General features: G+C 44.5%; 98 protein-coding genes (2 of these 98 cut by a window edge). 37 read left to right on the top strand and 61 right to left on the bottom strand.

Annotation, left to right across the window (positions count from 1 at the left end; all coding sequences use genetic code 11):
• The 6 genes from DV872_RS08480 to DV872_RS08455 all read right to left on the bottom strand — a co-directional run.
• Positions 1-49: the 5' portion of an NAD(P)H-dependent oxidoreductase subunit E gene (locus DV872_RS08480; RefSeq protein WP_114629457.1), read on the bottom strand. Its footprint begins 452 nt before the window's first position; only the first 49 of its 501 coding nucleotides appear in the window; the start codon lies at positions 47-49; its stop codon lies off the left edge, out of view.
• A gap of 149 nt (positions 50-198) precedes the next feature.
• Positions 199-948, bottom strand: a complete 750-nt coding sequence (locus tag DV872_RS08475) for an MBL fold metallo-hydrolase (RefSeq protein ID WP_114629455.1) — start codon at positions 946-948, stop codon at positions 199-201.
• Positions 949-1,095: 147 nt separating this feature from the next.
• Entirely contained in the window at positions 1,096-3,132 is a 2,037-nt protein-coding gene (locus DV872_RS08470; RefSeq protein ID WP_114629453.1) for a DUF5107 domain-containing protein, read from the bottom strand.
• A complete protein-coding gene (locus DV872_RS08465) occupies positions 3,129-3,968 on the bottom strand; it encodes a carbohydrate ABC transporter permease (protein ID WP_114629451.1) in 840 nt (279 codons plus the stop codon). The genes DV872_RS08470 and DV872_RS08465 overlap by 4 nt, the downstream gene beginning before the upstream one ends.
• 11 nt (positions 3,969-3,979) lie before the next feature.
• The gene (locus tag DV872_RS08460; RefSeq protein ID WP_114629449.1) at positions 3,980-4,894 is read right to left on the bottom strand and encodes a carbohydrate ABC transporter permease; all 915 of its coding nucleotides are present in this window, start codon (positions 4,892-4,894) and stop codon (positions 3,980-3,982) included.
• A 77-nt stretch (positions 4,895-4,971) separates the two neighbouring features.
• Complete coding sequence (locus tag DV872_RS08455; RefSeq protein WP_114629447.1) at positions 4,972-6,258, bottom strand: ABC transporter substrate-binding protein; 1,287 nt, start codon at positions 6,256-6,258, stop codon at positions 4,972-4,974.
• A 109-nt stretch (positions 6,259-6,367) separates the two neighbouring features.
• Between DV872_RS08455 and DV872_RS08450 the strand changes: the two genes are divergently transcribed.
• A complete protein-coding gene (locus tag DV872_RS08450; RefSeq protein ID WP_114629446.1) occupies positions 6,368-7,318 on the top strand; it encodes an AraC family transcriptional regulator in 951 nt (316 codons plus the stop codon).
• 4 nt (positions 7,319-7,322) lie between these two features.
• On the opposite strand, the gene nagA is transcribed toward DV872_RS08450, so the two are convergent.
• From nagA to DV872_RS08425, 5 genes are all read right to left on the bottom strand, one after another.
• Positions 7,323-8,492, bottom strand: coding sequence for an N-acetylglucosamine-6-phosphate deacetylase (gene nagA / locus DV872_RS08445; protein ID WP_114629444.1), 1,170 nt, complete (start codon positions 8,490-8,492; stop codon positions 7,323-7,325).
• A gap of 13 nt (positions 8,493-8,505) precedes the next feature.
• Positions 8,506-9,906: a galactokinase gene (gene galK, locus DV872_RS08440; RefSeq protein ID WP_158546895.1), complete on the bottom strand. Its 1,401-nt coding sequence runs from the start codon at positions 9,904-9,906 to the stop codon at positions 8,506-8,508.
• A complete protein-coding gene (locus DV872_RS08435; RefSeq protein ID WP_114629441.1) occupies positions 9,899-10,951 on the bottom strand; it encodes a DUF4922 domain-containing protein in 1,053 nt (350 codons plus the stop codon). The genes galK and DV872_RS08435 overlap by 8 nt, the downstream gene beginning before the upstream one ends.
• Before the next feature lie 57 nt (positions 10,952-11,008).
• Positions 11,009-12,157 carry a YibE/F family protein gene (locus tag DV872_RS08430; protein ID WP_114629439.1) on the bottom strand — a complete coding sequence of 383 codons (1,149 nt, stop codon included), beginning with the start codon at positions 12,155-12,157 and terminating at the stop codon, positions 11,009-11,011.
• Positions 12,158-12,254: 97 nt separating this feature from the next.
• Entirely contained in the window at positions 12,255-13,703 is a 1,449-nt protein-coding gene (locus DV872_RS08425; RefSeq protein ID WP_114629437.1) for an alkaline phosphatase, read from the bottom strand.
• A 225-nt stretch (positions 13,704-13,928) separates the two neighbouring features.
• On the opposite strand from DV872_RS08425, the gene DV872_RS08420 reads away from it, so the two are divergent.
• Positions 13,929-15,083, top strand: a complete 1,155-nt coding sequence (locus DV872_RS08420; RefSeq protein ID WP_114629436.1) for an iron-containing alcohol dehydrogenase — start codon at positions 13,929-13,931, stop codon at positions 15,081-15,083.
• Positions 15,084-15,192: 109 nt separating this feature from the next.
• Here the strand turns inward: DV872_RS08420 and DV872_RS08415 are convergent, their stop codons facing one another.
• A complete protein-coding gene (locus tag DV872_RS08415; RefSeq protein WP_114629435.1) occupies positions 15,193-16,827 on the bottom strand; it encodes an ABC-F family ATP-binding cassette domain-containing protein in 1,635 nt (544 codons plus the stop codon).
• 222 nt (positions 16,828-17,049) lie between these two features.
• Between DV872_RS08415 and DV872_RS08410 the strand changes: the two genes are divergently transcribed.
• The 3 genes from DV872_RS08410 to DV872_RS08400 are packed head-to-tail and all read left to right on the top strand — an operon-like array spanning position 17,050 to position 18,887.
• On the top strand, positions 17,050-17,595 hold the full coding sequence (locus DV872_RS08410) for a helix-turn-helix domain-containing protein (protein WP_114629433.1): 546 nt from the start codon (positions 17,050-17,052) through the stop codon (positions 17,593-17,595).
• Positions 17,585-18,310, top strand: a complete 726-nt coding sequence (locus DV872_RS08405; protein WP_114629431.1) for a CPBP family intramembrane glutamic endopeptidase — start codon at positions 17,585-17,587, stop codon at positions 18,308-18,310. The genes DV872_RS08410 and DV872_RS08405 overlap by 11 nt, the downstream gene beginning before the upstream one ends.
• A gap of 25 nt (positions 18,311-18,335) precedes the next feature.
• Positions 18,336-18,887 (top strand): DUF1847 domain-containing protein, encoded by a 552-nt coding sequence (locus tag DV872_RS08400; protein ID WP_114629429.1) that lies wholly within the window; start codon positions 18,336-18,338, stop codon positions 18,885-18,887.
• 27 nt (positions 18,888-18,914) lie between these two features.
• Here the strand turns inward: DV872_RS08400 and DV872_RS08395 are convergent, their stop codons facing one another.
• From DV872_RS08395 to DV872_RS08385, 3 genes are read right to left on the bottom strand one after another with little or no spacing between them, the layout of a single operon-like run.
• A complete protein-coding gene (locus DV872_RS08395; protein WP_114629427.1) occupies positions 18,915-19,544 on the bottom strand; it encodes a DUF1349 domain-containing protein in 630 nt (209 codons plus the stop codon).
• Between the two features lie 14 nt (positions 19,545-19,558).
• Positions 19,559-20,713 carry an acyltransferase domain-containing protein gene (locus tag DV872_RS08390; RefSeq protein WP_114629426.1) on the bottom strand — a complete coding sequence of 385 codons (1,155 nt, stop codon included), beginning with the start codon at positions 20,711-20,713 and terminating at the stop codon, positions 19,559-19,561.
• Positions 20,706-21,758, bottom strand: coding sequence for a dipeptide epimerase (locus DV872_RS08385; RefSeq protein ID WP_114629424.1), 1,053 nt, complete (start codon positions 21,756-21,758; stop codon positions 20,706-20,708). Before DV872_RS08385 ends, DV872_RS08390 begins: the two co-directional genes overlap by 8 nt.
• 105 nt (positions 21,759-21,863) lie before the next feature.
• On the opposite strand from DV872_RS08385, the gene DV872_RS08380 reads away from it, so the two are divergent.
• Positions 21,864-22,715, top strand: a complete 852-nt coding sequence (locus tag DV872_RS08380) for a MurR/RpiR family transcriptional regulator (RefSeq protein WP_158546894.1) — start codon at positions 21,864-21,866, stop codon at positions 22,713-22,715.
• Positions 22,716-22,739: 24 nt separating this feature from the next.
• Here the strand turns inward: DV872_RS08380 and DV872_RS08375 are convergent, their stop codons facing one another.
• From DV872_RS08375 to DV872_RS08365, 3 genes are all read right to left on the bottom strand, one after another.
• On the bottom strand, positions 22,740-23,609 hold the full coding sequence (locus tag DV872_RS08375) for a carbohydrate ABC transporter permease (protein ID WP_114629420.1): 870 nt from the start codon (positions 23,607-23,609) through the stop codon (positions 22,740-22,742).
• A complete protein-coding gene (locus tag DV872_RS08370) occupies positions 23,609-24,499 on the bottom strand; it encodes a carbohydrate ABC transporter permease (protein WP_114629418.1) in 891 nt (296 codons plus the stop codon). Before DV872_RS08370 ends, DV872_RS08375 begins: the two co-directional genes overlap by 1 nt.
• 76 nt (positions 24,500-24,575) lie before the next feature.
• The gene (locus tag DV872_RS08365) at positions 24,576-25,805 is read right to left on the bottom strand and encodes an ABC transporter substrate-binding protein (RefSeq protein ID WP_114629417.1); all 1,230 of its coding nucleotides are present in this window, start codon (positions 25,803-25,805) and stop codon (positions 24,576-24,578) included.
• 141 nt (positions 25,806-25,946) lie between these two features.
• Between DV872_RS08365 and DV872_RS08360 the strand changes: the two genes are divergently transcribed.
• Together DV872_RS08360 and DV872_RS08355 are read left to right on the top strand one after the other, a co-directional pair.
• Positions 25,947-27,104: an anhydro-N-acetylmuramic acid kinase gene (locus DV872_RS08360; RefSeq protein WP_114629416.1), complete on the top strand. Its 1,158-nt coding sequence runs from the start codon at positions 25,947-25,949 to the stop codon at positions 27,102-27,104.
• A gap of 2 nt (positions 27,105-27,106) precedes the next feature.
• Positions 27,107-28,165, top strand: coding sequence for a serine hydrolase (locus tag DV872_RS08355; protein ID WP_114629415.1), 1,059 nt, complete (start codon positions 27,107-27,109; stop codon positions 28,163-28,165).
• Here the strand turns inward: DV872_RS08355 and murQ are convergent.
• Entirely contained in the window at positions 28,154-29,050 is an 897-nt protein-coding gene (gene murQ / locus DV872_RS08350; protein ID WP_114629414.1) for an N-acetylmuramic acid 6-phosphate etherase, read from the bottom strand. The genes DV872_RS08355 and murQ overlap by 12 nt on opposite strands.
• 251 nt (positions 29,051-29,301) lie before the next feature.
• Here murQ and typA point away from each other — a divergent pair, with 251 nt between their 5' ends.
• Complete coding sequence (typA, locus tag DV872_RS08345) at positions 29,302-31,134, top strand: translational GTPase TypA (RefSeq protein ID WP_114629413.1); 1,833 nt, start codon at positions 29,302-29,304, stop codon at positions 31,132-31,134.
• Positions 31,135-31,253: 119 nt separating this feature from the next.
• Here the strand turns inward: typA and DV872_RS08340 are convergent, their stop codons facing one another.
• Positions 31,254-32,048, bottom strand: a complete 795-nt coding sequence (locus DV872_RS08340; RefSeq protein WP_114629412.1) for a 3-ketoacyl-ACP reductase — start codon at positions 32,046-32,048, stop codon at positions 31,254-31,256.
• A gap of 32 nt (positions 32,049-32,080) precedes the next feature.
• Between DV872_RS08340 and DV872_RS08335 the strand changes: the two genes are divergently transcribed.
• A complete protein-coding gene (locus tag DV872_RS08335; RefSeq protein WP_114629411.1) occupies positions 32,081-33,139 on the top strand; it encodes a LacI family DNA-binding transcriptional regulator in 1,059 nt (352 codons plus the stop codon).
• A gap of 2 nt (positions 33,140-33,141) precedes the next feature.
• Here DV872_RS08335 and DV872_RS08330 read toward each other — a convergent pair whose 3' ends face one another.
• Entirely contained in the window at positions 33,142-33,891 is a 750-nt protein-coding gene (locus DV872_RS08330; RefSeq protein ID WP_114629410.1) for a class I SAM-dependent methyltransferase, read from the bottom strand.
• 133 nt (positions 33,892-34,024) lie between these two features.
• Here DV872_RS08330 and DV872_RS08325 point away from each other — a divergent pair, with 133 nt between their 5' ends.
• Both DV872_RS08325 and DV872_RS08320 read left to right on the top strand, forming a co-directional pair.
• A complete protein-coding gene (locus tag DV872_RS08325) occupies positions 34,025-35,191 on the top strand; it encodes a hypothetical protein (RefSeq protein WP_114629409.1) in 1,167 nt (388 codons plus the stop codon).
• Entirely contained in the window at positions 35,188-37,236 is a 2,049-nt protein-coding gene (locus DV872_RS08320) for an FAD-binding protein (protein WP_114629408.1), read from the top strand. The genes DV872_RS08325 and DV872_RS08320 overlap by 4 nt, the downstream gene beginning before the upstream one ends.
• A 268-nt stretch (positions 37,237-37,504) precedes the next feature.
• Here the strand turns inward: DV872_RS08320 and DV872_RS08315 are convergent, their stop codons facing one another.
• The 10 genes from DV872_RS08315 to DV872_RS08280 form a co-directional block, all read right to left on the bottom strand.
• Positions 37,505-39,358, bottom strand: a complete 1,854-nt coding sequence (locus tag DV872_RS08315) for an ABC transporter ATP-binding protein (protein WP_114629407.1) — start codon at positions 39,356-39,358, stop codon at positions 37,505-37,507.
• On the bottom strand, positions 39,355-41,109 hold the full coding sequence (locus DV872_RS08310) for an ABC transporter ATP-binding protein (RefSeq protein ID WP_114629406.1): 1,755 nt from the start codon (positions 41,107-41,109) through the stop codon (positions 39,355-39,357). The genes DV872_RS08315 and DV872_RS08310 overlap by 4 nt, the downstream gene beginning before the upstream one ends.
• Positions 41,084-41,530, bottom strand: a complete 447-nt coding sequence (locus DV872_RS08305; protein WP_114629405.1) for a MarR family winged helix-turn-helix transcriptional regulator — start codon at positions 41,528-41,530, stop codon at positions 41,084-41,086. The genes DV872_RS08310 and DV872_RS08305 overlap by 26 nt, the downstream gene beginning before the upstream one ends.
• Before the next feature lie 134 nt (positions 41,531-41,664).
• A complete protein-coding gene (locus DV872_RS26515; protein WP_158546893.1) occupies positions 41,665-41,823 on the bottom strand; it encodes a hypothetical protein in 159 nt (52 codons plus the stop codon).
• A complete protein-coding gene (locus DV872_RS08300) occupies positions 41,805-42,521 on the bottom strand; it encodes a GNAT family N-acetyltransferase (RefSeq protein WP_114629404.1) in 717 nt (238 codons plus the stop codon). Before DV872_RS08300 ends, DV872_RS26515 begins: the two co-directional genes overlap by 19 nt.
• A gap of 170 nt (positions 42,522-42,691) precedes the next feature.
• On the bottom strand, positions 42,692-43,693 hold the full coding sequence (locus DV872_RS08295; protein ID WP_114629403.1) for a LacI family DNA-binding transcriptional regulator: 1,002 nt from the start codon (positions 43,691-43,693) through the stop codon (positions 42,692-42,694).
• Positions 43,693-44,766: a uroporphyrinogen decarboxylase family protein gene (locus DV872_RS08290; protein WP_114629402.1), complete on the bottom strand. Its 1,074-nt coding sequence runs from the start codon at positions 44,764-44,766 to the stop codon at positions 43,693-43,695. Before DV872_RS08290 ends, DV872_RS08295 begins: the two co-directional genes overlap by 1 nt.
• Positions 44,767-44,871: 105 nt before the next feature.
• Positions 44,872-45,786 carry an MFS transporter gene (locus DV872_RS08285; RefSeq protein WP_233516418.1) on the bottom strand — a complete coding sequence of 305 codons (915 nt, stop codon included), beginning with the start codon at positions 45,784-45,786 and terminating at the stop codon, positions 44,872-44,874.
• A gap of 38 nt (positions 45,787-45,824) precedes the next feature.
• On the bottom strand, positions 45,825-46,100 hold the full coding sequence (locus DV872_RS26945; protein ID WP_216664374.1) for a hypothetical protein: 276 nt from the start codon (positions 46,098-46,100) through the stop codon (positions 45,825-45,827).
• Positions 46,100-46,936 carry an AraC family transcriptional regulator gene (locus DV872_RS08280; RefSeq protein ID WP_158546892.1) on the bottom strand — a complete coding sequence of 279 codons (837 nt, stop codon included), beginning with the start codon at positions 46,934-46,936 and terminating at the stop codon, positions 46,100-46,102. Before DV872_RS08280 ends, DV872_RS26945 begins: the two co-directional genes overlap by 1 nt.
• A gap of 124 nt (positions 46,937-47,060) precedes the next feature.
• Between DV872_RS08280 and melA the strand changes: the two genes are divergently transcribed.
• Positions 47,061-48,470 (top strand): alpha-galactosidase, encoded by a 1,410-nt coding sequence (gene melA, locus DV872_RS08275; protein WP_114629399.1) that lies wholly within the window; start codon positions 47,061-47,063, stop codon positions 48,468-48,470.
• A gap of 89 nt (positions 48,471-48,559) precedes the next feature.
• On the opposite strand, the gene DV872_RS08270 is transcribed toward melA, so the two are convergent.
• The 4 genes from DV872_RS08270 to DV872_RS08255 all read right to left on the bottom strand — a co-directional run bounded on the left by DV872_RS08270 (position 48,560) and on the right by DV872_RS08255 (position 52,170).
• The gene (locus tag DV872_RS08270; protein ID WP_158546891.1) at positions 48,560-48,967 is read right to left on the bottom strand and encodes a VOC family protein; all 408 of its coding nucleotides are present in this window, start codon (positions 48,965-48,967) and stop codon (positions 48,560-48,562) included.
• Between the two features lie 87 nt (positions 48,968-49,054).
• Positions 49,055-49,891, bottom strand: a complete 837-nt coding sequence (locus DV872_RS08265) for a DMT family transporter (RefSeq protein ID WP_114629397.1) — start codon at positions 49,889-49,891, stop codon at positions 49,055-49,057.
• Between the two features lie 106 nt (positions 49,892-49,997).
• Positions 49,998-51,281 (bottom strand): amidohydrolase family protein, encoded by a 1,284-nt coding sequence (locus tag DV872_RS08260; protein ID WP_114629396.1) that lies wholly within the window; start codon positions 51,279-51,281, stop codon positions 49,998-50,000.
• Between the two features lie 142 nt (positions 51,282-51,423).
• Complete coding sequence (locus tag DV872_RS08255; RefSeq protein ID WP_114629395.1) at positions 51,424-52,170, bottom strand: AraC family transcriptional regulator; 747 nt, start codon at positions 52,168-52,170, stop codon at positions 51,424-51,426.
• Between the two features lie 94 nt (positions 52,171-52,264).
• Here DV872_RS08255 and DV872_RS08250 point away from each other — a divergent pair, with 94 nt between their 5' ends.
• Entirely contained in the window at positions 52,265-53,380 is a 1,116-nt protein-coding gene (locus DV872_RS08250) for a uroporphyrinogen decarboxylase family protein (protein WP_114629394.1), read from the top strand.
• A gap of 7 nt (positions 53,381-53,387) precedes the next feature.
• Here the strand turns inward: DV872_RS08250 and DV872_RS08245 are convergent, their stop codons facing one another.
• Positions 53,388-54,632 carry a hypothetical protein gene (locus DV872_RS08245; RefSeq protein WP_114629393.1) on the bottom strand — a complete coding sequence of 415 codons (1,245 nt, stop codon included), beginning with the start codon at positions 54,630-54,632 and terminating at the stop codon, positions 53,388-53,390.
• A 123-nt stretch (positions 54,633-54,755) separates the two neighbouring features.
• On the opposite strand from DV872_RS08245, the gene DV872_RS08240 reads away from it, so the two are divergent.
• Complete coding sequence (locus tag DV872_RS08240) at positions 54,756-55,490, top strand: AraC family transcriptional regulator (RefSeq protein ID WP_114629392.1); 735 nt, start codon at positions 54,756-54,758, stop codon at positions 55,488-55,490.
• A gap of 25 nt (positions 55,491-55,515) precedes the next feature.
• On the opposite strand, the gene DV872_RS08235 is transcribed toward DV872_RS08240, so the two are convergent.
• The 3 genes from DV872_RS08235 to DV872_RS08225 form a co-directional block, all read right to left on the bottom strand.
• Positions 55,516-56,628, bottom strand: coding sequence for a uroporphyrinogen decarboxylase family protein (locus DV872_RS08235; protein ID WP_158546890.1), 1,113 nt, complete (start codon positions 56,626-56,628; stop codon positions 55,516-55,518).
• Positions 56,629-56,641: 13 nt separating this feature from the next.
• Positions 56,642-57,553: a sugar phosphate isomerase/epimerase gene (locus DV872_RS08230; protein WP_114629390.1), complete on the bottom strand. Its 912-nt coding sequence runs from the start codon at positions 57,551-57,553 to the stop codon at positions 56,642-56,644.
• Between the two features lie 95 nt (positions 57,554-57,648).
• Entirely contained in the window at positions 57,649-58,815 is a 1,167-nt protein-coding gene (locus DV872_RS08225; protein WP_114629389.1) for a Gfo/Idh/MocA family protein, read from the bottom strand.
• A gap of 96 nt (positions 58,816-58,911) precedes the next feature.
• Here DV872_RS08225 and DV872_RS08220 point away from each other — a divergent pair, with 96 nt between their 5' ends.
• Positions 58,912-59,736 carry an AraC family transcriptional regulator gene (locus DV872_RS08220; RefSeq protein WP_158546889.1) on the top strand — a complete coding sequence of 275 codons (825 nt, stop codon included), beginning with the start codon at positions 58,912-58,914 and terminating at the stop codon, positions 59,734-59,736.
• 109 nt (positions 59,737-59,845) lie between these two features.
• Here DV872_RS08220 and DV872_RS08215 read toward each other — a convergent pair whose 3' ends face one another.
• Together DV872_RS08215 and DV872_RS08210 are read right to left on the bottom strand one after the other, a co-directional pair.
• Positions 59,846-61,675, bottom strand: coding sequence for an ATP-binding protein (locus tag DV872_RS08215; protein WP_114629387.1), 1,830 nt, complete (start codon positions 61,673-61,675; stop codon positions 59,846-59,848).
• Complete coding sequence (locus DV872_RS08210; protein ID WP_114629386.1) at positions 61,672-62,997, bottom strand: sigma-54 dependent transcriptional regulator; 1,326 nt, start codon at positions 62,995-62,997, stop codon at positions 61,672-61,674. The genes DV872_RS08215 and DV872_RS08210 overlap by 4 nt, the downstream gene beginning before the upstream one ends.
• Positions 62,998-63,205: 208 nt before the next feature.
• Here DV872_RS08210 and DV872_RS08205 point away from each other — a divergent pair, with 208 nt between their 5' ends.
• The 6 genes from DV872_RS08205 to DV872_RS08180 all read left to right on the top strand — a co-directional run bounded on the left by DV872_RS08205 (position 63,206) and on the right by DV872_RS08180 (position 70,025).
• The gene (locus DV872_RS08205) at positions 63,206-64,342 is read left to right on the top strand and encodes a substrate-binding domain-containing protein (protein WP_158546888.1); all 1,137 of its coding nucleotides are present in this window, start codon (positions 63,206-63,208) and stop codon (positions 64,340-64,342) included.
• Between the two features lie 88 nt (positions 64,343-64,430).
• A complete protein-coding gene (locus DV872_RS08200; protein WP_114629384.1) occupies positions 64,431-65,396 on the top strand; it encodes an ABC transporter permease in 966 nt (321 codons plus the stop codon).
• 67 nt (positions 65,397-65,463) lie between these two features.
• Complete coding sequence (locus DV872_RS08195) at positions 65,464-66,657, top strand: alanine racemase (protein ID WP_114629383.1); 1,194 nt, start codon at positions 65,464-65,466, stop codon at positions 66,655-66,657.
• Entirely contained in the window at positions 66,648-68,147 is a 1,500-nt protein-coding gene (locus tag DV872_RS08190; RefSeq protein ID WP_114629382.1) for a sugar ABC transporter ATP-binding protein, read from the top strand. The genes DV872_RS08195 and DV872_RS08190 overlap by 10 nt, the downstream gene beginning before the upstream one ends.
• Before the next feature lie 79 nt (positions 68,148-68,226).
• A complete protein-coding gene (locus tag DV872_RS08185; RefSeq protein WP_114629381.1) occupies positions 68,227-69,234 on the top strand; it encodes a hydroxyacid dehydrogenase in 1,008 nt (335 codons plus the stop codon).
• Positions 69,231-70,025 carry a sugar phosphate isomerase/epimerase gene (locus tag DV872_RS08180; protein WP_114629380.1) on the top strand — a complete coding sequence of 265 codons (795 nt, stop codon included), beginning with the start codon at positions 69,231-69,233 and terminating at the stop codon, positions 70,023-70,025. The genes DV872_RS08185 and DV872_RS08180 overlap by 4 nt, the downstream gene beginning before the upstream one ends.
• On the opposite strand, the gene DV872_RS08175 is transcribed toward DV872_RS08180, so the two are convergent.
• Positions 70,022-70,870, bottom strand: a complete 849-nt coding sequence (locus DV872_RS08175; RefSeq protein WP_158546887.1) for an AraC family transcriptional regulator — start codon at positions 70,868-70,870, stop codon at positions 70,022-70,024. The two genes, DV872_RS08180 and DV872_RS08175, sit on opposite strands and share 4 nt — an antisense overlap.
• Positions 70,871-70,983: 113 nt before the next feature.
• On the opposite strand from DV872_RS08175, the gene DV872_RS08170 reads away from it, so the two are divergent.
• Positions 70,984-72,048, top strand: a complete 1,065-nt coding sequence (locus DV872_RS08170; protein ID WP_114629378.1) for a uroporphyrinogen decarboxylase family protein — start codon at positions 70,984-70,986, stop codon at positions 72,046-72,048.
• Here the strand turns inward: DV872_RS08170 and DV872_RS08165 are convergent, their stop codons facing one another.
• A complete protein-coding gene (locus DV872_RS08165) occupies positions 72,049-73,986 on the bottom strand; it encodes a DUF2264 domain-containing protein (protein ID WP_158546886.1) in 1,938 nt (645 codons plus the stop codon).
• Positions 73,979-74,887, bottom strand: coding sequence for an AraC family transcriptional regulator (locus tag DV872_RS08160; protein ID WP_114629376.1), 909 nt, complete (start codon positions 74,885-74,887; stop codon positions 73,979-73,981). Before DV872_RS08160 ends, DV872_RS08165 begins: the two co-directional genes overlap by 8 nt.
• Before the next feature lie 144 nt (positions 74,888-75,031).
• Here DV872_RS08160 and DV872_RS08155 point away from each other — a divergent pair, with 144 nt between their 5' ends.
• The 6 genes from DV872_RS08155 (at position 75,032) to DV872_RS08130 (ending at position 84,122) form a co-directional block, all read left to right on the top strand.
• Positions 75,032-77,299, top strand: coding sequence for a helix-turn-helix domain-containing protein (locus DV872_RS08155; RefSeq protein ID WP_158546885.1), 2,268 nt, complete (start codon positions 75,032-75,034; stop codon positions 77,297-77,299).
• Positions 77,300-77,420: 121 nt separating this feature from the next.
• Positions 77,421-78,716: an ABC transporter substrate-binding protein gene (locus DV872_RS08150; protein ID WP_114629374.1), complete on the top strand. Its 1,296-nt coding sequence runs from the start codon at positions 77,421-77,423 to the stop codon at positions 78,714-78,716.
• Positions 78,717-78,776: 60 nt separating this feature from the next.
• Positions 78,777-79,676 carry a carbohydrate ABC transporter permease gene (locus DV872_RS08145; protein WP_114629373.1) on the top strand — a complete coding sequence of 300 codons (900 nt, stop codon included), beginning with the start codon at positions 78,777-78,779 and terminating at the stop codon, positions 79,674-79,676.
• Positions 79,666-80,484: a carbohydrate ABC transporter permease gene (locus DV872_RS08140; protein ID WP_114629372.1), complete on the top strand. Its 819-nt coding sequence runs from the start codon at positions 79,666-79,668 to the stop codon at positions 80,482-80,484. Before DV872_RS08145 ends, DV872_RS08140 begins: the two co-directional genes overlap by 11 nt.
• Entirely contained in the window at positions 80,468-82,342 is a 1,875-nt protein-coding gene (locus DV872_RS08135; RefSeq protein ID WP_233516417.1) for a heparinase II/III family protein, read from the top strand. The genes DV872_RS08140 and DV872_RS08135 overlap by 17 nt, the downstream gene beginning before the upstream one ends.
• 1 nt (position 82,343) lies before the next feature.
• A complete protein-coding gene (locus DV872_RS08130; protein ID WP_114629370.1) occupies positions 82,344-84,122 on the top strand; it encodes a glycoside hydrolase family 2 protein in 1,779 nt (592 codons plus the stop codon).
• On the opposite strand, the gene DV872_RS08125 is transcribed toward DV872_RS08130, so the two are convergent.
• On the bottom strand, positions 84,115-84,945 hold the full coding sequence (locus DV872_RS08125; RefSeq protein ID WP_114629369.1) for an alpha/beta hydrolase: 831 nt from the start codon (positions 84,943-84,945) through the stop codon (positions 84,115-84,117). The two genes, DV872_RS08130 and DV872_RS08125, sit on opposite strands and share 8 nt — an antisense overlap.
• 94 nt (positions 84,946-85,039) lie before the next feature.
• Positions 85,040-85,891, bottom strand: a complete 852-nt coding sequence (locus DV872_RS08120) for an AraC family transcriptional regulator (RefSeq protein ID WP_114629368.1) — start codon at positions 85,889-85,891, stop codon at positions 85,040-85,042.
• Positions 85,892-86,021: 130 nt separating this feature from the next.
• Here DV872_RS08120 and DV872_RS08115 point away from each other — a divergent pair, with 130 nt between their 5' ends.
• From DV872_RS08115 to DV872_RS08105, 3 genes are all read left to right on the top strand, one after another.
• Positions 86,022-87,113: a Gfo/Idh/MocA family protein gene (locus DV872_RS08115; protein WP_114629367.1), complete on the top strand. Its 1,092-nt coding sequence runs from the start codon at positions 86,022-86,024 to the stop codon at positions 87,111-87,113.
• A 38-nt stretch (positions 87,114-87,151) separates the two neighbouring features.
• The gene (locus DV872_RS08110) at positions 87,152-87,799 is read left to right on the top strand and encodes a ThuA domain-containing protein (protein WP_114629366.1); all 648 of its coding nucleotides are present in this window, start codon (positions 87,152-87,154) and stop codon (positions 87,797-87,799) included.
• Between the two features lie 61 nt (positions 87,800-87,860).
• The gene (locus DV872_RS08105) at positions 87,861-88,595 is read left to right on the top strand and encodes an NUDIX domain-containing protein (RefSeq protein WP_114629365.1); all 735 of its coding nucleotides are present in this window, start codon (positions 87,861-87,863) and stop codon (positions 88,593-88,595) included.
• A 10-nt stretch (positions 88,596-88,605) separates the two neighbouring features.
• Here the strand turns inward: DV872_RS08105 and DV872_RS08100 are convergent, their stop codons facing one another.
• From DV872_RS08100 to DV872_RS08085, 4 genes are read right to left on the bottom strand one after another with little or no spacing between them, the layout of a single operon-like run.
• Positions 88,606-89,454 (bottom strand): endo alpha-1,4 polygalactosaminidase, encoded by an 849-nt coding sequence (locus DV872_RS08100; RefSeq protein ID WP_114629364.1) that lies wholly within the window; start codon positions 89,452-89,454, stop codon positions 88,606-88,608.
• Positions 89,454-90,026: a DNA-3-methyladenine glycosylase I gene (locus DV872_RS08095; RefSeq protein ID WP_199563450.1), complete on the bottom strand. Its 573-nt coding sequence runs from the start codon at positions 90,024-90,026 to the stop codon at positions 89,454-89,456. Before DV872_RS08095 ends, DV872_RS08100 begins: the two co-directional genes overlap by 1 nt.
• Positions 90,026-91,672 (bottom strand): adenylate/guanylate cyclase domain-containing protein, encoded by a 1,647-nt coding sequence (locus DV872_RS08090; RefSeq protein ID WP_114629363.1) that lies wholly within the window; start codon positions 91,670-91,672, stop codon positions 90,026-90,028. Before DV872_RS08090 ends, DV872_RS08095 begins: the two co-directional genes overlap by 1 nt.
• Before the next feature lie 45 nt (positions 91,673-91,717).
• Positions 91,718-92,194 carry a chemotaxis protein CheW gene (locus DV872_RS08085; RefSeq protein ID WP_114629362.1) on the bottom strand — a complete coding sequence of 159 codons (477 nt, stop codon included), beginning with the start codon at positions 92,192-92,194 and terminating at the stop codon, positions 91,718-91,720.
• 166 nt (positions 92,195-92,360) lie between these two features.
• Here DV872_RS08085 and DV872_RS08080 point away from each other — a divergent pair, with 166 nt between their 5' ends.
• On the top strand, positions 92,361-93,029 hold the full coding sequence (locus DV872_RS08080; protein ID WP_114629361.1) for a lysoplasmalogenase: 669 nt from the start codon (positions 92,361-92,363) through the stop codon (positions 93,027-93,029).
• A gap of 108 nt (positions 93,030-93,137) precedes the next feature.
• Positions 93,138-93,638, top strand: coding sequence for a hypothetical protein (locus DV872_RS08075; RefSeq protein ID WP_114629360.1), 501 nt, complete (start codon positions 93,138-93,140; stop codon positions 93,636-93,638).
• Here the strand turns inward: DV872_RS08075 and DV872_RS08070 are convergent.
• The gene (locus tag DV872_RS08070) at positions 93,635-94,534 is read right to left on the bottom strand and encodes a response regulator transcription factor (protein WP_114629359.1); all 900 of its coding nucleotides are present in this window, start codon (positions 94,532-94,534) and stop codon (positions 93,635-93,637) included. The two genes, DV872_RS08075 and DV872_RS08070, sit on opposite strands and share 4 nt — an antisense overlap.
• A 44-nt stretch (positions 94,535-94,578) precedes the next feature.
• Here DV872_RS08070 and DV872_RS08065 point away from each other — a divergent pair, with 44 nt between their 5' ends.
• Entirely contained in the window at positions 94,579-95,442 is an 864-nt protein-coding gene (locus DV872_RS08065; RefSeq protein ID WP_114629358.1) for an aldose 1-epimerase family protein, read from the top strand.
• Positions 95,443-95,446: 4 nt separating this feature from the next.
• Here DV872_RS08065 and DV872_RS08060 read toward each other — a convergent pair whose 3' ends face one another.
• The 9 genes from DV872_RS08060 to DV872_RS08020 form a co-directional block, all read right to left on the bottom strand.
• Positions 95,447-96,661, bottom strand: coding sequence for an ABC transporter permease (locus tag DV872_RS08060; protein ID WP_114629357.1), 1,215 nt, complete (start codon positions 96,659-96,661; stop codon positions 95,447-95,449).
• Between the two features lie 39 nt (positions 96,662-96,700).
• Positions 96,701-97,927, bottom strand: coding sequence for an ABC transporter permease (locus tag DV872_RS08055; protein WP_158546884.1), 1,227 nt, complete (start codon positions 97,925-97,927; stop codon positions 96,701-96,703).
• 1 nt (position 97,928) lies between these two features.
• Positions 97,929-98,606 carry an ABC transporter ATP-binding protein gene (locus DV872_RS08050; protein ID WP_114629355.1) on the bottom strand — a complete coding sequence of 226 codons (678 nt, stop codon included), beginning with the start codon at positions 98,604-98,606 and terminating at the stop codon, positions 97,929-97,931.
• Between the two features lie 102 nt (positions 98,607-98,708).
• Positions 98,709-101,324, bottom strand: coding sequence for a family 78 glycoside hydrolase catalytic domain (locus tag DV872_RS08045; RefSeq protein WP_114629354.1), 2,616 nt, complete (start codon positions 101,322-101,324; stop codon positions 98,709-98,711).
• A gap of 64 nt (positions 101,325-101,388) precedes the next feature.
• Positions 101,389-102,726 carry an MFS transporter gene (locus DV872_RS08040; protein WP_114629353.1) on the bottom strand — a complete coding sequence of 446 codons (1,338 nt, stop codon included), beginning with the start codon at positions 102,724-102,726 and terminating at the stop codon, positions 101,389-101,391.
• The gene (locus DV872_RS08035; RefSeq protein WP_114629352.1) at positions 102,716-105,265 is read right to left on the bottom strand and encodes a hypothetical protein; all 2,550 of its coding nucleotides are present in this window, start codon (positions 105,263-105,265) and stop codon (positions 102,716-102,718) included. Before DV872_RS08035 ends, DV872_RS08040 begins: the two co-directional genes overlap by 11 nt.
• Positions 105,262-106,623, bottom strand: a complete 1,362-nt coding sequence (locus DV872_RS08030; protein ID WP_114629351.1) for an MFS transporter — start codon at positions 106,621-106,623, stop codon at positions 105,262-105,264. Before DV872_RS08030 ends, DV872_RS08035 begins: the two co-directional genes overlap by 4 nt.
• 2 nt (positions 106,624-106,625) lie before the next feature.
• The gene (locus DV872_RS08025) at positions 106,626-109,577 is read right to left on the bottom strand and encodes a glycoside hydrolase family 38 C-terminal domain-containing protein (RefSeq protein WP_114629350.1); all 2,952 of its coding nucleotides are present in this window, start codon (positions 109,575-109,577) and stop codon (positions 106,626-106,628) included.
• 80 nt (positions 109,578-109,657) lie between these two features.
• The gene (locus DV872_RS08020) at positions 109,658-112,804 is read right to left on the bottom strand and encodes a glycoside hydrolase family 38 C-terminal domain-containing protein (RefSeq protein WP_114629349.1); all 3,147 of its coding nucleotides are present in this window, start codon (positions 112,802-112,804) and stop codon (positions 109,658-109,660) included.
• A 139-nt stretch (positions 112,805-112,943) separates the two neighbouring features.
• Here DV872_RS08020 and DV872_RS08015 point away from each other — a divergent pair, with 139 nt between their 5' ends.
• Together DV872_RS08015 and DV872_RS08010 are read left to right on the top strand one after the other, a co-directional pair.
• Positions 112,944-114,098 (top strand): GntR family transcriptional regulator, encoded by a 1,155-nt coding sequence (locus DV872_RS08015; RefSeq protein WP_114629348.1) that lies wholly within the window; start codon positions 112,944-112,946, stop codon positions 114,096-114,098.
• A gap of 43 nt (positions 114,099-114,141) precedes the next feature.
• Complete coding sequence (locus tag DV872_RS08010) at positions 114,142-115,014, top strand: acyltransferase domain-containing protein (RefSeq protein WP_114629347.1); 873 nt, start codon at positions 114,142-114,144, stop codon at positions 115,012-115,014.
• 35 nt (positions 115,015-115,049) lie between these two features.
• Here the strand turns inward: DV872_RS08010 and DV872_RS08005 are convergent, their stop codons facing one another.
• Positions 115,050-115,343 carry the 3' portion of an ADP-ribosylglycohydrolase family protein gene (locus tag DV872_RS08005; RefSeq protein WP_114629346.1) on the bottom strand. 1,080 nt of this gene lie beyond the right edge of the window, so only the last 294 of its 1,374 coding nucleotides appear in the window; its start codon lies off the right edge, out of view — the gene reads right to left on this strand; the stop codon is at positions 115,050-115,052.

Below are 115,343 nucleotides of genomic sequence, written 5' to 3'. Positions count from 1 at the left end.
CTTTGCTGAAGTTGTGCAGCTTCTCAGCTGTCATGCTTGCGGTCGCCATTTATTACGCTCCTTAAATATCGATATAATATTATCGATACAAAAGTATCTTAATGTTTTAATGATGGCAATACCTTCAGGATGAATTTCTTCTTTTTTATTTTGAGAGTTTCCGGGGGATGGATCAGCAGTGTTTTATGCTATTAAGATTCAGAGGGTTAAAGTATCTCCGGTGCTGAGTTTTTCTGTTCCGAACTGACTGTGAAAGAGTGACTGTATTTCAAAATCAACGCAGTGAAGAGGGTAGAGAAGTTCGGGAGCCTCCTTTTTGAAATAGTCCAGAGTCTTCTCTATAACGTCACCATCGTTTTTCATAAGATGAAAGCCCCCGATCACCGCCCTTAATTTCTGACCACTGACCAGCTTGGCATATTCACATATATTACAGATACCCGAATGAGAGCAGCCTGTGATGACAATACAGCCTTTATCACTCTTGTAAACCAGAGCCGTATCATCCTTTATGGGATCATCCTTATACATTCCCCGTTCAAATAGGTTCACTCTTGGAATCTCTCCCAGGAAGTAGAGTCCTTCGGCAATCTCTACGGGATTTGCGGAATACATAGGCTGGAAATCCTTCTCCAGAGATTCCCGTACCGGCTTATCCAGTTTGTTCAGTGCATCGGGATGCATAAGAACTGTTTTTTTACTTTTAAAATGGTGTCCGGGCAGACCGCCGGTATGGTCCCAGTGGTAATGGGAGAATGCTATCATATCTGTCTGTTCTATGGGGATCTTCAGAGCTTCCGCATTATCCCAGTAGAGTCCTGTAGCTCCAGTGTCAAAAAGAATTTTTTTCCCGGAAGCTTCTATAAAGGCGGAAAACCCCCATTCCGCCTTACAGTCTCTTGCGCCTTTATGTCCTACCTGGTTTTCACAGAGTAATGTGACTTTCATGGGGTTCTCCTTAAGTTTTTAATCAATCGGACCAGGTCCATCCCAGCACATCATGCATTATAGACCATCTTTAAGTGATGGTCTAATCGGTTTACTGGGGGCCACGAGATTGAATTTACAGAACGGTCCAGACCTAATTGGATGGAATCAGATCATTCTGAAATCGATTCCCTGAGGAGGAGGACAACAGCGTTTTGCCTCGTCCATGAGCCGTGAATCAACTGGAGTATTCCTGACATGTGCCAGCCTCTGAGCAGAATACCCAACCCACAGGTCCATCATTCTGGTTTCACCTTCCCGTACGGAAGCAAAATCCATATGAAATATCTTTTCAAGGAACTCGAAATGCGCCGTTTCGTATGCAGCTATGGCTGCCAGAGAGATCAGCCTCTCTTCCAGAGCCAGTAGGGTATCCAGGTTTGAATAGAAGGTCCATGCTTTTTTATACTCTTCGGTTTTTATATAGAGTTTCAGAATCTCTTCACAGAGTGGTCTGCCGGGCTTTCCATCCATTATTCTGTAGGCATTAAGGTATGATTCTTCCGCGGCTGTGAAATCACATTTCTCAGATTCAGCTGCAGCAATATTTCGATAGGCCAGGGCAGTGGGATAATGGTTTAAAGACTGTTTCCATAATTTCAGGGCCCCCTCTTTTTCATCCTGTTCATAAAGGAGGACTCCCAGCATTATCAGGGGCCATGGATTCACCTCATCATCACTACAGGCATTCTGCAGAGTATCTTTCCATTCCGGATCTACCATGTAGGAGAGGGGAAAGCTGTAATTCTCCAATTTAGAGAAGCTGCGGCTGTTAAGAAGTTCAACCCAGATAGCCTGTTCCTCCCTGAGAGAGGAGAGAGGAAATTCCATCCCAGCAGGGCTGCTTTTCTTCAGCCCCTCCTTTTCCTCTTTCAGCTGCTGCAGAGCACCCCAGCCTGAGCCGAAATAAAGAATTTCTTCAATTTTATTTTCTTCCAGTACGCTGAAGGATTGATGACCCGTAAGGACCCTTTCTTCATCCAGGCGGCCTGATATCAGATCTCTTGCCTTGTCTCTTGCTTCAGTCCAGGAGCCCTTCAGATCTGTTCCTGACGCATCCAGGGCAGAGAAATACTGAGTGAATGTCCAGCTGCTCTCAGCCGGCATTTTCATTCCATGGACCTGGGTGGGGGCCATCCCTCCCTGGATCTCTACATAGTCACCCTCTCCGGGTACAGAGAGATAATCACACCAGTGGCGTCCGCCTCTCTGCATGCCCCAGCAGAACATCTTTCTGTATCGCAAAAGATCTGTGGAACGTTCATAGAAGAGGGTTTCATCCCCCTGGAGGGCCGCCTCCCAGGGGCTGCTGCAGTCCCTGGAGGTCTGGAAGAAATACTCACTGGAAAACTCAAAGTTTCCGGGGTAGCTCCCGTCTTTTCCGGGGAGTGAGGGCATGTCCTGCAGGGTAGATCTTCCAAAGTGATTCGCGGTATTTTCTTTTTCGTTGAACTCGGGTTTGATATAGAGAACTTCATCGGATTCAGAAAAAATTCTGGTCTCCTTTGTTTCAGGCAATGCAATATTGGTCCACCAGTACATGGGGACCTCTTTGCTGTTATTGTTGACAATCCTGACATGAACCGCCAGTTCCGATGCTCCTGGAGGAAGATGAAAGTCCAGGGAAAAGTAGATTTTTCTGGCCCTCTCATACTCCCAGGCTCTCAGGAATTCATTTCCCTCATTATCAATTACCCTGGCAAAAAACAGTGGAGAACATGTCAGAGGACTGTGACCATAGATCCCTATATTCCACTCTATTCCTCCGGAGAACCAGGCATCACGTGTAGCCAGATTGGCCGGTTGAAAAACCGGATTTTTGAAGAGGAGTTCTTTCTCCAGTATTTTGTCGTAAAGAGAGAGAAGACGTCCTCCCATGGAGGGGAGAAATTGAGCCTTCAAGTTCTCATTCTCAAGAATGACAGTGTCCATCTGAAGCTCTTTTCTTTTTCTGGAATAGCTGTCCTGCATCAGATAGGGGAGTACCCTGTAGCCGGTTTCATAGCCAAAGAGTTCTCTGTCCTCTTCCTTAAAGCTTTCATCGTGTTGAACCGGATGTTCTCTATTCACAGCTTTGAAGCGGGGAAGGGGGTTCTCAATTTCCGGTAGAACTCCGGAAATCTTCAGTTTCTCTACACAGATCATCCTTTAATTGCTCCTCCGGTAACTCCGGCGATGATTTTCTCAGAAAGGAATATATATAGAAGAAAAGTAGGGACAAATACAATTACTACTGCTGCGAACATTCCGGCCCAGTCTCCCGTGTAGCGCATGGACTGTATCATGGTCATTAGACCGACAGCCAGTGGTCTCTGCTCTGAAGTATTGGCAAAAACAAGGGCAATGAAGTATTCATTCCAAAGTGCAATGAAATTAAAGATTCCCACTGTAATCAGGCCGGGTTGGGCCAATGGAAACATAATGGTCCAAAAGGTCCTGATGGGGCTGCAGCCATCGATGGCTGCAGCTTCCTCGAAGGATGTGGAGAGTGTCTTGAAAAAACTGAGAAGGAAAAAGACCGTGAAGGGAGTGGTTATACAGATATAGAGTATAATCAGCAAAATCCTTGAATTGGTCATCCTCAGCTGTGAGGCAAGGGCGAAGAGGGGGAGGATTATCATGATTATAGGTACGCCAAGTGATCCGACAAAAAGATTCTGAATCAATTTGTTGCCCTTGAATTCAAAGCGGGCAAGAACATAGGCACAGGGCGCCGAAATAATGAGGATTGAGAAGCCTGCAGAGAAGGTGTAAAGCAAGCTGTTCAGGAAATACTGACCCACATTATGGTTGATCAGTGCCTTTGTATAGTTACTGAAATGGACTCCCGACTTAAGGAGGGTATTCGTAAAGATCTCCCTTGTTGTAGAGAGGGAGGCAATCATGATCCAACCGATCAGGACAGCTGTAAACAGCACCCATAAGGATAGTATTCCGTAGGAGGGAATCTTTTTAATAGTATTTTTGTTGAATAGTTTCATTGCATCAGCTCCTAAAATTCCAGTTTCTTATCGCGAAAAACCAGATTCACCATTGAGAATGTAAGGAGAACAAGAAGAGTCATCAGAACCCCCACAGCGGCCCCGGCCCCCGCGTTCAGCAGAGTCGGATCTGTGAGAGTCAGGTTTCTCCCGAAGACAAGGTTGTACATATAGACCATGGGGACGATGGTTCCCACATCCGGATCCAGGGGAGAGAAGACCTGAGACCAGATAAAGAAGGCTACAGTAGATATGGACCACATGACGATGCTGGTTCTAAATACATCCGTCATCAGGGGAATGGTGATATGGCGAAACTGATGGAACATGTTTGCTCCCTCCAGCTTAGCGGCTTCATAATAATCAGAAGGGATCTTTTCGATCCCCGCCATAAAGATAAGAACATAGTATCCTACCATACCGAAAGAATAGGCAATAAGCATTGCATAGAACTGGTTATCAGGACTGGTCCATTGGAAGGCGGCCGCATTATCCATACCAAGAAATGAGAAGAACTGGAAAAATAGTCCGTACTTACTGTTGAAGGCATACTGAATCCACATTGTGGCCATGGCTATCGCCGATACAACATTGGGCAGGTAGATGGCTGCTCTGTAGAAGGATTTACCTTTTACGCCGGAAGTTAAAATCATAGAAAAAAGTATGGCTATCAGGAATACTCCGATTCCTCCCCAGAGCCAGATATTCCCCAGGTTTTTAAGGGACTGGATAAACATACTGCTTGCCATGAGCTTTCCATAATTGCCAAAACCCACAAATTCCCATTTACCGAAACTGTCGGTCACTGTTTTTACATAGTAGAAGCTCATAAATACTGTTCTGATGATTGGATAGATAAAGACGGTGGCAAATGTCACTAGTGCCGGTGTCAGGAAGAGAACCATCATGGATTTACTTTGTTTCATATTTTATTTCCTGTTATTAGATAAGTCGGGACACCCCGTATGGGATGCCCCGAATAATAGTCTGAACCAGTCTCTTATTAAAGATTGGATTTGATGTTAGCTATAAACTCTTCAGCAGTGACCTGTCCGGCCAGGAGTCTTGTAAACTCAGCCTTTACAATAGGAAATGCATCGGGATCGGCAGCAAGACCACCGCTCCAGGGTACGAAGGATTTAAGGCTTGCAAAGATTGCGGCACTTTCCTTGATCTGTACGGGCCATTCCATGCTTGTGTCCATGGGTGCACCAAATGTATTGGCAGACAGTTCCTGGTCCCATTTTCCTGAAGTCAGGTGGGCAGCCAGTGCGAAGGCTGCATCGGGTGCTGCGCAGTCTTTGTTGATCTGAAATCCCTGGGCACCGAAAGTACCGGCTCCTGCTCCTGCTCCGTTGGGTACTGCAGGATAGGCAAACTGACCCCATTTGAAGTCGGGTCCGGTTGTTCCCATGACTTCGTTGGGGAGCCATGTTCCGTTGAGGAAGTAGATAGATACCTGATCTGTTGCCACTTCCTGCTGACCGGCAGGCCATTTGTTTGTTGCAACTTGTTCTGACATATAACCGCCCTTGGCAAGAGCTTCAAATTCTTTTGCTGTTTCAAGTACTTTGGGATCGTCCCAGAGTTTTCCGCTTCTGTCTTTAACAAGTGCTTCAACAGCATCGGGATTTCCGAACTTTCTGTTCAGGTGCATACCAAGAGGAAGATCCATATAGGCATCATCAATGGTTACAGGAGTAAATCCGGCGGCTTTCAGTTTGCTGCATACTGCCAGGAACTCATCCCAGTTTGTAGGAGTGGATGTAATACCGGCTTTATCAAAGTGATCTTTATTATAGAATACAGAGACTACATAGGGCTGGTAAGGAACTGCATAGAGACCCTTGTCTGTAGACAAAGTTTTCAGATGGGCCTGTAGAGATTTCATTACAGTATCTTCAAAAGATTTGCCGTTTGTAGAGGGATAGCTCTGTCCGTAGTAGTCATCAAGTTTCAGAGCATAGGGCTGCCATGTCTTAACAATTCTTTCCAGGTCTTCATCCCATATGTCAATTTCAGTACCGGCGTCGAGAGCAGGCTGCAGTGTTTTTCTGATCTCTCTTCCATTCCACTGAATGGTGACTTTTACGTCTGGATTTGATTTTTCAAATTCCTTTATTGCGTCTTTTAATACCATGGCCTGAGGTTCTGTTTCATTCCACATTGACCAGTAGACCAGCTCTTTGGCATCCGGGTTGGAATCCTGCTGTCCGGCGGCGGACAGAGGCGTTGAAAAGACTGCCAGAATCATTAAGATCGACAGTAAAAAACCGATTGATTTTTTCATATATTACTCCTTAGTTTCCATAATTCTAGCACAGGTTTTTCCGCTCTGTTTGTTTGATTGTTGACATTATTTGTTTACATGTTGTTTAAATCACCACTATAATGGACAAATGGATGCAAGTAAGCTTTATGTGGGCACAAGTATAAAAGAAGTCTTTTCAATAGATAAAATTTTTACAATCCACTATTTTGAATATTCCAAGGATTTTCACTTTGCCGGAGAGTCTCATGACTTCTGGGAACTCCTCTATGTGGACATGGGAGTGGTTGAAGTTTTAGCCGGTGAAACGCGGCATACCCTCTTCAAAGGTGACATCATTTTTCATACTCCCGGAGAGTTTCACAGCCTCTGGGCAAACGGAAAAACAGCTCCTAATCTGGTGGTCCTCTCTTTTGAATGTACCAATCCCTCAATGGCCTGGTTTGCAGGTAAAATACTTCGAATTAAAGAGGCTGAACGGAACCTTCTGGGGCGGATTGTCTATGAAGCCCAGCAGGCTTTTGACTCCCATCTGGAAGATCCCGGGCTCAAAGCCCTGGAGAGGAGAGAGGATCAGAGTTTCGGTTGTGAGCAGCTTATAAAAATCTATACAGAGGAATTTTTAATCAGGTTGATGAGGCAGGATGCCACGGTCTCCATCCCTAATAATTTGACCAATACAATAGAGCAGAAAACCAGAGAGAAGGTATTTAACAAGGTCGTAAATTACTTGATGGATAATCTGGATAATCAGATCTCAATGGAAGAATTATGCCGGGATGTAGGCTACAGCCGATCCTATCTCCATAATGTTTTCAAGAGACGGACAGGCCGTAGTGTCATGGAATATTACAAACGGCTTAAGATGGAGAAGGCGAAGCAGCTCATCAGGGAAGGATCAAATAATTTCACTCAGATATCCTATATACTGAACTTTTCATCCATTCACTATTTCTCAAAACTCTTCAAGAAAATAGTGGGGATGACCCCCAGCGCCTATGCCTCTTCGGTAAAGCTGAAGTCTGAATACTACGCAGACACAGAAGTGGCCGAAGTCGAGCAGGTGAAAGAGCAGCTCTAAAACCTTATGAAATCATGTTTTTGAGAATCTTTCCGCCCACCATAGTCAGAAGCACATTGAACTGGCTGTCAAAGACCGCTATATCTGCATCGTAGCTGGGGATCAGGGCTCCCTTTTTCTGGAACCCCATGATCTGGGCAGGATTTGCACTGGCCATCAGTATGGCCTGCTCTTCCGGCACTCTCCAGGATATCAGATTCTGAATTCCCTTTATCATGGTCAGAGAGGAACCCGCCAGAGTCTCCTCATTTTTCATAAATACACCGTTTTCCAGACGCACCGGCTCTCCGTTTGCAAGGAGTTCTCCCTCTTTCTGTTCTGTCGGTTTAAGGCAGTCTGTGACCAGTACCACTTTGTTAACAGGTTTATCTCTTAAAAGTAGTCTTACAAGGTCAGGATGGACATGCTCACCGTCGGCGATGACCTCACAGGATAGTTCGGGGTGGATCATGATGGCTCCCACTGCTCCCGGGTTTCTGTGATGGAGGCGGCTCATGGCATTGAAGAAGTGGGTGGAGTGGAGTATTCCCGCTTGAATTCCCTCTACCATGTTTTCATAGGCTGCATTTGTATGTCCGGCCTGCAGGACTATCCCTTTTTTCATACCGTAGAGAGCCAGTTTTCGCATCCCCTTCAGTTCGGGGGCAACGGTCATATTTACGATTTTTCCACCGGCGGCTTTGTAGAGTCTATCCATCAGCTCAAGATCAACTTCCTGTATGCCACTGGCATTCTGTGCTCCTGTTCTCTGGGGAGAAATAAAAGGACCCTCCATATGAATACCCATGATCTGGGCACCTTTCTCTTTTCCCATGGCCTTGCTGATACCCTTCAGCGCCTTGATCATATGGGCCTCTGTGTGTGTGTAGACCGTGGGGCAGAAGGCTGTGACACCATATTGTGCAAGAGCTTCCGACATCCTCAGGATGGACTCGGGATTTCCGTCTTCTGTTCCATATCCTGCAAAACCGTGGATATGTGTGTCGATGAATCCTGGAGTGATATGAGCACCCTTCACATCATAGATGAGACTGTCGTTAGGGCGGGAGTTTTTCTCAAACCTTTTAAGGCTTATTACATCTTCAATCTTTCCATCAGAAATCTGCACACAGGCTTTTTCCTGTCTGAATGATCCTGTAATTACGGTTCCGTTTATCAGCCATATATCTGTCATAATTTTTTTTATCCTATAGTTTCTTCAGAATCTGGGCTCCCTCGGAGGGATATACCGAGAAGAGATAATCCCTGGCATCACTAAGACCTAGATTCCCTTTATAGAAACAATTCTTCAATCCGTCAATGTATGAGTCTAATTCATTTTCATGGCTGATGTGCACCGTACATCCGCCAAATCCGGCACCCGTAAGCCGGCAACCCGGACTTCCCAGACCTTTTCCGCATTCAACAAGCAGGTCCAGCTCCCGGCAACTGATTTCATGGTTATCCCGGCAGCTTTCGTGGGAGGCATACATCAGCTCACCCAGCTCCTTGATTTTTCCTTCTCTGAGCATCTGGGCAGATTCTTCCACCCTCTTCCACTCACTGATTACATGAAATGCTCTTTTAAAGAGGAGAAAGCCGCCCTCAGGTTCCGGGAAGATGGTTCCGTCTTTTCTCTGGCAGTATTTGCTATTCAGTTCTTCTTCTTCCAGACTCAGGATCTCCTGAAGCTGCAATTTGCTGTAGCCTTCATCTTTAAGAGCCTGTGCAAATGGATAATCGGGAGTCAATTCTCCCAGATAAGCTATGCTTTTTCTCCCTTTCTGCAGTTCGTAGCTGCTGATAACCCCGGCTGCCAGACGGCACTCGATGCTGCGGCGGTTGTATTTATCCATAATTTCTTTGGTTTTGGGCGCTTCAATTGTTGAGTGGGCTATGAGAATCTGGTAGTCCTCGGGAAAGGGGGTTGTTTCACATTTGAGAGGGGCAAAGTCTATCTTCAAGGCACTCCCCTTATGTCCCAGGAGGATGGCAGCCTGATCCATTCCACCGCCCTGGGTTCCCGTATAACGTTCAGCCCGGGCCATCATTTCGGCAAGATCAAGGGGAGCCACTTCTTTATCATTTACATGAAGGGCCACAATGGCGGATAAAACCACCATAGCCGATGACGAGCTCATTCCAGCCGCAGCGGGAATGGTGCTGTGCATCATCATGGAGTATCCCTTAGTCTCCTTATCATTGAGATCTAGAACGCCTTCGCTATGGAGTCCCTGTATTGCTGCCTTTATATAATTTCCCCAATTTCCTGAGGGGAAAGGGGGGAGGTCTCCTGTAATCTGAAACTCTCTCTCTCCGTATTTTTCTATAAAATCAGCGACTATTATTTTTCCGTCAGTTCGAGGGGTAAACACTGCAATAATATCTCTGTCCACTGCGCAGGGGAGTACGGGACAATGGTTGTAGTCTGTATGTTCACCGATAATATTGACTCGGCCGGGAGCCCTGGCAATCAGGTAATCTCCCTTACCCTGCCAGGTCGTGAATCTTTCAATAAGTGCATTATAGCGTGACTGCTGCAGCTCAAGATCTTCAGAGTGGTAGATCCCTGTAAGTTGTTCCTGCTGCTTATTCCATGGTTTATACATTCTCTTTCCTCTTATAGGGCAGGAAGTCATAGCCCTTTATATCTAAAGGATCAAATACTCTGATCCCTTTAAAAAATCCTTTTATTATCTCCCGGCTGTTCTGTGTCAGTTCTTCTTCCGGGTAGCCCGAAGGGGGTGGGAAGATCCAGCTTCCAGCGGCTTCCACCACACCTATCCCCTCTGATTTATACTTCTGCAGATCTTCCGGAGTTCTGAATTGTGAATCCCGGAGGACCAGGGTACATATAAAATTATTTTCTTCCCGGTAAATCAGCATATTGACGGTTCTCATCCCGGGGGCTGTTTTCTTCCATAGATCTATTATTCTGCTTCCTTCCCGGACCAGGTCGGTTCTCTTCTCAGAGCTCAATCTGATAACGGGTAAAGGGAAACGGAGAGCTTCAACTTTTAATCCTTTCTCTGAATCGAATTCAAAAAGGGGAGATGCATTCATCACAGGAAGCCTTCTCTTATGGAGCAGCTGGAAATGGCTGTGACTGAGAATGGAGGCTCCAGCCCACTCAAGATCCGAGTTGGAACACAAGGTATAATGCGGGGCCATCCCGATAAATGAAAGGCTCTGTGCAATGGATTCGGCTCCCATATTCATGGGAGTATGCTCCCTGTTAATCAGCACAAGATGCCTTGGGAAAAGGGGGAAGGGGGTCAACTGCAGAAAAAAATCTGTTTCCTCTTCCACTCCCTTCAGCTTAAGATCAAAGATCCTGAGGTTTTCTTTCCCGGGGGACGAGGCATTCTCCCGGCAGATCAGGCATTCGGCTCCCTCAGGGAGAGCAGGTTTATTCTTCTGCTGATAACCGGCGCGGGCATAATTTATCTGATAAGAGAAGTACAGGTCATAATCAAGGTCATAGAATTCCCTAATGCTGTTCTTCTCCAGTTTGTCTTTGTTTATATATTCAGAATCCAGTGACCAGAGATGAAGTTCGTTCATAACGGGTTCAAGATCACCCTGTTCATATATTTTATTGAGGTAGGCCGTAATCTCTTTTTGGGGCGCAGTGGGTCCGGGACAATTATTCATAATCTGATACTAACAGATGAAAGGCCTATTTTGTTGCCTTTTTGTCTCCTCTTTTTGTCAGATTGTTCTGTCTTTTCTCTCTGAATAGATCAGTGCTCCCATAAGAGCGGTAAAGGGTGCAACCGTTACCAGTCCGAAACTGCCGACCAGTGTCTGAAGTATTTCCGCAGAAACATATGTAATGTTAAATACATTCTCAGGGGGGGTGCCTTGAGCAATGAAAACCATGATCATTGCTGCATATCCGCTGGAATAGGCCAATAGCAGGGTTGTTGTCATTGTTCCCAATACAGCACGGCCTACCCTGAATCCTGAAAGGAGCAGCTCCTTGCGGCTGATTCCCGGATGCCTGTCGACCAGCTCTTTCATACTTGCGGAGATATCCATTGCCAGGTCCATAACGGCACCTGATGCTGCCAGGAAAATTCCAGCCTGGAATATTTTTGTCAGATTTAGATGGGCGTATCCGGAATAGAGAAGAGTTTCACTGAATTTAACAACGGCTCCGTGTATTTTGAAATCCCTGGTAAACAGCATGGACAGTATGGCAGTCAGTACTATTCCGAGAAAACCTCCCAGGAAGGCGGTTAGCCCTTTTTTATTAATACCTGCAATGAGGAATATTATCACTCCTGTTAATACGGCGGTCACAGAAAGGGCCAGTACCACAGGATCCCATCCTCTGAGATACCCCGGTAAAAGAACTTTCCAGATAACTGTGCCTGTAAAGGCGAATGAGAGAAGAGCCTTGAGTCCTGTCCATTGGGCATAGGCCAGGAGGAGGAAGACAAAAAGGCTTAGAAGATATATCTCACTGTCCAGCCGATAATGGTCGTAGGCCACTCCTGTAATAATTTTTCCGGTTTCAGGGTTAATTGTAAGTACCACTAGAGCCGTATCACCTACTTCGAATATCTTATCCATCTCCAGAGTTCCGATTAGAATATTCCCGGCTTCCAAGATCTTTCCTTTGTATTCCTTATTCAGTACTTCCACAGTCACAAGTTGATCTCCCTGCCGGACGAGACCGAACTGTTGTACTCCTGAGTTGTCAGTATTGATAATTCTACCTTTTACTCTTACTGAATTGGGGTAGGCATCTCTCTGGAATTCATTGGGTAGAAAGAAAAGGCCCACAGTCAGAATTAGGGTCAGTATAACGAAAATGATATCTTTTTTATTATCCTTATTAGGAAGGTCCCACATTGTGTTCTCCGTTTAATTTAAAATGAAGATGAGAAAACGGCCCGGAGGCCGTTTTTTAAGTAAGCAGTCTATATACAAAACTTCTCTTGGTAGATGATTACATACCCATGGCTGATTTTATTTTCTGGAAGATGTCCGTATTGTCGTAGTAACCGTGGAACATCTCTTCTCCTGCACCCTTGGCAAAGGTGGCAACAGGAACACCGGTGTGTTTGTAAGACGTCCATGCAAGGCCGGATCTGTTGTTCTGGATATGAGTCAGCTGCATTGTAACAGGAGTGTATCCACCGTACAGCAGTTTATCTTCTACCGCATTGGTAATCTCTGCTTCTCCCTTTACAGTTCTGTTAAAAGAATTGTTCAGCAATTTCATTTCATAGTCGCTGAGATCAGAGAGTCCGAAGAAAGACTGGATATCTCTCATAAGTCCGTCAATTTCAGTATTGCCTGCTTCCAGATAGGGAGTCAGCAGATATTCATCAAAGTACTCGTAAGAGTGCTGCTGGCTGCTGATGTTCTCAAAGGAAGTCTCATAACCGGTACCGGCAAATCCCAGAGTGAGTCCTCCGGTCTCGTGGTCACCTGTAACAACGATAAGAGTCTCATCCGGGTGTTTATTGTAGAACTCAATTGCCCTATCAATGGAGTCGGCGAATGCCAGAGTATCCATGATGGAGGAAGCACCGTCATTAGCATGACAGGCCCAGTCAATTTTCCCGGATTCGACCATCATGAAAAACCCTTCTTCATTATCAAGAAGGTCAATTCCTTTCTGTGTGAACTCTGCCAGGGAGATACTTTCCTCTTTTCTATCTATTTCATAATCCAGTGCATCACTGGCAAACCCGTAGTTGTAGGCATAAACTTTTTGGGTCCCTGCTGTCACAGCATCCATTTCGGGTCTGTTCTCAGCAATAGTCCATCCTGCAGTTTTCATCAGATCATGAACATTCTGTGCTCCCTCGGGAGTTTTACTAATTCTAAAGCGTCCGCCGCCAAAGTAGTCAACTTCTGAGTTTACTGCTTCCACTCCGATATCATAATAATTGTTACGGCTGGGCTGGTGAGCGTAGAAGGCAGCAGGTGTGGCATGATCCAGATCTACTGAAGAGACAATACCTACCTTTTTACCATTCTCTTTGGCCATTTCAGCCAGAGTTTTATAGGCTTGTGACTTTTCAGGATTCATGGAGATAACTCCGATAGCTGTCTTACTTCCTGTAGCCATGGCAGTTGCTGCGGCAGCAGAACCTGTGATGAATCTGTCATAGGCGTATGTTGTTGTCATTCCCTGTGCAGGAAACTGGCTGAAATTCAGCAGTCTCTGATTTGCACTTTTTCCATCTTTGGCACTGAGGTAGGCTTCTGCCGCACTGACCTGGGGCATTGCCATTCCGTCTCCAATAAACAGAAAAACATATTTTGCCTGTCCGGCTGCCTGTTCAGCGGCTTTCTGTACACCCTCTTTCTGTCCGCCGGCAAAAGCCAGGGCTCCTGTGAGTAAAATCAGGATTAATGATAATCCCTTTTTCAGATAATTTTTCATAATAACTCCTCTATCGTATAAACAATTTTCTATTCAAGGATGGAGAGGGAAAGTTAGGGGATTGTTTGTATCCTGTTATTAAAAAGCTAATTGATATACGACAGTTTATATATGAATTGAGTTATCTGGAAATATTTGGAGGCAGACTATTGACCTTTTTTTGTACCGGGTGTATAGATATATTGTTATCGATAAAAGTATATCTAATATGCCAAGGAGATTGTAATGGCAGTAATGAATTTTTCAATTCCCAGAAATATCGTTTACGGAGAGGGTTCAATGGAAACACTGGCCACTCTGACCGGAAAAAAAGCAGCACTGGTTACCGGTGGAAGTTCCATGAAGAAATTCGGATTCCTGGATCAGGCTGATAAATATCTTAAAGACGCAGGAATGGAGACAATCGTCATTGACGGTGTTGAACCCAACCCTTCTGTGAAAACTGTAAAAAGAGGCGCTGCTGAAATGGCCGCCTTCCAGCCCGACTGGATCGTTGCAATCGGTGGAGGTTCCGCTCTGGATGCAGCCAAAGTAATGTGGTGTTTCTACGAGCATCCCGAACTCAGCTTTGAAGACATCATCGAACCCGGCTCCATGCCCGGACTCAGAAACAAGGCTAAGTTTGTCGCCATCCCCTCAACCAGTGGCACAGCCTCTGAAATTACAGCTTTTTCTGTAATCACAGATACAGATAATCATATTAAATATCCCATTGTTGCGGGCGATATGGTTCCCGACATTGCAATCCTTGATCCTGCTCTTCCTGCAACAATGCCCGCACATATCACTGCAAACACAGGTATGGACGTTATGGCTCATGCCGTAGAAGCGGTTGCCTCTATAGCGGCAACCTGTTTTACAGACCCCTATGCCATGGAAGCTATCAAGCTGGTACTGGCTAATCTGGAAACTGCCTACAAGAATGGTGATGACATGGATGCCCGCTACAATATGCACAATGCTTCTTCACTGGCCGGAATGGCTTTTACAAATGCTTCTCTTGGACTGGTTCACTCTCTTGCCCACAAAATTGGTGGTGAGTTCGGTGTCACCCACGGGCTGGCCAATGCAATCATGCTTCCCTATATCATCGACTTCAATAGAAAGTCTTCTGACAAGTATGACAAGGTCGAAAAGAATATCGGAGTTAAGGACCTGGCTGAAGAGATCAGAGGCCTGAATAAAACTTTAGGTATTCCCGCAACTTTTCAGGACTGTGATGAAGTTGATTTCAATGAAGACAAGTTCAAAGAAGTTCTGGATAGAATGAGCAGGAATGCCCACGGAGACCCCTGTACTCTGACTAACCCCGGAGCACCCACAATAGCCGATGTTAAGGCAATCTATGAGGCTTCCTACTACGGAAGAAGCATGAAATAAATCTGGTATAAAGAAGAGGTATTCCTCCTCCTCCTTTTATATAAAATACTGATTAGGGCCGTGTCCTCTTCGAAAGAAGCGGGGCATGGTCTTTTTTGTTTATAAGCCCTTATTCAGACTCTTTTTTCTCAAGATAGTAATCGTAGTCCCCTTCAAAGACTTTCATGTTTCCATGATCAATCTCGAAGACCCTGTTTGCCAGATGTTTTAAGAAGTAACGGTCATGGCTTACGATAATTACAGTTCCCTCAAAGGCCTTCAGGGCTTCCAGCAGTACTTCACGGCTGGCAATATCCAGGTGGTTTGTGGGCTCATCGAGCATCAGGAAGTTGATGGGTCTGGCCAGGAGAGAAGCCAGCATTACACGGCTTTTCTCTCCCCCCGAAAGGATTCCGATCTTCTTATCCACATCATCACCTGAAAACTGAAAGGTTCCCAGAAGATTCATTATGCCCCCCCTGGATTCTCGGGGGAGGAGGGCTGCCAACTCTTCAAAAACTGTGTTACCCTCATGCAGGCTGTCACCGGAATACTGGGAAAAATAACCCGCATTCACACTGGCTCCTATCTCGGATGTTCCCTCTGTAGGTTCAGTCAGATCATCAAGTACTTTCAACAGGGTGGACTTACCGGCGCCGTTGACTCCGGTAAGGGCAATCTTGTTACCCCTCTCCACAACTCCGGTAATTCCACTGAATACAGGATGAACATTTCCATCTTCCAGGGGCCACTCCTTGGCAAGTCCTTCCATCCTTACAACCACATCACCGCTTCTGGGGCAGGTCGGGAAATTGAATTTCATTACTTTCGGGTCCGGTGGAACAACCACTCTCTCCATCTTTTCCAGCATCTTTACCCGGGACTGTACCTGGGCGGCATGGGAGGCTCTAGCTGCAAAGCGGGCAATGAATTCCTCTTCCTTGGCAAGCATGGCCTGCTGCCGTCTCTGGGCTGAAACAAGCTGCTCCCGGCGTATGGCTCGCTCTGTGAGATAGAAGTCATAGTTTCCACTATAGGTTTGTATGGTCTCCCCCGCAGCCTCAATGGTTCTGCCGCAGATGCGAGTCATAAACTCTCTGTCATGGCTTGTCATCATCAAGGCGCCTTTGAAAGATTTAAGCCACTCCTCCAGCCAGACAATGGATTCAATATCAAGGTGGTTTGTAGGCTCATCCATTAAAAGAACATCGGGGTTAAGCAGAAGAATCCTGGCCAGGGCAATTCGCATTTTCCATCCACCGCTGAAGCTCTCAATACTCTGACCCTGCCGGCTTTCGGGAATTCCCAGTCCGTCCAGTATGGCCTTTGCATTGGATTCAAGCTCATAACCTCCCAGGTTCTGATACTCCATCTGCACTTCGCCGTATATCATCATGAACTTTTCCATGGCGTCATCACTCATCTTCTCCATGGCATCGGCATCGCCCATGGTGTGTTCCATCTCCTCCATCTTCAGGCTCAGTTCATGAGCCTTTCCGGCTCCCGCCATGACTTCTTCAAGAGCACTCTTACCTGCAGACTCTCCCACATCCTGAGAGAAGTAACCCACAATGACGCCCGGGTCTACATTGATGCTGCCCTCATCGGCATGCTCCTCCCCTGTGATCAGACGGAAGATAGTTGTTTTTCCCGATCCGTTTGGACCTACAAGTCCGATTCTGTCCTGGGGACGGATAAGAAAGGAGGAATCTCTGAAGATAATACGATCGCCGTAAGCGATTCTGATTCCTGATAAATTGACCATAAAATGAGGGCTCCTGTTAGAAAAATGAAACTGTGGGATTCTATCATAATTCTTCTTTTGGGAAAAACCCTTAAACCCGGCCAAAGCGGGATATTGGGATTCCGAAGCCGAATATTAAGCTCAAGATAAGATTGTGCTTTGAAACAAAAATAATTCAAAAATAAAAAAAACTTGACTATTATCAATAGTGATAATATTATCATAGATGATAATGGAGAGAGTATGAACACCAAAAAGAGAGCTGATCTGGTACTTCACCCTGTACGCTTACGAATAATCTCATTGTTGAGTGCCCTTGAGCTCACAGCTGGGCAGATTGCCGCTAAGCTTCCTGATGTCCCTCAGGCAACCCTTTACAGACATCTCAAGTCTCTGGAGAATGCTTCTCTTATCAATGTTGTCGATTCTCACCCCGTCAGAGGTACGGTGGAAAAAATTTATGGTCTCCGTGACTCAGCAGCAGTAAATTTTGATCAAGATGATGCTGGTAAATTTTCCCGGGAGGATCATCAAAAGTATTTTTCTGCATTCCTGGGAAGTTTATTCAACAGTTTTATGAATATCGTAAATTCTCTGGATGAGCATCCTGAGCTCCTGGGCCGCCTGGGCTACCGTACAAGAGCTGTAGAGATTCCAGCAGGTCAACTGGCAGATTTTCAAAAGGATTATCTGGCTCTCCTGGAAAAATACGGTTCCTCCGAAGAGGGGATCAAAGAGCGCTATCTACTATCAACAGTGATCGTACCGGAGGTCAACTATGAATCTTAATGTGAATTATTCCCATTTAATCATGCTTACTGTTCTGGGGCTATTGGGTGGAATCGCTATTTTTCCATACAGTACAGCTTTAAAACCTGAGATGACACTGACAACAAAGATGATTACTCTATCAGTCGTTCAATCACTTATCACAATGATATTTGTTGTCTGGATCGGCCTGAAAGCAGCAAGTGTTCTGGGGCTGAGAATTTATTCTCCTCCCGGGAGAATCTGGATTGCTGTGACAGCAGGTCTCTTTGCCGGATTCTTGATTCTAGTTCTTGATAAGTTTGTTTTTGCTCCCCATCTGCCTGAAGCATTTACTGGAATCTCTGAAAATATATCACTCTGGAAACGCTTCCTGGCCTGTTTTTATGGAGGCATTACCGAAGAGCTTCTGATGAGATGGTTCCTCCTTTCAGGAATCTTCTGGCTGCTTAGCAGATTCTGGACAAATGGAGATGGAACGGCAGCTGCAGGAGCCTTCTGGGTAGCCAATATAATTGCAGCTCTCCTATTCGGCCTTGGTCATCTACCGGCTACTGCTGCTTTGGCTAAGCTTTCACCCTTACTTATTTCACGGGCCCTGATATTGAATGGTGCAGGTGGAATCATCTTTGGTGTTATTTTCTGGAAGTATGGTCTGTTTGCTGCGATGGTTTCTCATTTCTCTGCAGATATAGTCCTTCATGTAATAAGCAGCCTGGTGCAGACTAAACAATGAATGGAATATATGCTATATTAAATATATGAAAAACTGTCTGGATTGCAGCGATAAGAGCTGCCGGAAGAACGGAGCCGACTGCTTCGGCCTTAAAGAGAAGAGTCTTGATGTCTATTCTCAAGGGTCTAATCTGACCATTGTGAAAAGCAGCAGTACCCTTGTGGATAACGGTAGGGCCGGAGAACTGTCCCGCTTTCAGGAGGTAGTTGAGTTCTGTCAGCTTCAGGGCTATAAGAATATTGGTCTGGCTTACTGCTTCGGCCTTGAATCTCTGGCCCAGGATATCCGCAGCAAGATGAATGGCGCCGGATTGAATCTGGTACCCGCCCGATGTTCCATGGGGGGAGTCAAAGAGAGTGATATCAACCCTGAAAAGAGCAATGAGGTCTACTCCTGTAATCCTGCCGGACAGGCTGAGTTTTTAAACAGAAATGCCGACTTTGTGATAGAAGTGGGTTTATGCCTTGGTCATGATGTGATCTTTCATCAACAGCTGAAAGTTCCCTTCACTGTACAGCTGGTTAAGGACCGGGTCTATGCCCATTGTCCTCTGGAAGGGATTAAGAATTACAGCTGAATGATGGCATCCAGAGCGAAATTGACCTTAATCATGGGCCTGCCATAGACATTCGCTTATTTCCATCTCTGTAAACTCAGCCTTGAAAGAGGATTCAAGGGGGCTGCAGGCATAGATTCCAAAGGAAGCTTCCTTTTCAGTGGGGAGGGGAGGGTTTGCTTTTCCCATGGCCTTTGTTGTTTCTCCCAGAACATGAAGGTGAAAGACCCTCATCTGTCTATAATCTTTTCCATCTGTTGAAGATTCTATCAGAAAGTCGGGTCCCCGACGGCTTAGTCTGTAGTACCAGTAAGAGGGTGTGCTGATATCTGTTGTGGCCCAGTCGGAATAGCCCATGTTTGTGACTACAGAACCCAGGCGGGAGAAGCTCTCATTTTCATATTCTATAGAGGCTTTAAACCAGTTTTCACTGTCCAGGTAGATTATTACACCGCATTGATCAAAGCGGTTTTTGTAATTGAAGTCCACTTTGCAGCTGAATGTGAAGTTTTCCTTTGTTTCTGTCTGGAGCATGGGGGCATTGTCATTTTGAAAACCGTAGAAGCTTCTCTGCCAGAGATCGGTTCCGGGATCGGTCTCTATAATGACTTTATCACCGATGATTATGTTGAGTTTTGGCTCACTCTTCCAGTCAGAAATTTCCAGGAAAGAGTTCATATTATCTCCTTTTACTAACTTTTCTGTTTTTCAAGATTCTCAATTTCTTCTTTTAATAATACCATGGCTGCAATTCTGAAGCATCCACCTTTTAAAAGATGCCGTTTCAGATTCCTTTGTATACTGGTTTTCTGAGGACATTGATCAGTATCCCAGGAGCTTGTTCCCAGAATGAATCCTATTCCCTCCACATCCATACTTCTTACAGGATATAGATGGACTGCCTGTTTCAGGAGGAGCAGATTGGCTCCTTCGGGATATATTTTTTCCAGATCGGGTGAGAATATCCAGGAACAGCATTGAAACCCTTTGATCTCCATTTCGGGATATAGTTCTTCGAAAAAATCCAGGGCCATTTGGAATGAATCTCTTACCAGATGCAGAGTTAAACCACCGCCTCCGGGTATATGCATATCCAGAACCTTGTCCCCTGGTTTAAGAACACAATTCCATTTTTTAAAAGAACTCTTGTCGGCCTCAATTTCTGTTTTTCCATCCACAGATGGGCTTATCCATTTTTCTGTTGTTGGTGATTTAAGCAGAATCCTAAATTCATTATCCATAGGATTCCTGTATCCAAACAGATCAGGTTCTATCTCCTTGAGCATGAATTCAAGTCGGCCGCAGCGGAATAACCTTCCCTGAATAAGATTCTGAAACCAGTAAATGGATTTCTTCATCATTCCCGGATGTTCGTTCAAAAAATAGTAATCCTCTGCCTTGGATCCGATCCCTGTACAACTATCTCTGCTGATCCTGTCTGAAATTCCCATCTTCAGATGTACAGCCCGTATTATCGGGACAGTTTCCAGAGAAAGAAGCAGATAGAATAAAGGAGCCGAATCTTTCATTTGAATAACAGGGTCGGGCCAGTTTCTGAACAGTCTGGCATCATACTGCTCAATGTTGTTAAGCAGCAGTTCAACGGCATAGCGATAAACCGTAAAGAGCTTCCTGTTATTTTTAATCATCATGACGGCTGAATGCAGTCCTGGAATCCAGTCTTTAGATATGCCCGCCAGATGGCAGGCTTTATAAAAAACCTCAGAATCCGAGTCTATGAGGCAGACAGATCTTTCCTGCTGTTTTATCAGGGAAAAATCAGGGCGGAAGGAGCTGTTCAGGCTGTCCTGGAATATCTCGTTAAAGGCGCTTTCTATTTCAGTCATAGAAGCCAGCTGTTTCTTTGACAGATAGTTTTATACCCTGGTTCCTGAATCCATAATTTTGAGGAATCTCATTTAGAAGATAGGGGACATCCAGATCGTAATAGCTTATCACGGGGGAGGCGGCAGTTAAGTGAAGAGCCGCTGATATACCTATAGGGCTCTCCATCATGCATCCCATCATGCATTCCAGACCCTCTGATTCTGCCAGGTTGAGAATCCTTTTTGCCTGACTTATCCCTCCACATTTAAGGAGTTTTACATTAATTATATCTGCCCCTTCACAATCAATGATTCTCTTTGCGTCGTCCAGGGTGAATACTGATTCATCAGCAGCAAGAGGGCAGTTTATCCTTTTTCTTATATAGGCCATTCCTTTCAGGTCTTTCGCCGTCAGCGGCTGTTCAAGGAGGTCTATGGAGAGCTTCTCCTTTTCACAGCGATCCATAAATGTCAGGCTGTCTTCAATACTCCAACCCTGATTAGCATCTATTCTGAGATTGCATCCCACAGCATGTGATATTTTCCTGAATCGGTTCAGATCGTCTTCCAGTGAACCTCCCAGCTTGATCTTCAATGTCTGAAAGCCTTCAGCCTCAGCTTTTCGGGAATCTAAAACCATCTGATCAGCATTGTTCAGTGATATTGTCAGATCAGAGATGATGCTGCCTGATTTTCCACCAAGATAAGCGTAAAGAGGAAGTCCTGCCGCTCTGCTGTACAGGTCATGAAGAGCCATGTCCATTGCTCCCTTAGGGCCGGGACCTGTTTCAGTTAATTGCTGTAGCAGATCAAGCTCTTCCTCTGCACTATTTAGCGGTCGGTTAAGAAATCTTCCAAATAGGCTTTGTATTCCTTTTATAATGGATTCTCTGTCTTCTCCGGTTATTGCCTTCAAAGGAGCTGCAGCTCCTACAGCATGTATTCCATCATCTGTCTCTAAGATGAGATGGATTGCTTCAATACAATCCACTCTCCGCAGAGAGGTTATGAATGGAACTTTGAGAGGAAATGATTTTTCTTCTATTCGTATCTGGCTGATGGTCATGATGTTTCCTTATTCGTATTATAAATTATATGCAATATTTCCTTTTTTATGTCAAAATGGAGACATTGGCAGTCTTTCCGATGTCGGTCATTTTCAGGAGCATACATGAAGCTGCAGAGCGGTCTAGTCATTCTAAAAGAATCCCTTCACACCATGTCTACGGGTGAAAAGCAGATAGCCGACTTTATTCTGAAAGAACCGCAGAAGCTTATGGTACTTAATATTTCTGAACTCGCCATTGAATGCGGTGGCAGTCCGGCAGGAATCGTGCGCCTGTGCAAACGACTGAACATGAAGGGATATAAAGAGCTTAAACTTCGTATCGCCATGGATATAAGCCGGGAACAGGACAGGACAAGCAGCAGCTCCACAAGGAAAGATCTCTCTCCTGGTGAACTTCAGTCTACAATTATCGAAAATCATATAGTTGCCCTGCAGAGCATAGAGAGTGTTCTGGACGTAGAGGCACTGCAGGAGGCATCCAGAATTATCCTCAACAGCAGGCGTATTGATATTTATGGCCTGGGAGCCTCTGGTATTGTTGGACAGGATCTTTATCAGAAACTCTGCCGTATTGGACTGAGTGTATCTTATGTAGGGGATTCTCATATGCAGATAACCTCTGCCTGCTCTCTTAGTGAAAGAGACTGTTTTCTTGCCATTTCCTATTCAGGAGAAACAAGAGAAGTTATTAAAGCGGTTCAGGAGGCTGTAAAAAACGGAGTTCCCTCAATCTCATTGACCCGTTATGGGGCAAATACCCTTGAGGAACTCTGCAGCATCAACCTTTTTACACCGATGAATGAATCCCTTATCAGGGAAGCCGCTATGACTTCCCGTATTGCACAGCTCACAGTAATTGATATTTTGTTTTCAATGATCAGTTCTGCCGATCCCGGCCGTTTTCAGGATAACCTGGATACCACAAGACAGGCTCTTCTGGATGAAAGATTCTGAAATTGGTTCTCTTTCATCCTTCCTCTATTTAATAGCTCCTGCAGATAATCCCCTGATTATATATCTCTGGAACAGGACAACAATCAGAACAGGAGGAATAATGGCAAGAATCGTGGCTGCGGACATGAGATCCCAGTGCACATAGTATTGCCCTATAAATTCTGTCATGGTCACGGTCAAGGGCTTCGACTTGAGGGTATAGGTCAATACAAGAGGAGCCGCAAACATGTTCCATGTATGTAAAAAAGATATTATCGTTACGGCAATAAGCCCCGGTTTTACCATCTGCAGGCTTATACGGAAAAGAGTCTGTAAATGTGTGCATCCGTCGATTCTGGCTGCATCTTCAACTTCCTGGGGAACCGATTCAAAATAGCCCTTCATAAACCAGGTTTCAAAGGGTAGCCGGAATGTAAAAGAGAGAAGGATCAGTCCCCCTTTTGTATCAAGAAGTCCCAGATAACTGAACTGGCTGAAAAGTCCAATCAACACCGGCCAACCAGGAAGGGCAATGATCCCTATAATAGCCAGGAAGAATAAATTCTTTCCCGGAAAATCCAGTCTTGAAAAGGCATAGCCCAGCAAGGGAGCAAAGAACATGACCATCAATGTTGTAGAGATAGAGATATACAGGGAATTATAGATTCCGGTTCTAAACAGTGTGGCCGCACTGATTCCACCACCGCCTCTGAATCCCTCTCCTGATATAAGTACTTTGTCATAGGCCTGCAGTGTCGGTTCTTTCGGTATCCAGTGTGGGGGGACAGAATAGAGTTCTGTTCTTGGAGATATGGATGAAATGACAATCCAGAGGATTGGTGCCAGAGTCCAGAAGAGTATAAACAATATCAGAAAATAGAGGAGAATCTGAAATGGGAGTTTTTTCTTTTTCATCACTTATCCTCCTTCAGGCTCATTCTTATGTACACAAAGGTCAGAGAAAAAAGGAATAGTCCCACCAGGTAAGCCATGGCTGAACCTCTGCCGAAGCGCCCCATCTCAAATGTCATTTGGTAGTTGTAAATCATCGGAGTCTTGGTGGCTTCATCAAATTCCATAAGTGCATAGATTCCGTCAAATACGGAAAAAGAGGCAATCAGGGTCAGGACTACAGCAATAACGCTGATCCTTTTCATAGACCCGAGGGTTATATAGAAAAACCGGCGGATTGCACCAGCCCCATCCACCTTGGCTGCCTCATATAACTGAAGGGGGATGGATTGTAACACTCCCAGGAATAGAATTGTAACAAAGGGAACATAACGCCAAACAAATATGAATACCGCAATATTCAGAGCCACAGTCGGATTTGTGAGCCAGAAATGGTATTCATCTATTATTCCTAATTGGTAAAGCAGACCGTTAAAGGCTCCATATTCTCCATTGAAAATCCATTTCCATAGATGTCCGTTTACTACAGGAGGGATGGCCCAGGGTATGATGATTGCAGCCCTCAGGAAGCCTCTCATAGGGAATTCCTGACTGAGAACCTGAGCAAAAAGCATAGCCACAGCTAGAACCGAAGTAGTCGATACAATCATAAAATATATGACTCTGATTACGGCATTTTGAAAAGATGAATCCTTTAATATGTATATATAGTTTTCAATACCATTAAAGTGGATTTTATTAGGCATTTTAATGTTGTACTTCATAAAGCTGAACCGGAGAGAGTAAATTGCCGGAATATAGGCAAAGGCCAGAAGCAATATCATTGATGGTATAAGTATTGTGAAAGCCAGATGGGTTTTATTGTCCATCCATCGGGATATTTTATTCTGCAAATTATGACCTCTCTTCGTTCAGCTTTAAAAAACCGGACCCTGAGGCCCGGTAATATAGTTCAGTATAAAATATTTATTATTCGTATTCTTTTTTCAGTTCCTGCTGGAACGCTGCAAGGTCATCAATGGCCTGTTCAGCACTGATTTCCTTACGGGCTACACTGATCATAACCTCTTTCAATTCTGTTTCAAACTCGGCAAACCAGGGTGTGTTATAAGGAAGGGGTACAAGGTATTTTGCCTGTTCAGACATAACTTCCCAGCCTTCGATCTGACCGCTGTTGCCAAGGTCTTCAAAGAGACTTATCAGAGCGGGGAACATACCGTTCGCTTCATATCCGAATTTCTGAACCTCTTCAGAAATCAGGAACTCAATCAACATGCGGGATGCTTTGGGATATTTTGTATAAGCGGATATACCGAGACCTGCCGGCAGACTCCATGTATAGTGCTGATCAGGCTGGAGAAGATAATCCGCATTGGGAGCAATTGTTGATTTTTCGGGATTATTTGCAATTGCCAGAGATCCCTGCCAAGCCTGATGAAAGGCTGCCTGTCCTGCCCAGAATGATGGATGAGCGTTGGGGGATGTCAGTCTTTCTGGTGAGATGAGTCCTTCTTCAAAATAGCGCATCAGCTGAATGAATGCACCGTATCCGGGATCGGAAGGATCGTTGAATGTTGGATTACCGTCGGCATCAAAAAGGGTACTTCCCTGAGATAAGGCCATAAGGTACCATGACCAGTGGCGTACTGCAAAAGCAAGGGGATACTCCATAATCCCTTCAGATTTCAGCTTGAGAGCTGCATCCTCAAAATCATCCCATGACTTAATATCTGAGCCGTTTAATCCTATTTTTTTAAGAGCAGCTTTATCGTAATCGATCATAACCATCTGCTGGTACATGGGTACACAATAAGTCTCTCCATCTATCTGGAAAAACTGCTGGCCAATAACGCTGTCAAATATGCTCTGATCAATATAGTCGTTTAAGGGTTTCAAAATCCCTGCATGTCCGAAAACACCGAAGTTGCTCACACCTGTAAAAATGACATCTGCAGGGCTGGCTTTTCCGGCCGCCGCTGTCATTACTTTATTTCGAAGATCCGTTTCCTTCAGAGATGATACTTCCACTTTGATGCCTGTTTCGGCTTCAAATTTATCAAGCAGTTCCTGAGAGGGAGCACCCCAGCTGGCTGTCAGATAAACCAGTTTCTCGGGAGTGGCTTCTTCCTGTTCTCCTTTGGCGAATGCCAGGCAGGGGAGAATGGTGACCATTAAAAATAGAACGAGTATTTTTTTCATGAAATTCCTCCATTATTCTCTTGAGTATACGACCCATCATTTTTTCAGTCAATAAAATTATTTTCAACAATAGCTCTCTTTGCTGAAAAATATTTTTAATTGTGTTTTGACAAGATTTCAGAGGAGGATCATAATACAGTTATGAATAAAGAATACATTTGTGTAGGAATAATGTCGGGTACTTCCGTTGATGGAGTGGATACCGGATTGTTCAAAATCCAATTCCGGCAGGGAATTCCCAATATTAAGATGATTCATGCTGAAACCTATCCTATAGATAAACCCCTTCGTGATGAAATCATTCTTCAGATGGCAGGAGTAAAGAATGCCCTTCATCGGCTGACTCTCCTTAATATGCGTCTGGGAGAACTTTACGGAGACTGTGTGAATCGGCTTTTAGTTCAAACAGGGATAAAAGCCGCAGATGTCACTGTCATTGGATCCCATGGTCAGACTATGTTCCATATCGGTAAAAAGGAAGAATTCTGTTCGCAGAATGTAAACGGTACTCTGCAGATCGGAGAAGGATCAATCATTGCTCAGAGAACTGCAATTCCCACAGTCAGTGATTTCAGACCGGCTGATATGGCTGCCGGTGGGGAAGGAGCACCTTTTGTACCTTTTCTGGACCGTATACTGGCAGATAAATATGAAGGAACTTCCGCTTTTCAGAACATAGGGGGGATCGGCAACGTAAGTTTTGTCAGTAATGACAGTATTCTTGCCTTCGATACCGGTCCGGGAAACATGATTCTGGATCAGCTTGTTGAGCATCATAGCAATGGAGAAAAGCATTATGATAAGGATGGGGAGATTGCCCTGACAGGGACTGTTATTCCTTCACTTCTGGAAGAGTGGATGAATCACCCTTATCTTAGGGAGAGCCCTCCAAAAACAACAGGACGAGAGCTCTTCGGTACTCGTTTCTTCGAAGATTATCCGTTGGATAATTCTCTGGATTTTAAAGATGTTCTTCATACGGCAGCCGTATTTACTGGAAAGACTATTGCAGGAAGTTATAGGAGTTACCTCTCTGAATTGCCTGGTACAGTCGTAGTCAGTGGAGGCGGGGTACATAATCCTATCATTATGAGCACCCTTCGAGCGGAGCTTCCTGAATGCAAAATAATCAGTGGTGATGATGACGGAATCAGTAGTGATTTTAAAGAGGCCGCAGCTTTTGCTCTTTTGGGTCTCTATTATATGCTGGATATTCCCGGAAATGAACCACAGGCAACAGGAGCTGCTTCTCCAGTTATTTTAGGAAAACTCTCCAAACCATTACCGGCCGGGTTGTGAAAATGACTGATCCCGATCGTCTGATAGATGAGGCATTGCAGAACAAGTACTTTCCAGGAATTGCTGTACAAGTTGAAGAAAAAGGTAAACTTATTTATAGGAGAGTCAGTGGTCTCGCCTCTGAGCTGGATGGAGTTGAACCCCTTCGTGAAAAATCGATTTTCGGGTTGGCTTCTCTGAGTAAGGCACTGGCTACTGCACCTGTTCTACTGCATCTTCTTGCATCAGAAGGAATTTCTACCAGGGAAGCTCTTGGTTATTTCCTCCCCGGCTGTAACAGTAAGCAGGCTGTACTTTCTCTACATAATATTCTTCTTCATATATCAGGTCTTCCTCCTGTACCGGAAATGTTCAAACTGTTTCCTTCAGGTGATTTGTGCGACAGGGAAAAGGCCGTATCCCATCTTTTTTCCTTAAACCCGGCCTTGCCTCAGGGGAGGGAGATGGTTTATAGCTGTACAGGTTATATTCTGCTTGGACTGGTAGCGGAATCTATCGGGAATGACAGTTTGGATAATCTTTTTAAGAGTATCATCCTTGATGCTGGAGGTCTGAAGGATCTCATGTATAATCCGGGTGATGACAACAGGCTGTGCTGCGTAACAGAGGAATATGACCCCTGGCGGAAGCGATGGATTAAAGGTGAAGTTCATGATGAAAATGCCTGGACTATGCAGGGAGTTTCAGGTAATGCCGGGCTTTTCGGTACCCTTGATTCAGTATCTTCCCTGATGGAACTGTATCGTAGCGGAGGAATTCTCAATTCAAGTCGAATCCTGAGAGAAGAAGATGCCGTATCTATGACTGTCCGGGGGAATCCTCCTGGATCTGGTCTTCCCAGAGCCTATGGTTTTGGCTGTTATGATCCTGATTTTTTCACAGGACCGGGGTTTTCAGAGAAATCATACGGTCATACCGGGTTTACAGGAACAAGTGTATGGATTGATCCGGAACGGGATCTGAAATTTGTACTACTTACAAATCGAGTTCATTATGGAAGAGATAATACAGCAGAAAATATTAAAGAGTTTAGAAAGGATTTTCACCATCTATTTCTTTAAAACCAGGCCTATCTTCCCCTCATTTTCTTCAAGAAGAGCAACTGCATTATCCTTATCAGTTCCCAGTAACTGCATGACGATTGCTGTCTTTACGTGATGTCCTGAGGTTTCGAATACTTTCCCGGCTTCCTCGGGGCTGCATCCTGTTGCCATTAGGATAAGCCGTTTGGCTCTGAGGATCAATTTCTGATTAACAGGTTTCAAATCCACCATCAGGTTGTTATAAACCTTGCCCATCAGAATCATGGAGCTGGTTGTTATCATATTCAGAACAAGCTTTTGAGCAGTTCCTGACTTCATTCTTGTTGAACCTGTGACTATTTCAGGTCCTACATCCATAAATACCGGATAGTCTGCATGGTTAAAAATCAGAGATCCTTTATTGCATCCCAGAGCTCCAACAGCAGCTCCGATGGATTGAGCATACTTCATGGCTCCAATAACAAAAGGGGCCTGACCGCTTGCTGTGATACCTATAAGTATATCATCTGCAGTAAATCCACGGTCCAGAAGTGTCTGTTTCCCCTGATTCTCATCATCTTCAGCCCATTCCACAGATCTTGTCAGTGCCTCTTGTCCACCGGCAATTATGCCCTGAACCATTTCGGGATCGCTGCCGTATGTAGGCGGGCATTCTGAAGCATCTAATACCCCCAGGCGGCCGGATGTGCCTGCTCCGATGTAAAAAAGGCGGCCTCCCTTCTTAAATTGTTCTACTACTCTATCAACTAAAGGGCTTATCTGAGGGAGAGCCTTCTCCACGGCAAGGGGTACCTTTTTATCTTCATTGATTATTATTTCGAGTATTTCATGGCTATTCTTTGTATCAATGCCCAATGAGGCGGGATTGGCCTGTTCAGTAACAAGTTCTGATAAATTATCCATTTTTTTCCTCTGAATTTAATTAAAAATATTTTCATTCATGTGTCTCTAGAATAAAATTTATTTTCATATATGACAAGTTTATTCTTTTTGTTCTATTTTATTCTGCCACTAAGTCCTTTGGTCTATGGAATTTCCCATATTAATAGAGTACTGTGACTGGAATTATTTTATAGATATGGATTTAAGGCCTCTCGGCCTCAAGAATAAAACACCAGGATCGTAAATTGGTCCTGGTAGAATGGAGAAACGCATTGCCTCATAGAAATAATAGTTTTAACAAGAATCTTAGAAATATAGCCATCATTGCCCATGTAGACCATGGAAAAACAACTCTGGTGGACTCTATGTTCAAACAGTCCGGTACCTTCCGTGAAGGACAGGAAACAGAAGAACGTCTGATGGACAATATGGACCTGGAACGGGAACGCGGAATCACTATCGCTGCCAAGAACTGTTCCATCGACTGGAAGGGTATAAAAGTAAATATCCTTGATACCCCCGGACATGCCGACTTTGGAGGTGAGGTGGAAAGAGCCCTCTCCATGGTAGACGGTGTAGTTCTCCTGGTAGATGCCTCAGAAGGTCCCCTGCCTCAGACTCGTTTTGTTCTCTCCAAGGCTTTGGAGGCAGGTCTTTCAGTTATTGTAGTTATCAATAAAATCGACCGTCCCGATGCACGTCCCAAAGAGGTTTTAAGTGAAGTATACGACCTTCTGATCGACCTGGATGCCCACGATGATCAGCTTGAATGTCCCGTACTTTTTGCCGATGGACGTTCCGGGATTGCCAAGAAAAATTTTGAAGACGAAGCAGATAACCTTCATGTTCTGATGGACACCATCATTGAAGAAGTTTCTCCTCCCGCTTATAACGATGCAGAACCCTTTCAGATGCTGGTAACAGACCTGTCTTACTCCGACTACCTGGGACGCCTGGCAATCGGTAAGGTCGTTCATGGTCATGTTAAATCCAGAGACTCCTTGGTCTGTATCACAGAAGAGGCAAAGCAGGTTCCTCTGAATGTGTCAAAAATCCAGGTATACAATGGTCCCTCACTGGTAGAAACAGACAATGCCAGTCCTGGAGACATCATTGTACTTGCAGGTATCGACGATGTTCATATTGGAGATACCATCTGCACCCGTGAGGCTCCCAAGGCTCTGAAACGGATCACAGTCGATGAACCTACCGTTTCAATGCGCTTCTCACCCAATACCTCTCCCACCATGGGAACCGAGGGTAAGTTTGTTCAGTCCAGTAAAATCCGAGAGCGTCTCGAAAAAGAGACTATGCTCAATGTATCCATCAAGGTGGAAGAGTCTATTGATACGGATGGATTTATTGTTAAAGGACGTGGTGAGTTCCAGATGGTTATCCTAATCGAGACCATGAGACGAGAAGGCTTTGAGCTTTGTGTCGGACGGCCCGAAGTTCTCTTCCATCATAAAGACGGAAAGGTTCTTGAGCCCATTGAAACTCTCTATGTGGACTGTGAAGAGGTCTATACAGGAGTTGTTACCGAGAAACTCTCCAAGAAGAAAGGCCGGATGGTCAGCTATGTAAACCATGAGCACGGCCGTGTTCGTTTGGAATTTTCAGTTCCTGCAAGAGCACTTATCGGTTACCGTGATGAGTTTTTGACAGATACAAGAGGTACAGGAATTATGAACTCCCTGATCTCCGGTTATGAAGAGTATAGAGGGGACTTTCCGGATCGTACTTTGGGAGCTCTTGTGGCTGACAGAACTGGTGAGGCTGTTCCCTATGCCTTGTTCAATCTGGAACCCAGAGGAACACTTTTTATTCAGCCTGGTGATACCATTTATGAGGGTATGATTGTAGGTGAGCATAACAGAGAAAATGACCTGAATATAAATGCCAGTAAGACCAAAAAGCTTTCCAATGTCCGTGCCTCGGGTAAGGATGATGCGGTTGTACTGACACCCATAATTCCCCTGACTCTGGAACGTGGTATTCAGTTTCTCCGTGAGGATGAGCTGCTGGAAGTAACTCCCAAGTCTATCCGTCTGAGAAAGATTATCCTTTCTGCCTCAGAGCGGAAGATTAGTGGTAAGAAGAACTAATAGTTCCTTGGAATAAGAATAATCATGCCGGCAGAATCTGTAAATCAGATACTGCCGGTTTTTTTTGTCTTTCTTCTTTATAATGTCATGGTCAAGAAAAGTTGTAATTATTTTTGAATCTATAGCGCTGGAATATGCAGAGCCCCGTCCACATGTATGACCGAACCTGTTGAATAGGGGAAGTCTCCCGTTATCAGGCTGGCTGCGGCTTTGCCCAGATCTTCGGGTGTTCCCCAGCGTTTCTGTGGGACTAATCCTTCGGCGATAAGGGCATCATATTTGTCTTTAACGGCTCCTGTCATATCTGTCAGGATAATACCCGGTCTCAGTTCATAGACTCCGATATTCTCATCTGCCAGTCTCCTGGCAAAAAGCTGGGATGCCATGGAGAGTCCAGCTTTTGCTATACAGTACTCAGCTCTGTTGATGGAGACCATTTCAGATGAAACAGAAGTTATAAAAATCAGGCTGCGGAATCCTCTTTCAGAGAGGGGGAGGCTGAGCCAGTATTTTGAGACGGCCTGGCTGAGATGGAATGAACCCTTCAGGTTTGTAGCGATCAGGCGGTCGAAGGACTCCTCTGTCATATCCAGAATGTCTCTTCTCTCTTTGGGGGCCACACCCGCATTATTGACCAGACCGTGAAGATCACCGAAATGGGAGAGGACCTCTGATAAGAGTTTTTCTCTGCTCTTTGCGTTGCTTATATCACCCTGGAAGGCTTCAAAGCGGCCTGCATATCCGGCAGAGGAGGAGGCTTTCCGACATAGTTCCAGACTTTCTTGGGCTGCTTCACTGTTTCCTGCATAGTTCACTGCCACATCGAAGCCTTTTTCGGCCAGTTTGAGGGCGATGCCCCTTCCTATGCCGCGGCTGGAACCTGTGACCAGTATTGTCTTTGCCTGTGAAGCCATAGTATTCTCCTTTCAGCTGGCCCGAAGGGCTTATGGGAATACTTTACTTTGTAGTTGTTGCGTGCAATAATGTCAAGGGTTGTAGGAGGGGAGTCCTGGGTAAAAGAGTAACCGTATATGATATTGCCGAAGAGCTCGGAATCTCTCCCAGCACGGTTTCCCGTGTCCTCAATAACTCCAACCTCATAAGTAATGAACGTTCAGGTCAGATTATGGATACCGCAGAGCGTCTGGGATATGAGAAGCGGCCCATCAAGAAACATATGAGTCGGGTTATCCTGAATCTTCACCTTTTTCTTCCCAAAACAGATAACCATCTGACCCATTTTTTTTACAATATTTCTGAGCTTATCGAGTCCATTCATGAAGGTTTCGGTGAGGTTAAACTGAATATCATCATCCGGGTTAATGATAATAATCTGGAGTTTCTACAGAAGAAGAAAACCGGACAGATAGATGCCTGTATTTTTGCATTTACAAGTCCTTCCACCGAACTTGCTGATGAACTGGACACTCGCTCCATCCCCTTTATTCTCCTGAATCGTCGGGATGAGAATCAGAATTATATAGCCTATGATGTTCCGGAAGGTATGTCACTCCTGGCCCGTTCTGTTTTCTATGCCAGAGGGAAGGACTTAAAGCCCTGCTATCTTGGTTTCGGAAAGCTGCCTGAAGTCTCAAGGGTCAGGTTCGAGGCTTTGAAAGATATGTTTAAGAAAGAGGGTATAGCTTTTGATGAGTCCTCTGTTTTGACTGTGGATGAATTCTCTCAGATTCCACTTCGTGCTGTGGACTGGGTTCTTGAGAATGGCTTCAATGCGGTATTTGCCTTTAATGATCTGGCAGCACTCTCTTTTTATCAGGCTGCCGGGGAACGGGATATCCGTATCCCCGAAGATCTTTCACTCACAGGATTTGATGATTCTCCCATTCAGAACCTGCTGCCCCGCAGGATCGATACGGTAAGGCTCTCTATCCCTGTTCTGGGACAGATGGCCGGCAGCTGGCTTAAGTCGAATATTATTGATAAAGAATCAGATCCCCTCAGGGAGATTCTGCCTATTAAATATATTAGAGGCGGGACAGTTTAGCCTTAATCCTTCTTCAAAGCCTTCAACTCTATAAATGACATATCATGAACCAGTAGGGCGGCATTTTTATAGTCCTCTTTTATCTTCAGCATACCCGATTCATACTCATCATCTTCAATCAGAGTCAGTTGGGATATATCTCTGTTTTGTGCTTCTTCAAGGACCTTCTTCAGATTGAGTTCGCTGACAATTGTTTTTACTCGTATTTTTACTTCGAATCCCTGATCTTTAAAAGATTTCAACAGCTCCTCTGCGCTGATAAATCGATCCTCATCTATGCTTTTGGCTCCGGGAAAGTAGTGATATACCCAATAGTTTTTCATGTATTCAGGGCAGATATTGACCATGGTAAAAAGTCTGCCGGGTTTTAGCATTCTAAATATATTCTTTATTACTGCGGGATGATCTGTAAAATGATGCCAGGCATATTCGTTGCGGATGTAGTCGAGGCTGGAATCGGGAGATATGGAAGAGTCTTCAGCATCGCAGCATATGAAATCTGCATTTATCCCTTTGCTTTGTGAAACCGCAAGCATCTCTTTTGACCTGTCGGCGCCCAGCCATTTTATGGGGGCATCCTTGTAGAATTCACTCTGCACCTTCAGATATTTTCCTGTCCCACAGGCCAGATCAAGAATCTTAAATTTATCTCTGCCTGTTTTAAGCAGCTCTTCTATCTGAGGGTCTACGTCTTTCTGCCGTACTTTGTTGCCGTCATAACGGGAGGCAATCTTTGAATAGTCTGTTTCCATCTGCTTAAAATACTATGGAAGTCTCAATATTTGAAGCCTTTTTTATTCTGTATCTTCAGATTTCCAGGTCGATATTGACAGAAGCTTGTCCCTATGAGATTATATTGCATGCAATAAAAACAGGAGGGCAGCAATGTCTCAGGATAAATATCCCAATCTATTTTCAAAGGGAAAAATTGGAAACAGGACTCTTATTAATCGTTTTATATCACAGGCCATGGAGGGTAATGACGGTGATCCAGGGGGCGTTGTTTCAGAACGTGCTATAGAACGTTATAGAAAACTGGCCGCCGGACACTGGGGTGTTGTCGTTGTTGAGGCTCTTGCGGTGGACTCCTCATCCCTGGCAAGGGTTAACCAGATGGTTCTGAACAGGAAGAATCTTGATGGGTTCAAAACCCTTGTAATAGAGTTTAAGAAGATTGCACCTGATACAATCTTACTATTTCAGCTTACCCATTCGGGTCGTAAAGCAGTAAAGAGTCATTCACAGGCAACTGCACTTTATAATCCTGCAGAGGGAGAGAAACTTCTCTCAACAGATGAAATCGAATTGATCCGAAAGGCGTTTATTGAAGCCAGTATTCTGGCCGAGGAAGCCGGAGCCGATGGTGTCGATTTCAAGATGTGTCATGGATACTTCGGTTGTGAAATGCTTAGACCTGGAAATGTACGGGATGATAAATGGGGCGGCTCCTTTGAAAACCGTACCCATTTTTTAAGAGAGTCACTACCTGAAATTCGCTCCAGTCTTAAGACCAGGGATTTCATCCTGGGGTCCAGAATCTCAGTATACGAAGGTATCCGGGGAGGCTGTGGTACAGCAGGTCCCGATGAGATTATTGAAGATCTTACAGAGATGAAGAAAGTCGTAGAACTGCTGGAAGAGCTTGGAATGGATTATGTAAATATTTCTGCCGGAATTCCCGGAGTGACATCTGAAATCACCAGGCCGACTCCTGCTTCCTCCTATCTTTATCTGCATCAGATGCGCTATGCCGGATGGGCCAAGTCTTTTGTTTCAGATATGACAGTTTTCGGTTCTGCCTACTCCATCCTGAAAGAGGGTGCACTCTCCATGGCGGATGAAAATATCCGTAAGGGCTATACAGACTGTGTGGGCTGGGGACGTCAGTCTTTTGCCGACCCGGCTTTTCCTGAAAAGGTTAAAACTGATGATGAGGTTAATTATTGTACCGCATGCTCGGGCTGCACTAAGCTGATGGTCTCTCAGAAAAATGATGGCTGTATCCTCTTTAATGGCTATTATAAAAATCTATGGAAGAACAGAAGTAAATGAGAAACTCTCCTCGCCCTTCTGAATCCTGGCCCCTCGAATTGGATGGCAGGGAAGTCCTACTTCCTGTTAAGTATTGTCATACTCTGGTTGTGGGCAGCGGTGCCGCCTCTCTCTGCTGTGCCGAAAGGCTTCATGCCCAGGGAGTGGAGGATGTGCTGATCCTTACGGATAACTTTATGGGAGGAACTTCAAGAAATACGGGCTCTGATAAACAGACATATTATAAGCTGGCCGATGCGGGAATCACTCCTGATTCCCCCTATGATATGGCGAAAGCTCTCTCCTTCGGGGGCTGTATGCATGGTGATATCGCCCTCGTTGAGGCTCAGAATTCACTGAACAGTTTTTACCACCTGGTCTCCCTGGGAGTGAACTTTCCCCACAATCCCTTTGGCGGTTATACCGGTTATAAGACCGATCATGATCCTCTTACCCGGGGAGTCTCTCTGGGACCCTATACCTCAAAGGCCATGACCGAGGCTCTGGCTGCTGAAGTGGAACGGAGGGATATTCCGGTCCTCGATCAGAAAGAGGTCCTTCTTGTTCTTACAGAAGATGAGAGGGCCGTGGGAGTACTGGCTCTTGATAAACGCAGAGTTCATGAGGAAAACTTCGGCCTGGAGATATATCTTTCTGAGAATACAGTCCTTGGGGTCGGTGGACCGGGTGGTCTGTTTGAAACGTCTGTGTATCCTCCCATGCATCGCGGAGGAATCGGCATGGCTCTGGAAGCCGGCGCCGAAGCTGTCAATCTGACTGAATCCCAGTTCGGTATGGCATCGTTAAAATTCCGATGGAACCTGTCAGGCAGTTATCAGCAGGTTATTCCCTGTTTTTACTCCACTGATAAAGAGGGGGGAGACAGACAGTATTTTTTAAACGATTATTTTGAATCTATCCAGGCCCTGTGTAAAGCCATATTCTTAAAGGGATATCAGTGGCCCTTTGATCCACAGAAAATTCAGAACGGCGGCTCCTCTCTGATTGATCTCCTTGTTTATATTGAGGGAATTACTAAAGGTCGCAGAGTCTTTATGGATTACCGGATAAATCCTGAGGGGATGGCAGAATCCTTCTCTCTGAAGAGACAGGATTCTTTGGTTTCTGATTATCTGGACTCTTCAGCTGTGGATGGTACAACTCCTTTCAGACGTTTACAGCAGATTAATGCACCTGCTGTTCAGCTCTATAAGGATCATGGTATCGACCTTGAATCTGAAGCCCTGGAGATAGCCGTATGTGCCCAGCATAATAATGGAGGCCTTGCGGGAGATATCTGGTGGGAGTCCACTAATATCAAAAGGCTTTTTCCCATCGGAGAGGTAAACGGCAGTCACGGGATTTACCGCCCCGGAGGGTCTGCTTTGAACTCGGGACAGGTAGGAGCCCTGCGGGCTTCTGCAAAGATTGCCGGCTACTATGGAGCCGAATATTCTAATAAATATGATGAAGAGTTGAAAAAATCCATTCTGACCAGGGTAGCTGAGTGGTATGAGATTATCCATTCACTTCTTGAGCCCGGTGATGGCCCCGATGTCTTTTCCTACAGGAAGGAATTCCAACACAGGATGACCCGATGTGCCGGATTTATCCGATCTTTGGATGCTGTCCATAAAGCTGAAATAGAAGCCGGAACACAGCTTGAAGACTTTACAAACCAGACTCTTAAAAATCGTGAACAGATTCCCTATGCATTAAAAAACAGACAGCTTGCACAGGCTCAGATGTTCTATCTTGCTGCTGTCCGGGCTTATCTTGAAGAGGGAGGGGGCAGCCGAGGTTCCTTTCTTGTACTGGATAAAGGGGGACTGGAGTCTCATCCCTTATTGGGTGAGTCCTGGAGTTTCAAAGAAGAGAAGAAGGAACTCCGTGAATCATTACAGACCCTGAAAATGGATGTTTCCGGGAATATCGGCTCAGACAGAACCCCCTGCCGGGCTCTCCCTTCTGAGGAATTCTGGTTTGAAACCATGTGGAAGGATTACAGGGAAAAGAGAATCTTTTCAGATGATCATAAGAGTGACAAAGAAGGAAATGAAAAATAATTTCTGCCTCTGATATTTATGAATAAGTTGCGGCTCTGATTCAGTTTTCTGATACACCCATAGATAAAAGGGGGGGACTGTTCACAGTTCCTCCACATACTTTTTACATAACTTACAATTATTTTACATCCTAATAACAACCCGCGCTATTAGACTGGCTATAATGATAATCGATAGAGTGGATTATCATATAAAGCTACCCCCTCCTATTTGGTGTAGTGGTTTATACAATTTTAAAAGGAGCTTCTCCGTTGGTTAGGCTCCTTTTCTATTTTGCACCCTGCAGTTCACTGCTGAATCGGTTGTTGTGCATTTCAAAGTAATCCCCTTTATTTTCTATCAGTTGATGATGAGTCCCCTGTTCGACAATCATTCCTTCTTTCATAACAAGTATAAGATCGGCATTTTTAATTGTGCTGAGCCTGTGGGCTATGACAAAACTGGTTCTTCCTTCCATGAGTTTGAGCATAGCTTCCTGAATATGGATCTCTGTCCTTGTATCTACACTGGATGTAGCTTCGTCCAGTATAAGAATTGCCGGATCTGAAAGGATTGCCCGGGCAATGGCCAACAGCTGTTTCTGCCCCTCACTAAGCTTGGAACCCCCTTCGAATACTTCACTGTTATATCCCAGAGGCATGCGGTGGATAAACTGGTGTGCATTTGCCAGTTTCGCTGCATTCATGATTTCATCGTCATCTGCCTCAAGTTTACCGTATCGGATGTTTTCTTTTATTGTTCCGGAAAAGAGGAAGGTATCCTGCAGTACAATTCCCAGGGATTTTCTCAGTTCATCTTTTTTCAAAGTTCTGATCTCTTTTCCGTCAATCTTTATAGAACCGCTCTGATAATCGTAGAAACGGGTCAGCAGGTTGACTATGGTTGTTTTTCCGGCTCCCGTTGGACCGACAATGGCAATGGTCTGTCCGGCATTTGCATTGATTGAGATCCCCTTCAGGATGGGAATATCCTTTTTGTACCTGAAATGAAGGTCTTTAATTTCGACTCTTCCATGGATGATTCCCTCTTTGTCAGCTAAAGGTTGGGCATCAACGGCCTCTTCAATTTCAGATTTTTCATCCAGTATCTCAAATACCCGTTCTGCTCCGGCAATCGCGGATTGAATTGTATTGTATAATTGAGCCATCTGATTCAGAGGTCTGGAGAACTGTTTTGTATAGGTCAGAAAAGCTGCTATTGTACCTATCGAGACCAGACCGAAAGTGGCCAGAACACCTCCTGAGAATGCGGTAACAGCATAATTCAGGTTATTCATCATGTTCATGATAGGGCCCATGAAACCTGCTGAGATATTGGCATTTCTAGATGCCTTCTGAAGTTTTACATTGATATCAGAGAAGTTGTTTATATACTCATTCTCCTTGACGAATGCCTGAACAACACGCTGTCCGGAAATACTCTCTTCAATGATTCCGTTCAGTGTTCCCAGATGTTTTTGTTGTTCCCGAAACCCTTTTCTTGTATGTTTTGCCAGCTTCCTGGTTAACAGCATGACAAGAGGGAGGATAGACAGACAGATCAGGGCCAGCTGCCAGTTGATACTGATCATGATTACAGTAACGGCCGCTATGCTCAGGACACCTGAGAACAACTCAATAAAACTGCTTGAAATAGTATTGCTGATATTCTCAATATCATTACTTATACGGCTCATAAGGTCTCCGGAGCTTCTACTGTCAAAGAAGCGGACCGGGAGGTTCTGGAACTGTCTGAATACATCGGCTCTCAGGTTCCTGATTGCCTTTTGAGTAACAGTCACCATCATCCATTGCTGGAAGAGTGAAATGACTGAAGCAATCAGGTAGATAGCTATCATAATCATGACAAGATGAAGGAGTGCCGGCCTATTATAGGAGCTGATTATATAATCATCCAATGCAATCTTCATCAGGTAAGGATTGATAATATTCAAAATTGTGGAGATTAGAACCAGGCCGAGTGTCAGAGTCAATTGGAATTTAAAAGCCTTCAGGTATGCCCATAAACGCAGGATAGTCTGTTTTGTATCTTTTGGCTTTTCAATGACTTTTTGAAAATGAGAGGACGGTCCACGATGTCCGCCTCCGGGGATCTGTTTTATTTCCTGTTTACCCTGTTTCATGCTTTCACCAATCCTTGTTCTTCAGGATGTTCTGTCTGAGACGTATAGATATCTCTGTAAATTTCATTGGATTCAAGGAGCTCGCTGTGTGTTCCTATCCCATTCAGCTTTCCATCTTCCAGAACCAGTATGGTGTCGGCATTTATAACAGAGTTGATTCTCTGGCTGATAATGATCTTTGTAGCATCATCCAGCTGTAATGCTTCCTGAATCTTTCTCTCAGTAGTCATATCCACGGCGCTGGTTGAATCATCGAGAATCAGTATGGCCGCCTTCTTCGCCAGGGCTCTGGCTATGGAAATCCTCTGCTTCTGTCCCCCCGATAGATTGACTCCCCTCTGATTGATCTTCGTTTCATACCGTTCTGGAAGACCAGATATGAAGTCGTGAATATTGGCGGTTTTAGCTGACTTGATCATAAGTTGATCCAGATTTTCCTGCTCGTCTTCAGGGTAGTGGAACAGAATATTCTGCCGTATGGAACCGGCAAAGAGAGTAGTCTTCTGGGGAGAGACTGCAATCGATTTTCTTAATGATTCAAGGCCGTAATCCTTAATATTCCTGTCATCAATAAAAATGTTTCCTTCAGTAATGTCATAGAATCGTGGAACCAGATTTACAAGGCTTGTTTTACCCGATCCCGTAGCCCCCAGAATGGCTGCGGTTGTCCCTTCTTTGATGGTAAATGAGATATTTGTCAGAACCTCGGATTCTTCATTTTCTCCATCATAGGAAAAACTGACATTTTTGAATTCAAGAGTTCCTTTATTCAGGGAATGCTGTACTGGAGTCCCGTTGTCTTTGATGACAGGGGGCTCATCCAGAACTTCCTCCACTCTTTTACTGGATGCCAGTGCACGTGAAAACTGCATCAGCATATGGCTGAACATCATCAATGATGCCAGGAGTTGTCTAAGATAGTTGAGAAAGGCCAGGAGCTGCCCGATTTTCAGGACTCCGCTGTCAATATACCGGGCACCCAGCCAGAGTGCGGACACAATACCACCATTTAATATCAGCTGCATCACAGGATGCATGAATGCTACGGTTTTACCGGCTTTAATGGTGACCTCGACCAGATCATTATTGGCTGCTGCGAATTTTTCTTCTTCAAATTTTTCTCTGACAAATGCTTTTACCAGTCTTTTCCCCAGGAAGTTTTCCTGCAGTCTTGTATTTACATTATCCATTCTGGACTGAAGCTGATAATAGAGGGGGTAAGCCTTTTTAATAATCATTCCCAGGGATAGGAGCAGCAGGGGAATCAGTACTGCCAGTGACAGGGACAGGGAAGGACTTATAAGCAGGGCCATCACAAGGGAGCCGATTATCTGCAGAGGTGCCCTGACCATTATTCTCAGCATCATACGGGAGGAATTTTCTATCTGTGTAACATCACTTGTCAGTCTTGTAATAAGATTCCCTGTTTCAAGGCGATCCAGGTTTCTGTAGGAGAATCGCTGAATCTTTGAGTACAGATCCATACGCAGCTCTGCCCCCAGACTGCTTGCCGCAAAGCTGGATGTTGTACCGCAGCCGATACCGCCTAAAGCAGCAATTAAAGTAACCAGAATCATCCGGAGGCCAAGACTCAGCACAAGCTCCATATTTCCTCCGGCAATTCCCTCATCAATAATTCTGGCCATGATGGTAGGGAGCAGGAGGTCCATAAAAACTTCAATCATCATCAACAACGGGGCGGCCAGTGCAAAGCCCCAATGTCTCTTAAGATATCTGAATATCAGTTTCATCATCCATCTCCCTGTAAAGTTTTGTTCTGATTTTCAGGAGTATTAATTCAAATCTTTCCATCTCTTTCTTTGTGAAATCACCAAATACACTCTCTTCGATATTCTTAAAGATTGACTCCATCTCTTCGCGGCAGTTCTCTCCCTTTTCGGTCAGGAATATCCGGGTCACTCTCTGATCCAGGGCATCTTTTTTTCTGCTGATAAAGCCGCCGTGTTCAAGACTCTGAACCATCCGTGTAAGGGTCGCAGCTGTGATATTCATTCTCTTTGCCAGAACTTTTTGAGAGATGCCGTCTTCTTCCCATAATCTGCTCATAAGTCTTGGTTGTCCTCTGTGGAGCCCGATGCTGCCAAAGCGGGAATGGAGATAGCGGTGGTAGGCATGTGCCGTTTCAGTAAAAGAATTTTCAAGTGATTTCATGAGTCATTCCTTATATTGTTAGCATGCTAACTAAATAAGGATTTTCAGTCAAGACATAATTTAAAAACATAGTTTCTGTTATTCGGAATGCAGTCTTGTTTCCAGGGATATTTCCTGACTTTTGAAACCTGTGATCAGGAGAGGGCACCCAGCGCAACAGGAACATCCGGAGCAGCCTCTTTCAAAACCCTGATTGTCTCTCTTGTGAGAGTGAAATAGCGGCAGCCGCTTATCATGAGAATAATAAGAAGCAAGCCCAGCCTGCCGATTCGTCTTATCCGGTACAGTTGCATTCGTAGGTTCTCCAGATAAACTCATAACCCAGACCTTCGGCTATGGCCTGGGAGCCCCTGTTTTCTCTGCTTGTTCTGTAAAATGGAATATACCCGTTTTCAAGACAGGCCTTTGTCGCTTCGGCAACAGCAGCAATACCAAGTCCCATTTTCCGGTGTCCCGGAAGGGTCAATATTCCCACATCCCCCAGACCATTATCCCATAGTCTGTATCCCGCATAGGCAACCGGCATATCCCCGAAAAAGACCATGCGGATTTCATCATCCGGATCGTCCAGTTCAATAAGAGCATCTTCGATATCCTCGGGGGTACAGGCATCAAGGAATTTCTGCAGGGGAGGGTGGAAGGAGGATTCCATGGCCCGGATATCATATCCTGCCGGCAGGGGCTTTGATTCTATGCTCTTTTTTTTGTAGATGTAGTGGGGATAGGAATCCACCAGCTTTAATGACGGGTAATGCTCTTTCAGGAATTCCAGGGTTATTGTTTTATTCAGTGCTTTCAGCGAATCTGCCAGTTTACTTCCGCATGTAATAAAGTAATGCTTATACAGTTTTGTGATATAGATATGATGGGGACCCTCTTCGAATTCTCTGATTCTGTATGTATTCCCTTCTGCTTGAAATGTTTCAGTGGAACAGTTGTAAAATGCGGCTCTGTTTTTGATGATTCTATGGTGGATTTCTTTTTCGGTCATGGATGGCTCTCCCGGTTAATCTTTTCCCTGCCGACAACTCCTGCTTACAATATAAGCATAGAGTATTGAGTCCCAGAGTTAATGATTTTCCATGGTTTTTTAAGGGCCACCCCTTTTCTTCAACCGGACTGGATAATTAAAAATAAACCCAGGCCGCTGTATTGTCAATCTTAAGTTGATTCTCTTTTGATGAGGTCTACAGGGATAATTGTTTCCCCCGGATAGAACACCCCATCTGCAAGGAGTGACTGTATTTCTCTGAATATTTTCCCCGCAAAGTTCTCTTCATGGAGGTTCATGGTTGTAAGGGAGGGGTAGCAATACTGCCCCCAATATAGATTGTCTGTGCCTAATATAGCAGCATTTTCAGGAATCTTTATTCCCTGAGATAGAAGTCCACGGATTGCTGGAATGGCCATGGCATCACTGAAGAAGTAAAAACTGTCAAAGTCTGAACAATCGGCAGATCGAAACCACTTTTCAATTTCAATATGGGCAGTGTATGGAAATTCAATATACTTAATCCTTGCAGCTCCCCGTTCAAATACTGAGCGGAAGCCTGCAGATCTTTCTTGTATACAGCGGCCCTTTAATTCCGGGAAAATCATGGCTGCAGATTTGTATCCTTTTTCCAGTAGGTGCTGTGCTGCCAGTTCACCTACCAGTGTGTCATCCACGAGAAAGAGGGAGTGTTTCATTTTTAATGAAGGGTCATTTCGCTCTCCCTGCAATGAAAACAGAGGAATCTTATTGTTCTGTGAAAGATGGATATCGGTGAATTTATCATTGAAGGATACAAGGGCAGAGGGTTGGTTTGCTAATACTGCCTGGTAAGCAGGAAGTCCGTTTTTCAGATGATATTCAGACTCCTGAACAATCATCCCGGCAGCTTCACAAAGCGTGCGTAACTGGGAAGACACCCGGGCGAAAAATGATGTTGTCATATTCATCTTTTCGATTTCCGAATGCACAAAGCAAATTACATGTTCTTTCTTCCTCTTTTTAGAGGGAGTGAATTCATAACCCAGTTTTTCAGCAGCCTTAAGGACTTTACGCTTTGCTTCTACACCTATCTGTATATCTTTTCTATCATTGAGGACAATAGAAACAGTGGTGGAAGAGACTCCCGCCTCTCTGGCAATATCTTTAAGGGTCGTTCTTTTTTTATACACTAATACTTTCCAAGTTCCAGTCCCCGCTCTATAAAATATCTATAGGATTCTACATCTACGGTATTGGGGATTGAGTGATCACTGTGAAGTACAAACCCGAATCCCTCTTTTAATAGTGCTACCTTTGATTCAAGCTCTGTGTCAATGATTTTTCTGTCATTGGAGTAGAGAGCTCTTACATCAATACCCCCCATAAGGGAAAGATGATCTTTGTATTGTTTATGAATTCGAAGTGGATCCATGCCGGCTTTTACTTCGATTACCTGAAGGCAATCGATACCCGCTTCCACCATATCCGGCAGAAGAGGTTCTATAAAACCACAGGAGTGCATGATTACAGGAAGTCCCTTGTCATGAGCCCAGCCGATTGTTCTCTTGTGAGCCGGCTGAATTATCTCTTTATACATCTGGGGGCTCATAAAGGGGCGCTCTTTGTAACCCATATCTTCATAAAACCATATTCCATCCGGATACCCTTCCTGTGAGAAGAGGATCTCCCAGCATTGGATGGTCAGTTCTGCGTAGGTCTTAACCATATCCTTTACCCAGTCAGGATCGAGAGCCATCCCCATCAGCATGTATTCATGTCCGCACACTGGATGCATCAGTTCAAATACATTTACCCCGGACCAGCAGAAAAAGCGGTCTGCAGCCCTGCACTCCTCTTTCTTTTTTCTATAAGCCTCAATGTTCAGTCTATCCAATGAAGGGATTAAGAGAGGTTTGATATGTTCCAGCCAGCCTGCTCTGTCTTTGACAAGAAAGTCTACATGTTCCGGAGTCGAATCATGAAGTTTATGCCTCCGGAGAAGGGCGCCGTTTCCATCCCTCAGGAGGATTGTTTCCTCTGTCTCTTCTACCACTTCCGGTTCTTTACTGAGATCGGCAACCATATTGAATGACCAGCACTCATCCATATCAAATCCGAAAAGATCAGCCAGATTATCATTTTCGTTGACTATCCCTTTCTGAGCCCACTCTTTCTGAGTATCATCCCAGAAGTGTTCATACAGGCCGATCCTGTCGACGGCTTTCCGCTTCAGAATATTCTGCATCCTTTCTATACCGGTCATTTTATCTCTCCGCTTTTTTGGAAAAGTATTTAACTAAATATAAACTAAATATTTAGTAACTGAGGGAATATTAACCTTGTTTTTTGAATCGGGCAAGTTATTAATTCAGATGTTTTCTTTAAGTAAGGGTATCAGCAGGCTCACGGAGAATATGATAATCCCAAGGGAGAGGGTTCCCGCAGTTCTCATTGAGAAGCTCTGTATAAAAGCAAATCCTATAAAGGGACCGAGGATTCCCCTTACTCCACAGAGGAATGTATGGACCGACATAAAGGCCTGGCTTTCACCAGGAGGGGCCACCTTTGTTACCCATAAATTCCAAAGATAGGGGGAGGCCGCAAATCCTATATTCATAATAATCTGACCCAGGATGATGAGTGCCAGATTTTCAGTCAGAAAGAAGATAAAGATACCTGCACCCACCAGGAGGGAATTGATCATACGGATGGGGAGGAAGTTAACCTTGTCGAATATCCGGCCCCAGAAATTATTACAGATAAAGCGGACAGTACTGGGAATCACACCTAAGATGATCAGAACCACCAGAGGACTCAATCCCAGGCCCCTCTCTGATTCAACCAGATAGACTGTCCTTAAGGGGATCGTCCAGAGGTTGGCAAATCCAAGCATAAACCAGGAGAGGGAGACCCTTCCGAAGAGGGGATACTTAATGAGAAGACCCAGGTTTTTCAGAGGCGATGATTTGATGGGAACTGTTTTACTCTCAAAGGGAATCTTTAAAAGGAGTAATCCGCTGAAGATCACAAGTACACCGGCTACAGCATAAATCCATCTGAAATATTCCAGATCTTTTTCCAGGAGTGCACCGCTTATTATGTTTGATCCCAGGCCAGTTGCCAGGGAGAGGAGAATGCCTGCGGCAAAGAGTTTTCCCATACGGGTCTTATGGTAGTTTTCCGCATAGATGGCCGTAAAAAGGGGCATCCTGATATGAAGGAAAATGCTGTGGAGAAGGATGGTCAGAGCATAGGCGGGTGTTGTCTGTGTGAATCCTGATATTATTAATAGAACTCCACCTGCAAGAGTGGAAATCCCTGCTATTCTATTCGGTTTGTGATGTGAAGGGAGGATGAACTGAACAGGGATATGATCATTCCAAAATGGATGGAGGAGCTGATAATACTCTTCCAGAAGTCGCTGACTCCAAAATACTGAATACCTATCAGCAGGAATATTGTTGCCCCCAGGGTCTGGATTATACCGTCGACCCCCGAGCGGAAAGTATCCAGAAAAAAGGTTTCTCTTTCATGTGGAGTGAGCAGCTGAGTTTCATCTTTTATAAATAATCTGAGTATTTTATCGGTCAGTGACATCAGTCATCAGTAGATACGGAATGGGATGAAAAATCAAGCTTATAGGCCCCCGGAGTCATCCCTGTCCTTTTTTTAAATGCCTTCAGGAAGTTATTGTAGTCTCGGAATCCGCAACTGTAGGCTGCCTCCTTGGCAGACCATCCTGATCTGAGATATTCCTGAGCTTTATCAAACCTGTCATCCCGGAGGACTTCCCCGATCGATTTATTTATCTTCTCTTTGAAGATCCTTGATGCATAGGAGCGTTCAAGCTGTACAAAGTCGATTACATCCTGTACCTGAATAGGGGTGTTGTAATACTCATGGATAAAGGTCTCCATTGACTGTACATGGTGGCTGCTTCCGGAATCTGTTTTCTGAGGAACAGGCTGCACCGCATGTCTTTGCCTGAAGAGCTTCCCCAGTATTAAATTGAACCGGCCCAGGTTTTCCAGTTCCTCGGCAGGATGCTTATAGAGCCTGGGTTCGGATATTCCGGAAAAAATATGTTGAAGTTCTTCTACATTTTTACAGTGCAGAACAGGGCTGTTTTTGTTCAGACGGAGGGATGTAAATATCCCATCGAAATTTCCCTGAAAACCCAGCCAGAAATAGGACCAGGGTTCTTCTGTGTCTGCCTTGTACAGATGTTTTTGTCCAGGGAAGATTAGAAAGGCATCACCCTTTGTGAGAGTCCATTTTCTGCCGCTGCATTGATACTCTCCTTTCCCCTTACTTACCATATGGAGAAGGTAGTAGTCCCTGACCCCGCCGTATTCATGACCCGGAGGGCAGTCCTCTGATCCCCAGTGAATTAAATGGGATGATCCATTGTTTTGATTACTTAAAGCTCTCATAAACCCCATAATACCATTGAAATACAATAAAATAACAGAATAAAACAACAAAATGAATGTATCTATACTATTCGTACTCTAGTAATATCATCACATAAAATAAGTACAGAAAAAGGAGCCCCAAATGGCCAATATAGTTATCATCGGTGCCGGAAGCCTTGTATTTTCCAGTCGCCTGACGGCAGATATTCTGACTTTTCCAGCTTTGGAAGACAGCCGGATCACTCTTGTTGATGTAGATAAAGACCGTCTGAATTATGCCGAGCAGATTGTTCAGCGTATTTTTAAAGAAGGAAAATATACAAAGGCAAGTGTAGTTGCCACCATGGACCGCAGAGAAGCCCTGAAGGATGCAGATTATGTCATTGTCAGTATTCTTGTGGGAGGCTATGAAGCCATCGAAAAGGAGATCGACATTCCGGCGAAATACGGGATTGATCAGTGCATCGGCGATACTCTGACTCCCGGCGGAATTATGCGCTGTCTCAGAACCCTGCCTGTACTGCTGGAGATTACGGATGATGTTATGGAACTGTGCCCCAGGGCGCATGTTCTCAACTATACAAATCCCATGGGTATGCTCTCCTGGGGACTACAGGATGCGGCTCCCCAGATGTCCTATGTCGGGCTCTGTCACTCTGTGCAGGGAACGGCAGAAGAGTGGGCCAAGCGTCTTGAGATTCCCTTTGAAGAGCTTAATTATCAGTGTTCCGGGATTAATCATCAGGCCTGGTTTACCCGCTTCGAACATAAGGGTAAGGATATGCTTCCCTCCATTCGAGAGTTGGCGGTCAAACCGGAAATCTGGTATGGCGATTCTACCCGGATGGAATATGTAAAACACTTTGGTTTTCCTGTAACTGAATCCAGCGGTCATGTCTCTGAATATAACTGGTGGTTCAGAAAGAATAAGGAGACCATAGAGCGCTACTGTCAGGATGAGTATTCAGAGTGGAACGGCGGCAGCGGATTTATTAAGAAACTCTATGAGCGACCTGACTGGAAAGAGCAGATGCAAAAGATGGCCAGCTGGGAAGAGCCGGTGGATCTGGAACGGAGTGATGAATACGGTTCCATCATAATCAATGCCATTGAGACAGGCACTCCTGCTGTTATCTATGGGAATGTAAAGAACAAAGGATTTATCGATAACCTTCCCGATGGAGCTCTGGTTGAAGTACCCGTTCTGGTAGATGGAAATGGAATGCACCCAGTGAGGACAGGTGCGCTTCCTCCCCACCTGGCAGGTATCAATAAGGCGCAGTTGAATGTACAGGAGCTGGCAGTCAGGGCTGTACAGACAGGAGATCCTGAGTTTGTCTTTCAGGCAATGGCTCTGGACCCCCTCTGTGCATTGAGTTGTACTCTAGACGAAATCAGGGCTATGACCCGTGAACTTTTAGCGGCTCATAAACCCTGGGTAAGCTGCATCAGGGGAGAGCTGGCAGATAAAGCTCTTGTCTATACACTGCCCGCACCTGAAAATGTGGAAAAGCATATTGACCCGGCTACAGCCAATAATATTGACGACTGAGAGGATAAATCCTTTCATTGCATGGTGTTCCCTTTAATGAGAATCTCATGCAATGATTCAGGCCGGTCACAGGCTTCAATGGAATATAATTATCTATATTGAAAAAACTCAATAACCTCGTTGTCCGGACCGTATACAAAGGCAATCCGGATGGGGAGATCATTTTCTTTTCCATTTATTACAAGGTCCATGGGTTCATCCTTGCTCTTAAGGCCGGCATCAATGGCTCTCTTGTAGTAGAGGTCACACTCTTCAACCAGCATGCAGAAGTGGATAACTGAGTTTTCAGGAGCTTCAACTTTTTCACCGCCCGCAAAAATCTCAACATAGCTTCCACCGCCTATATCCATCATACAGGCCCTTTTCTCTCCCTCTCCCCACTGGAGGGCAATATTCATTCCCAGAGTTTCTGTATAGAAGGTTTTTGATTTATCAAAGTCAGCACATTTAATGGCAATGTGGTGGAAGACGGTACTTGGAGCAACGCTATTTTTCATGGGAGTCATATATTTTCCTTTTACTTGAAATCTGTATATATTTCATCATATTAGATGGTACTTGTCTATAATCTCTCTTAATAGAACTTAGCCGCCTATACCGATCAACGCTGCACCCGCTATGGCCAGCATCAATCCTACCATTCGAGCAGGTCTGAGCTTTTCACCAATAAATATTCTCTGCAGAACTACAGTCGGTGCAGGGTAAAGTGCCGTAATAACTACTGCCGTAACCAAAAGTCCTGAACGGGTTGCCATCAGATAAAACAGATTGGCCCCCATATCGAGAGCTCCTCCGAATAAGGCCTGCCTACGGGTTCCTTTGGCAAGAAGAACGGGGTGGTGTTTAATCATTGTAATCATAAAGAAGAGGGGGACTGTGACGGATCTTGCTGCAACAAGCGGCCACATTCCGGAGCTGTCTCCTGTCTGAGCTATAAGAATAAAGAACCCGCTGAATCCCAGTCCAGCCATAAATCCCATCTCAAACGATTTCATCACATGAGCCTTTTTCTCCTCTTTTTCCAGGGAGAGGAGAAGGATTGCAGGAAGAGCCAGGGCAACACCGACCCAGCTGAGAAGGGCAGGTTGTTCTCCACTCGCAATTCCATAAAATACTGGAAGCACGGCTCCTGTCAGAGCTGCTACTGGAGAGATAATTGATGCCAGTCCGACAGCAAGTCCCCTGTATAGGATTCCTACACCGATAGCTCCGCATATTCCTGCCGCTGCTCCCCAGATTAAATCAGCAGCTACCACGGATGGAGATCCGAGAAGAGGCGCCGCAATAAGGGCAACCAGGAGTCCCATTCCCTGTGACCATGCCACAACGGTTATGGCGGAATTCTTTCTTGAGGCAAGACCGCCGAAAAAGTCAGCGGCACCGTATGTGAGGGCAGAGAGTGAGGCAAATATAACAACCATGGGCTGATTGTATCTGCTCTTATTATATTTGTGAAGCTTCAGAGCCTTCTATAACATTTGTTGACCGACAGATCCCGTGATAAATTTCCCGGTAGACACACCCGCGTCATCTCACCCTATATGCAGATTCAACTTCATCCAGCATTTCCTGAATTTTTATCTTAGACAACCAGATGCCTTTTGTCATGACACCTTCTATGGTTCTGGTATTCTGAATATCAATTAAGGGATTCTTATTTAACAGCACCAGGTCTGCATTCTTACCTACTTCTATTGTTCCAGCATGCTCTTCTAATCCAAGCATTTCTGCGGGTTTTACTGTCGTTGTCAACAAGACCTGAAATGGTGTTAATCCTGATTCCTGCATTAACTGAAATTCCTCATGCAGACTGAACCCGGCAATGACATAAGGATTTCCTGTATCAGTTCCAGAAACTATATTTGCGCCTTTATCATATAAGGTTTTAAGTAATTCTTTGGCATAATTTAATTGCATAATAGAACTGGCAGAACCCTTCCAGTACTTTACAACATCAATATGTACATATTTCAACTCATCAATTTCAGAAGATTTAAGATCATTCAGATTTTCATAGTTTTTTTTCACTATCAGTGTTGGACAGTTCCATACCCTATTTTTCACTGTCAGATCGATTACTCTAGATGAAATCTCTTCACTCATAAATTGGGAATAACCGGTAAAGTGTTCAATGGATTGCTGTCCAGACTCTAATACGGCATCTATTCCGACTAGACTGGGGACATGGCCCACGACGGGGATATTTATTTCCTTTGCTACTCTGATGATTTCCTGATACACATCACTCTTTAATCTCTCATATACCTTAATAAAATCATATCCATCTATCTTCATCTGCTTAATGGCCTGCTCTACATCGGCAGGATCATCGAGAATAAAACTATTACGCCATACGGGAATGGTACCATCAATTAACGGTCCGGTTGTATATAAATTCGGCCCCAGGATTTCTTTATTACTAATGGCTTCTCTGTATTCTACATGATCGGGAAGGCCCCACATATTTCTAATAGTAGTAACACCATTGGCCAAAAATAATGACAAAACTTCTTCATGATCTGTATGAACATGCATATCTGAAAATCCGGGGAGTAAGAATTTACCGTCTGAATTGATAATCAAAGTTTTCTTTGGTAAGTTCAGATTCTCATAATCATCAATGGCAATTATTGTTCCATCAGCGATATAAACTGACTTATTCTCTAATATATGCTCATCAACCATGGAAATGACAGCTACATTTTTAAATACGATATCTTGAGCTTTTGGAACATTTCTATTTGAAGCACATGATTGAATAACAAATAAAAGTGATAGCAGGAGAATGAATTTTAATAGACAAGTTTTCATTTGATTCACCAATGCCCTTTTAGTAAATAAAAATAATATTGTAACATGAGTTTATTATTGAGATACTCAAATGTATAGATTTTTTTTACTTGTACAACTATGAGTGGACAGAGTACACGCTATGGGCAGTGAATCACAATTATTAGATATTTCCCGTCCTATACCGGGAGGGGCTGATCTTCATTTTCTTTTTGAACTGTCTGGAGAAGAAAGAGACATCGCTGTATCCCATCCTGTCAGAAATCATGCTGACCGTATAGTTAGTGGACAGGAGGAGGGAACAGGCCATTGCTATCCTTCTGGATAGAATAAAATCCTGGGGGGTCATAGCCTTTTCATTTATAAATACCCTGGAGAAATGTTCCCTGCTGCTGCCGAACCATCCTGCCATATCTTCGACCGAAACATTAATGAAATTTCTCTCCGAAGCCTGTTTCACGGCTTCGGAAATACGCAATTTTGTATTAGGAACAGTGGTGTCGGAAATCCTGTCTGAACTCTTCAGTTCACAAAATGCTGCCTTGAGCCATTGTACTGCATCATCATTTTCATCATTCTGCCAGTGCTCAATAATCCTTTTACAGATAGCATCCAGAAAGTCTGCATCCCTGGCCTGAATTCTAGAGAAATCACATTCCGGATCTGATTCAAAGTGTACTGCATAGACATGGAGTGTTGCCTCTGGATTCTGTGAAGCAATATAGCGTTCATTTCCCTTCAGGAAGAAGCATTCTCCCCGATAAAGAGGGAAGCTGCCTTTGGGTGTTTTAATTTCACCTGAGCCTCTGCTTACATACCATAGATCTGTATCACTCCAGCTTGTCATGGATGTATCCCAGAACCAATCTTTATGGCAAATGTGGAGGTCTGCACTGTTGATTTTCAGCATAACATCACAATAGTGCAATAAATTGTCATTAAAATCAATTATAAGTAATAAAAATATCTCTATAATACAATTAGAACGCTTCTTGGAGATATGTATGGAATTAAATAGAAAACAATACCTTGACTATATGACATTTGAAAATGCAGAAAGGCCCATTTTTGTAGAACTGTTCGGTCCTCTTATAGGACTCCCTGAAGAGTGGGAACAGCAGGGCGCCACTCCTGATGAAATAGGCATGAAGGCCTTCGGCTTCGATTATGTACGGAGACACAGTATTGATGTAAATACATTTCTGTTGGACCAGACTGAAGATATTGTTCTTGAAGAGAATGATGAATACCTGCTGACCCTGGACAGTCTGGGCAGAAAAATGAAGTTGGTAAAGGCTACAGCAACACTGCCGCTTCCCATGAATTATCCTGTAACTGATATGGAGAGCTGGCTGAATATTAAGCCCCGTTATGAGTTCCGGGAAGACCGACTGGCAAAGGATTGGCTGGAAAAGGCTGAGGCTGCCCTTGCTGCAGGGGCCCTTCTTGTAGCTGAGATTCCCGGAGGTTTTGATGAACCCCGGCAGCTTATGGGAGAGGAGAATCTCTGTTATGCCTATTACGAGCAGCCCGAGCTGATTCACGATATTCTGAATACCATTGGAGATACGGCTTATAAAGTGCTGGATATTGTCAGTTCCAAAATCCCAGTTGATCAACTCTCTATCCATGAGGATATGGCTGGCAAAAGCGGATGTCTTATCGGGCCCTTGCAGATTGATGAATTTTTGAAACCCTATTATCGAAAGGTCTGGGATCTTCTTGAATCCCGGGGGACAAAGATGTTCCGCCAGGACTCTGACGGTAATATGAACTCTGTTATTGACAGTTTTCTGGATGCCGGAATCACCGAGATGTATCCCATGGAACCGGCTGCGGGCATGGATGTTGTGGAAGTCAGAAAGAAATACGGTAAGAGACTGGCCCTGTCCGGGGGGATTGATAAACATGTACTCAGACAGTCAAAAGAGGCTATAAAAAAAGAGCTTGAATATAAACTGCAGCCCCTTATGAGAGAGGGGGGGATGGTGTTCGGTCTGGATCATAGAATTCCCAATGGAACTCCCCTGGAGAATTACAGATATTATGTAAAAACTGCCAGGGAGATTCTGGGGCTTGAAGTCCATCCTGAACCCTGCTGGGACAGGATGGCTTTCTAGCTGCAGCTTACCACTCTTCAGCTATCCTCATGGCTGTTTCAGCCCATTTTGTCAGTCGTGAGGGATCATTATTTATTGTTGATATATCCTTGAGGATATACTCAAGATTTACACCATTTTCTTTTGCAATGTCCCGGGTCAGTTTCAGATCATCTTCCACTTCCTGCCAGTTTACAGATGTGGTAGCTATAAAGGCGGGGCTGGGTTTATTGGACATGATATGATCCCTGCCTATCTGTTCGGCAAAGTTCTTTCTGTCACTCCAGGGGCTGCAGGATATTTTCTTCACATTGGGAATCTGTTTTACTATATCAAGTCTGTCATCTTCACGCTCACAGCATCCGTAGTAGATCATGCCGAATTCCTTTGCCATTCTCTTAATATAGGGTGTTTCAAACTCTTCGGTGGCGGCAGGGGAGACTGATGTGAAGAGCTGTGCCATACCGAAGGCCCAGCTCTTGGATGAAACAGATCCTTTCCCTTCGCCGAATCCCGGCAGAAGTTCATCAGTATATATGTAGGAGCAGTGGCAGGTATTGGATATATCATCATGAAGCTGCAGTGCATTTGCCTCTCTGATACCGGCTATGGCTGAGTCGGTAAGGCGATCCATGCAGGCATGTAGAAAGTCGGGGTTATCCAGAATCTCATAGTATACATCTTCCATTCCGATAAAGCGGCTCAGGTCATCCCAGATCCCCAGGTGAAATTGTATACCGTGTCCCTGTTTCAGAGGAGCTGTTCCTGAAAATATCTCCCGGGCTTCATCCAGATGTTTTTCACTGAGAGCCTTGTCATGGCTGACTTTCATATCTTTAATTTTCTCCAGGTCATCCATGGTTTTAAGGGTTCTGCTGTAGTGCTGGGATCTTGCAGTGGTCTCTTCATCCAGAGCCATGGATTCTTCATCATGATGGAGGCCGAATCTTGTGCACTCCGCAGAGAGTGGGATTGTAATATATGGCTCAACAACCATATCAACAGGACATGTATTCCATTTATATATGGTCTGTCGGAGATTCAGCTCCACATCCCTCCAGTAGGGATCTTTTATACCACAGGCCTTGTCATTCGCCCCTTCCAGTTCATTCCATGGAAACTGATCGATTACAACCATGGGACGCTGAGAGGACATACGGTTAAGATCCTTCCATAGATTGACCTTCTCCTGCTGAACAGGAAGTGAAGCAATAGCCATGTAAGTTTCACCAAGCTGACGCAAAGCTGTGATTTCTTCTTTTGACAATGACATGTAAAATCCTTCAATACAGTTTTGAAGATATTCTATTATGCAAATATGGTTGATAAAACTGTAATAAATGATGTTTGTTATGCATTAATTGACAACTAGCCGTTTTCTGAGGGATAATAGTCCATGGTTCTGGATTATGGTATTGTTCACTGTCCTGCCGACTGGCATGTGGATGAAAGTATTGCTCCCGGTTATTCCCGGCTCTATTATGTCAAAGGAGGAGACGCTCTGTACCACGATCAAGGTCAGACTCTTCCACTCCTGGAAAGGCATTTCTATGTTTTACCTACAGCCATTCCCTATAAGCTCAGTCATGATCCGGAGAATCCCTTTATATGTGTCTATCTGCATATGGATTTTTTTCCCGGGAATCTGAGCTCAATATATGATATTTCTGCTTCAGAAGATCCTGTGTTGTTCAATCTTCTTGAAACCCTTAGCGAATGTATTGGAAAGGAGAGTCAGAAGCTGATTGCTGTTCTGGCTGATGCCCTTGTTCTCTACTGCATCGAAGAGGCACTTTTTACTATTACAGAGGGTATGCTGACACCTCTACTTCATTATATAACTGAGAATCTGGATAGAGATCTTTCTGTTGAAGATTTAAGTAACAGGGCGGGATACAACAGTCAGTATTTTATACGCCTCTTCAGGGAGGAGCTGGGGACCACTCCCTATCAATATATTATCGCCAGGCGGATGGAGAGGGCCAGAACCCTGCTGAAAACCGGGATTACTATCACAGAGGTTTCTGATAAAACAGGCTTTGCCGACGTGAAGAGTTTCAGCAGAGCCTTCAGGAAATATAATTCACTGTCACCCAGCGCCTATAGGGAGAACCCGGTAAGCGGGCCCTGATCCCTGCTGAATTCTGGAATATCTGTTAATACTGACCGAATTCCTGCACCGTCTCCATAACCACTTTGAGGCTATCCAGGGAGCTGCCGTTGTTGATTGAGCCAGCGGTGTAGATGTTCAGGCCTCTTGTACCTGTTCCTTTTATGCTCAGGCAGTCTCTTTTTACCTCTTTTCTGATCTCATCAGCATTGTTGTTCATAAAAGTGAAAGGGGCCATACAGCCGTCGATCCTTGCATTGGGAAGATGCTTTCTGATCTCATCAACCATAACAGTGGGACCGAAATTACATCCGTTCATATCCAATGTTCCCAGGATGGGGAGCAGATGGGCCATGGCGGAATCGGAATGCTGATAACGCTTGTCACCGGGATTCGGTGAATAGTGTTCAAAACATCCCTTTAGAACAGGGTATCCGAAATCTTTGTACATCTCAGGAGTCATCAGATTGCAGTCGTCATCGGCAAAAGAAAATCCTGAGGGGGCTGTTTCACTGGTATAGCCGGCTTCCCTGTCGATGACCCTATTGATTTCCAGAACAACTTTTAAAATTGTTCGGCTGAATCTTTTAAAAAGCTCGGGACTGTCGTAAGACAGAAATACCAGGTTTTCCATTCCGAAGATTGATGTCGCCAGAGTCACCGGTCCTCTGATATGTCTTCTCGGCTCTATTTTTTTACCTGTCTTTTCATAGATATTTCGTGACTCCTTCTCCCAGTTTTCCGGCAGGATAAATGATTCAATATCCAGGTTATCAATTTTCTCCAGCTGCCTTTCAAGGGCTTCGGGCGTATTGATCGGACTCTCCAGCCACTCTCCCGTATTCACTCCCATTAAATACTGACCACCAAAGACCTCTCCGATCCTTTTAATATTTGGAAAGGCTACATGTTCTTTGGGATCTATTTCCTTAAGAAGTCGTCTTCCAACTATCTTTTCAGCCTTATCATTGTAGCGTTTATTCAGTTCGAACTGTCGTGGAATATCTATTTCCCCCCAGGGATCTCCCTTTTCATTGAGTTCTGAATAAACACATTCATCACTCATGAGGATTCCCATTGCTACCTGTGTGGCTTCGGGATTAAAACAGTTCTCTTTCTGTGCGTCATCGTTATCTTTCCAGAATTGATCAAAACTCATTTGTTTCTCCATCCTATCTGATCTCTTCTCTGATGTTGTCTACCATGGTCATGAAGCGTTTCCCGTACTCTATATAATTATTATACTTCAGTTCTTCGGCCGATTCAGAGCTGTTCTCGTGATAGACAACAGCCATATGCGGCTCCATTGAAAAACCTCCATCGTATCCGTTCTTTAAAAGATCTGTGACTATTTCACGGACTTTCCCTTCTCCCTCTCCGGGGAAACACCAATCGCTCAGATTAAATATCTCATTCTCTCTGATGCTGGTGAAATGGCCGTCCTTGATATGTACATAGGCAATATGTTCCTTTATTGCGGAGTAGAACTGAAAGGCATTCTGCATCTGATTCTCATATCCCTTCCTGTAATCTATAGAGTTCACAGGATTTCCAGTATCAAATAGAATCTTGAATCTTGGGGAGTCAATTGCATCAATAAGTTTCAGAGTATGATCAGAAGACATACCTCCGTAATTGGCACAATTCTCATGCATGAAATCAATGCCGTTCTCCTCACAGATATCTACAAGGGTCTGAATATTTTTGAAGATAAGTGTTTCCAGTTCGGGAGTATACAGACTTTGATCCCTTAGTCTGGTGAAGCTCATGCCTCTTATCATTGTACATCCCAGCTTCTGCATCCGGGGGATGGCTCTGTTCAGCTCTTCTACAGATTTCTGAAAGTCTTCTTCAGAGCGGGGATCCCGGGTCCAGTTGGCTACAGTGCTACCGAAACAGTTTATCCTGACACCGCTCTCTTTCAGGCTCTCATAGACCTGCTCAAAGGCTTCTTCTGTCAGATCGTGGATATTTTCTCCATCAATATTTCTGGATTCAATATAATCCCAACCAAGCTCTCTGGTTGCCTTTATCTGGGCTTCAATGCCCCTGGCGGCTTCGTCAGTAAATCCTGTGTAATACATTATTTTATCCCCATTTTATTTAAATTATTAAAGGATAATTCAAGAGACTTGAATATATCCCTGTCAGGAACAGGAGTATCCTGCTCTCTTCTTTGTTAGAATGATTTATTAAAGTCATCTTTTGTTTCGACAACTTTCTTTTTTACAGTGCCTGATTTATCCTGAAGATCTTTAAGCTTCTCGGCAAAAAGGTTCTCATCTGCGGGAATCTCAATATATCTCTTTTCAAAAGAGGAAAGCATGATGGCGTTGTTCATGGCGATGGAATGGAGCCCCTCTTCTGCCGGTGCAATAAGCTTCTCTTTTCCGAGGATGGAATTGCAGAAGTTCTGAATGATCAGTTGATGTTCACCCCCTTTCTCAGAAACAGCTATTTCACTGACAGTGCATTCAGGTTGTTCAAAACCCCCTTCAGCTGTGGCCATATGATTCAGGAGGGATATGGTATTTTTATGGAAGATAAGTTTATCGGCTTCCCATATCAGCTTTCCGAATTCACCGACTATCTCCAACCTGTTTGAACCGGGAGCTTCACCAGTAGAGGTGATAAAATGCCCCACCATTCCGTTATCATATTCAAAGTAGGCTGTCACTTCATCTTCAACTTCTATGTCATGGTATTTTCCCAGTGAAACCATTCCGAATACTCTGTCGGGGCATCCTACAAACCACTGATACATATCGAGCTGATGGGGGCACTGGTTCATAAGAACCCCTCCGCCTTCACCTTTCCATGTGGCTCTCCAGCCTCCTGAGTTAAAGTAAGCCTGAGTTCTGTACCAGTCTGTGATAATCCATGTAGTTCTGATCAACTTGCCCAGTTCTCCAGTATCAAGGAGCTCTTTAATTTTCTTTGCAATCCCAAGAGTTCTCTGCTGAAACATGGCTGCGAATATGAGATTCTTATTATTCTTCTGCCCGTCATTCCAGGCTTTAATCATGGCATTTACATCTTTTACATGAACTCCCACTGGTTTTTCTGTGAGGACATGAATACCCCTTTTGAAGGCTGCCCCTGAAAGAGGCAGGTGGTCAAAATGGGGAGTGGCAATAATGATACCGTCAAGTTCACAGGAGTCCATCATCTCTTCGGCAGATGTATAAGAGACACATCCGTATTCCCGGGCAAGAGATTCAGATCTCTCTTTATCCATGTCACAGACTGCAGTCAGCTCTGCATTATCTAAATCATTGATATCTCTACAGTGATTGCTGCCCATATTTCCGAGTCCGACTACTGCAAGTTTTATTGTTGTTTTCATAATATGAGATTGTACGGCTGTTTTATCTGGAAATGAATGGTTCTTTTCTGAAGAAACATGGATTTATTCTGACTGAATATGCTATATTTGAGCAATATGGATGAGATTCCTTTCTATAAGAAGCTTCCCTATCGAAATATTAATTTAAATTTAACCGAGCCCCCCTATCCCCAGGTAAATCAGGATGACTGGGATATATCAAATATGACCATGAATGATTACGATTTATTTATCTGTGAAGAAGGAAGTGCAGATTTCTATTTAAACAGGACTCTTTACACACTGCATCCGGGAATGGCCCTTCTTGTACCACCTCACTGTCTTGTAAATGCTAAAAAAGTCAGTACTGAAGCAGTTGTCTTGGTAGCCCAGCACTTTATGCTCTATCTATTCCAGAAAACAGATTTTTTTAATCTTATCAGTTATAAACCTCTGATCCGTTTTTCCGACTGGGATTTTATACTGCACATTCTCTCCGAGATTAAAAGAATAATTGCCGGAGGCAGGGAGAGCTGGCTCCCTCTTGATACTAATCCGCTTTTTATGGTTCTGCTGACCAGGTTTATGGAGGAAGCCTATCTTGAGACAGATATTGAAGAGAACCGAAAGAGTACTCTCGTTCTTGGTATCATTTCCGTAATTGAAAAGGGGTACCGGGAACCGTTGTTATTGGAAAAACTGATGAAACTGTCGGAGTACGGATACAGTCATACATCCAACATATTTAAGGATTACACAGGCATCTCTATAAAGTCTTATATCATTGAAAGGAGACTTGATGCGGCAAAGGATGCTCTCCTCCGCCGCAGTTCAGTAAGGGATGCCGCCGAAGCGGCAGGATATGAAGATGAATTTTATTTTTCAAGAATCTTCAAAAAATATACCGGAGCATCACCCCGGGAATTCCGTAAAAGACTATGATCATAAACTATTTCAATCTATATCAGAGCAGTATAGTAAAAGTGAATAATTACTTGCTATTTTTTACTGATTATTCTCTTTAGATATTAATCTAAGTATGGATGATTTCTCAGGAAATTGTGTTTGAGTAGAGGGGAAGCTCAATGCTCATGCAAAGTCCTCCGTTTTTTTCATTTTCAGCTTTTATGGACCCCTGATGCTTTTCAATAATGCTGTGGCAGATAGAAAGGCCCATTCCAAGATTGCTGTCTCCTGTCTTTGAACTGAAGAAAGGGAGGAAGATAGACTGTAATTCTTCTTCCGGCAGTCCGGGGCCACTGTCAGAGATCTTTATTAACACTAAATTATCCTCTTTCTCTACCCGGCATTTAACAAGCACTTTTCCCTCTTCCTTAAGGGCCTCAAAGCTGTTTTTGATCAAATTGAGTACTAACTGCTTGATCTCCAGTTTGTTGGCATTAATAAGAATCTCACTTTTGCCTGTGTCAATATTGAGAGATATTTTCCGTTTTCTTGCTTCATAATCTATAAGATTGCAGATATCTTTTATGGATTTGACCAGATCAAAAACCTGAACTGCTTCATTCTCTTTTCCCGGTGAAAGAGCGACTAGGTTTCCAATGATTTTTGATATATCTTCCACTTCCTCCTCAATACTTATCAGTGATGAGGCTATCGCTTCATTCTGATTATTAAAACGGATATTCTCAAGATAATAATGAATGATCTCCAGGGGGTTATTTATTTCATGTGCCACTCCCGAGGCCAGAATACCAACAGAGGCCAGATTCTCTGAGAGCTGCATCTTTTTCCTAAGTTCCTCATAGGACGTAATATCTTCAATTATCAGAATGGTTCCAATCAGTTTATTACCCTCTCGTATGGGGAATAAGGTAATATTATTAAGAGTTGCCATCTTTTCTGTATAGAGACGCATATTAAAGTATTTCTTTTCTTTTCCCTTCTGCAGAGCAGGCCTGATCTGATTCAATATATCAGAGTTCTTTGAGCCCAGAAGAGCTGAAAGTTCAGTGCTGTCTTCAAGAATCTTCCCTTCAGGAAATAGTTGGGCGGCTTGTTTATTTACAAGCTTCACCTCTTCGTTTGTATTGATAAGGATAAGATTCACAGGTAGGTCATTCAGTATTGTTTCATTGAATTTCAGAAGTTCAGTAAAGGACTGCCGGGTCAGTTTCTGAAGGCTTTCAGTAATCTGTGTATAGGCCAGTTTAATCAGAGCGATCCGGTCAATCTTATCAGCATCTTCTGTGGCGAATACTGTTCCATTTCTAATGATTGAGACTTTGTCCGCAAAGAAGAAAATATCGTCAATCCTATGGGTAATGAAGAGCACACCCATCCCTTTCTCTTTTCTCTGCCGTAAAAGAGTATGAATCTTGAGAAGGCTTGCTGCGTTCAGTTTTTCCAGGGCTTCATCGATTATCAGAAGGCTTGGGTTTTTGTAAAGTGACTTCAGAATATCAACCAGAACCAGATCGCTGAGGCCCAGCTGCTTTATGGGTTTTTCAAGGTCCAGGTCGAAGTCCACTGCAAGAGATCCTAGGAAATATTGGACCTTCTTCAGCTGTCCTTTTCTTGTCTGTAGGGGGAAAACTGATGATTTTTCATCAAGAATTATATTTTCCCAGACTGTGAATTCCTCAATCAGGGGATTTTGCTGACTGACATAGTAGATCCCCAGTTCTCTGGCCTTTCTTCTGCTCAGCTTCAACTCTTCCTGTCCATTTATGCTGAGGCTTCCAGATTTGGGATTATAGAAACCGCTCAGTATATGGGCGATTGTTGATTTACCAGTACCGTGCTCACCTACTACTGCATGTATTTCTCCGCAGCAGACCTTGAGACTTGTATCTCTTAAAACGGGATAGGTTCCATAATCATAGCTGACTTTCTGGAGGGTTATCGTTTCAAGTTTCATAGCAGACCATGTTTTTCAAGACGGTTGTAGATTGTTCTGCGGCTTATATTCAGATATTCGGCTGTTTTCTTCTTGTTGTATCTGCATTTCTTCAGGGCCTCAAGAAGTTCCTCTTTTTCAAGCAGTTCAGGGTCTTCGTCATGAACTTCAACTGGCATATTTTCATTTCCTGAGAGATAGGGCGGGAGGTCCTGTTTTCTAATCATTTCACTGGAAGACATTGTCATGGCAAAATTAATTACATTTTTTAATTCACGGATATTTCCCGGCCAGAAATAACTGTTGATGATATTCCTTGCCTCGCCATCGAAAGCCTTCTCAGTTCCATACTCTTTCATAAAATTGCTGATAAGTCCGGGGAGGTCATCCTTTCTCTCTCGTAAGGGAGGGAGTCGGAATAATGCGGTATTCAAACGGTAGTAAAGATCTTCCCTGAACTGTTTTTCCCTGATCAGATATTCTAAATCCTTATTTGTGGCAGCTATGAAGCGGACATTTACCTGAATGGTTTTATCTCCTCCAAGACGTCTTATTTCACTGTTCTGTAGAGTTCTGAGAACCCTGGCCTGAATCTCCAGAGGCATATCACCTATTTCATCCAGAAAGAGGGTTCCTCCGTCGGCCTGTTCGAATATCCCTTTGTATAGAGAATCTGCTCCCGTATAGGCACCCTTTTCATGACCAAAGAGTTCATTATCTAAAAGATTTGCCGGGAAAGAGGCACAGTTTATTTTAAACATTTTCCGGGAAGCTCTGGTGGAATGATTGTGGACGTATTCGGCCATGATCTCTTTGCCGGTTCCGCTCTCTCCGATAAAAACAACAGGGAAATCTGTCTCCGACATCTTATGAATTTTCATCATAAGGCTGTTGATTCCGGGATTCATGGACTGATATGCGGCCGTTTTGCTGCTGAGTCGGTTTTTCAGCTCTGTATTTTCATTAGCCAACCTGCTGGATTGAAGAGCATTTTCAACCACTCTCTGAACCCGTGCAAAGGGGAGGGGTTTCTGCATATAATCCCAGGCTCCCAATTTTATGGCATCCACTGCAGTTTCTATACTTGCATAGCCTGTCATTATTATTACTGGTATCGATGTATCAATGGCTTTGATCTCTTTAAGAATATCTATACCGTTCTCATCTTTAAGCCTCAGGTCTAGAAGTACAACATCTGCCTTTTTATTCCGAATATAGGGGAGGGCATCTTTACTGTTAAGAGCATAATGTGCCTTATAACCGATATTTTCAAAGTCATGCGCCAGGATACGGCAGAGTTTTTCTTTATCATCAATGATCAATAGTGTGAAGTTAGTGTGCATGTTTAATAGTTTAACCTTTACATAATGTAAATCAGGTGCACATAATAATGCAAGCTTAATTTTTGTTTAAATGTCTAAGGAATTCTTTAAATTCATATGGCATAAATAAATATTGGTTTTTATGTTCTTTTTTTAGATGAGATGGCACGATCCTTGCGTTCTGGATAGGAACTCCCCAGAAAGGGGTAGGACATTCAAAGGAGTATTTATGAAACGTATTTTTACAAGTCTGATCATTCTGGTCTCATTGACAGCAATGAGCTTTGCTGGAGGTCAGCAGGACAGCTCTGGTGCATCTGAATCTAAAGTAATTAAAGCTGAGGCACTTCCAGAAGTCAGTGATAGCGATCTGGCCCTTGCGAAAGGACCCAATGGTGAAACTGCTGTTCGAGCCAGTGAAGTAGAATTGACTGATGCACAGGTTCAGAATGTAAAAGACGGTCAGTTCAAGGCCGCACTTCTCTGGGCAGGATCAGGCGAATGGTATAATGCTCTCTCCAAGGGAGCAGAAGATGAATTTGCACGTCTTGGGGTTAAAGTAGTTTCAAATGCGGATGCACAGTTTGATCCTGCTAAACAGGCTACAGATGTTGAAACATGTATGGCTCTCCAGCCGGATGCAATACTGACTCTTGTTGTAGACCCTGTTTCCGGAGCCCGTGCTTTTAGACCAGTTGTGGATAACAACATCGTTTTAGTTTTCGCAGACAACGGTGTGGATGGATACAAGGCCGGAAGTGAATATGTCAATGTTGTTACAGGTGACCATTACGGTATGGGCCGTGCTGCAGCGGAGCTGATGAATGATGCACTGAACGGTGAAGGTAAGGTCGGGTTTATCTATCATGATGCCGATTTTTTTGTGACCAATAACAGAGACTCTGCATTTAAGAAGGATATTGAGAACAAATATGCCGGTATGTCTATCGCTGCTGAAAAGGGATTTTCTGAAGAGAGTGCAACAGAGGAAGTCACTAATGCCATGATGACTCAGAATCCAGATATAACCGGGATCTATGTAGCCTGGGATGTTGCAGCAGAGGGTGTTGTCGCAGCTCTCCGTTCAGGAGGATGGAATGATGTCAAAGTTGTAACCCATGACCTGGGTGCTACTCTTGATCTGGATATCGCTTTGAAGGGTAATGTGTACGGAAAGGTTGCTGATGTCCCCTATGATATCGGAGTAACAATGGCTCGTTCCGCGGCACTGGAACTTATAGGTGAAAAAGTTCCTCCCTTCGTAGTCGTTCCTTATCTAAAAATGACCAGTGATAATATCAGAGAGGTCTGGAATCAGTCCCTCAGAAAAGATCCTCCATCAAGCGTTCTGAAGTCACTTAAATAAGCACTTTAAATCTTTCTGACTGACAATCTGCCGGAGCGGAATAAACTGCTCCGGTATTTCCCGGCTCCGGCCGGAGACCGGAGGACCTATGACAAACATTCTATCAAACAGGGAATCTTTCAAAGATTTCATAAGACAATATATTGTCTATATAAGTTTCATTTTTTTACTGATTATCTTTTCTCTCATATTACATGATAAGGGATTTCTCTCTTCACGGAATCTAATGAATATCCTGAGGCAGACAGCTATGGTTTCTGTAATGGCTGTCGGGATGACCTTTGCTATTTCTGCAGGAGAAATCGACCTTTCCATCGGCGGGACTGTTGCTCTCTCTGCTCTGATTGCCGCTCTGGTTTTGGAACGAACAGATGTGGTACTTCTTGCATTGGCTACGGCTCTTTTGACTGGAGGAATCATTGGACTGGTTAATGGTCTGATAACAACTAAGGCGCGAATCCCGGCATTCTTGGTAACTCTGGGTACATCCAGCATTGTTACCGGTCTTGCCCGTTCAATAACCAACCTGGAAGCTGTTCCTATTATAAATAAGAATTTTACATATCTGTTCGGTTCCGGTGATATCGGTGCTGTTTCTACACTTTTTGTCTGGACTGCAGTTGTTGCAATTCTCGGTCATATCCTATTAAAGCATACACCCTTTGGTAAAGCCGTTCTGGCAACAGGTGGTAATAGAAATGCAGCCCATTACACAGGAATAAAGACAGATTTTACCAGACTCATGGTTCTTGTTATCAGCGGTCTCTCTGCATCATTTGCTGGAGTGCTTTATGCCGGAAGATTGCATGGTGCCCGTTATACACTGGGTGAATCGGATGTCATGACTGTAATTGCTTCAGTCATTATCGGAGGTACCAGTTTTACTGGTGGCAAGGGAACAGCCATAGGGGCAATTCTTGGATCAATAATCATGGGAATGCTGAATAATGCCCTTCTTCTTATGGGACTTTCTGTTTCTGAGCAGATGATTGCCAGAGGTGTAATCATCATTATCGCCGTATCTCTCAGTCTGAGAGAAGGAAAAAATAATTAAGCTTTTGGGTTCTGATCTGAAAAATATCAAGGCTCTAAAAGAGCCTTTGTCGTATTAGGAGTTAACTATGTTCTTAAATGCACTTACCAGGAGAAATCCTGAATTCATAAAAGCGGCAGTAAGTCTTCACCAGGAAATGAAATTGCCGTCCAATTGCTGTGTTCTTGATTTGGATGCAATTGAAAAGAATGCTTCTTATATCAGTAATAAAGCCGCAACATTGGGAATTACTACTTTTGGAATGTCAAAGCAAATTGGTCGTCATAAGCCGGCTCTTGATGCTGCTGTTGCGGGAGGGATTAAGAGTTTTGTTACCGTTGATATAAAAGGCTTCCGATCTCTTAGATCAAACGGTCATAAGATCGGCCATGCGGGTCATCTGGTACAGATCCCTGCCGGGGATATTTCCTACTGCCTTTCACAGAAACCGGAATTCTGGACAGTCTTTAATAAGGAAACTCTCACAGTCCTTAATAATGAAGCACAGAGACAGGGACTCGTTCAGAAAATCTTTCTGAGAATTTATGGAAAGGGAGATAACTTTTATGAAGGTCATGCGGGAGGTATCCCAGTAGAAAGGCTTGAAAGTACTCTAGATTATCTTTCCGGTCTCGGCTCTCTCCGTTTTGCAGGACTGACAACCTTCCCCTGCCTTCTTTATAATGATGTCAGTTCAACAGTGGAGAAAACCCATAATCTGAAAACTCTCAGTGCTGCAGCAAAACGTCTGCATAATCTAGGTTTAAAGGATTTTGAAGTTAATGCTCCGGGAACAACTTCAGTAGAGATTCTGCCTCTCCTGGCTGAGGAAGGGGTCACACAGATAGAGCCGGGGCACGGTCTGACAGGTACAACTCCTTTGCATGCTGTCCGGGATCTTGTTGAAATCCCCGGTGTATTGTATTTGTCTGAATTGGCGCACCTGCATCAGGGGACACCCTACTTTTATGGAGGCGGTTTGTATATTGATCCTGTATTTCCTGATTATAAACCTACAGCCCTCTCTTCAAAAAGTAGTGCTCATATTCTGGACCGTTTTTATGAGGCACAGATTCCACCGTACCAGGCTATCGACTATTATGGCATGCTCCATGGAACAGAGGGTGCAGGATGTCAAATCGGAGACTCAGTGATTCTGGGGTTTCGCCCACAAGCTTTTGTTCGTACCTCCTATATCGCATCCATTAAAGGAATCAGCAGGGGCAATCCGGAGCTGGTAGGGATTTCTGATTCCAATGGGGGAGCTGTTCAATGGCCGTAAATACTATTCTTGAAATGAAGGATATCTGTAAGTCATTCGGACCGGTCAATGTTCTTAATAATATCAATTTCACTTTGCAAAAAGGGGAGATTGTCGGTCTGGCTGGGGCAAATGGAGCTGGTAAATCCACCTTGATGAAAATCCTGAATGGTGTTTATTCATGTGATGCAGGTTCGATCTCTGTTAATGGTAAAGTAGGTGTTTTTAATTCTCCCAGGGAATCTGCTAAGGCGGGTATCGCCATGGTTTTTCAGGATTTCAGCCTGATTCCGACTCTGACAGTCTGGGAAAATCTATTTCTGGCACATGAGCCTCTGAAAAGAAACGGCCTTATTGATAAAGAGTTCTGCATTAAAAAATCCAGAGAGATCTTCAAAAGACTTAAAATGGAAATTGACCCTGAAATCTATCTTGAGAAGCTTCCTGTCGGGAAGCAGCAGATAGTAGAGATCGCCAAGGCACTGAATCAGAGTGATGAAGGAGTTTTGATTCTTGATGAACCAACCGCATCCCTCTCCTGCACTGAAATTGAATCTCTATTTACAGTACTCAGAACTCTAAAGGAGCAGGGACTGTCCATTATAATAGTGACACATCATCTCCAGGAGATTATGGATCTCTGTGACAGAGTCTCTGTGTTGAGAGATGGACGTATTATTCTGGATTCTCCTGTACCGGAAATTACTCTTGATCATATTGTAGAGGCCCTAGTAGGGGATCAGATTGAACATGCAGATTTTCATTCAGGACGGAGTGATTCAGATGAGGTTGTTCTTTCTGTGGATAATCTTTGTATGGAGGGGTTCTGGACAGATTTATCATTCCAACTCTATAAAGGAGAAATCCTTGGGATAGCAGGAGTGCTGGGCAGCGGTAGAACAGAGCTATTAAGCTCACTCTATGGTCTTATGAAAAGCAGTAAAGGACAGATCTTCCTGGAAGGCAATCCGGTTGAGCCTGGAAATCCATCAGATGCTCAGGGACTGGGTTTCTTTATGATTCCTGAGAATAGGCACCGTCATGGCATCGTTATGGGAGATTCGGTTTATAACAATATTCTGATCCCTGTCTGGAGAAAACTCAGTAAGCGGGGTTTCCTGAAAAAAGATACCGGGCGGAACCTTGTGCAGTCACTGATCAAACGCCTGAATATAAAGGTTTATTCAATGGACCAGGATATTGCCAGTCTTTCCGGGGGGAATCAACAGAAGGCTGTACTTGCACGTTGTCTCAGCTCAGATTTTTCGGTACTTCTTCTTGATGAACCAACCATTGGTGTAGATATTGCATCGAAGAATGAGATTGCCTCGATTATCAATGATATGGCACATGATGGTCACTCTATAATCATTGTCTCCTCAGAGCTTGATGAGATGGCTAAGGTCTGTGACAGGGTCCTTCTTTTGAAAAACGGCGGTATTGCCAGTGAACTCTCCTATAGGATGGGGGATGAAATCAGTGAAGACAGTATAATGCGGCAGATTCAATAATCCAGTTTCAGGCTGCTCCGAGTTGCTCTGATAAATACCTTGTGATATTATTGTATGCAACAAAAGAGGAGCAGCTCTGATGCAGTTTACATCTTTAATAATTATGGACCCACTCCATATCAATGATATTTTCGGCCCCGACCAGGTTTCAGAAATAGAATCCATGACCACTCTACTTCATCCTCCCATGGGCAGGAAGGAAGCATTGGCTCGTCCCGATCTTCTGGAGAAGGTGAACCTTCTCTTTTCAGGCTGGGAAGGATGCTGTCTGGATGAGAATTTTCTAAAATCCGCCCCTGAACTTAAAGCCGTATTTTACGGAGCAGGTTCACTGAGAGAGATTGTAACCCCGGACTTCTGGAAAACAGATATTCCTATCACCACAGCCTACTCGGCCAATGCCGTTCCTGTTGCTGAATTTACATTTGCACAGATAATTCTGGCCTTAAAAAAAGCTCAGTACTTTACTCGTCTCTGTAGGGAGAATCAGAGCTGGGAAAAGCAACACGCCGAAGAAAAGATGATTCCCGCATGTTATGGATCTACAGTCGGGCTTGTTTCCCTGGGAATGATCGGTTCTCTGGTTCTGGATTTCCTTCAGAGCCTGGATGTTAAGATCAAGGTCTTTGATATTTCCCGGAATGAGGTTCTGGCAGCGGAGAAAAATTTTGAATATGTCTCTCTGGAAGAGATTTTTGAGAGCTGCGATGTCGTCTCTCTCCACACAGCGAATCTTCCTGCAACCAGGAAGATGATCAGCGGGGAACTTCTGGCCTCCATGAAGAAGGGGGCTGCTTTTATCAATACCGCCCGGGGGGCCATTGTGGATGAAGAGGCCATGATTGATGTCCTCATAAATCGTCCGGATCTCGAAGCTCATCTTGATGTTGTCTATCCCGAACCTCCTGCAGAGGATAATCCTCTGCTCTCTATGGCTAATGTATATATTACCCCTCATATTGCGGGTTCCCAGCAGAAAGAATGCAGACGAATGGGGCAGATGGCTGTTGATGAATGCAGACGATTTCTGGCAGCTGAAGCTCTTGTCTGGACTGTGACAGAAAAAATGATGGAGACCATGGCATGATAATTCCCGGACTTTGTTCTATTTCATTCAGACATCTTCAGGCTGAAGAGATTATCGGGCTCTGCTCAGAGTTGAAAATACCTGCAATAGAGTGGGGCGGAGACATACATGTTCCTCATGGTGATGCATTGCGGGCTGCCCAACTGGCTGAGCTCTGTGATGCTGCCGGAATCAGATGTCCATCTTACGGCTCCTACTACCGGGTGGGAGAGAGTGAAGCAGGGGGCCTCTCCTTTGATGATGTCCTGGCATCAGCCGATTCTCTTGGAGTGGAAACCATAAGAGTCTGGGCCGGCAGTAAGAATTTTACAGAGTATTCTGCTGCCGAACTGGCTGCAGCCGTGGATGATATAAGACGTATCGCTGATATGACTGAAGCTGCCGGAATGACCCTCTCTTTTGAGTATCATGAAAATACTCTGACCCATACCCCCGAAGCAGTCCTGGCGCTGGATAAGGCTGTAAACCATCCTTCTGTCCGCTTCTACTGGCAGCCCCCCCATGTCTTTAACGACCAGGCATGCCTGAATTCTCTCCTGGATCTGGGAGAGAAGTTGACAAATATCCATATCTTTCAATGGAAGCTTACGGAATTTCGGGAGCCGGATAAAAGAATCGAGCGCCGTCCCCTCTCTGAAGGAGTTGAGCGATGGAGCCACTTTTTCACTGCCTTACCAGGGAATGAGAATCGCTATGGTTTTATAGAGTTTGTAAAAGGAGATGATCCTGAACAGCTGCGGGAAGACTGGAATTCATTTCTGGAAATTCTGGAACGAAAAATTCCCGTTTAAACGGAATAAGCAAGGGCATAGCTCCTGGGAGTTGTGCCTATATTGGCCTTAAAACAGCGGATGAAGTGGGATAGATCTCCAAAGCCTGAATCATAGGCGGAATCACTCACTGATTTCCCCTGTTTTAGAAGGATGCATGCCAGCTGCAGCCGTCGCTGAATGATAAACTGATGAACCGTCATCCGGGTTATTTTTTTAAACTTGCCGTTCAGGGAATTCACGGATATTCCGAACTCCCGGCTTAACTGGGGCAGGGTTATTTCGTCCCTGATCCGCTGCTCTATAAATAAGAGTACATCCTGAATAAAATCCTCTTCCGATAAATCTTTCAGATGATCCTTTCTGTCTACAGGGACGGCATAAATCTCATTTAGGAAGATCAGTATTTCTGTCAGAATCATCTGCTGTTTCAGCTGTGAGGCAGGATGATTTGACTCTATTGCCTCCATCCCTTTGTTAAAGAGTAGGAGTAGTTTTTCATAATCCTCAGGATTCGGGCTTCTATAGTGACAGAAGTCGGGTTTCCTGTGATGGAAACAGGCAAAGAGCTCATAGTCTGTGGTATTCCAGTTCTGTAGAAAAGTATCCTGAAAGAGAACCATTTTCCGGGCATAGTTTTCGGTTTCGGGAGGAAGGGCCCTGTGAACATCAAGTGAGTTGAACAGGAGAATATCTCCCCTGTAAATCTCATAGAGAATATTCCCAACAAGATAGTGCATCTTCTCTGTTTCACAGATATATATTTCATTGATTTCATGCCAGTGCCATGGGGCCGGGAAACCGGGAGGGCTGATGGAGGAGTTGAGGCTGAAGGGTTTTTGAAAAATCTCCTGAGCAGGTTCCATTGCAAAAAGATAGCATGATTTGTGAAATATGCATATTAAATAGTTAAAAATGCAAAGATATGTGCAAATATCCTCGTGTATCATTATTCTGAGAATTGATATTGGAGTAGATAATGAGAGAATTGAAAGACTATCTTGATGATATTGAGAGCAGACTGGATGCAGAGCAGGAAGATAATATTCTTGATCAGTGGGATCAGTATGTGAACGGCCGATGGCAGGAACCTTACTTTATGCCCCGGAGAGAAAAATCCAAAACCCGTATTGAATGGCCGGAAATCAATATCAACGACTGTCTGGAAAGTGATGAGATTATGGCTATCGATCAGTTTGCCACGGTCTCTCATAATCTTTCCTGGGGATTCGGTGGTCTTCTTTCAGTAAGGCCGAACTTCGGGGTGGGAACTCTTCCCTCCTTATTCGGTGCCCCTCCTTTTATCATGCCCAGAGAGATGAATACTCTGCCAAATGTAAAAGAGCTTCCCGGCGGTATTGATGCGATAAAAGATGTAGTCGGCGGAGACATTCCGGATCTGAACGGCGGTCATGGAGCAGGTGTTTTCCGTATGGCTGAACTCTATAATGATATCTATAAGCAGTATCCTCTTATCTCAAAATATATCAGAACAGATCATCCCGACTGTCAGGGCCCTATGGATGTGAGTGAACTTCTGTGGGGTAGTGATATCTTTCTGGCTCTATATGACAACACAGACCTTGTTCACTCTCTCCTTGGAAAAGTCAGTGAAACCTATAAGGCATTCCTGGGGAAATGGTTTGATCTGATGCCTAAAAAAGATTCGATGAATGCTTTCTTCGGAAATGGCTATCTCGGCGCAATCTGCATCCGGGATGACTCGGCAATGAACCTCAGCCCCCATATGTATAAAGAGTTTATCCTTCCTTATGACTCGGCACTATTGAAGCATTTCAAGGGAGGAGCCATACACTCCTGCGGTAGGGTGGATCATTTTATCTCCTTCCTTGCAGAGATTCCCGATCTCCATGGTTTTAACCTGTCACAGCCCGAATACAATGATATGGAACTTGTCTTTCAGAATACTGCTGATAGAGCTCTCCCCCTCATCGGTCTCCAGGAAAAAGCAGCCCTTGCAGCCCATTCCGGAGGACGGGATCTTAAAGGGTTTGTGTCTCTGGAACAGAACTCTTCAGTCTGATCATGACGTTCCGGGGGAACCTTCTCTGTTTCCCCGGACAATCTCCTCTTTTATTTTCAGCCAGGCAGCAGGAATCAGTCGTTCCTCACTGACTCCGCTGACTATCAGATCTTCATCCTTATTATAATCCACCTTAATGTTGTCATGACTCTTCTCATCTTCAACAAGTCCTGAAGAGGCACAGCTTATCCAGAGTGAAGTACCGGGCATCTGTTTTCTAATAAGTACAGGGATGACTGTCCTGGTAAAAAGAAGATTACTGTTGGGTTCCGCTGGTATCTGCCAGGGTTCTACGGAATCTGTCTCTTCATCTGATTCCGCTATCAGCTCTGTAATTTTTGCAAAATGCCCGCATCCATGAAACTGTGCTTCACTGCCTTCCTGTTTGAACATAGATGTCTGTTTATGATCTTCAATAGGACAGGCTGCACCACCCTCGGCAAACACCAGAAATCTGTTGCTTTTGACAAGATGAAGCCTGATCTGTATCCCTTCAATCCATGTCAGGATACTGCGGATGGTCAGTCCTTCTCTAATCTCCCAGTCCGAGGATATTACATCGTCTCTGAACTGCCTGTTTTTGGTTCTGCCCCTATGGAGCCAAAGATTATCCTCTGTGTGTATCATAAGAGTATTGTCAGGATTCTGTTCTCCGATTTTACGACTGCCTACAGGAACGGAGAAGGGGATACGGCTGTTATAGGAAAGTTTTCCATATTTTTGTTCGTTGTGCCTGGGGTCGAATTCGGCAAATTGGCCGGCATTCAATATGGTTACATCACCTCTTTTATCACGGCATACAAGAAATCGGGGATGCTTTTGCAGTGAAACTTCCGGCAGCCGCATGGGGAGATCTTCTTCTTCTGCCTGCCAGAAGGAACTCTCTTCCGTGAGTGCAAGAACAAAGAAACTCTTCAGTCCCCAGTAGGGACCTCCGGGACCATTGTAGCCTTCTGCCATCAGCAGATTCGGGAAGGCATAACCAACTGTAAGGTATCCGTCATCCGAGAAGAAAGGTTTTTGAAACCACCAGCGCAAATGTCTGAGAATCATTCCTTTCAGAATACCCGGAGTGATCCAGGCCGCATAATTCTCAAGCCCTGCAAATGCCGCTGCCGACCAGAAAGAACACTGAGCAAAACGGTATGTCATACTACGGCCGTAGGCCACAGCTTCGCCTCCAGGGGCAAACCAGGCGCTGAAGTCTTTTGCGAATATGGCAGCTCTCTCCATAAATCTCCTGGAACGTTCGGGATCTTCTTTCATTCTGATTCCTGCATAGAGGAGTCCATAAAAGTGCATTCCGAATGAGATATAGTAGTCGTACTGTTCTGTATGGCCATCGGAATACCAGCCGTCTCCCTGATAGTAGCTGTCCAGCTCTTTCATATCCTCTTCAATCTGTGTATCAGAACCACCGGAGCATACATTTTTAAGACCTACGTTCACAAAGACTCTGAAGAAGAGCCAGTTGCAGGGCGGGTATTCATGGTCATTGGCAGATTCAAGCCATATCTGTAAATTCTTTTTTGCCTGATCGTCCAGCTTATCCCAGAACATTTCCGGACTGAGCAGAAGAGAGAGACCAAGTACGGCCATCTCAACAAATTTCTGATCCCTGTTAAAGGTGTCCCCCCAGTAGTCAGGATGCTCAGGGTTCACTCCCTTTGCCATCCCTTCGGCGCACATGGTTATATATTCTTCCATCTCTCCCGGAGGGGTTCCACCGGCAAGGGCGGGGACAATTCCCCAGAAGGGGCGGGAATAGCCTTCCAGTCCGGCTCCATTCATCGTGTAGTGAGCAGCTGTGCTTGTGGGAAGCATCCAGGTATTGCTATGTTTTAATGCCGCCGGCAGAGGTTTTATCAGAGTTTCGAGAGCCCTGACCATGTCGGCTCTGCTTTTCAGCGGATTGTTTTTCAGTTCATTGCTATACATCTTTTCTCTCCTGAGTTCGGGTTCGTTTTCTGAATTCGCCGGGGGGGATTCCATATAGAGACTGAAAGCTTCGGCTGAAATGAAACTCATCATAAAAGCTGAAAGTATCTGCAACTTCTTTCAGTGACTCTTCTCCACTTCTCAGGAGGTCTGCTGCTTTTTCAAGTCTGAGGTTCCTGTGAAATTCCATTGGAGTCGTATTCCATACTCTTTTAAATTCTCTGTTGATATATGTTTTGGAAACGTTGAGGCGTCGGGACAAATCATCAAGATTCAGCTTCTCTGTCAGACTGTTTCTGATTATCTCCGCTGTCTGTTGAGGCAGTTTTTCTTTTTCTCTATCCCTGTTGAGTCCGGTGATCATCTGCCATATCTCCGCCAGTTTAAGGTGAATCTCAAAACTGCTTTTTCGGTAGTCTTTCTGAAGATCACCGTATGCATAAAAGAGTTTCATCCATCTTAAAACCTGGTCATTATCAAGACTGATCAGTGAAGGAAGGCTGTTTTGATCCTTCCCGGTTATTTCAGACATAAGTGATGTAAATGGAATCTTCAGTACTGAATCTCCGCATACATACTCAAAGGTTATCTCTGAATATTCCATTTCTCCCTTATTACAGGGATAGAAGTCATGATCCTCTCCCGGGCTGACTAGAAGGAGGGTCCCCGGGGTAATATCCACTCTTCTATTTTTATAAATTACCTGGTTCTTACCTTTTGTGTATAAAACAGCGTGGTAAACATCATGGCTGTGAGGGGAGCCGTATTCATTGTCCTTCAAGGCATTTACTTCGGTGATAGAGCTGTGTAGCAGAGAAAAATCGTAGCGGGTATTATCCCTGTGAATACTGAGGATCGAGGACTCGGCTTCTCTGGTTTTGCTAATGTAATATGACTTCATTGTGTTTGAATATACATTTATAATGCCATTTTTGTCTAATAATAAAGGTATAAAGTTTTACATTATCTATTTGTATGCTTATTGCTATATCCCATGTATAATACTAAGACTTAATCTGTAATATTCAGGAGTTCTATGCTCTTCATGAAAAAAGAAAAAAGTTTTTTTCTCTCCATTCTGGGATTATTTCTTATCTTGAGTCTTTTTATAATAATTCTGGCGACAAGCCTGTTTATAAATAGAACCCGTATCGTTGTCAGAAATGCTTTTGCCGAGAGAAACCTGACATCTACCAGTCAGGTAAGCCATATGTTTGATGTGCTTCATGCACAGATGATTCCGGGACTGAAAGAGGCCAGCTATAATAATCATCTAGTCTCCAGTCTGATGTACTCTAATGATCTTACTAAATCAGAAATGCTTGATGGAATAGAGTATCTGGATGGTCTTCTTCTAACCTATCCGCTGATCCACTCTCTCTATCTCTATAATGGGCAGATGGACATTTTTCTGACAACATCCACCGGATATGAGGCTGCCGAAAATTTCTATGACCGTGAAGTACTGAATCTCCTGGAGCACTTTGATCATACCTACATTGACCGCTACTGGCCCCGGCAGGGAACCACTCAGTACTCCCAGTACAGAACTGAAAGCCAGTTTGATACCCTGACTCTACTGATGGGGACCACCCCTAATAATAATGCCCCTATCAAGGGGGCTCTGATCTCCAATATCGATGTTGTTGCCCTGGAAAAAATCATTAATACTGAATTTGATCATCCGGATAACAGTATTTTTATCTACAACCAGGAAGATGCTCTTATTGCCAGAACCGGAATAATGGACAATGAGGAGATGCAGGCCGTCTTTTCCCGGATATTGGAATCAGACAGTGAGGGGAGGGGCTCTTTTCTTGTTGAGAATAATCATCTGGTCAGTTATCAGTTCAACTACAGGCTGGGCTGGTACATTATCTCAGTAATGCCCCTGGATGATCTGGACAATTCAATTCTTGATGTGAGTAAAAGAATCCTCTATATAATGATTATACTTCTTCTTTTCAGCTTTGCCTTATCCTATCTGGCCAGCCGCAGAGTTTATAAGCCCATTATCTCTCTGGTAAATTATGTCTCTGATGACAGCTCAGGGCATTCTGTACTTCCAGTAAAAAATAACAGTAGAGAAATCAGCTTTATTACAGGGCGCTACAAGGATATGCTGGATGAAAAAGAGTCTCTTGAGGAATCACTTGAGGAGCTGCAGGATGACTATCGTATAGAAATCTTCCGGGCGATTCTGGACGGTCATAAGTATCATTTCTGGGAAGAGGAGCTCGTTGAAGGAGATGTAAAACTCCTGAGAAAACCGCTTTCACTTTTTGTCCTTCAGATTGATGATTATTATCGCCTGATTCAGGATATGGACCGAAATCTGTTCAGGACAAAAAGACGCTCCATGGTCAGTCTGATTCAGAGCGGTCTGAATGATGAAAATGAAGTCCTCATTGATAAAAGCAGCCGGAATCTTGTCTGTCTCCTGTCAGGTCTACCTGATAAACATCTAAAGCGTATGCTGGAGCTGCAGAAACATATCCAGATGAATACAGATCTTACTGTCAGTATCGGTTACTCTTTCCGCAGCAGCATTGAAGATAACTGGCTTCATACACTTTATGATCACTCCCTTTCTGCGGCGAATGGCAAGTTTGCTCTCGGTTTCAATCAGTTTAATGAATATCTGGATCAGGATAAAAGTACTGTTATGTTTCCAGGAGATGTAGCGGATAAATTACTAAGCTGTCTCAGACAGGGCAACTTGTCAGGTGCAGAAGCAAAGCTTGAAATGATCAGAAAAAATCTGACCCAGGCTACCTATCAGGATTTTGAACAGCACATCAGAATTTTCTCCTACCGTATCCTCCGTTTTCTTAAAGGTATGAATATGCCTGAATTACAGAAGCTCCTGCAGCAGGTGAGATCTCATCCTGAAACCCTGGAGACTCTGGCTAATTTCCAGATCTTTTTTCTGGATATTTTGAAGACCCTCAGTGAACAGACAGGAAAGGCCGGCAGGAAGGGAGTCGTTCATTTCAGAGAGATTGAAGATAGTCTGCTGTTACATTATAAAGATCCGGCCTGCTGCGTACAGTATCTTGCAGATGACATGAAAATGTCTATCAACTATATAAGGCAGATCTATAAGGATTTTTCAGATAACTCCCTGTCAGATGAGATTAACCATCTCAGGGTTGAAGAAGCCGCCCGTCTTCTTGTGGAAACAGATGATGTTATTAAGGATCTGTATTCAAGAGCAGGGTTTTCAAATTACAATTCCTTCTTCAGCAGTTTTAAGAAAATAAAGGGGATAACACCTGCTGTTTATCGAAGAAATTATGAAAATGAGCAATAATCGGTAATTTTGAGAGTGAAATTCGGGAAAATCCTTAGTTTTTGTTAAAATACGAAGTAGCCAGATTAAAGTTTGCATGCAAATAATTCTTCATAATTATTCCCATAAAGGAGATTCTTAGATGAAAAAATTACTTGTGGCATTTTTACTGATGCTGCCCCTGGTTTCAACTTTTGCTGCCGGTCAGCAGGAGGAAGCTGCCCCCGCTGACGGTCCTGTTTCTGTAGACTTTTATACATGGTCTGACGGAGATGATGACTATTCCGATCTGTTCGAGGCATTTAATGCGGCTAACTCAGATGTACAGATTAATCCTCAGTATATTCCCCCCGCAGATTATGAATCCAAACTGACAACACTGCTTGCCGGTGGTATGGATATGGATGCCTATATGCAGAAAAGACAGGTGGATATGTTTGCTCAGAATGCAAACGGTTATATTGAACCTCTCAATGATCTTATTAAAAAGCATAACTTTGATTATTCCACAATGAAGTCCTGGGCCGATGCCATAGAAGTAGATGGTGATGTTCTTGCTTTGCCCCATAGAGGTGGAAAATACTACACCTACTACAATGTAAAACCATTTGAAGCCAAGGGCCTTCCTACTCCTACTGAACTCGTAGAAAAAGGAGAGTGGACCTGGGACCGGTATGTTGAATTGTCTCAGCAGGTTTCTGAAAATGATGGTAAGACTTTCGGCTCCAGTATCTATACCTGGGGAAGCTGTCAGATCTATCCTGCCGGTCAGAATAATGTTCAGTTCATTGATAGCGATGGAAATATCGATCTTAATGAATATGCACTGAAATCAGTACAGATCAGAAAGACACTGGAAGACGGTCTGGATATGCCCAAGCTGGTAGACCTGAAGGTGACTAAAACTCACTACTCCCAGGTTTTCTACAGCGGTATGTCCCCCATGCTTCTGATCGGTGAATGGTTCCCCGGAATCATGAGAAATGGATTTGATAAGGGATTGGTTGAAGGTTTTAATCCTGAAGATTTCAGAATCACAAGACTCCCCAGTGACTCTCCAGAGTACTACTCCGTAGGAGCTCCCACATTCGGTCATGTTCACAGCAAGTCCAGGAATAAAGATGCGGCCTTTCAGGCTCTGTCCTGGTTTGCCACCATTGATGGTGCTAAAGTGGAAGCCGGCCTCGGTCTTCTTCCTCCTGTTGTCAATGATGAAGTAAAAGCCATCCTGGCTAAGAATATTGTGGATGAAACTTCTCTGGGATACTTCACTGAAGATGTTCCTGTTCGTCCTATGATCTACAACAAGTACGGCAGCAAAGTTGAGCAGCTGATCTCCCGTTTCACTGAAATGTATCTGATGGGTGATCTCACAGATGCCGACTATCTTTCAGAACTGGAAAAAGAACTTCAGACTATCGCTGACACCACTGACTGATCTCTAATAATCTAATAAGGGAGGGCTTGCGGGTCCTCCTGTTTTTTCGGAGTTAATCACATGAAAATAAAATCTCTTGAAAGAGCAAGCTGGTTCACAGTTCTATCCTTCCTGCTCCCGGGATTTACAGGATTTCTGCTTTTTGTCTTTATTCCAATGATCTCAACTATCGGAGTTGCCTTCACAAACTATTCGGGAGGTCCCAATTGGAAGTTTATCGGGATCAGGAATTTCCGTTATCTGATGGAAAGCAGCCAGTTCCATCAGTCACTTCTGGTGACACTGCAGTTTGTTTTTTTTACAGTAATCTTTCAGATCCTTTTAGGACTTCTTTTTGCCGTTCTTCTGAATCAGGGGTTTCGGGGAACTACCTTTTTTCGCAGCCTGTTTTTTATGCCCAATGTGCTCTCAGCCGTTGGTGTTTCCCTTGCTTTTTCTCTGATATTTCATCCCGGAGCAGGATTTGCCAATCAGCTTCTAGCCAGCCTGGGACTTCCTCCCAATACCTGGCTGACCAGTTCTGATACAGCATTGATGTCTATTATCATCGTAACACTCTGGATGTCCTTCGGGTATTATATGGTCATCTTTCTGGGAGGCCTTCAGTCTATAAGCCCCTCCCTGTATGAAGCGGCAAGTATTGACGGAGCTAATGGATTTCACACTTTTTTCAAGGTGACCCTGCCCATGCTCAGTCCCACCATGTTTTTTGCCATGACCATGAGTATCATCGGCAGCTTCAAGGTCTTTGACCAGGTATTTATGATGACCGGTGGACAGGCTGGAGGTGGTCCTGCTGGATCTACCAATGTAGTCGTTTTCGATGTATATCTGAACTCCTTTACAAATTATAAATTCGGTTATGCTTCGGCAGAATCTCTGATCCTCCTAGTCATCATTCTTGCCATTACCCTAATTCAATTTCAGAATCAGAAAAAGTGGGTGACCTATGACCTCTAAATCAATTATTCAAAAAACAGTCTCATGGCTGATGCTTTTACTGACAACGGCTTTTGTTTTAATCCCTCTTTATATGATCGCTACAGCATCTTTCAAGAATGAAAGAGATATTTTTGAGGCTCCTCTGGTTCTGTGGACCGAGAATTCGGGCATTTTTAACTTCAAGCAGCTGGATCGTTTTCCCCTGTATATCTGGAATTCAATCAAGGTCACTTTTTTCTGTACTGTCATACAGCTGGGTACAGCATCTACTTCTGCCTATGCTTTTTCCAAATTGAAATGGAGAGGCCGGGATGCCTTATTTGTTCTGTATCTGATGTCCATGATGATCCCTATTCAGGTTATTATCATTCCTCAGTTTATGGTGATCAAGAATCTGGGACTCTATAATTCTCACCTGGCTTTGATTCTTGTAGGCTCTTTTACCGTATTTGGAACATTTCTGATCAAGCAGTTTTTTATGACACTCCCGGATTCCATTATGGAATCTGCCCGGATTGACGGTGCTCATGAGTGGGTCATCTTTCTGAGAATTGTCATGCCCCTGGCTAAGACCGTTATGGCCACTGTACTTATCTTCTCTTTTCGCTGGTTCTGGAACGAATTTTTCTCGGCTCTTATCTATATTGCCAGTCCCGAATTGAAGACATTACCATTGGGAATGACTGATTTTGTGACAGAGTATATGGTCTATTTCGGTCCCCAGATGGCTGCGGCTCTGATATCCATAGTTCCTGTAATGATTCTATTCCTATCTCTGCAGAAATACTTCATTCAGGGAATCGCATCCAGTGGGATTAAAGGTTAGATCAATTATGCTCCAGGATAAATTAGAAAAAACACAAGCCTCTGTTCAGTCATTTGAGATTAGTAATTTTCTTCCCTCCATTAATTCCCTGAGGACCATGGATTCAATCTCTTTAGAAGCCCGTGAGGTCATCAGAGAATCGGGACGACAGGCGCTGGCTGAAGATATTCCATCCTTACGGGCAACTCACTATATGGAATTCAGGCGCAATGGAAATAGAAGTCATTTCGAAGCACTCTATTTCAGAAGACGGATTCTATTAGTCAGAATGTTGAAGGCTTTTTGTTTCGGAGAAGAAAGCTCTGAAATGCTGGATGGCATCATCAACATGGTTTCGGTAATTTGTGATGAGTGGAGCTGGGTCATTCCTGCTCATAACTGGCCGAATGATGAGACCGGGAAAGCCCTGCCTCCATTGAAGCCGCCACGGGTGGATCTTTTTGCCGCCAACACAGCCTGTCTTATGGCAATCTGTATTCACTATCTTAAAGAACCATTGATGGTAGAAGCGGATAAGCTGGTGGAACGTGTCGAGACTGAGTGCCGCAGACGGTGTATCAATCCCTATATGCAGAATGATGATCACTGGTGGATGGGATATCATGACCATCCCGAGCATGGAGAACTGAACAACTGGACTCCATGGATTACGGATAATTTCCTTCATTGCCTCCTTTGTCTTGAACCTGAACAAAGGGAGCTGAAGGCTGCTGCAGGAAGATCTTCTGATATTCTTATTAATTATCTGAAAGTTCTGCCTGCAGATGGAGGCTGTGATGAAGGCGCTATTTACTGGGATCACGCTGCCGGATCACTCTTTGGCTGTCTTGATATTCTGGACTTTGTAAGCGGTGGAACACTCCAGCTTTTGGAAGATCAATTTGTCAAAGATGCCGCATCCTATATCAGAAGAGTCCATATCGATGGTTCTTATTATGCCAATTTTGCAGACTGTCCCGGTGTGTTGGAACATATGCCATTCGGGCTCATGTACAGGATGGCAGAACTCCTGGGAGATAAAGAGCTGAGTCATCTTGCCTGCAGACTGAACAGCCGGAGCAGTGGGGATAATTCTCATGAAGAAGCCTTCTCAGTGCATAGGGATTTCCGTAATTACCTCTTTCCCATACAGGATATTGAAACAGTTCCTGAGGGCGGAGGCGGGGTCGATGTCTTTCCCGACACTCAGGTCTATTTGCATAAGTCTCAGGATCTCTTCTTTTCATGCAAAGGCGGACACAATGGTGAGAGTCATAATCATAATGACGTAGGTCAGTTTATGGTCTACTGGAAAGGACAGCCTGCAGTGATTGACCCAGGTATTGGTGAATACACCAGAGAAACCTTCAATCATATGCGTTACACAATCTGGACCATGCAGTCCGGCTGGCATAACCTGCCGGTTATCAATTCTATGAAACAGAAAGAGGGCCGCGAGTTCAGAAGCAGCAGCTTTATTACTGATGCAAACAGCTGCCGGATTGGTCTGGAAAATGCTTATCCCGGGACTGCAGGAATAAAATCCTGGAACAGAACTTTTGATGTCTCTGATGATGAAGTCTGTCTGACAGATCTCTGGGAATTAAAGGCTGAAAAAAATTCTGCAGTCTGGCATTTTCTCAGTCTTGAAGAACCATTGCTGTCAGAAGGATTTGTAGTGATTCCACTGGCTGAAGGTAAGATTGTAATCAGCTTTCCGGAAGACCTCCTTGAGGGGTGCCTGGATTTCCAGAAAATACCTGAGGATGACAGCAAGATGAGGGTCTGGGGAAAAGACCGTATCTGGCGTATCAGCCTTGAAAATAAAAATCCTCTGGCAGCAGCAGGAAAAGTTCAATTTAAAATCAAAGGAGAATAATATGGCCGAACATGAAGGCGCTTTTGAAGAGAATATCCACAACAGAGAATACAGGAAAAAATATACTGCAAAGAAAATAGATGCTTCTTTCACACTCTATGATCACTTCAGAAAGAGTGAGAAGCTGGACGGAATCTGGAATCATCATGCGGACGTTTATGACACATGTTTAAGGCAGGAGTGGTTCACCGAACCCCGTAAGGATGAAGAGGGTTGGACATTACCCTGGGATTGGGATTTCAATGAATGGGATACCATCAAGGTTCCCTCCACATGGAATACCCAGCAGGAGCAGTACAAACTCTATGAAGGCTCCATGCTATACACCAGAACCTTCCGTTATGAGAAGGAAGATTCAGAGAAGGTCGTTTTGAAAGTTGGGGCAGCCTATCATAATTCAATGGTATTTCTAAACGGTTCCTTCCTGGGTTACCACGAGGGAGGAGATACTCCCTTCTATCTTGATGTGACAGACTATCTTCTGGAAGATAACCGCATAGTTATCTCTGTTAATAACACAAGAACTCCGGGACGAATCCCGACTATATTTACGGACTGGTATAACTATGGTGGTCTGTACCGCTCGGTGGAACTTTTCCGTCTGCCCTCTGCCTATATCAGTAATTTTAAAATTGCCCTGGTTCCAGGAAGTAATTACTCCAGAGTGAAGGCTGAAATTACAGTAGAAGGAGAAGGCATTGAGTCGGCCGGTTTGGAAATCACTGAACTTGGCATCTCTGAGACCCTTAAGCTGTCAGGCGGCAAAGGAAGTATTGAGGTCGACTGCAGTCCGGAACTCTGGAGTCCTGAGAATCCAAAGCTCTATGATGTAACAGTCTCGGCCGGTGGAGATACAATCCGTGAAAGAACCGGTTTCCGGGAATTTAAAGTTGTAGGCAGCTCTGTTTTTCTGAATGGTGAATCCATCAAACTGAGAGGCGTCTCCTGTCATGAAGAATCAGTTCCCAATGGAAAGTCTGTTACAGAAGCTGAGATAAGAGAGAACTTTGCTCTTATCAAAGAGCTTCATGGTAACTTTATGCGCCTGGCTCACTATCCTCATACAGAAATGGCTGCCCGTATAGCCGATGAACTGGGAGTTCTCCTCTGGGAAGAGATTCCTGTGTACTGGGCCATCCATTTTGAGAATAAAGAGACCATTGATAACGGCCGGCAGCAGCTGACTGAACTGATTAAGAGAGACTTTAACCGCCCCTCTGTCATTATCTGGTCTGTGGGGAATGAAAATCCCGACACCGAAGAGCGCCTGACCTTTATGGGCGGGTTGGCTGATCTGGCAAGGGAACTGGATGATACAAGAGCCATCTCCGCAGCCTGCCTCTGGGATCAGGCCAAGATGAAGATTGATGACAGACTGGCAGACAAGCTGGATATTATCGGTATAAATGAATACTTCGGCTGGTATAACCCCCACTTTGATCTGCTTGAAGAGTTCTTCAACAACAGTCATCCCGATAAACCGGTTATCATTACTGAGCTTGGAGCAGGAGCCAAAGCCGGCCACCATGGCGGCAGGAATGAGATGTTCACCGAGGAGTACCAGGAACGGACCTATGAGGAGCAGATCCGATGTATCAAGGCACAGCCCTGGATTGCGGGAATCTCTCCCTGGATACTATATGATTTCCGTACACCTGTTCGCTGCAACAAGTTCCAGAAAGGATATAATCTGAAGGGACTGCTTTCTGCGGACAAGAGCCATAGAAAGCTGGCATTTTTTGTGCTGAAAGATTTCTTCGGCAGCTGGAAGGTCAGTTGAAACTTTTCAGGTTTTTAATCCAGCGGGCACTCAGCTCGAGCCATCCCTGAACATGGGGGACCGTCATACTGGTGTCTCCGCTTTCATCTGTTTCTGCAGTTGCAAGTGAGAGACCGTGAGGACCGCTGGGGTAAATATGGAGTTCGAATGGAATATTCTCCTTCTTCAATGCCTTGGCAAAGAGGAAGGAGTTTTCCACCGGCACAGATGCATCATCGGCTGTATGCCAAAGAAAAGCGGGTGGAGTCTGATTCCCGACCTGTTTCTCAAGGCTCATCTCTTCGAGGAGCTGTGCATCCGCATTCTCTCCAAGTAAATTATCAAAAGATCCTCTATGTGCATCCTCTCCGGAGCTGATTACAGGGTAACTTAATATCAGGGCATTCGGTCTGTTCTGTCCGCGGCTGCTGCATATCTCATTTTGCAGATATTCCTTATTCCAGTGAACTCCCAGACTTGCTGCCAGATGGCCTCCGGCAGAAAACCCGCACACTATGATTTTTTCCGGATCTACATTCAGTTCCCATGCATTTTGTCTGAGAAGGGCAAGGGTATTTGAAACATCCAGCAAGGGCGCGGGGTGCTTGTGTGGTGCCGTTCTATAGTGGAGAATCAGAGCATGAAAGCCCTGATCGTTATAGGCCCGGGCTACAGGTTCGGCTTCCCGGGGAGAGGTGAATCCATAGCCTCCGCCGGGACAGATCAGAACACAGGGGAGGGCCTTCGGGCTCTCAATAAATGAGGGGATAATGTAGGGTGTCTCAGAGCTGCTGTTTGCGGCCTCTCTTATAGTCTTCTCCATATTTCTACATATGTCATTCATATTTTTGCTCCATAATCTGTTATTCTTTTTGCCTGTTCTGCAGGAAACATATCTATTGTAATACTATTCAAATCCTATGTCAGGGTTTTATAGATTACACGCCTATATAGGGGGTTCTTGTTCTCTTTCTATAGGCCCCTGGACTCTCACTCCTTTTTTTTCTGAAGAGCCTAGAAAAATAGAGGGGGTCTTCATATCCAAGGGAGGAGGCAATCTCCTTTATGGACATATCGGTTTCCGCAAGCAGGCGGCAGGCCTGACGCATTCTGATTTCGATAACAGTCTGTCCAGGGGGAATTGTATACATCTCTTCCCAGCAACGCCTGAAACTTGACGGGCTGAAACCTCTCTCTTCAGCCAGACTATGAAAATCAAAATCACTGCTGCAGTCTCTTTCCATATGCAGATAGAGCTGTTGTAAAAAGACTTGAAGCTCTGTCTCACGTGGAAGCAGGGATTCCTGCCTGGAGTAGAGAATCAGTTTTTCAAGTGACATATCAATCCTGTCGTAGAAATCACTGCTCCCCTTTAACACATCCTGAGTCTGAAGCTGTAAAACTATATCTCTGATCTGCTCCAGTATCTCCCCATGTTGTTGTATTTTCCATAATCGGATCTCCAGCAGTCCACGCCTTTGAAAGTAATCAAAGTCCCTTGCCGGGTAGATGACAAACAACTCTTCCCATTCACCATCGGGTCCGTAATTCATGGGTACACCGGGGCTCTGTGTAATAACCATTGGAGCCCGTACGGGGAGAAGTTTTCCATCAAGTTCATAAAAGCCGCGGCCTGAGAGGATAAAGGAGAAGTTCTGTGTCTGAAAACTATGTCTTATCCTCTCCCTTTTATGGGGCGAATAGCCGACAGATTGTACTTCCTTACCTTCGGGATATCTTCGGGGGCTGGACTCTATATGGTAGAACCAGCCTTCTTTAAACAGTGACATATGACAATATTGTCCATGTAAAATGAATTATGTCCATTTATTTCTGAATATAAGGGTGCTAATGTGAAAAAATAATACAATTACTGCCGGGGATGCAAATAGGACCCGGTAATTTATAAGGAGTCAGAATATGAACATCGGCATTGTCGGCTGCGGCAATATAAGTGATATCTATTTCAAGAATCTTACAAATCTTTTTCCTGAAACTACTATTGTCGGATGCTGTGACCTGGATGCATCAAGAGCAGAAGAGAGGAGCAGTGAATACGGAGTTCCCATATTCACTACTGAAGAACTTCTTGGGAATAAAGATGTTGATATTATTCTGAATCTGACCACACCGGAGTATCATGCCCGGATCAATACAATGGCACTTAATAATGGAAAACATGCCTATTGTGAAAAACCCTTTGCTCTGAACCGGGAAGAGGGCCTGGCGGTTCTCAGGCTGGCGGAAGAAAAGGGGCTGCGTACCGGATGTGCTCCCGATACATTTCTGGGCGCCGGAATTCAGACCTGCCGAAAGCTGATAGATGAGGGTGTTATCGGTAAAGTCCACTCGGCCTACGCCTTTATGCTCTGCCCCGGTCATGAGAGCTGGCATCCGGGACCTGAGTTCTACTATCAGCCCGGCGGCGGACCCATGCTTGATATGGGACCCTATTATCTGACGGCTCTGGTAAACCTCCTTGGGCCGGTGAGTTCAGTCTATGGTAAAACTTCAAAGGCCTTTGAGAAGAGAATCTGCAGTGCAGAAAACACAAGGGGACAGGTGATAGATGTAAATACCTGGACTGACTACAAGGGAATCCTTGAGTTTGAATCAGGGGTGAGCAGCATTGTATGTATGAGCTTTGATGTTTTTAACTCTGAGGTTCCCAGAATAGAAATTCACGGAACAAAGGGCAGCCTTATGGTTCCTGATCCCAATACATTCGGCGGTCCTGTAAAGCTTTTCCGCAAGGGTGATGAAGAGGCTGTGGATATTCCGCTATACGCATTTCCCTATGACGAAAACAGTAGAGGAATCGGGATTGCTGATATGGCTCGTGCTCTGGACGCCGGAGATAGTCATCGTGCCTGTGGACAGCTTGCAATGCATGTGCTTGATACCATGCTGGCCTTTGAAGATTCCCATAAAGCCGGAGTGCCGGTCTCTCTAAATACAAGCTGTGTCAGACCGGATGCTCTGGGTCATGCACTTTCTCCTGGTGAGTTGTAATAGAACCTGATAGAAATAATTTAAATAAGGAATAAACAATGAAAAAAGCATTGATAACATGGGGTGGCTGGGATGGACATGAACCCGAAGCCTGTGCCCGTATTTTTGAAAAAATACTGAAAGATAATGACTATGAGCTGGTATTTACCGACTCCATGGACTGCTACACAGATAAGGCTCTCATGAGCTCTCTTGATTTGATTGTACCGGTCTGGACTATGAGTGAAATCACTGAGGATCAGTGGAAAGGGTTGAAAGAGGCTGTACTGGAGGGCTGCGGGATTGCCGGCTGGCATGGCGGTATGGGTGACAGTTTCCGTCAGAATGTGGAGTACCAGTTTATGGTCGGCGGTCAGTGGGTCGCCCATCCGGGGGGTGTCATTGACTATACAATTCAGATTACTTCAGATGATCCCATAGTTGCCGGATACAGTGAGCTGCAGATGCACTCAGAGCAGTACTATATGCATGTGGATCCTTCCAACGAGGTTCTGGCAACAACTACCTTCAAGGGTGATCAGGACGGGATGGGCTGGATTAAGGGTACGGTTATGCCTGTTGTCTGGAAAAGACAGTACGGTAAAGCCAGAGTTTTCTACTCATCCATCGGCCATATTGCCTCGGACTTCAAGGTTCCGGGAGCCACCGAGATTATGACCCGGGGAATGCTCTGGGCAAGCCGCTGATTATCAGCAGGGCAGTGATTCACTGCCTTGCATGAGGCGCGGTTTCTCTGTAATCTAAGGCATGATATTATTGGATTATGAAGCCGACCGTTTTGGTGGGGCTATACTTTCATCGGAAAAACTACCTGTTCTTTCCGACTATAAAAATATTCTTGAGAATACGATTTCTGAACTCAGGAAAAACGGAATAAAACTTCTTTGGCTCTTTCTTCCTATAGACCGGGCCGATCTGGTAGAACTCTCTGTGAATGCTGGATTCACCTATCATCATGCCGATGCAAAGGGGATACAGCTTACTCTAGCTCTGATTCCCGGTGCCTTTATTCCCGACTATGCAACACACTATTTAGGAGCCGGCGGCGTGCTGGTTGATGACGAGAACCGCATTCTTGTTATTCAGGAAAAACATCACACCAGACGTCATTATAAACTCCCCGGAGGAGCCCTTGATCCTAATGAACATATTGCCCATGCGGTGGTCAGAGAAGTCCGCGAGGAAACCGGAATTGAGAGCGAATTTATCTCTCTGAACTGTTTCCGTCACTGGCACGGTTACCGTTATGGAAAGTCTGATATCTATTTTGTATGCAGACTGAAACCCTTAAGCCATGATATTACCCTTGATCCCAATGAAATTGCAGAAGCTCTCTGGATGCCCCTTGATGATTATCTGAATCATCCGGATACACACCCTTTTAATATAAAAATTGTTAAAACCGCTTTAAGCAGCAGAGGATTGAAGACTGAAGAGATAGAGGGTTATGGTACTCCCGAATCCCATGAGATGATGTTTTAGGCGGCAGCAGTCAGGGGCTTGTATTGAAGTGGATATATCCTTTTTCAGATCTTGTCTCACTGATAAATGAGATTCCCTCTCCATAGATTTCCATATAATTACCGTATGCCCGGTATGCACCTTCTCTGTCTTTCTCATCGTAGTGAACTATTATTACCGGTTTTTCTTCATCCAGAAAGGCCTGCATATCTTCTGAATACCACCAGTTGAGGTTCTCCGATCCCGATTCAAAGGTTACTCCATCATAGTTTTCTGCACCCCTGCGCCAGTTCTTGGACATGCATTTTATCCCTTTTGACACAGCATATTCTCTTAGTTCCTCAATGTAGGCCAGTGCTTCGGTCTCTCCTGATACCAGATTATATTCATCCCTGGTTTCTTCATTGAACATCCAGTCCATATTATCAAATTCCAGCCAGTCAAAACCCAATTCTGCGGCCCGGTCAATTCTGTCTTTCATAATATCAGTCAGACCCGCTTCAATCCGGCTGACATAGTATTCACCCGCCCATTCTCCCCACTGTTTATCACTAAGATATGGTTTCATCTCTTCAAAATCGGAGCGCCATTCCTCTCCTGTACCTATGCTGATATAGGCGGATATTTCATTCCCATCAGACTTCACAGCATCCAGTTCCCCGAATGTGAGAAAGTCTTCATCAAAGGGATCCATCAGAACATAGGCATTTTCAGCTGATGCCTGTATGAGAGCCAGAGAGTCGGGTTCGTAGTTTTCCTGATAGGCCTGATTATATACGGGAAAAGTTCTCTCATTTCCTCTTGGTTCTTCCAAATCTGTATCAGTGCTGCAGCATGAGAGGATAAGCATTGTGACTGGAATCAGGTACATGAGGGGCATCAGCCTATAACTTCCTTATAGCGGAAACAGCTTGTGATATGATCATTTACCATTCCCACGGACTGCATATTTGCATAGGTTACAGTCGGCCCCATGAAGGAGAACCCCCTCTTTTTCATATCTTTGGAGATGGTCTCTGCAAGGGGGGTGACAGCCGGTATTTCATCCATGGTTTTCCAGTGATTGATAATGGGTACCCCATCCTGAAAATGCCAGTAGTAGTCTGAGAAGCTGCCGAATTCCTCTTTAACTTCAAGAAAACGCTGTGCATTATTGATTGATGATTCAATTTTTTTTCTATTCCGTATGACTCCAGGGTCCTGAAGCAGGCGGAGTACTTCCTTTTCCGTCCAGGAGGCAATCACTTCCGGATTGAATCCCAGATAGGCTTTGCGGTAGGTTTCTCTTCTTTTCAGTATGGTTATCCAGCTGAGTCCGGCCTGAGCCGATTCCAGAACAAGGTTTTCAAAGTGTTTTGTTTCGTCGTCGTAGACCGGAACTCCCCATTCCTTATCGTGGTAGGACATATATAGAGGATTGGTGCCGCACCAGGAACAGCGTTGTATACTCATTAAGATTCCTCTGTGTATTGATGATTAAATATACAGCGGTAGTACTCCAGGGGATGGCTTACATTTTTTACCGCAATGTCCCAGGGACCCGTAAAGTCCACGGTCAGTCCTTCCTGCGGAGCAATTCCCAGGGGACCTCCCGGCAGGTTTTCAAGTAGGGCGGAGGTCACAAGAACTTCTCCTGCAGATGCATGACCCTGCAGCCTGGCTGAATGATTCATGGCGGATGAAAATCCTGTATAGTCCTCGTTGGGGCCGAAGAATCCGACTGAAGTCGGGCCGCAGTGGATACCATTGGAGGTATTCAGATTTTCAAGAACTTCAGCTTCAATAATCCTCTCTTCCAGTCCCATCTCCTTTCCCAGGGCGATAGTTTCTCTGACTATCTCGGCAGAAGCCGCTATGGCATTTTCCGTTCTCTGCTCCATGGTCGATTCAAAAAAGGGAGGGCCGAAAAGACCGATAACACAGTCACCCACCATCTTGTCAAAGACACCGTCATGACGATAGAGTATTTCCAGAATCATCCGTGACCAGCGGTTTATAAGTTCCCCTATTTCAGAAGCATTATGCAGTACTTTTTCACATATGGCGGTAAAGGAACTGATATCTGTATAGAGTATGACTATATCCTCTTCTCTTGGACTGAGGTATTTATCGTAGAAATCAGGTTCAGAGAGGAGGCGCTGTACATCCCGTGCACAGAAGCATTTTGCCAGATAGCGACGCTCTCTGTTATAGTCGAAGAGTCTCTGGCAGAGGCATTCGGCGAAGATCCGGATTATATCTCTGCTCTCAGGATTCAACCCACCGTCCTGCGGTTTTACTATGAGTTTGCCGATAAGGCTCTGATTCAGTCCATTCTGAAGAGCTTTTTCCTGTATCCCTTCTCCCGAGAGAAGCTTTGAAAAAGATCTGTCTTCAGTATTCAGAACTTTGTCTTTATCTGACAGTACTGCAAGATACTCCTCTGTAGGACTGTCTATGGAGTTGTGAATCATTTCACCTCTGCTGTAATAGCGGTAACGGAGATCTTCTCCGGTGGCAGTATCCGTATCTCCGTATACGAGGATGAACTCCTCCAGATTAAGTTCTTCACAGAGATGTTTTACGGCCTTATCTGCCCCGTTTTCAAAAATCCGGTCACGCAGTGCCTCTGTGGAATACATGGTGATGCTCTGTTTACGTGCATTTGAGGCAATCCCTTCCAGGTAGTTATCCAGAAGTTCGGCGGCCGTATCCACCAGGTCTGCTTTTATACTTTTATCTTCCTGACTGAGATCACCTTTAAAGGCAAAAGCGCAGATTCCTATTACTCTGTCCACAACATCAAGGGAGGCTACAACAAGCAGTTCTTCATCCAGAGGGAACGTTCTGGGTTTGAACTCCAGCTCCGGCAGTTCCCGGGGAACCAGATGAGTCCAGTCTTTTTTGAAACCCTTGGATTTCATGGATATCTGTTTAAGGTTTTCATCTATGGTTCGGATCATCATCTCATGGGCACCGATGATCCGGCAGATGACAGGAACAACCCTGGCTAGAGCTTTTCTTATAGGAAGCTTTTCCAGAAGGCACAGCTCAATGGCATTGTCTAATTCCTCACTAAGCCGCTGCTTTGTCTGAAGTACTTTAATATCTGAGTTCATGCTTAAAGATTAAGCTTTTACTCAGAAAAGAACAATTCTTTTGCTTTATTCGGATTGATTTGCTACATTTTTCAGATCCTGGTGGGTCAGGACTTTAGTCAGATCAAGTATGATGATGAATTTGTCATCTTTCTTACCCATCCCCCGAATAAACTCCGCCTGTACCTGTGTTCCCATATAAGGAGTTGGTTCGATCTGATCGTCTTCCAGATCAATAACTTCACTGACAGCATCACAGAGCAGTCCGATTACAACAGCCTCATTGTTGAGAGTCATTTCGGTGACAATTACTGATGTGTCCGTTGCTTTTTCTATTTTACCAATTCCAAATTTTGCTTTAAGGTCCAGTACAGGGACAACAGATCCTCTCAAGTTGATGATTCCTTTCATATATTCGGGCATCTTCGGGATTACTGTGACACTATCAAATTCGAGCACTTCTCTGATATTGGCTACATTAATGGCATATTGTTCACCTGCAACGGTAAAAGTAAGATATTGGTTCAATTTATCGTCGGTCATATTTTTAACTCCTAGACTATAGTTTAGGAGTAATCAATTGAAATGTAAAATCATTTGTAACCGTAACATACACCCTTTGATGGGAATATCTGTTTTGTCTTGACAGATACACCCGTGAGTGAGACTTTAAAATGACTCTTTTCTTATAAGTTCCGGGAGGCATACTATGTTGATATCTGCACTACCTTTTATTGTTTTTTCTCTGCTGCATGTAGGTGGAGAGGCGGTGAAGTACAGACCCCTCCGTTACCTGAGTAAGCCTTTTCTTATGCCTTCACTGGCTCTGTTCTATATTCTCAATGCTCAGAATCCTTCGGTAGTACTGATTGCCGCAATTGCCGGTGGATGGCTGGGTGATCTGTTTCTTATGATTCCTGATAAAAGTGATAAAAAGTTGTTTTTCAAGCTGGGTCTCGCTGCTTTTCTGATTGGTCATCTGTTTTATGCCGCGGCATTTTTCGGACAGGGCTCCTTTAAGTTCAAGTCGGTTATGGCTCCTGTTGCTGCACTGGCTATGATTGGCTACTGCCTTATTATCTTTATTAAATTAAAACCTCATATGGGAAAACTCTTTGTTCCCATTACAGTCTATATCGTAGTAATTGCAGTGATGGGCATTTCCACAACCCTTTGTCTCAGTACTCAGGAATTGTCTCCGGCCTTAACAGCAGTATTCGGCGCATTTGTATTTATTATCTCCGATACGGTGAATGCCTGGAACCGTTTTGCATATGAGATTCCTAATGAGAGGGTTCATACTATGAATACCTATCTCACCGGACAGTTTTTACTGGTGCTTGGATTCTTACAGTTTATTCCTGTTCAGGGGCTCTAGAATGGCTTTCCTGTCCAATTTCCCCTCAAAAGTAACCTTTTTCTCACTACTCATTCAGTGATCAGATCCTTAGAATCCTATACAGCTAGACATTTATCAGGAGTTCATATGAAAAAAATAATAATATCAGTTGTCATCTTGTTTTCAGGTATCAGCAGCCTTATAGCCATGGAATTGAATGATGGATTTTCCACTGCCGGACTTGTCAGGTTTGAGAGCCACCAGAGTGGTGGTGCAGGTGAAATCGGATTTCCCATTTTTCAAAAAGAGGGAACTTCAATAAGAAATCATATCCTCTTCAGCGGATATGCTTTCGATAACGGCGGAAGCATGGTTCTCAGTGATAAGATCCTGTTTGGAGGATTTTTTGAACGTGGTTTTCGAAGTTATGGTTTTATTGAAGGCGGTTTTGGAATCTTTAATGAAGAAGGAAAGGATTCCTGGGGTGAACCTTTTTATTCAGAATTCAAAGGCGGAGGCGGTGTCGATCTGTATCTTGATAATAAGATGAGCTTTTTTGTTGAACTGGGAGGTGGTTGCCAGTTCTTTGGATCTGACATTAAGGGTACAGCTATTCTGGCCACAGGATTCAGAACCTACTGGAATTAATTCTCCACTTTCATGGCAAATTGAATCAGCTGCCTGCCGTTTTTCATCCCTGTCTTTCTGTAAATATTATTACTATGTTTCTTTACAGTAGACAGGGATATAAATAGCTCTTCGCTGATCTCCCGGTATTTTTTCCCGGCTATCAGTTTTTCAGCTACTTCAAGTTCTCTTGGTGAGAGCAGCTTTTCAAGATTATTATTTCCCGGGATATTACCTGGGTGATCATTTTGATTTTTAATCAATGTGTGTATAAAAAAATGAAGACTGGGATAATTATACAGACAATAGAAAAATCCGAAGACAGAGAAATAGATACCTGTAGATCTTAAGGGTGTAAAAATAAGAATCAGGACAGTCAGGCTCATGATGATTGTAATATATCCTGTAAGATACCAGGCGGCCTTAAGATTTATCGCATAGTCCTTAATTCTGACCTTAGCAGCCTTTTTTTCTGAATCCTGCTCTGCATCTTTTGCCCGTTTATTCAGATGGAATCCCATCAGTAAAAAAGGTATCCACCAGACAGTATAAATTAAGGGAGTAAACTGCTGCTTTTTTACGTAGAGAATTATTGCCAGGCAGTAGATCAGGGTAGTGGCTGTCAGATATATCTTTCGGGGAAATCGAATCTCTTCCATAAGAAAGGACAGTCGCGGGATTGTATAAAAGAGAGCTAAAAGGGAGGTAAACAGAAGTACCTCAAATATTCTTTGTTGCAGCAGATTAATACTGAAGCCTATTGAAATTAAAGTAATCAGAAGGAGATTGATAATCAGAAGGAGAAATGAGGCAATTCTCTTATCTTTAGTTCTGCTGTAGCAGATAAAGCCAACCAGGAGGTTGGTTATGGTAGTTGAGTAAGCAAGTATCCATATTATGGTTTCCACTTTATTCATCTATTTTGATAGACTCCTGAAAGATAATGATGTAGCTTAATTCCATGATCAATTTGAAAAACAATAAGCTAAAAGCCCTTATTGATCCAGAGGGCGCCGAATTAAAGAGCCTGAAAGTCAATGAGAGGGAATACCTCTGGCAGGGGGATACTGCATCCTGGAATGGTCAGTCACCTCAGCTTTTTCCCGTTATAGGAACAACCATCGAAGGTGGATGGGATTATACGGGAAAAACCATAATCATGGATAATCACGGCTTTGCCCGAAAAAGTCTGTTTTCTATAGTAGAGCAGGGGGATGACAGTTGTCTTCTCAGGCTCAGGGATTCTGAAAAGAGCCTGAAAGAGTATCCATTTCCTTTTATTCTGGAGATAGGATATCAGCTGACAGAGAGTGGTCTCAAAGTTTCATACAATGTTGAGAATCCGGCTGCCCATGAGATGCTTTTTTCTCTGGGTGCTCATCCCGGATTCAACTGCCCACTCACTGAAGGAACTGCTTTTGAAGATTATTATCTTGAGTTTGAGAAGAATGAGAGTATCAGCCGCCGCTGGAAGAAAGACTATCTGACCGGTGAGTCTGAAACGATCCTTTCAGACAGTAATAGAATCGATCTGAAACACAGCCTTTTTGACAGAGGCGCAATCATTTTATCGGGTCTGAATTCTGATTCCATTATTCTGAAATCTGAGAAAAGCTCTGCCTCTGTCCGTATGGACTTTGAAGGATTTCCGGATTTTGGTATCTGGACCATAGCCGGTAAGAGTGCCCCCTATGTCTGTCTCGAACCCTGGTTCGGCGTGGATTCTACAGAGGGTGACAGCAGGGATTTTGAAAAGAAAGAAGGTCTGATCAGACTGCAGGGGAAAGAAGATTTTTCCTGTTCCTACAGCCTGACCTTAGGCTGAATTCTCAGGCATTCAGAGCGTCTACAGGCTCCATCTTTGCCGCCTTTCTTGCAGGAATATAGGCTACTGCCGATGTTATTCCGATTGCCATAAAGGCGGCTATCACTATTGCCCTGATACTGAGTACAGGTCTAAAGACCATTGGGTAATCCAGGTCAACATTATCAAAAAACTCCATATTACCTATATCAATTCCTATCTGCCCTGTTTTATAGACAAGCCAGGCTCCGATTGTCATTCCTATCACTGCAGAGATGATGCTTATGAACAGAGCTTCAAGAAAAAAGAGTCTGGCAACTTCTCTGGGTGTAAAACCCATTGCGCTGAGAATCCCGATCTCCCGGACTCTCTCATAAACCAGCATCATCATGGTGTTTATGATAACCGTACAACCCAGGAGAACAAAGAATCCCGCCATCATAAAGTAGATGAATTTTCCCAGACGCATATAGTTGAACATCAGGTTCAGATCCGAATAGGCTTTGGCCTCAAGTATTTCAGGCAGCCGGGATTCCCAGTCTGCAGCTGCGGTCTCAGCCATCTTTCTATCCTCAAGATAAAGAAGAACCTCCGATGCTCCCTCTGTCATTCCGGTGAGTTTCTGCCCCCTGTCAAAGGGAATCAGGAACCACTCTGTCATCACTGTATTGGGAAAGGCTATGATGCCGGTAACCAGAAAGGTCATGGCATTGCTGCCTCTATTCGCCGTAGCAGTGAGGACGGTAATCTTGTCTCCGATTTTCAGCCCGTATTTTTCTGAAAGTTTAGCTCCTATGGCCATCTCCCTCTCAGCAGCTGTAGGGTATCGACCTTCCTTCAGCATCCCATCAAAGTCCATAACCTCGTTATTAAAATCGACTGCAAGTCCGTAACCGTTTTTCTCATTATCATTGAAATAGAGTTTTCCCGGTATATGTATCCTTGATACTGCCTGAACCGCCCCTGTTGTTTTCAAGGCTTCGGCTCTGACCTCGGCTTCATTGGGAACAAAATACTGTACGGGATTCAAATAGTCATATTCATAAAAACGGCTGTCTCTGACTTGAACCATACCTGTTGAATAGTTGAGCAGCATGAAATCATAGTCATCCACTACACCCATGATAAAACAGACCATAAAGATACAGAGCAGGGTGGAGAGGGCTATGGCAAAACCCGAAAGAATACTTCTCTGACCGCTCCGTTTTACATTTCTTATTGCTATTGGTAATAAGTTCATTTCAGTCTTCCTTATACTATCAATGAATAGAGTAAAGGGTTAATTCATCCTCAGATTCTCTGATATCGGTTTTTTTAGAATTCGTCTGGCAGGGATTATTGCCATGATCCCCGAAATACTGATGCCGGCCAAAGCAGAATATATAAAAGAGCTGGCTTTCCACCTTCCATGAAGAACACCTGTCGTTCTGTAGCCCACATCAAAATCCTTCAGCATAAATCCATAATCGATTCCGTGGTTTACCAGAAAGATGTTCAGAGGAATCGCAAGAAATATTCCGATACTCAGGCCGATGAGCCCGATACCCATGGCCTCCAGAATAAAGCTTTTCATAATCTCGCCATCCGTCATCCCCAGGGATCTCATCATTCCCACTTCATACTTGCGTTCATATATTCCCATCATCATAGTATTGCTTACCCCAACCGAGGCAATGATGAAAATGAGAGCAATAATTATGACTATAAAACTGTCGGACATGGCAGCCATGGACTGGAAGTCATAGGTGAGTTCATAATAGTCCAGAAAGCGGACAGACCCATCCAGACCTGCTGACAAAGACTCCAGTACTTTATCCTTTGCAAGTACCGTATATCCTGTGATTGCACCTTCCATTTCAAGATATTCGTCGGCAATGAAAAGAGGAATATAGATGGCTTTTCTGTTGAGTGCGGAGTCTCCGGTATGGATGATTCCTGTAACTTCAAGCTCTATCACATCGGTGGAACCGTATCTTGTTTTCACCTGAAGCAGAATCGGAGCACCCACGGTGGCTCCCAGTTTCTCTGCAAACCAGCTCCCCAGGAGTACGCTGTTTTCATCACTCTCTATCATTCTGCCATCTACAATATCCTCATATTGTTGAAATACCAGTGGTGCTGTTTCAGTATCTATAGCCCGTACAACTACAGGCAGGTCTCCATCTTCCACAAAACCGTCTGATTTATAGAAAAGGAAGTCTGCAGTGAAGTCCAGGTGTGGAGTAAAGACTTCTGTCTCTTTAAGAGCAGTTTCCACTATTGCCCTGTCTTCAATTACATAATCCAGAGATAAATCATCTCTATGTTCCCACCAGCCTGCCGCAAGGACCTGTCCATCTCCAGTGTCATGAATCCGGTAGTTTCTGAAGCTCTCTTCACTTGATCCGGCCATAAAGGAGTCAATAAATATAAACATGAGGATTCCGTAGGCGAGGGCAGAGGCTGTGATAAATGTTCTCTTATGGTATCGGAACAGATTCATAAATGAAAGTTTAAACAGTTTCATCTCATGTCCTCCTATCGCTTTGGATCTCTCCGTCATGGAGCTGAATCAGTCTGTCGGCCCTGTCCATTACCATCTGATCATGTGTGGAGAAGATAAAGGTTATTCCATGGCGATTATTCATCTCCTTCATAAGATCAAGTATGGCTTCTCCTGTATGGGAATCAAGATTTGCTGTTGGTTCATCTGCAAGAATCAGTTTTGGATTGTCCACGAGGGCCCGGGCTACGGCAACTCTCTGCTGCTGTCCACCGCTCAGGCGGTTGGGCCTCCGGTTTTCCATTCCTTCAAGTCCCACTTCCTTCAGGATCTCTCTGGTCTTCTTATCAATCTCTTTCTTGTCGTTTGAATTGAGCTGCAGTGCCAGAGCAATATTCTCATAGGAACTGAGTACGGGAATGAGGTTGTAGCTTTGAAAGATAAATCCCAGATTTTGACGGCGGAACAGTGTCCGTCCATTCTTATCCATTTCAGAAACCCGGTCGTTCTCTATGGTAATCAGACCTTCATCTGCCTGATCAATACAGCCAATACAGTTCAGAAGTGTGGTTTTTCCAGATCCCGAAGGCCCTGCAACAGCAAGGAATGCGCCCTTGTCAATTTCAAGTGATATGTTTTTCAGGGCATGTACGGCAATATCACCGCTGAGGTATGTTTTTGAAAGGTTTTTGATACTTATCATCGGGAATCCTCCCCTTTGTCTCATTGTACTATTGTTATAGTACAATTGCAAGAAAAACTTACCATTGTCCCATTCGGCATTGGACGCAGTCCGGCATGAATCTTATGATTTCTCCTTATAGGGGTATGTCCATTTATAGTTTCCCGATCCAAGAAGAAGCCCTTCTGTCTCCATATAGCTGCTGTTTCCGACAGGTCTGTATACACGGGCGGATGTGTTGGGAGGAATTGAAACACTGAGATTCATCTCAGTGGTCTTTATCTTCCATTCAACAGAAATATGTCCATAGGGACTCTTTAAATCTGCACGACTATGACTGAGCCCTTCTCCAGGATGTGGTTTAATCTGAATCTTCCTGTACCCCGGCTCTGTGGGAGTGATCCCGGCCACTGTGCCGTATAAATACTGTCCAACGGCGCCATAGGCATAATGGTTAAAGGAATTCATACCTTTGGACTGCATCTTTCCGTCGGGTTTCACTCCGTCCCAACGTTCCCAGATGGTTGTAGCACCCAGTTTTACAGGGTAGAGCCATGAGGGATACTCCTCTCTCAGCAGTAAACGGCAGGCTATGTCATTGCGCTTCTGTTTAGCAAGTATTCTGGTCAGATAGACAGTTCCGAGGAATCCTGTAGTGAGATGATTCCCGGATTCTTTGATCAGTTGAACCAGATCTTCTGTTATCTGAGCTTTCAGATCATTGGGAACAAGATTGAATTGAAGAGCTAGAACCTGGGCTGTCTGAGTTTTTACTTTCAGATGTCCCTGTGAGTCGAGGAATCTCTCTCTAAAGGCATTAATAATATGGTCATGAAGAGAAGAGTAGGATTCTGCGTCTTTCCGGAAGCCCAGCTTCTCAGCTGTTTCTGCTGCGATCTGCACCGAATTGGCATAAAAAGCTGTTGCGACAAAATTATTGGGAGTGGCTCCGAAACTGCTGTTCCCCCTTTTTCTATCCAATGCCAGCCAGTCTCCATACTGGAATCCCTTTTTCCAAATCAACCCGTCTTCACTGTGCCTGCGGACATAGCTGATCCATCTACTCATGGTCTTATACAGTTCTTCAAGAAATCTCTTGTCTCCATAGCTCATATAGAGTTCCTGGGGACAGATCACAGCCGCATCGGACCATCCGGCGGAAGAATGGAAAGGATTTATAGGATCTACTAATTTGCCCCGTCCCTTCCGGGAGAGGACATCAGGAATCACATCCGGAATACCTCCATCCTCTGTCTGTTCTGATTTCAAGTCCCGCAGCCATTTCCGGTAAAAGTTCGAAGTATTTTTCAGATACACCGCTGTACCCACAAAGGCCTGAGCATCTCCTGTCCAGCCCAGTCTTTCATTTCGCTGAGGACAGTCACTGGGTATATCGAGAAAATTGCCTTTCATGCTCCATAGGATATTGTGATGGAGCTGATTGACCAGTTCACTGGAACAGCAGAATGAACCTGTGTCTTCCATCTCTGAATGGACCACCACGGCATCAAAATCTTCTGCCCTGATTTCTCCCGGCCAGGATTTTATATGGACATAACGGAAGCCCTGAAAAGTAAAACAGGGCTCATAGAGTTCCTCTTCTCCTCCTTTGAGGATGTATCGAATCTCTTGCCTTGCACGACGGAGATTTTTTGTATAAAAATTTCCTTTTCTGTCGAGGATCTCGCCATGCTTCAGGATCACTTTCTCACCGCTCTTCCCTCTGACCCGGAAACGAACCCATCCTGTCAGGTTCTGACCGAAATCCAGTACAGTTTCTCTCCGGGGAGTTCTGATGATTTTCTTTACTTTCAGGATTTCCTGACGTTTGATTAAAGGCCCGTCCTGGGCAGATATAATAGACTTATCCTGCTGAAGAACTATTACTCCTTTAGAGCTGAAGGGAGTATTATCTTCCCCTTTCTCCTTCCGGGCATCGTATATTTCACCGTGATAAATCTCTGAGAAGAGGACTGGTGATGGATTGGATTTCCAGTTTTTATCTGTAATAATCCAGCGCTCATCACCATCTGTAAAGCGGATTAGCATCTGCACAGAAAGGGCGTTGCGTTTTCCGAAGAAATTTCGTCCTCCCATGAGTTCCCCTTTGTACCAACCGCATCCCAGATGGCCCTTAAGGGTATTTTTACCCGCTTTGAGCAAAGAGCTCACATCATAGCTTTGGTAGAGCAACCTTTTGTCGTAATTTGTCCATCCCGGAGCCAATACATTTTCTCCTGGCTCCTCTCCATTGACAGATAATTGGTACAGGCCTAAGGCAGTAGCATAGATCCTGGCAGAGGAAATCTCTTTATCAATCTCTATCTCCTTTTCCAGATACCATCCGGCTGAGTCCCCGGGCTTGTCTTCCCCTTCGGGAGAAATAAAAGAGGCTATCCAGTTTTCAGAATCCATTATGCCTGTCTCAAACCAGCCGGGATCACTCCAGGAGCTCTCCTCACCGCGATTATCAATAATCTGTACTCTGTAATAGTAGCGGGTGAAGGGCTGCAGAGGAGGACCTGTATATTCATTCAGAACAGACTGATTACTCTCCCTCATTCCAGTATCCATAACCGTCGTGGAAAACTCTTTTTTCGTGCTGACCTGAAGATGAGAGGATGTCTGAAGCATATCTCTGTCATCTGAATTTATGAGCCAGCTGAACCGCGGAAAATTCTCATCACATCCAAGTTTATTCTTTGTATCTTCACAGGTGATTTCCCGGATAGTCAGCATAGTCCTTTCCTTTATTATATTGAGATTCACAGGGGAGACTGTGTCAGCTTTTTCCCCTGATTGTTTATATACTGAGTTCTGCCACCAGATCCTTGTGAGTCTTCTCGTCTATATTGTAGAAAAACAGCGGGATGACCATAAGAAGAGAACCGATTCCGGGAATAATGGTCATGGATTGGAATAATCCGTCCAGAACCTGGGGAGTCTGTACTTCATTGGCCTTGAAGCCGATATAAACGAGCAGCAGTCCGGCTATAAATTTTCCCAGTCCAGCGGTGAGTTTTCCGATAAAAGTAAGAGTGGAAAAGATTGTTCCGTCACTCCGTTTTCCGGTTTTTTTCTCCATCCACTCTACGGTGTTGGCAATCATGGTTGTCCTGATCACATCGGGAAATCCATTAAAGAGTCCCCAGAGGGCTGCAAAAACATAAAACACAAGAATATTACTGTAGCCGATGAAATACATAATGGTTCCCAGTATTGCCAGGATAAAACCGCTGGCGATAACCAGTGTTTTTCCAGGGATATATCGGGTCAACCAGGGGACCAGGCCTGCGCCGACGGCCATTGTTACAAGACTTATCCCTGCAATAACGGTCATAAGCCCCTCATCCTGTAGATTGTATTTGGCAAAATACATCATCATTACCATCTGCAGGCTGGGAATAACTGTGAGCAGGAGGGAGATCAGCACGATAATCAGGGGGCCATTGGTAAAGATTGCCTTCAGGCTGTCCGACAGCTTCAGTCCAGCCTCCCTTGAGGCATTTCCCGATCTTTCTCTTGTCAGAATCCCCCCCTGAAAGATAGCCGCAAAGCCGAGGAGGCAGAAGATTACTGCTACCCCAAAGTATCCACCACCGTCATCTCCACCCAGGAGATTCTTCAGAGGCACCGTTGCCAGCACGGCTGCTGCTGTACCCAGTGTTCCGGCTATTCGTCCCCAGGAAATCAGGATGTTCCGGTCTTTTGTCTCAGAACTGATACGTCCTGCCATGGTCCAAAGGGCAATATCCCCAGAGGTATAGGCCATTCCCCAGATGATGTAGGTGACCCACATATAAATAACACGTCCTCTGTATTCCAGGTCTGGAACCAGGAACATCAAGGCTGTAGTCACTGCAATGGGAAAGGACATAAATATCAGATAGGGACGGCATTTGCCCCAGCGGCTTTTTGTATGATCCACCAGAACACCCATAATTAGATCGTTAAATGCGTCCCATATACGGGCTACCAGAAACATAGTTCCTGCAGTTAGCGGAGAGATTCCCATCACATCCGTATAGAATATTAGGATAAAAAAATTCACAAATGTGTACATCAGGTTCTGCCCGCCAAGGGCTCCTGCGAAAGAGATTTTTTCCCTCATGGGGATGGCTTTTTCATTTTTAAGATTCACTAACTTTTCTCCTCTTCTTTTTCCTTATATTCACCAGAACCGTCTCACCGGGGGCCATGATTATCCGATTACCTTTCTTACAATTCTCTTTCCCGGTTCCTCCCATGGAGAACTGTTCTTCATCCAGTTCATTTCCCGATAGAATCAGGGTAGTTTCTGTTTCACTGTCTGATATATTGACCAGCCTCAGCTTGAGAGAATCACCATTTTTACTCAGAGAACTGAGGGCAATCCGCTTATCGGAAGGGAGAGGCAGGGAGTAAACAGGAGATCCTTTACCCATTACACAGAGAAGGGGCTGCATGTTTTCCAGAGCAGAGCGGTAATTATCTTCAGGCACATATTCACCATGGGGTCTGAATGCATAGCGGAACAGAGTTCGTCCCGGCTGATCAGCCTTGAAATTAGTCTGCCAGTAGTTGTTCATCACGTAGGAGTAGAATTTTCCATTGTACTCTGTTTTTTCCAGCCAGCCGCAGAGTTTGGGAGGGCCGCTCCGGATAGGGTCATGAACAAGTTCTCCACTCTTGAAGATTGGAGCATCCATTAATGTACAGGATATTCCCGATTCAGGACCTGATATATCAAGCCATCGGGACGCAGATATAAAGTTTCTGTTGGCTCCGGGAAGCTGTTCCTTGTCAAGTGATACTGTACCCCAGGCACTGTCATATCGCAGTTCTCCTCCGGGAATATCCAGGGGAAATGAGAAATGAAGACCTTCTTTTCTGCGTGTGACAGGACGATCCAGAATATTGTGTATGCGGATCTCATCACTCCAGGCATCCAGGCTTAATTCAGTGATATACTCATTGCAGCGTGCAGCTTTTCGGCTTATCCGGACAGTTGTACGCAGGGGGCCGGAATCAAGTATTTTAAATGATACAGCTTCCTCTTCATGTTTTCTGAGGGAAGGAAATTTTCCGGGTACCATGGTAAAACCGTTGAATCCTTCGCTGTCATTTCTATTGATGTATTCTTTCCCTTTGAGAGTGAGACTTACTATTCTGCCCTTTGTCCTATCGACTCCACAGCTCAGCTGATCGTTTTTCATTACTCCGGCATTTATGGAACATCCATTCTCGATGACCGCTGCAGTTTCATTGCCGAGATTGTATGTCCGGCTTCCCAGAGCCGGGACAGAGGCTGCATAGAATGCAAGGTCTCCGTTAGATAGTCTCTGAGCAGGGACCATATTGCCATCACTGTCGAGGAGAGAACAGAATTCAGTAGAAATCTCTACAATCCGTGATATTTCCCAACTGTTACTGTTATAGACAGTCACAGTTGTCTCTTCATCTTTCTCATCTCTCACCTTATTCAGGATTGTGCTGTAGAAGGAAGATAACTCAGGGCTGCCCCCTGCTGAATCCTTGAGGAATTTCAGGGTTCCCGCTTCTCCATTGAGGGCTCTCTGACGTTTCCAGGCCCACTGGCTTTTTGCAAAAGGGTGATCCGGCCTGCTTATTGAGTTATGGGCTCCCCAGGTGTGTTCATTGAAAAGAAGAACCTCTTCCCATGCCTTAAGAGCTTCATCTAAATCTGATTTACCCCCTGTCATAACAGCTATATTTTCAGCCTGGATCAGCCGCTCTGAGGCCTCCCTGGCTATTGCTGTTTCTCTCGCTGTGGAGAGGGCTCCGTCTTCCCAGTATGCAGTCAGATCGCCGCGATATTCAGGTATGCTGTCACCATATTCCGCTTCAAAATCGGCCATGGCCTCTGATGTCGTGGACAATTCCAGATCGATATCCTTGTGCTGTCTGTTCCACTCTTCTACAATTCGGCTTACATTAGGGTCCGGTGGACCATTGTCCGATCCGATATTGTAGCGGATCAGGACTGTATTATAGGGATAATCTGATTTCTCAAGAGAGTTCAGATAGCCCTTGATTCTTCGGTATCGCAGTTTATTGCGAAGATTCTCCCGTTTGTTCAATGCCGTATGAAACCAGGCGTATCCTTTGCCGTGAACCCAGAGAAGAATTTTCTCTTTTCCCGAAGGAGATATCCAGTAGAAGGGTTTGTCTCCCCAGGTTTTAATGGTGTGTCCGATCCTGTCCGAATGATTGGTTCCTGCCGAAAGATAGCGGATGCCCTCTTCATAGAGGGCCGGTACCATTCCCCAGTTCCAGCCTGGGACATCTGTAATCATGGCTGAGTCTATGGGAATCCCTGTTAAATCTTCGAGTTCTCTTTTACCATCCATCATCCTGATCAGTTCTTCCGGTCTACAAAGGGCTGTATGCATATTGGCAAAAAGGCCGTCCAGTCCGATATGCCCCGATCGGACCATAGAGAGAAAGCGCTCCTTCTGTTTTTCATCAGCACTGTTCAGCCATTTTTTAAGAGCCCAGGTGGCTTCGGGGTTCCAGCGAAACTGTGCCTTTTGAGTTCTGTTCCTGTTGGCATCAATCAGATCCATGGCCTCATTCTGATTGAGGAATTGAAGGTCCAGTACTTCCTGCTGTGTATGGGTGTACCCGATATCAAAATGGGTATGATGTATCAGTTTTATTTTCCATTGTTTCTTTCTCATTTCGATTCTCCATGTCTGCTCTCTACAAAGGCTTCTATTTCATACTCTTTGGTTCTATTTATTGGAATGAGTCTTATGAGGACGACAGCGATGATAAGGATGATTGCGGGAACAAGTCCCGTTCCCATACGAATGGCCCTGACTACTTCTTCGGGCTGGCTTTTACTTCCAGGCACATATCCTGAAATATCGAGAAGAGCACTGAGAATCAGAGTCTGAACACTGGCGGCCGGAATCAGTATTACCTGCATGATTCCTCTGACAACACCGGGCTGCCTTTTGCCTGTTTTCATTTCAATATGGTCAACTACCAGTCCTGTAAAGGGGATATTTATGGCTGAGGAGAAAGCATAACCTGAAAGAATCACAACATATGTAGCTGCTGCAATCCAGTAGTTGACAGGGAAAAACAGGATTATATGTCCAACTATGGCCATAGATATTCCCATCCAAAGGGTATCCCGGGAACCGTATTTTTTAACCATCACAATTATCATCGGGAAAATCAGCATCTGGGCTATTCCGGTCAGAAGGTCGGGAATTGTCGCCCTGAGTCCCGATACTTCAAGGACGTTATCCATATAGTAGAGATAGCCAGTAAAATAACTGCCAGTGGATGCCTGGAGGAAGAAAAATGCCACCATGAACAGGAGAAAGGTTCTGTCCAGAAAAAGATCTTTTGCCAGCTTGAACATCTGCTTTAGACCATTTGTAACTTCCAGATGTTTATAGAAATCAGGATCTTCCCTGATAAACATCTGTCCAACAGCAATCAGAGTAACTCCCAGCAGAATCGCTATGGAGAAAATCAGAATCAATGTGTTGTGGCTGAAATTCCCTGTGAGGAACCAGATAGGGATCATTCCGCCCAGAAAGACGGGAACCATATTGATGTAGTTCATGATGACATTCACCTGAGTTCTCTCTTCCATGGAGAGGAAGGTATTGATGGAGAACGCCTGAAAACTTACATTCAGAACTGTCTGGGCTCCTTCATAAATTACAAGAAGCACAAGTAGATAGGCTGCAATTGCTATTTGAGACCAGTTGGGTGAAGAAAAAAGGAGCCCGATAACAGAGAGCCCTATAACCGGAGTGGCCCAACGGATAAGGGGTGCATATTTGCCCCTGGCACCGAAGGGTTTCCGGTCTGCCCAGTATCCGAGTACAGGGTCATTAATACCGTTCCATATGCTGAAGAGAAGAAATACTGTTCCATAAATGGCCGGGCTCAGGCCGATTACATCAGTGAAGAACTTCATAAAGGAGCTGTTTACGATGACCGTAATCAGTGTGGCACCCACAGGTACAAGATTTATAAGAATTTTGCGTCCCAGGCTGTAGTGTACTTTGGGCATTTCTATTTAACTCCCTTCTTTTTTAATTCTATTTTTATTGTTTTTACTTCAAAGGGTCTAAAGTTCAGAGAAATTGTATCTTCTCTGCTCAATTCCACAGGATCTTCCTCGACCATATTGGTTTCATAAATCCCGTCTGTACTCCTGTTTATTTTGAGTCTGCAGCTTTCATTCCTGCCGTTCCTTTCATAGAGACGCAGAATAAGATCATTCCCATCCTCACTCTCTTTGAGAGTGGAGTAGGTGATATTGCTGTTATCCAGCTCGAAGGGCGCAGCCCCCAGGGAATCTTCAGATTCCATTACGGGCATCCATGTATTGAATTCCATGGCCTTCTCATCAACCCGGGCATCAATATGGTCTCCCCTGTGGATATAAAGAGAGTAGGCCATCTGATGCTCTCCCAGGTCTCCCTCTTTGGCCGGGTGGTTTGTGGATTTTATAAGGTTCAGATCGATTGTATTGTTTTTAATCCTGAAGCCGTATTTGCAGTCTGTGAACAGAGCCGCACCCCGGGTCCCGTCATTCAGGTCTGCCCAGTTATGTCCACAGGCCTCATACTGAGCTCTCTCTCTCTTGTTTTTATTTGTAGTGACTCTTTCAAGAGATCCGAACTGTATGTCATATACTGCCGTCTCACTTTTTACTGTCAGAGGGAAAGCTGTTCGGAGCATGGTTCTGCTGCTCTGCCAGTCTGTCCTGATTCCGAAATCTATGCGCTGGCTGTCCGGTTCCAGACGGATTGTCAGAACCAGAGAACTCTTCCCATGTCTGTAGTGCTGAACTATCTCCTGTACCGGTCCATAAGTGAATGATTCGCTTCGGAGAAGCCGCATTTTTCTCTTTGGGAGGAGACGGTAATGGCGGGAAATATCCCAGGCATTGGCTATGTCCGTATATACGGTCAGCCTGTTTCCTGTAGCTCTGTGAACCTGTTTTCCCGTAGATTTATCCAGAATGGATGCTATTGAGCCGTCTTTTTTAAAGCGGAGCTTCAGTTGACTGTTCTCCATCATTCTCACATCTTTTCCCGGCTCTTTGGTCCAGGATTTTATATTCACTGGAATATCCGACAGAGGCTCCATGGTAAAGATCTGGTACTCTGATTCCGAGACTCTTCTTGATGCAGCCTGTACAGGAAGGGGATTATATACAGTAAGTCTGTCCGGGGAGATCTCCTCTTCAGAAGAGACCAGCCGGGCATTGCAGATTTCTGCTGTAATGGCGTCGATACGTTCATCAAGAATCTTATATCGCGTCAGACACTCGCTATAGACTCTTTTAATTGAGGAACCCGGCAGTATATCGTGGAACTGATACAGGAGAACTTCCTTCCAGATGGTCTGCAGTTCTTCCTTGAAATCTCCGAATCGGCCGGTCTGAATGAGAACTGTCTCAAGGGTTTTCAGTTTCTGTTCCATACGGCGGTTGTAGTACTTAACACGTCCCTGGGATGTATAAGTCCCTCTATGTTTTTCCAAGTACAGTTCGCCTTTGAATACGGGGAATTTCTCTTTGATGCCTGAAAGCTTTTCAAAGAACTTCCAGGAGGGTTCAATCCTTAATTTTGCCATGGGAGCCGGCCCGTTGAGGCGTCTCAGTCTCTCCATATGAGAGGGGGCAGGACCGCCTCCGCCGTCTCCTACACCGAATAGATTGAGTGTTCGATTATCCAGCTGCTTTTCCCGGTAATTCTTCATCGATTTCAGAAGGTAATAGACATTGGCAGGACTGTTGTACTCTCCCTCGGGAGGCATATGGGCAAAGATCCGGGAACCGTCTATTCCTTCCCAGTTGAAGCTGTGGTGGGGGAATTTGTTTGTATCGTTCCAGGAGATCTTTATGGTCATGAAGTAATCGAGTCCTGACTTTTTAATAATCTGAGGCATATTCCCTGAATATCCGAAGACATCCGGAAGCCAGAGGCTTTTTACTCTGATGCCGAATTCCTTCTCATAGAAACGGATACCATAGAGCATCTGACGTACAAGGGCCTCTTCTCCTGAAATATTGGTATCTGCTTCAACCCACATTCCGCCCTGTACTTCCCAGCGGCCCTGAGCCACTCTCTCTTTTATCTGTTCATACAGTCCGGGGTGCTGGTCTTTTACCCATTCATAAAGCTGCGGCTGGCTGGCACCGAAATAGAAATCTTCATAATCATCCATCAGCCTCAGGGCATTGGCAAAGGTTCTAGCCCCTTTTCTATAGCTTTCCCGTACCGGCCAGAGCCAGGCGAGATCCAGATGTGCATGACCTATAGAGCTGATTTCATGGTGGGCCCGGCTCTCTGTTTTAAGTAGTTCCGCTGTGACAGCCAGTGCATCGGCTGTCCATGATCCCTTACGGCTCCTGATGATTCCAGCGGCTTTCCTGAGTCCCCGACTGTATATTCTGTACGCCTGACGATCCTCTCTGATGCAGGCCAGCTTCAAGGAGTGGAGTGTATTTAGATCATAATACAACTCTCTTATAGTCATATCTCTTGTGACCATCTCTACAATTTCAATGCGTCCCTTCTTCTTTACATTGCCGAAGAGATCATTCATACCCGCATCGAGCCAGAGTTCCACATCCCCATTGGAAGAAGTGAAGTCGCTCAGAGGATAGTAGTATTTTCCAGGATCTCCCAGATGCCCCATAAAACCGAATGCCGAGCTCCCGTTGGTAAATCCCTTTACGGGAACTCCATAAGCATTATAGAGGAGGGCTTCACAGTTCATATCCAGTTTCAGGGAAACCGGATATGATATTGACGGATCAATTTTACCAGTCAAATGAAACCAGCCGCAGGAGAACAGTTCTCCCCAGGAATCTCCTATTTTATATTCTTTGAAAGTCAGAGCCTCTCGTTTTTCAAAGGGTACCGGTTCTTCTGTGACTGCCCCCTCTATATGGAAGCTCCCGACTTTTGTATTGATCTGTTTTTTAAGTTTATTGATTAGATTTTTCATTTAATTTCCTATAGCAATGTCAGTAACAGCTTTAAATGGGGCTTTCGCCCTGTCGTTTTTTATCAAAGAATAAACCCCTCTTAAAAATCATAGCTGTCTGTCATGACTTGTACACTCTTAAGTTCTGCCGGCCTTTCAGAAACTGTGGCTGCAAAGATATAAACATCATTGCTGTCGGGCAGCAGAAGGGCCGTTGCTCCAGTCGGAATGGCAAGGTTCAGGGAATAGAGGTAGCCATAGCGGTAGGCCAGATCTTTTCCATCCTTATGGCTGTGGGTTGAATACCACTCCAGACGGTTCCGGTTTATATATCCGGGAGCGACTCCCGTACATTTATTAAGCCAGGCATAATCGTTTCTGTTCTTTAAAAAATGCCCTGGCTCTCTTTTCCAGAGTCTTCTATCCCATTGACCGGCAAATTCAGTCATTGATGATACTGTGCAGAGCTCTTCAGCCAGTTTTCTCCCCTCTTTATCCAGCCATGTAAAGGGCACTTTCATGTTTGCTTCAGATCCCGTAAGGAGAAAAATGCTGTCAAAATTCACGGGAACAGGTATTTTCTGTCCCCCGCATTGAAGGGCATTCTCAGGCTGGTCTGTATTCATCAGAAATGAGACATTTCCTGAATCAATTTTGCCGGGGGTTATCTCTGACGGAAACAGGGCCTCTCCTTTCTCACTATTCTTTCCGATCATCCGCTTATTGAAATCAAGTGTAAGACTCTTCTGCCTGGTCAGAAGTTTTTCCGCCTGACCAGAAAGTTTAACTGAAAAGGATCTGATCCCGCATGCAGGTATGCTCACCCTCAGGCGATTACCTGTGAAATCAGCTTCAGCCATGGGCTCTTCGAGTCCGTTAACTTCAATGGCCTCCAGCAAATCACAAGAGAAGACAATATGGCCGCATGCTTTTTTTCCATATCGCTCATAGATTCGGATGATAAGGGAATTATTATCTTCAGCCTTCTTAACAGCAAGAATTCCGATTTGGGGATCTGAAATCTTAAAAAGAGAAGGATCATCCAGATGACCGCCCTTTGTTTTCTCTCCAATCAGAAAAGAACGGACCGGCTGGTTAAAACGTCTGGCAAGAGAGTCGGCCCCTGTCCAGTCTCCCTTATGCCCGTGGATTCCGTAGCGAATTGTATGTTCACCCCAGTCCTGTGAGTTCTGATCCCAGAACCCGTTGTAATAACGGAGGGCCGGGGTATAGAGAAGAGTCATTCTTACAGTATTGGATTCAGGCCGGTCATAGCCGTATTTTGAATCCTCTATTATGGTGAATCCGCCGTGTTCTCCACTCAGATCAGCCCAGAGACGTGATGGCATTTCAAATATTTTCTTATGGTTTACATCTCTTTTTATTCTTGATGTTTCCCAGTTACATGTAAAATCGGGGTCCTTCTCCACAGTGCTGAAAGCCAGCTTGAGTGAGCAGCCTGTCTCCCGCCACTCAATTCTCTCACAGAATTCTACTATCTCAGATTCTGAACTGAGGCTGATCTCCTTGACCAGTTTTGATGAACCATAGCTTGTTGTGATACGAAGAGTGGAGCGCAGGGGATTCCGCTCAATTACAGAGACATCACCACCCTCTTCAATCCTGATAAATGGGGTCTTCTTTCTGTCCCGCCAATCCATATTCCAGGCAGGAAATTTCATGGGTCTCTCTCTCTGCAGTTCATAGGCAGGGGGCTTCGTAAAAAGTTCGGCGCCCCTCTCCTTCTGATAAATAGACTCAATTTTTCCATTCAATGTAAGTGAAACTCTATACTGCTGATTTTCAAGGGTATAACCTCTATCTGTTTCAGTCAGAGACACTGCATCAGCAATCTTTTGAGCTTCTTCTTCGACAGACAGAGAATAGCGGGACCAGCCGAAAGGAGCTAAGTTCGGGATAAAGGTCAGGCTGGATCTGTTCTCTCCGATTTTCTGTATGACAGCCGGAATTTTAAAACCTTCAGCATCAAGAACAGTACATCTGTCATTTTCAAAATTCACATCCCCCGTCAGTTCCACATGGACCGGATCTCTGCGGTTTTCGAAGTGGGGATTGTAAATAAGAATCTCTCCATCTCCTCTGACAAGAGGAGCCACCGCGGCAGCGGAATCCTCAAGTATGGTGCTCCATGTTTTCAGTGCAAGAACTTCATCATTATGGGCATATTCATAGGCTGTGGGTGTCGATGTTCCGGGAAGGATATCATGCATCTGGCTTCCGATGATTCTATTCCAGGCCGATGATATTTTTTCAGTAGGATAGGCTGATCCGGCAAAGTGCATTGCACTGTATGCAGCTGATTCGGCTGCAAAGGCCATCTGCTCGTTTTTTCTATTCCATCGTTTCATTATTGCTGCAGATGTGATGGTTCCGGCGCTGTGATTCGTCAGAAGGAAATCTCCTTCATAACGGTCCATCCTGTTTTTCTCATCATCAGTTATTTCGGCAAAGAATTGATCGGCTGATCCCTGGCGGACAGTCATGTCTCCGCCTTTTTTATTGAAATGACGGATGCTGGCCAGGGCCCTTTTTACGGAACCTTCTTTTGGTGCCCCTCCGACATCACCCACACCGTAGTATTGAAATGACTTCCATATCCCGTTTTTTTTTCCAAGGCGATTGAGTCTGCCCAGGCGTCCGGGGTTCATAAACAGGGGCAGTTTCAAGTGTGAATCGTAGCGGCAGGGGTTGAGAGCACTGACAATTTCACTGCCGTCGGGTCCTTTCCATACACCTATTTCGAAGGGTATACCCACAGCGGAGCCCCAGGTCAGTTTATTACTTGAAAATCCGATAATGCCGCAGTGTGCCATTAAAGTGGGCATATTGCCGGGAAAGCCGAAACAGTCGGGGATCATATAGTCTTTGCTGCTCTGTCCGAACTCTTTGCTCTGCCATCGGTCACCATATAGGATATTTCTGATAAGGGATTCGGAAGAGGGAACCAGAGAATCTGTTTCATCGAGACAGGTTCCGGCAAGGTGCCATCTCTCTTCTCCTATCAGGCGTTTTACCTCTTCAAACTGTTTTGGAAAATACTCCTTCATCATGGCGTAGCGAAGAGCTCCGGTGAAGTTGAAGTGATGTTCAGGATATTTTTTAAAGCGGTCAATGCTCTCATTGAGAGTTTTTCTGATGTATTTTGTAATGGTTGTGGGATACTCCCAGCGCCACTGAGTGTCCAGATGGGAATAGGGGATAAGGTAAATCTCTTTCTTATCTTTCATAATATTCCTTTTTTTTAAATGTGTTATGTCTTATGTTTATGTATTTATATGCTATATCATATTTATGATTCACTATAGCATCTGCTGGTAAATTGTCAATATTTATTTTAATATGCTATAGCATATCCAGTGAGGTAAGATGGCAAAATCAAATAAACCGCTTTATGAAGTGATTTACAGACAATACAAGACGAAGATTCTCTCAGGTGAATTAACCCCCGGAACACGTCTCCCAACTGAAATGAAAATTGCCGCCGAGAATAAAGTCAGCAGAATAACAGTCTCCCGGGCATTGAAAGAACTGGAAATAGAGAAGTTTGTTTACAGGGTAAAAGGGAGCGGTAGTTACGTAACCGAAAAGGGGTGGTTAGGCGGACAGGAACTCTCACCCTTATCTGCTAAGAATGAGCTTGACTTCATCTCCCTTATTCTCCCTTTTGCTGAAGATTTTTCATCATTATTTCTTAAAGGGATTGAAGATGTGGCAAAAACCGAAGGTTATTTCGTTACATTCCATAATTCAGCAGAAGATCCGGAAAATGAAATTGAGATTATTGAGGATGTACTTTCCCGAGGATCCCAGGGGATCATTGTTTACCCCTCTTCTGAAAAAGCCAATCTTCACATGTACAGTAAACTGATGATCCAAAAATACCCTTTTGTCCTGATAGACCGTAAAATACCGGGGATAGATGCCTCTCTTGTTACGGTGGATAACAAAAGAGGAATTGAGGAGATAACATCGTTCCTGATCAAGCTGGGGCACAAAAAAATCATTTTTGTAGGGTCCTCGGTGAACAGTATTTCTTCGGAACAGGAACGTTACAGAGGATTCTGCCAGGCCCATATCAGTGAGGGAGTCCCCCTGTTAAGAAAGAATCTGTACTCTCTCAGTGATGTAGACTCGATTCCTCACGATTTCTCTGGAGGTTCGAATCCGGAGAGTAAAATCTTCCATTATCTCTTTGATCTGCTGGAAGAACTGGATACTGAGGAGCGCCCTACGGCTATTGTCGCCGTAAATGATCTGGTCGCCAGGTTCATCATGATGACGGCTCTTGAAAAGAATCTCTCTATACCGGGAGATTATTCTTTAACAGGATTTGATAATCTTCCCTATTCAGCTCATCTGCCTGTACCCCTCACAACTGTAGAGCAGCCGGCTTATGATATCGGGATGAATGCGGCTGAGATATTGTTCCGGCTTATTCAATCTCCCAAAGGACCTCAGGAGTCTCTGACGGTGGACCCCAAGCTGATCATCAGAGAATCTGCGGTGAGCAACTGCCTCTGAAACACTGTGTCCGTCAGGTATTTAAAGGGATAATAGGTAAAGAATGACAAAGTCAGATATTAAAGATATTGCAACAGATATCTCTCTTGAATCAAAATTCGTAGATGCTCTCTGCTGTTTTATGGATGAACAACCTGCAATAATCAGCTTTTTTGAGAATAGAGAGACCCTTCTGAAAGGGCTGCTCTTCAAATCTCTACCACTCTATAGACTTTTGTTGAAGATGAGATTCGCTTCTTCACTCCTGCCCATGATGAATCTCTACCTTGCCGTGGTTCTGGCCGCTGAGTGCAAGGCTGAATATGAGAACAGAGGGATTCCCTCCGATGTCTACACAGATACCATGACTGATATAAATACCTGGACTGCCCACTGCTTCCAGAAGACCGGTAATACTGGACTGCTGCAGATGGGATGGATCAGAAATCATCTTCAACTCAGGCTCTTCAAGTTAGGGAGACTGCAATTTGAAACAGGATCTCTGAATAAAAAAAATGTAGAAGGGTATTCCCGAAATACGGATTGCCTCCATATTCATATTCCCGAGGGAGAGAAGCTCTCCCCTGAGAAATGCATCGAATCACTGAACAGGGCAAGGGGTTTTTTCAGATCATATTGGAACACAGACTATCCCATTGGCAGCTGTCATTCCTGGCTACTCCATGAAAATATAAACTTGATACTGGACAAGGAGTCCAATATCGTACAATTTTCCAAACTTTTTAGAATCATAGAAAATGACAATAACAATAAGCAGGCACTGGAACGGGTTTTTGGAGAGGGGTTGAAGATCTCTTCCGACCTTCCCGAAAACACGTCCCTCCAGAGAAAAATGAAAGTCTTCCTTCAGAAGGGAAACAGGATCGGGATGGGATTCGGGATTGTTGAATTTGAAGATATGACTTTTAAGGGGTAAATAGTAACAAAATTACTTCCATGACAGAGGTCCCGCTATTGCATCTTCCGGGAGAGCTCAGCTGTCCATGAAGCCAGGTCGGATATCTTCATTTTTTCCATTCCCGGTACATAGGTCTCCAGGGTATCATTAAAAGGGTCGGTCCAACGTGTCTCAATTGGAAATAGAATTCCCAGGACACTGCCCACTTCTCCGGCATTACAGTCTACATCGGCTCCGCAGTCAGCCAGAATTCGGAAAGCCCGGCTTATATCATCTTTGCAGTACCATAGACTGTGTACCACTGCCATCATATTGGGATAGGTATGAATCCAGTTATAGGTTTTAAT

Source organism: Oceanispirochaeta sp. M1, assembly GCF_003346715.1.
Taxonomy (GTDB): domain Bacteria; phylum Spirochaetota; class Spirochaetia; order DSM-2461; family DSM-2461; genus Oceanispirochaeta.
The sequence above is the reverse complement of the archived record's forward strand: the minus strand, read 5'-3'. Positions and strand labels throughout refer to the sequence as shown.

Coding starts and splice junctions, on each gene's coding strand:
- DV872_RS08475 (WP_114629455.1), bottom strand. CDS start 948: ATGAAAGTCACATTACTCTGTGAAAACCAGGTAGGACATAAAGGCGCA.
- DV872_RS08470 (WP_114629453.1), bottom strand. CDS start 3,132: ATGATCTGTGTAGAGAAACTGAAGATTTCCGGAGTTCTACCGGAAATT.
- DV872_RS08465 (WP_114629451.1), bottom strand. CDS start 3,968: ATGAAACTATTCAACAAAAATACTATTAAAAAGATTCCCTCCTACGGA.
- DV872_RS08460 (WP_114629449.1), bottom strand. CDS start 4,894: ATGAAACAAAGTAAATCCATGATGGTTCTCTTCCTGACACCGGCACTA.
- DV872_RS08455 (WP_114629447.1), bottom strand. CDS start 6,258: ATGAAAAAATCAATCGGTTTTTTACTGTCGATCTTAATGATTCTGGCA.
- DV872_RS08450 (WP_114629446.1), top strand. CDS start 6,368: ATGGATGCAAGTAAGCTTTATGTGGGCACAAGTATAAAAGAAGTCTTT.
- nagA (WP_114629444.1), bottom strand. CDS start 8,492: ATGACAGATATATGGCTGATAAACGGAACCGTAATTACAGGATCATTC.
- galK (WP_158546895.1), bottom strand. CDS start 9,906: ATGTATAAACCATGGAATAAGCAGCAGGAACAACTTACAGGGATCTAC.
- DV872_RS08435 (WP_114629441.1), bottom strand. CDS start 10,951: ATGAATAATTGTCCCGGACCCACTGCGCCCCAAAAAGAGATTACGGCC.
- DV872_RS08430 (WP_114629439.1), bottom strand. CDS start 12,157: ATGTGGGACCTTCCTAATAAGGATAATAAAAAAGATATCATTTTCGTT.
- DV872_RS08425 (WP_114629437.1), bottom strand. CDS start 13,703: ATGAAAAATTATCTGAAAAAGGGATTATCATTAATCCTGATTTTACTC.
- DV872_RS08420 (WP_114629436.1), top strand. CDS start 13,929: ATGGCAGTAATGAATTTTTCAATTCCCAGAAATATCGTTTACGGAGAG.
- DV872_RS08415 (WP_114629435.1), bottom strand. CDS start 16,827: ATGGTCAATTTATCAGGAATCAGAATCGCTTACGGCGATCGTATTATC.
- DV872_RS08410 (WP_114629433.1), top strand. CDS start 17,050: ATGAACACCAAAAAGAGAGCTGATCTGGTACTTCACCCTGTACGCTTA.
- DV872_RS08405 (WP_114629431.1), top strand. CDS start 17,585: ATGAATCTTAATGTGAATTATTCCCATTTAATCATGCTTACTGTTCTG.
- DV872_RS08400 (WP_114629429.1), top strand. CDS start 18,336: ATGAAAAACTGTCTGGATTGCAGCGATAAGAGCTGCCGGAAGAACGGA.
- DV872_RS08395 (WP_114629427.1), bottom strand. CDS start 19,544: ATGAACTCTTTCCTGGAAATTTCTGACTGGAAGAGTGAGCCAAAACTC.
- DV872_RS08390 (WP_114629426.1), bottom strand. CDS start 20,713: ATGACTGAAATAGAAAGCGCCTTTAACGAGATATTCCAGGACAGCCTG.
- DV872_RS08385 (WP_114629424.1), bottom strand. CDS start 21,758: ATGACCATCAGCCAGATACGAATAGAAGAAAAATCATTTCCTCTCAAA.
- DV872_RS08380 (WP_158546894.1), top strand. CDS start 21,864: ATGAAGCTGCAGAGCGGTCTAGTCATTCTAAAAGAATCCCTTCACACC.
- DV872_RS08375 (WP_114629420.1), bottom strand. CDS start 23,609: ATGAAAAAGAAAAAACTCCCATTTCAGATTCTCCTCTATTTTCTGATA.
- DV872_RS08365 (WP_114629417.1), bottom strand. CDS start 25,805: ATGAAAAAAATACTCGTTCTATTTTTAATGGTCACCATTCTCCCCTGC.
- DV872_RS08360 (WP_114629416.1), top strand. CDS start 25,947: ATGAATAAAGAATACATTTGTGTAGGAATAATGTCGGGTACTTCCGTT.
- DV872_RS08355 (WP_114629415.1), top strand. CDS start 27,107: ATGACTGATCCCGATCGTCTGATAGATGAGGCATTGCAGAACAAGTAC.
- murQ (WP_114629414.1), bottom strand. CDS start 29,050: ATGGATAATTTATCAGAACTTGTTACTGAACAGGCCAATCCCGCCTCA.
- DV872_RS08340 (WP_114629412.1), bottom strand. CDS start 32,048: ATGGCTTCACAGGCAAAGACAATACTGGTCACAGGTTCCAGCCGCGGC.
- DV872_RS08335 (WP_114629411.1), top strand. CDS start 32,081: ATGGGAATACTTTACTTTGTAGTTGTTGCGTGCAATAATGTCAAGGGT.
- DV872_RS08330 (WP_114629410.1), bottom strand. CDS start 33,891: ATGGAAACAGACTATTCAAAGATTGCCTCCCGTTATGACGGCAACAAA.
- DV872_RS08325 (WP_114629409.1), top strand. CDS start 34,025: ATGTCTCAGGATAAATATCCCAATCTATTTTCAAAGGGAAAAATTGGA.
- DV872_RS08320 (WP_114629408.1), top strand. CDS start 35,188: ATGAGAAACTCTCCTCGCCCTTCTGAATCCTGGCCCCTCGAATTGGAT.
- DV872_RS08315 (WP_114629407.1), bottom strand. CDS start 39,358: ATGAAACAGGGTAAACAGGAAATAAAACAGATCCCCGGAGGCGGACAT.
- DV872_RS08310 (WP_114629406.1), bottom strand. CDS start 41,109: ATGAAACTGATATTCAGATATCTTAAGAGACATTGGGGCTTTGCACTG.
- DV872_RS08305 (WP_114629405.1), bottom strand. CDS start 41,530: ATGAAATCACTTGAAAATTCTTTTACTGAAACGGCACATGCCTACCAC.
- DV872_RS26515 (WP_158546893.1), bottom strand. CDS start 41,823: ATGCAACTGTACCGGATAAGACGAATCGGCAGGCTGGGCTTGCTTCTT.
- DV872_RS08300 (WP_114629404.1), bottom strand. CDS start 42,521: ATGACCGAAAAAGAAATCCACCATAGAATCATCAAAAACAGAGCCGCA.
- DV872_RS08290 (WP_114629402.1), bottom strand. CDS start 44,766: ATGACCGGTATAGAAAGGATGCAGAATATTCTGAAGCGGAAAGCCGTC.
- DV872_RS26945 (WP_216664374.1), bottom strand. CDS start 46,100: ATGTCACTGACCGATAAAATACTCAGATTATTTATAAAAGATGAAACT.
- DV872_RS08280 (WP_158546892.1), bottom strand. CDS start 46,936: ATGAGAGCTTTAAGTAATCAAAACAATGGATCATCCCATTTAATTCAC.
- melA (WP_114629399.1), top strand. CDS start 47,061: ATGGCCAATATAGTTATCATCGGTGCCGGAAGCCTTGTATTTTCCAGT.
- DV872_RS08270 (WP_158546891.1), bottom strand. CDS start 48,967: ATGAAAAATAGCGTTGCTCCAAGTACCGTCTTCCACCACATTGCCATT.
- DV872_RS08265 (WP_114629397.1), bottom strand. CDS start 49,891: ATGGTTGTTATATTTGCCTCACTCTCTGCCCTCACATACGGTGCCGCT.
- DV872_RS08260 (WP_114629396.1), bottom strand. CDS start 51,281: ATGAAAACTTGTCTATTAAAATTCATTCTCCTGCTATCACTTTTATTT.
- DV872_RS08255 (WP_114629395.1), bottom strand. CDS start 52,170: ATGCTGAAAATCAACAGTGCAGACCTCCACATTTGCCATAAAGATTGG.
- DV872_RS08250 (WP_114629394.1), top strand. CDS start 52,265: ATGGAATTAAATAGAAAACAATACCTTGACTATATGACATTTGAAAAT.
- DV872_RS08245 (WP_114629393.1), bottom strand. CDS start 54,632: ATGTCATTGTCAAAAGAAGAAATCACAGCTTTGCGTCAGCTTGGTGAA.
- DV872_RS08240 (WP_114629392.1), top strand. CDS start 54,756: ATGGTTCTGGATTATGGTATTGTTCACTGTCCTGCCGACTGGCATGTG.
- DV872_RS08235 (WP_158546890.1), bottom strand. CDS start 56,628: ATGAGTTTTGATCAATTCTGGAAAGATAACGATGACGCACAGAAAGAG.
- DV872_RS08230 (WP_114629390.1), bottom strand. CDS start 57,553: ATGTATTACACAGGATTTACTGACGAAGCCGCCAGGGGCATTGAAGCC.
- DV872_RS08225 (WP_114629389.1), bottom strand. CDS start 58,815: ATGAAAACAACAATAAAACTTGCAGTAGTCGGACTCGGAAATATGGGC.
- DV872_RS08220 (WP_158546889.1), top strand. CDS start 58,912: ATGGATGAGATTCCTTTCTATAAGAAGCTTCCCTATCGAAATATTAAT.
- DV872_RS08215 (WP_114629387.1), bottom strand. CDS start 61,675: ATGAAACTTGAAACGATAACCCTCCAGAAAGTCAGCTATGATTATGGA.
- DV872_RS08210 (WP_114629386.1), bottom strand. CDS start 62,997: ATGCACACTAACTTCACACTATTGATCATTGATGATAAAGAAAAACTC.
- DV872_RS08205 (WP_158546888.1), top strand. CDS start 63,206: ATGAAACGTATTTTTACAAGTCTGATCATTCTGGTCTCATTGACAGCA.
- DV872_RS08200 (WP_114629384.1), top strand. CDS start 64,431: ATGACAAACATTCTATCAAACAGGGAATCTTTCAAAGATTTCATAAGA.
- DV872_RS08195 (WP_114629383.1), top strand. CDS start 65,464: ATGTTCTTAAATGCACTTACCAGGAGAAATCCTGAATTCATAAAAGCG.
- DV872_RS08190 (WP_114629382.1), top strand. CDS start 66,648: ATGGCCGTAAATACTATTCTTGAAATGAAGGATATCTGTAAGTCATTC.
- DV872_RS08185 (WP_114629381.1), top strand. CDS start 68,227: ATGCAGTTTACATCTTTAATAATTATGGACCCACTCCATATCAATGAT.
- DV872_RS08180 (WP_114629380.1), top strand. CDS start 69,231: ATGATAATTCCCGGACTTTGTTCTATTTCATTCAGACATCTTCAGGCT.
- DV872_RS08175 (WP_158546887.1), bottom strand. CDS start 70,870: ATGGAACCTGCTCAGGAGATTTTTCAAAAACCCTTCAGCCTCAACTCC.
- DV872_RS08170 (WP_114629378.1), top strand. CDS start 70,984: ATGAGAGAATTGAAAGACTATCTTGATGATATTGAGAGCAGACTGGAT.
- DV872_RS08165 (WP_158546886.1), bottom strand. CDS start 73,986: ATGTATAGCAATGAACTGAAAAACAATCCGCTGAAAAGCAGAGCCGAC.
- DV872_RS08160 (WP_114629376.1), bottom strand. CDS start 74,887: ATGAAGTCATATTACATTAGCAAAACCAGAGAAGCCGAGTCCTCGATC.
- DV872_RS08155 (WP_158546885.1), top strand. CDS start 75,032: ATGAAAAAAGAAAAAAGTTTTTTTCTCTCCATTCTGGGATTATTTCTT.
- DV872_RS08150 (WP_114629374.1), top strand. CDS start 77,421: ATGAAAAAATTACTTGTGGCATTTTTACTGATGCTGCCCCTGGTTTCA.
- DV872_RS08145 (WP_114629373.1), top strand. CDS start 78,777: ATGAAAATAAAATCTCTTGAAAGAGCAAGCTGGTTCACAGTTCTATCC.
- DV872_RS08140 (WP_114629372.1), top strand. CDS start 79,666: ATGACCTCTAAATCAATTATTCAAAAAACAGTCTCATGGCTGATGCTT.
- DV872_RS08130 (WP_114629370.1), top strand. CDS start 82,344: ATGGCCGAACATGAAGGCGCTTTTGAAGAGAATATCCACAACAGAGAA.
- DV872_RS08125 (WP_114629369.1), bottom strand. CDS start 84,945: ATGAATGACATATGTAGAAATATGGAGAAGACTATAAGAGAGGCCGCA.
- DV872_RS08120 (WP_114629368.1), bottom strand. CDS start 85,891: ATGTCACTGTTTAAAGAAGGCTGGTTCTACCATATAGAGTCCAGCCCC.
- DV872_RS08115 (WP_114629367.1), top strand. CDS start 86,022: ATGAACATCGGCATTGTCGGCTGCGGCAATATAAGTGATATCTATTTC.
- DV872_RS08110 (WP_114629366.1), top strand. CDS start 87,152: ATGAAAAAAGCATTGATAACATGGGGTGGCTGGGATGGACATGAACCC.
- DV872_RS08105 (WP_114629365.1), top strand. CDS start 87,861: ATGATATTATTGGATTATGAAGCCGACCGTTTTGGTGGGGCTATACTT.
- DV872_RS08100 (WP_114629364.1), bottom strand. CDS start 89,454: ATGCCCCTCATGTACCTGATTCCAGTCACAATGCTTATCCTCTCATGC.
- DV872_RS08095 (WP_199563450.1), bottom strand. CDS start 90,026: ATGAGTATACAACGCTGTTCCTGGTGCGGCACCAATCCTCTATATATG.
- DV872_RS08090 (WP_114629363.1), bottom strand. CDS start 91,672: ATGAACTCAGATATTAAAGTACTTCAGACAAAGCAGCGGCTTAGTGAG.
- DV872_RS08085 (WP_114629362.1), bottom strand. CDS start 92,194: ATGACCGACGATAAATTGAACCAATATCTTACTTTTACCGTTGCAGGT.
- DV872_RS08080 (WP_114629361.1), top strand. CDS start 92,361: ATGTTGATATCTGCACTACCTTTTATTGTTTTTTCTCTGCTGCATGTA.
- DV872_RS08075 (WP_114629360.1), top strand. CDS start 93,138: ATGAAAAAAATAATAATATCAGTTGTCATCTTGTTTTCAGGTATCAGC.
- DV872_RS08070 (WP_114629359.1), bottom strand. CDS start 94,534: ATGAATAAAGTGGAAACCATAATATGGATACTTGCTTACTCAACTACC.
- DV872_RS08065 (WP_114629358.1), top strand. CDS start 94,579: ATGATCAATTTGAAAAACAATAAGCTAAAAGCCCTTATTGATCCAGAG.
- DV872_RS08060 (WP_114629357.1), bottom strand. CDS start 96,661: ATGAACTTATTACCAATAGCAATAAGAAATGTAAAACGGAGCGGTCAG.
- DV872_RS08055 (WP_158546884.1), bottom strand. CDS start 97,927: ATGAAACTGTTTAAACTTTCATTTATGAATCTGTTCCGATACCATAAG.
- DV872_RS08050 (WP_114629355.1), bottom strand. CDS start 98,606: ATGATAAGTATCAAAAACCTTTCAAAAACATACCTCAGCGGTGATATT.
- DV872_RS08045 (WP_114629354.1), bottom strand. CDS start 101,324: ATGCTGACTATCCGGGAAATCACCTGTGAAGATACAAAGAATAAACTT.
- DV872_RS08035 (WP_114629352.1), bottom strand. CDS start 105,265: ATGAGAAAGAAACAATGGAAAATAAAACTGATACATCATACCCATTTT.
- DV872_RS08030 (WP_114629351.1), bottom strand. CDS start 106,623: ATGCCCAAAGTACACTACAGCCTGGGACGCAAAATTCTTATAAATCTT.
- DV872_RS08025 (WP_114629350.1), bottom strand. CDS start 109,577: ATGAAAAATCTAATCAATAAACTTAAAAAACAGATCAATACAAAAGTC.
- DV872_RS08020 (WP_114629349.1), bottom strand. CDS start 112,804: ATGAAAGATAAGAAAGAGATTTACCTTATCCCCTATTCCCATCTGGAC.
- DV872_RS08015 (WP_114629348.1), top strand. CDS start 112,944: ATGGCAAAATCAAATAAACCGCTTTATGAAGTGATTTACAGACAATAC.
- DV872_RS08010 (WP_114629347.1), top strand. CDS start 114,142: ATGACAAAGTCAGATATTAAAGATATTGCAACAGATATCTCTCTTGAA.